Here is a 115,343-nt window from a genome sequence, read left to right as displayed (position 1 = left end):
AACCCGTCTTCTGTGAACGCTTTGGCATTATGTTCCTCAGCTTTGTAATAGCCGCGGATCGTATAAGGACCTCTTGTCAGAAGCTCCCCGGTCTGTCCGGGTCCAAGTTCGCGTCCTTCTTTATCCACAATTTTAATTTCGTCAAACGGAGACATCGGTCTGCCTTGTGTGTGAACGATCGTGTCTTCAGGATCATCAAGTCTGGTATAGTTGACCAGACCTTCTGCCATGCCATAAACCTGCTGCAGTTTGCAGCCAAACACCGATGTGACGCGTCTGGCGGCTTCGGCACTGAATTTCGCTCCGCCGACTTGAAGGACCTGGAGACTTGACAAGTCGTCCCGGCGCGCCGGAGCAGCGTCAAGCCAGATTAGCGCAAGCGGCGGTACGAGACCTGTGATCGTTACTCTTTCCTTTTCGATTAGAGGAAAGGTTTCATCCGGGCTGCCTCCTGGCGCAAGAACGACTCGGCCTCCCGCATAGAGTGTACCGAGCACTCCCGGCGAACTGAGCGGATAATTGTGAGCGATTGGAAGAGCGGCAAGATACACGCTGTTGTGATCAAGCCTGCAAATCTCTGCGCTGACCCTCAAGCTGTATATATAATCATCATGCGTCCTCGGGATCAGCTTAGAAAGACCTGTGCTTCCCCCTGACAACTGAAGAAAAGCAACATCTTCTGAATGGACGTTCTGCGGAGGTGCAGGCTGATCATAAAGGCCCGACAGCGCTTCAAACTCCTCCGATTCGCCGGCGACAATGACATGACGAAGCCCCCGCAGCTTTCCCTTTACCTGTCTCGCCATCTTGCGGTAGTCAAACCTTGCGTGATGATCGGGAATCACATAAGCAGCAGCTTCAGAAAACTCGCAAAAATACGTGATCTCGCTATGTCTGTGCGATGGAAGCGCAAAGACAGGCAGAGCTCCGATTCGGAAGAGTGCAAAGCAAACTTCAAAAAACTCGATGACATTCGGTAGCTGGACAACGACGCGGTCATTTTTTTTGATCCCAAGCTTTAAAAGACCGCCGGCCAAAGAGTCGGCTCTCTTGTCTAACTCTTGATAGCTTAAATGGGTATCTCCGTATGTAAGGGCAATGCGGCTGCCATGTTTTTCGGCCCGTTCCCTCAGCATTCCCCCAAATGTTTCGCCTCGCCAGCATCCCTCCTTCCGATATTTATCCGCAAACTCCTTCGGCCATGTTGGGCACCCTTTCAACATCCTTTATCCCTCCGTTATTCACTGTTCATTCCCATCGCAAGAAGCATCGTCCGAAACTTTGCAGACGTTTCGGCAAGTTCTTCTTCAGGCTTCGATCCGGCGACAATTCCGGCGCCTGCGTACAGCCGCAGCGCGTGTTCCTCCGCCTCAGCACAGCGAATCGTTACGACCCATTCACCGTCACCGTCCGCGTCACACCAGCCGACCATACCTGTGAAAAATCCGCGGTCAAACGGCTCAATCTGTTTAATCGCTTCTTTCGCCGCATTCGTCGGCGTGCCGCAAACAGCGGGCGTCGGATGTAGAGCGGCGGCGAGCTCTAATGATGATACAGAAAGATCTGTAAGCTCTCCCTTCAATTCAGTTGAAAGATGCCACATCGTCGGCGTGCTGATGAGCGATGGTTCCGGCACCTCCAGCTTTCGGCAAAACGGCTTGAGCGCGGAAGCAACCGCTTCGACTACGACCGCATGTTCGTGACGGTCTTTAGGAGAAGCAAGCAGTTCAGCCGCCCTTCTTCGATCTTCTTCAGGATCATCGCTTCGAGGTCTTGAACCTGCTAAAGGATTTGCCGTAACGCGGAACCCGGACCGTGATACAAGCAGCTCAGGACTTGCGCCTATCAAAGTGGTACGAGGCGCTTCCGGCGATTGCCCGGTTAAGTCAACGGCAAAGTTGTACCCGCTTGTATTGCGGTGGGCAAGATTTCGCAGCAATTGACCGATATCGACTTTGATCGGCGAGGTCAGCTGCAAAGACCGGGAAAGGACGATCTTACTGTATTCTCCTCCTGCTATACCTGCCAACCCTCGTCTGACCCCGGTCATATACGCTTCCGGGCTTGGAATCTGCTCGATATCATAGGGGTACAGGGCAGGTTCAGGCTCCTCTTTACCGTCTTCTTCACATGTCAGCGGCCCCGCCTGCCACGCTTCGACCGGCACGGTTAACTGCGCCGGCTTTGCATCGTCAAACGGCACAGCTCCGACCACCATCGGATTTTTCTGCCCGTTCTCCCTCGCTTTTTTCAGAACTTCCGCAGCCCGCTGAGCAAGGCTTTGCTCTTCCGTTTGAGAAACAGAAGCCAAAACACCTTCCGCCAGAATGGTCCGCTCAGGGGAAGAGAAAAAGAATGAAGCTCCGGCCTGATATTCCTTCAACAGCTGATCGGCAAGCGCTTCTGACACGACATGACGTTCTATCATCATTAAAACCTCCTTTAGATTGAATCAGGCTCCAAGCGTTGCTCCGCCATCGACGCGCAAATCGTGCATCGTAATATGACGAGCCCCGTCAGACAGCAAAAATACTACAGCATCTGCAATATCAGCCGGCGAAGCCAATTTTCCGAGCGGAATTCCCGTTTTGAATGTTTCAAGTGATCCTTCAATTACGCCTTGCGCAGCTTCCTCACCTTGCCATAGCGACCGCTGCATCGGCGTATCGGTTGATCCGGGCGATACGATATTGCAGCGGATATTGTACTCGGCAAGTTCAAGGCCGAGACATTTCGTAAACATTAAAGCGGCCGCCTTAGAGGCCGCATAGGCGGCCATATGCATACGCGGCACTGCCGCCGCATTTGATCCGACAATCACGATCGCTCCAGTTCTGCGCGGAATCATCCGGCGGGCGACGGCACGCGATACGTTAAAAACCCCGGTAGAGTTGACGCTGAACGTCTTCTCCCAATCTTCATCACTCAATGAATGGATCAGACCCGTTCTGAGCACGCCGGCTACATTGACAAGCATGTCTATCGGACCGATCTCGCGTTCAACATGGGCCACAAGCTGATCGACGGCGGCACTGTCGCCCACATCCGCGGCAAAACCGGAACCCTGCAGATCTTTTCGTTCAAGTTCGGCTTCAAGTTCAAGCAGCCCTTTTCGATTTCGATCAGCTGCGGCAACAAACACCCCGCGTTCAGCAAGCGACAGAGCCACTTCTTTGCCGATTCCTTGCGAAGCCCCAGTCACCAAAGCAACCTTGCCTTTCACTCTTATCATTTCCTTTCTTAAAAACGGCAGCTCCCAAGTCTCAAAGAGTCACTGCCAAAGCTAAATTCTTAATTGATAATGATAATCATTATCGTTCAAAAATATAATATACCAATAAATGCAAACGGTCAAATCGTTTTCGATTGTTTATCCGTATCAATGCTCATGGTATATTATCTGTTATCCATTCTTATCTTTTCTTAAAGCTCGGGGCGCCGGAAGCGCCCCGCTGTCAATCAGGCTTGAAGGCAAACTGGAGCGCTCTGCTGATTAACACAGGCAGAACCGATATATGACCTTCCCCTTTAAATTCATGGTACTCCGCGCGAATCCCCTGCTTTTCCAAGGCGGCCAAGCGGGCGGCCAGCCTTTTTGCATTGTCGTTCATTCCGCTTTTATGCGTCTTTTCAAGCTCTCCCGCCCCGAGCAATACCTTTACATCGCCATCCGCTTCCTGCAGCTTCGAAATAAAGTCATGCTCCTCATCAAAAAAGGACGGATGCCAATGGATGGACGGACTTCCGGCGATATATGTCTGAAACAGGGCCGGTTTTGTAAACAGGGTCTGCAGAACAAAAAGTCCGCCAAGGGAATGACCGAAAATCGCCTGCCTTTTCACATCAATCGTGAATTCCTGTTCGATCTCCGGCTTTAACTGCTGTTCGATGAAGGACAGAAAAGCTTTCGCCCCGCCCGGCTCCGGCCAGTCTGCTCCATCAGGTCTCCTGGGCAGCTCGGCGCCCGAATCCGGCAGAGTAAAATCGTAATATCGCCCCCGGTCAAAGGGAGCGTCGGTTTCATAGCCGATGCCGACGATAACGGCCGGCACGACGCCGGTTTTATCGGGACGACGCGACTGCATCCGCAATGCCTCCACCATTGTTCCAAACACGGAATTGGCGTCAAGCAGATAAATTACGGGATATCCTGCGGGCGGCGGTTCCCCAAATGGTTTAGCAATAAAAATCCGGTATGTGCGGCTCCCATCCGTTGAACGCATGCACCGCTGTTCTGTCCCCGGTATCGCCACCGGAATACATTCAGCAGCATTGACAGACTGCTGAAGTTTTTCTTGAGCCATGTGATTCTCCCTTCCCCTCTTTGATTGAGCTAAAAACAGTCTAATGAACCGTCTTTTTTTGTTTAAACAGTAAAAATAAGAAGTAAGGCACACCGAAAATGGCGAGGATGATACCCGCCGGCACTTCGGACGGTTGGAACAGCAGCTTTCCGGCAAAATCGGCGCACAATACGAGAAACATCCCGATCAATCCGCTTAACAGCAATGAGTGGCGGTGCAGAACGCCGACGAGCCTCCGCGAGATGTGCGGAGCAATCAGGCCGACAAATGCCATGCTTCCAGAGATAGCCACACAGGCGCTGATGATGCCGACACAAGCCGTCAGCAGCACCACTTTTTCAACATTGGCGGATACGCCGAGACTCTTCACCGTATCTTCATGAAAGCGAATGGTATCGAGCAGGCCGGATTTTGTCAGCAGGAATGGGATGAGAAGCAGCAGCCACGGCAGTGCCGCTTGAATATACGTCCAATTCGCCGACCAGATGCTTCCGTTTTTCCAAACCATGGCCATTTCGTGGTCATTCGGATTCATCTTCAATGACAGGTACAGCGAAATAGCGCTGAAACCCGAATTGATCGCGATCCCAACGAGAATAATTCTTCCCGAATCCAAGTTGCCGCCATGCCAGGCAAACATAAAAATGAATATCGCCGCCAAAATGCCCCCGATCAAGCCGAAGAATGGCATCCCCATTGCAGCGAGCAGGCTTGTCGTTTCAGTCTGGCCTTGAAAGATCAGCATGTAGCCGACGATTGCTGCACCCGCACCGGCATTAATCCCCAGGATTCCCGGGTCAGCCAGTCCGTTCCTTGTCATCGCCTGGATAACGGAACCGGCAATGCCGAGCCCAAGACCCACGAGTGCTGCCGTCACAATCCTTGGAAGACGCAGCTCAAAAAGAAGAATGGCGTATTGCTCATTCGGATTGATGTGAAGCAATGTTGATAACAGCTCAGCCGGATGTGCGACAAACGATCCTACTGTTATGCTGAGATAACAGATTGTGAGAATCAGCACAATAAAAACAGCATAGATGACTGCAACCTTTTTAGGCACGCTGCTCCCCTCCTTTTCTTTTGATCAAATAAAGGAAGAAAGGAACGCCGATCACCGAAGTGACGACTTCAATCGGTGTCTCAAACGGATAGTTGAGCAGCCGGCTGAGAAGATCGGCCAGCGTCAAAAAAATGCCTCCGAGAACGCAGGAGCATGGAATCATCCGGCTGTAATCCGCCCCGACGAGAAAACGCGTAATATGCGGTACAATCAGTCCGACAAAAGCAATTTTTCCCGCCATGGCGACGGAGCAGCCTGTCAGAATGACAACCGCTGCCATCGCTGTCCATTTGACGGCCTGCTTTTTCTGGCCGAGGCTTTCGGAAATGTCATCTCCCAATGATAAAGCTGTCACTTTTTTGCTGAGAGAGAGTGCCAGAATGATGCCGATCACAAAAAACGGCACAGCATACTTCAGCAGCTCGGGATTCAATTGATGCAGCCTGGCGCTGTACCAGAAGCTGACGTCCTGGGAAATTTGAAAGTAAATCGACATCGCCGCTGACAGACTGCTGAGCAGCATGCTTGTGACCGTTCCGATGATGGCAAGCTGAACCGGCATAAAACCGTTTGGAATCACCGAGGCGAGGCCGAAGACGAGGCCGGCGCCAACGGCTGATCCGATAAACGAATAGCCCATCATCTCCAGGGAAGTCGAACCCGGAATCAACACCATCAGCAGCGTGATCACGAATGCTGATCCGTCGGAAACACCCATAATCGACGGAGAAGCTAAATAATTTCGGGTAATGCCCTGCATAAGCGCACCGGACACCGCCAGCGCCGCTCCGATTAAAAGAGCGCCGGCAGCGCGCGGAAGGCGGGAATGCCAAATGATTTGATGATCTGTGTTGCCCGGATCAAAATGCAGCAGCGCTGAAAAAATCACTTCGGGCTCAAGCTGTTTTGCACCGTAACATACCGACAGAAAAACGGACAGCAGTATGGCAAACGGAGCAGAAATCATAATGATGCGGGTCATTTGCTTTGAATGCATAGCTCAAGGAACCTTTTCTATTTGTTCTGCGCCAATTTCTCAGCTGCAGCCTTTAAAAATTCAACCTTGCTCCATGCCGTGCCGCCCTGCGCAAGCGGATCTACAGCATTGACAAATACATGGTCATTTTTCACTGCAGAAATGCTTTTCCAAATTGGATTATTCTCTAGATCTTTCAGCGCATTCGGCTTGTCTGCATTCTCATCGTCAGAGAATTGAACAAACATATAGTCCGGATTCATTTCGCTCAGTTTTTCTAAAGAAACCAACTCCTGGGCTTTTGCCGCCTTGACTTCTTTTGGAGCTGTGAAACCCAGCTCGCCGTATAATGTGGAATTAAAGAATACGTCTTCCGGATAGATAAAGACATTGCCTTGTCTAATTCTGACAACGAGCGCTTTTGTATCTTTGGCCGTTTTCTCAAGCTTTGTTTTTGCTTCCTTAAGGTCTGCTTCATAATCCGAAATAATCTGCTTCGCTTTATCTTCTTTGCCTGTCAGTTCAGCCAGCAGCTTTAAATTGTCTTTCCAATTTGAAGAAACGTGGGAAACAGGAATCGTCGTCGCGATGTTATCCAGTTTTTTCACCACTTTATCGGGAAATTTCGTTGAAGCCAGGATGACATCCGGTTTAAGCTCAAGAATTTTCTCCAGGTTCGGTTCTGTTTTTTCGCCGACGGCAGCTGCTTTGTCAGTAATGCTCTTGAACAGGTCCGGGAACTTTCCGGAGAAGGAAATGGCACCGGCCGGGTGAACATCCAGAAGCTTGGCATCTTCCATCGATTCCACGCTTCCCGTAATGACGATTTGTTCGGCCGGGGTCTTCACCTTGTATGTATGATCGAGGTACTCGATGCTTTTCTCAGCTGATGCTAAGCTCTTGCCATCGCCGCCCGCCTTTTCTTTGCTGTTCCCGCATCCCGCTGCGCCAAACGCGAGAAGGAGAATAAATAATAAGATTGATAGTTTTCTCATCTGACTGAGACCCCCTGATTTAATTGATAACTATTATCAATTAAAATTATAGGTAAGCCTCTTCGATAACACCATGGATTATATCCGGCAATTAAAATGGATTTTTTCCGGACAGCAGCCGAACCGCCTGGCGAATGATTCGTTCATGGCTGCATGCGGAATATTCCCGCCAAGGATCTGAATTCACCTGATACACCCGGTGATGCCGCACCGCTTTCAAATCCTGCCATGCAGCCGACTGCTGCAGCTCCCGGTAGAATGCCAGCGTCTCGGGCTCTTTAAAAATGAAAATCATGATGATATCCGGCTGATATGCCGCAATCGTTTCGATGGAGACGGACCGGTCAATCGGTTCTTCCAGCGATACAGCAGGTTCAAAGCCAAGGTCGCCAAAAAATACATCTTGAACAGAGCGGTTATGCGCCAGATAAATCTCGTGTTTATGCAGGCGCAAAAACAAAAAACTTCGGCGTCCGCAGATTGGATAAAGCGTTTCTTTTGCGGTTTCGGTGAGACGCTGGTAAGACAGCAGCCATTTCTGAGCCTCCGCTTCTTCATCCAAATGGGATGCGGTCAGCATAAAATGCCTCCTCCATTGTTCCTGTGAAGGCAAAAAGAAGACATCGGCGATCGACTGGAGTTGTTTCCGTTCCTCGTGAGACACGCTGTCCATGCTGATAATGAGCTCAGGGGCAGCCGATGACAATGTCCGCAGGTTTTCTTCCCACGGCTCGTGAAAGCGGTAAGCGCTCAGATGAACCGGAATATCTGCCGCGTAATGTTTATAGTAATACGATGTCCACTTCGGATGCAGAGAAGCTGCGTAAGGAATGAGGTGCAGCGGTATCAGCTGACCGATCGTATTCTGGCCGTAGGCCGCCAGTTTCCTGCGCCTTTTTTTCATATAAACGGTCGGGGATAAGCCCGTATGCTTCTTAAATGTCCTGCTGAAATAAAATTCATCCTGATACCCGATTTGGCTTGAGATTTCCCTCAGCTTGTAGCTTGCTTTTGCCATCAGCTGCTTTGCTTTCGTCATCCGCGTCTCAGTGATAAACTCTGTCACGCTTCGACCGTACAGCTTTTTGAACGTTTCGCTGTAGTGCTTCGCGCTGATTCCGGCCATTTGCGCGAGTTGATCAAGCGTCAGGTGTGCATCTGAATGCTCTTCAATATACTCCTTTGTTTTTCCTATGGCTGATGCGGTGTTTTCGGGATGGGTCAGTTTAGCCGAATAGATATCGTACAAAAGCTGCTGCAGGTCTGCTTGGCATTTCATCTCCTGGAGTGCTGAAGATGCCGGCCATAAGGCGGAAAGTTCCTGAAGGCGGGAGGCCAGATTTCCGACAGAATGGACATTCATCATCTGAAGGTCGGAAAAAACGTCAGGATCGGTGTCTGCTTCAAGTGTCAGGCGGCGGTCGTCATAGCTGTAGGGCTGCAGCCTGATGAGATACCCGCTGATTTCAGCTGACGAAGCTGTGATTCCGAATGTTTCATAAGGCGGAACAATATACAGCGTTTCTTTTTGGAGCGGACTGCCTGATGCCTGTATATCAATTCTCCCTTCACCCTTCAAGTGAAAGATCAAAACAAAAGAGTCTGCCAGCTGCTGTTCATCCGGAAGATCGCCGGGCTTTCTTATATGATCGACTTGCAAGAGACGATAGAAATAAGAAGATTTCATAGAAAAACCGCCTTTCTTAACACCAGTAATATCACAAAAATAAAAATGCCCCTAAAACAATATGGTAAATTGGTTGCGGGGTTCTGGTCCGGCACAAAATACCAGTTTGCAAGGTGCATTTCACATCACTTATAGCAATATGCTTCTTACGATTTACTATAACACAGTCGCTTTTATTGGGGAATAATGTTGTCAGTGCGGTCATCTGCCCAATGTGCACTTTAAAATATAATAAAAAATCAATACTTATCATTTCAATATCTTTTTGCCTGGTGTATAACTATAGAGAAATGACTATATTTAAAGGGAAGGCGTGACTTCTTATTTTGGAAATGACATCCAGCATGAAAAAATCGCTTGATGCGATTGCAAAATGGGGGAAAATAACCGGCGTTTTTATGATTATCGGCGGAGGCATCTATGCCTTCTTCGGAATTTCTTTGCTTATCATCGGAGCCGCTCCAGGTGTGCTGATGGTTTTTTCGGGGATCTACCTTATAAAATCGGCAAACGCCGCTCAGAAAATGAGTGATGACATGCCGCAAGAACCGCATGAAGCCTTGCTTGATAACTATGTGAAGTTTATGAAATGGCAATTTTTCTTCTTACTATCCATTATTGTGATCTTTATTTTATGCATAGTCGTCTTTTTCTTCCTGATCTTTTTAGGTATTCTTACCGATTTACACAGCGGGTATGATCCTTATTATTATGAATGAAAATCAAAAGCCTGTCTCGGGAATTGATCCCGAGACAGGCTTTTATTATTCGGCTTCACCGACAACAGTGAAACGCTCATTGATATGCTCGCCTTTTTCAGCCTCGTCCACCACTGCAATGGCATAGTCTGCATAGCTGATGTAGCTTTCTCCGGCGGCGTTTACGATTAAGTTTTCCTGACCTTTTTGATATGAACCTGTTCGCTTTCCTTCCGGATTGAAAAATGCCGCCGGGCTGATGAACGAAAAAACATCGGAAAGTTAAACGATTAGTACATAAGAACAAGGATGATGATGAGATCAATCAAAAGCATATATAAAAGTCTGCATGAAGATACAGGCTGAGCTACTTGCTTTGTGCCAGATTGTTGAATAAGGATCGTCTTTAAAGAGGTCATTGTTGTCTTAATATCGAAATAAAGAGTGATGGGAGGTTCGTTTCATGCATATCACAACAGAAAGGTTATTGATACGTGAATTTGAATTTAAAGATTGGCAAGCTGTATATGAGTATACATCAGATATTAATGTGATGAAGTATATACCGGAAGGCGTTTTTACTGAAGAAGATGCAAAGGCATTTGTAAATAAAAACAAAGGGAATAACGCTGAAAAATTCCCTGTCATACTAATGGATGAAGATTTACTTATAGGCCATATTGTTTTTCATAAGTATTTTGGTGAACATACATATGAGATCGGGTGGGTGTTTAATCGTAAATATCAAAATAAAGGGTATGCTTCTGAAGCAGCAGAAGCTATCTTGAAATATGGATTTAAAGAAATGAACTTACATAGGATTATAGCTACGTGTCAACCTGAGAATATTCCATCATACCGAGTGATGGAGAAGATTGGAATGAGAAGAGAAGGCTTCTTTAAAAAATGTATTCCCAAAGACAATGAATGGTGGGATGAATATTATTACGCTATTTTAAAGGAAGAGTGGAATTGAACGATGTTGAATTGGCGATACAACAAAATATCACCGACTACTTAGAACATAGTAGCTAAGCGAAGGTGATATATTAAGCGATATGCTTCCCTACATCAACATCATATGGCTGCAGCAAGCTTTGTAGATATGCAGTTTTAGGTGAGCCCTCCCTTTTCATTCTCATCAGTAAGGATAACCGGCATACGATCATGAATGTCCACCATAGGCCTCATAAGGCTGTGTTGTGATGATTGTGGATGTGTCATCAATAATATTTCCTTATTTGTAACAAAATAAGTTACATGTTGATGATGAAACATCATCTCTTATTTAAAAGAGATGAGTTAAGACGTCTTTAAGAGACTTGCTGGCCAATTCGTTCTCCATCGCCTGCTGAACGCTGTGAAACGTTTGGTCAAGCGTTGTTTGAATTTGTCTTCCAACCGGACAGTTTGGATTCGGCTTGTCATGAATCGCAAACAATTCCTCTTGCGGCTGAACCGCGCGGTAAATATCCAGCAGAGATATATCTTCAGGATCTCTTTTCAGGGTTGCCCCGGCCACTCCCGGCCGCGACGTCAGAATACCGCCTTTTTTGAGCTGGCTGATCATGCGTCTGATCACAACCGGGTTCGTATTGACGCTCCCGGCGATCATTTCCGAAGATTCCCGCGGGTTTGCAGCGATTAAAGACAAAATATGAATGGCCACTGAAAGACGAGTGTTCACCATAAGTTTTCACCACCGATGTAATTATTATAGTTACAGGATAAGTTTTTTGTCAACTATTATCATATCCTTAATAATCGTAAGAATAAATAAAATTTTTTTCAAACCACCTTCATGTCTCACTTTGGAACTTTTTCATAGGATCTTTCGTATTGATTGATGAAAGGAGTGTTTTTCAATGAAAGAGATAGCAGAAGGAAAAGCAGCTTTGGATGTCCGGCTTGAGCCGAATGAAGAGATCAGATCTATTATTCTTTGCGCTTATAACGCGAGACTGTCTGCACGTTACACTCCTTACAGAGGCGTGCTTGCGGCCACTGACAGGCGGCTCATGTTTTATTCTTCTCTGTTTGGCGCCCCTTTTCACCTTGACATCCGCTTTGATACCATCTCCTCGTTCCGCCGCGAAAAAGGGCTGATCACAGGAGGCGATCACCTCGTCGTGATGAACAACGGGGATCGGGAAGCATTTCAATATTTTAGCGGCTGTGATCCTTTGGAAACATTCATCGAATCCGTTCGAAAGCTAAGGAAACTGCCTGAAGACATCATGCATGTCTGAAAAACGCCGGCTTCGGGTTGTGCCCGCAGCCGGCATACTCAATTATTAATCTCGTACTTCTCCCCATATCTCAGCACTTTATAAATTGCCATTCCATCAGAAAGATGATTTTCGGAATATCTCACGGGAATCAGAGCAAAAAATACATAATAGGTTGAAAAATAAACAAACTGGTAGAAAAAAATATTTTCGGGTATGATGTCTTTGATAATCAGCAGATTGACAATAAAAATAGACGCTAAATTAAACAGCGATCCGCCGGCATAAATCATCGCATTCGTAAAACGGTTATCGTATTTCAGATCTCCGTATTTGCAGAAGGAATCCATGAAGTAAACACTTCTGATTTGCACAGGGCCGATTTTCAGCAATTTTTTGCCCATCCCGATTTCAAGCGAAGATTTCCCGCCGAACAACACCGCCATGACGCTGTGGCCCAAGACATGAAGCACCGACACGGCGGGAAAAACGATCAAGAACGACCAGAAGAATTTGACAATATCCTGCAGTCCGAACATTCAATCATCCTTTCTGTTTCAGCCCATGTTTTTTAAGAATTTCCGCTTTTCCCCCCGTATCAAACCTGTCAATATGCAAATCAAGCCGGCCTCCGAAGCATAAAAAAAACCGCCCATCTTTTCAATGGACGGCTCTCTCCAAGGCGGTCAATTATCCTCCTATATAGGACATTTCAACCTTTTTCCGCGGAGCCGCTTTTGAAAGAGCGCGGTCGAGCGAATATTGGTCATCGCGATTCCGCCAGACGGTGCCGATCGCCTTTACCAGCTCCTGATCGGTCTGCCCGCTTCTGATCAGAGTTCTTAAATCAAACCCGCTCGATGCGAAAAGACATGTGAAAAGCTCGCCTTTCGCCGATAGTCTTGCTCTGTTGCACGTGCTGCAAAAAGCATCGGATACAGAAGAGATAAAACCGATTTCTCCTGAACCGTCCAGATATCCGTACCGTTTGGCGACTTCTCCTTTGTAGTTCGGGTCGATCTGTTCAACCGGCATGTCTTCATTGATGATCCGGATGATATCCGCTTTTGTCACCACTGACTGACGGTTCCATTCATTTGTGTTCCCGACATCCATAAACTCAATAAACCGCAAGATATGGCCTTTTTCTTTAAAATAGCGGGCCATCGGCAAAATATCCTTTTCATTGACCCCTTTTTGGACGACCATGTTGATCTTGACGCCGAGTCCGGCCTCTTTCGCCGCTTCAATTCCGGCCAGCACCTTGCTGACGGAGACGCCTCTGCCGTTGATCGCTTTGAAACGTTCGTCATCCAGGGAATCCAGGCTGACCGTGACCCGTTTCAGCCCCGCTTTTTTCAGCTTGTCAGCGTAAACCGGCAGCAGAACGCCGTTCGTCGTCATCGCAATATCGCGAATCCCTTTGATCTCCGCAAGCTTCCCGACTAATTCCGGCATATCTTTTCTCATCAACGGCTCGCCGCCGGTGAGGCGGATTTTTTCCACCCCGAACTGATGAACAAACAGCTTGGCCAATCGTTCAAGCTCTTCAAAGGACAACAGTTCGCCTTTTGGCAAAAACGGATAATCCTGTCCAAAGATTTCGGCAGGCATGCAATACGTACATCTTAAGTTGCAGCGGTCGGTGACAGAAATTCTTAAATCCCGAAGCGGCCGGCTTTTCTGATCCAAAACTTGTTCACTGTTGTTGTTCACGCCTGTTGCCTCCTTTATGTTAACTGAATTCGCTCGTGATGCGTATATACATTAAATGACCGGTTCCTGGCAAAACCAATCGTCATGATATTCAGCTCCTCTGCCATTTGAATGGCCAGCTCGGTCGGCGCCGACTTGGAAATGACCGCGGAAACCCCGATTTTTGCGGCTTTAAGCAGCACTTCCGAAGAAATTCTGCCGCTGAACACGATCAGCTTGTCGCGCACAGGGACCTGGTGAAGCAGACAATATCCGTACAATTTATCAAGCGCATTATGTCTTCCGATATCAGATCTGACTGCAATCAGCTTGTCAGTGCTGCACAAAGCGGCATTATGAACGCCCCCCGTATGGCGAAAAAGCTTGCTGTTTTTCTGCATGTCGCGCATCAGCGCCAAACAGTTCTCAGGCGTAATGGTCACGCCGTCAATCGCCGTTTTTGCGGTTTTGACGTCCTGCTGGAAATAAAAATGCCGCCCTTTTCCGCAGCAGGAGCCGATCACCCGCTTCGTGTAATCCTTCAGTACCAGCTTTTTTGAGCTGACAAGGTCGACATATGCGAATCCGAGACTTTCATCTATTGTAAACCTTTTAATCTCATTTTTAAATCGGATCACACCTTCAGACGCGAGAAATCCGATCACCAGTTCTTCCAGGCTGTCCGGCGAACAAACAAGCGTGACAAATTCCTCACCGTTCACCATGACAGTCAGGGGGAATTCCGTTGCCATCTGATCTTCTTGCTGTGTCATCTCTCCATTATCATAACGGAAAATTTTTCGGCTTGTTGTGATGTTTTTCCCCATGAATAAACCCCGCCCCTTTGTTTCTTATCATATCTATTACTATACTCGTCTATCATGCCGTTTCACAACCGTCAGGTCAAATTTGGAAGCTTCATCTTGTTGATAGCTTGAAAACATGATATTATTTTTTAAAAGTTCAAAAAATATACACTTTTCAAACAGACTGCCTTTCTTCGCAGCAACCCCGGAAACCGCTTTCAAACAATCGCTCCCCGGCAGCCTTCTGTCTTTATGACAAGCCTTTCTTTTCCACAGGAGGTTCTCGCATGAAAAAATTGAAAAACAGGTGGCTCATTGCTTTATGTGCTGTAGGTATTCATTTGTCTATCGGGTCTGTATACGCATGGAGCGTCTTTACAAACCCGCTCGCTGAAACCTTCGGCTGGAGCCTCAGCCAGATCAGCCTGACGTTCAGCATCGCTATTTTATTTCTCGGTCTTTCAGCCGCATTTTTGGGGCACTTCGTCGAAAAGCACGGCCCTAAAAAAGCAGGCATGCTCGCCGCTCTTTTCTTCGGAGCTGGCGTGACGTTTTCAGGCTTCGCCGTTCAGATCGGCTCCCTTCCCCTGCTTTATTTGTTTTACGGCGTCTTCGGAGGAATCGGACTCGGCGTCGGCTATATTACGCCCGTATCTTCGCTTGTTAAATGGTTTCCTGACCGCCGCGGCTTGGCTACGGGGCTAGCCATTATGGGATTCGGATTTGCGGCCTTGATCAGCAGCCCGATCATACAGATGCTGATCTCAGCGGTCGGTATAGCCAATACCTTTTTTATTCTCGGCATTTGCTACTTTCTTGTGATGATGCTGTCTTCGCTTTACCTCGCTCCGCCGGAAGACGGCTGGAAGCCTGAAGGATTTTCAACCGAAAAAAACGGAAAGGCGCAAAGCGCCGATATTTCCCAGCTGACGGCAAATGAAGCCATTAAAACGAAACGCTTTTATTATTTATGGCTGATGCTTTTTATTAATGTTACGTGCGGAATCGCCATCATATCCATCGCTTCGCCGCTGGCGCAGGAAAGTGCGGGCATGTCCGCCGCCGCTGCTGCCGCTCTCGTCGGCGTTTTGGGCGCATTTAACGGCTTAGGGCGGATCGGCTGGGCCTCAGCATCTGATTACATCGGCCGGCCGAATACGTATACCGTCTTTTTCGCTGTACAGCTGATCGCCTTTCCGCTTTTGCCGTTTATTTCTGACAAGGCCGTATTCTCTGTTTTGATGGCATTGATCTATACGTGCTATGGAGGCGGGTTTGCCGCAATTCCGGCTTATATCGGGGATTTGTTCGGAACAAAGCAGCTCGGTGCAATTCACGGATACATTTTAACGGCATGGGCGGCGGCAGGACTTGCGGGCCCGATGTTCTCTTCTTGGGTGCGTGATGCAACAGGAAGCTACAGCCAGAGCCTGACGGTTTTCGCAGCACTGTTCGCCATCGGCCTGTTCATTTCGATCTTCATTAGAACCGACATTAAACAGTTGCGAAAAAAAGCGGCGGTTCATGTCTCAAACTCGATAAAAGGATGATCTGGCAGTATCCGCTGGAAAGGAGAGAATGGAATGGGAAAAACAAAGCATGAAGGTCCGATGAAGCTGAATAAAAAACCCGCGCCAAAACTGTGGGCGTCTTGGGCGCCGCTGGGACTCGGAAAGGTAAAGCCAAAGCATATCAGAGATACGATGAAAACGGCGTGGGACAATAAAGACAACCTTTCGTACGCCTACAGAATTTTGACGCAAGGCGTGTGCGACGGCTGTGCGCTCGGTGTATCCGGGCTCCGTGATCAGACGCTCACAGGGCCTCATCTATGCACGACGCGGCTGAACGTCCTCCGCTTAAATACGATGCCTGCGATCGAGGACAAATGGCTGTCCGCCGACATTGAACAGCTGAGAAAGCTGGATAGCACCGAGCTGAGAAAGCTCGGACGTATCCCTTATCCGCTGTCGAGAAAAAAAGGAGAACGGTCGTTTTCGAGAATTTCATGGGACGAAGCACTCAGCCGAATCGCGGACAAAATCAAATCGATTGATAAACGACAGCTCGCCTTTTATTTAACGGCCAGGGGTATTACGAATGAGGTATACTATACAGCCGCAAAAGCGGCTCGGTTTATCGGCACAAACAACATTGACAACGCCTCGCGGATCTGCCACTCGCCAAGCAAAACGGCTTTAAAAAGGTCCCTTGGCATCGGCGCCTCAAGCTGCAGCTACCGAGACTGGATCGGGACGGATGTCCTCGTCTTCTGGGGATCTGTCGCCGCCAATAACCAGCCGGTGTCAACAAAATACATGTATGCCGCCAAAAAAGCGGGAACAAAAATCATTATGATCAACCCGTACCTGGAACCTTCGATGGAGAAATACTGGATTCCATCGATAGCTGAGAGCGCCCTTTTCGGGACCAAAATCACTGATGACGTATACCAAGTCAATATCGGCGGCGACATTGCCTTTATGAACGGGGTAATGAAGCACTGGTTTGAAATGGAACGGGAGGCCCCCGGTTCAAGCATTGACCGCGCTTTTATCGAAGCACACACAAACGGATTCAATGAGCTTAAACAGCATATCGAAAAACAAAATTGGAAGACGCTTGAAGAGTCATCCGGCATATCGAAAGATAGAATGAAAGAATTCGCCATCTTGCTGGCCCGGGCGAAAACCGGCGTTTTCATTTGGAGCATGGGACTCACACAGCACCGTTTTGCGACCGACAACATTTCACAGGTGGCAAATCTCGCCCTTTTACAAGGATTCATCGGCAGAAAGCATTGCGGCCTTATGCCGATCAGAGGGCACAGCGGTGTGCAGGGTTCTGGAGAAATGGGTGCCGATCCTTTCGTCCTGCCAGGCGGTGATTTTGACGAAGAAACTACCGCACGGATCGAGAAGATTTGGGGCTTTCGAATACCGACTTGGCAAGGCGATACGATCGGCCAGACAATCGAAAACATGCTGCTGCCGAACGAAAGCGAAAGAAAAGTAAAAGTGTTTTATACGAGCGGAGGCAACTTTTTGGAAACGATGCCGAACCCCGATTTTATCAAAAAAGCATTACAGGAAGTTGAGATGAGAGTCCATCAGGACATCATCTTCAATACTTCCACCCTTGTCGATGCCAAAGAAGAAGTTATCATTCTCCCCGCAATGACAAGATATGAACAGCCTGGCGGAGGAACCTCGACCAGTACGGAACGGATGGTCTATTTCAGCCCTGAAATTAAAGGACCGCGCATCGGAGAAGCCCGTTCTGAATGGGAAATTTATATGGATCTTGCCAAACGGGTTCGGCCCGCAGACAAAGAACTGATCCATTTTGACGACGCTGCAGATATCCGTGAAGAAATCGCTGCTGCCAACCGGAATTATGACGGGATTCAGCATTTAAAAAAACGCGGAGATGTCTTTCAATGGGGCGGCGCCTGGCTTTGTGAAGGCGGGATGTGTCCGACGGCAGACGGTAAGGGTAACCTGATCCCCGTCGATCTTCCTGAAAACAGACAAACTGAAGGACGCTTCCTCGTGACGACAAGGAGGGGAAAACAGTTCAACTCGATGATTTATAGTGAAAAAGATCCTTTCAACGCGGCAGATCGCCGGGATGTCATGATCAATCCAAAAGATGCCGAGGAGCTTTATATTCAAGATGGAGAAGCGATCGTTCTATTCAACCGCTACGGAACTTTCCAAGGCCGGGCAAAATATGCCACCGTACAACGCGGAAACACGGCGGTCTACTGGCCGGAAGGAAATGTCCTGATCCCTAAAGGCGTATACGAAAACCATGCCCGTATTCCGGAATACAACACGGCGGTCATGATTGAAAAGGCGGAGATTTTCCATTCAAGAAAAGATCCGCGCTATGCAGAAAAACGAATCGAAGAACTCGAAATGTCGACAGATTAGCTTAACAGAAGGTCGGGACGGCACTGCGGCCGTCCCGCTCTCGTACGGAGTTACTGAGACAGTTTTACGCCTTCTTCTTTCCATACCTTTTTAAAATCAGAAGCTGAGTCGGCTTCAATCAATTTTCCGCCGCCAGCAGCAGCTACTTTTTTAAGCTTAGCTTTTTCTTTCACGGTTTTCACATCAAGTCCAACAATGTTGACGATTGTTTTAATGTTGGATTTGCGCAGATCTTTCGCTGCCTGAACAGGGTCTCCTCCGCATGTTTCTTCACCGTCTGTCACGATGTAAACATAATTCTTACCATCTTTATCGGCAAGATCTTCTTTTACATCATAAAGAGATTTTGCAATCGGAGACCAGCCTGTAGGCTTAATTCCGCTTAAAGCGTTTTCGAACGAGTTGGAAGAAAACGGCTGCAGATCATAGACGGTTTCCGTCGTACCGCAAGATAGTTCTTTTCCGGAGTTTTTATTGTTGCCTTTATGTCCGAACACATTCAGCATAACATTCGCATCGCTTGAAAGCAGGTCAGCAAAGTCGGTTACGGATTCTTTGGCAATATCAAATTTTCTTTCTCCTTCAACCTTTTGTGCCATGCTGCCGCTTGCATCAAGCACAACTGCAACATTGACATCTTTTTTGCTGTTGTCCGCATTTCCGTCTTCAGCCGCGAAAGCAGCAGCCGGAGCCAATGACAAAAGCATGGTGAACGTTGTTAACAGAGTAAACCTTTTTTTCACCTTTCTCACTTTCCTTTCCGCACTTTTTTTCGGACCGAACTTCCGCATGAGATCTAGTCCACCAACATCGTAAAAGAAGGCTTGATAGAAATAAATAGGCCGGATCTCCTTTTCAAATTCACAAATTCTTCATAATCCTTACGATAATCGACCGACACTTCCACTTAAGTCCTACCAAAAAAGTCCGCTAAAAGACCGTTTTCGTCCCAATAAAACAACAGTTACGACAAATTACCCCTCCAAAGGATTCAGCGGGGTTCAACGTTCTGAAACAATAACTTAATATTTGTAAAGTGTTTTACTTGACTTTTGACAATCTTTTCATCAAAAAAGGAAAGCTGCGGAAACATGTCCACAGCTTTTTTCCAGTTTATTTAGAAAGCTCGATTGCTTCCTGAGTGAAAATTCTTTTGATGTCATTTTTGGTTTTTGCTTGGAAATATTCACCGCCGCCAGCTGCTGCGATGCTTGTCAATTGTCCGTGAAAATCTCCTTCATAATCAAAGCCGATTACGTTGACAACCGCATTAGATTTGCGCAGTTCTGTTGCGACTTTTACCGGGTTGCCTCCACATGTTTCCTCACCGTCTGTCAGCAGATAGACGACGTTTTTCCCGTTGTTGTTCTGCTGGTCAAGCGCGTTTTTGGCATCTTGCAGCGCGTTTGCGATCGGTGTCCATCCAGTCGGTCCGATGCCGTTTAATGAATTGCGGAAGCTTTGCTCGTCATACGTTTGGAATCCGTACACTCCTCTGATTGCATTGCAGGATTGTACTTTTCCGGAGTTTTTATTGTTTCCCTCTGAACCGAAAACCCTCATGAGCACGTTTGCATTTTCAAGCTTTGAACCAAAGCTGAACGCCTCATTTTTGGCAAGCTCGTATTTTGAGACTCCGCCGATCTTTTTAGCCATACTGCCGCTTGCATCAAGCATAATCGCGATGTTAGGCGAATCTTCAGCAACTGTTACCTCCTGTTTTTTCTCAGCTGCGAAAGCAGGTGAACCAAGGCTAAGAACCATAGCGGTCAAAATCCCTAATGTCAGCTTCTTCTTCATTTCTCCCTTTCCCCTTTCTTAAATAAAGTCGTTAACACATTAATATCGTAGAAGAACACCAGGGAGAAATAAATAGGGCATGTCTCCTTTTCCTCGTTATTCATTTCAGCATACAACAAGCAGATAAAATAGACTTTATAGCCTGTGAACCCTTATATTGACAAGAGATTCACGGCCTTTTGACGCTGTTCAGCAAGCCCTCCGGCACATGATTCTTGAAATATTTGTATAATATTTTGGCGCACATCAACTTCATGAGAATGCCAAATTTGATGACATTCAAAAAGACGCCGCCAATGAGGCAGACGTCTCTTTATTATTTTTTCGCCATGTATTTATTTAAAAATTCATCAGCATTGGATACGGCTGTTCCTTTGTAATAATACTTGACGATGGCTTCCGCTTTCTTGCCGTCTTTCGCCATATAATGTGCGCCGTATTGGCTCATTCCTACTCCATGTCCAAAACCCCTCGTCGTGACGGTAATCTGATTCCCGTCGCGTTTCCAATCAAAGTCTGCCGATTTGAGGCCGAGCTTTTCACGAATATCTCTTCCCTCAAGCTTCTTTCCATTAATGACAGCAGTCGCTACGCGTTTTCCCGGCGTTCTTTCAGTGATCTTCCCAATGCTGTTTGAGCTGGGCAGCTTCACGCCGAGCTTTTGTTCAAATTCAGTGACAGTAAACGTTTTGTGGTTCAGGAATTTCGGCGACTTTGTATCCCAGGAGCTTTTCACGCTTTGCAGGTACGGAATATCACTTGTCCAATAAGCCCCCGCATTCTCGGTGTACCCGTTGCTCGTCGAGAAAAACGAAGCGTCAATTGGCTTATGATCATAGGTTAAAATTTTGCCTTGCGTACTGGCGACAGCTTCGGTCACTTTTTTGATTTTCCAATCGTAATCTTTCTTCCACAGCCTGCGGAGCTCTTCTTTGTTTTTATACACCTGGAACATCTGCGTATCATCGACGAGCGAGCCCTTCGGCGATCGGACAGCCTGCTCTGATACCATTTGCCTCACAATATATGTGCGGGCCGCGAGCGCTTGTGCTTTCAAAGCTTCGATATCGAAATCAGCCGGCATTTCCGAAGCAACGACACCAATGACATACTCTTCAAGCGGAATGTCTTCAACTTTCCGGTCAGCCGTTCTGTAGACCGGAATTGAAACGGGAGACTCTTTTAAGGTGACTTTCTTTTTTTCCTCGTGTTGCTGAGCGTGCTTTTCTGTTTTGATTGCCCCCGGTCCCCCGTGAAAAGGGAGGACAAGCAGTGTTGGTATGAGTAAAATCAGCATGCAGATTCCTGCTAGTACAATAAATAGCTGTTTCAAATCAGTGCCCCCATTTCTGTTTTGTCTCTTTCATTTTATGGGCGGGGACAAGCTAATATGACTGTACTTTTCAACTGCGGCTGCGTATTTTAAAAGCCATTCTTGTGCATAATGATAGATATGGGAGGCATACTGATATAGAATACTTGAAACATAAAAATCAGTATGCCGGATGACATACTGATTTCACGTTGATTTATGCGTTTAAATCGGATACAACTTCTTTATTTTCAATATGAACCGCTTCTTCATCGTTAACGCGCTCAATATCAGCACCGATACCGGCAAGTTTTTGGTGGAAGTTGACATATCCCCGGTCTAAATGTTTTAATTCGGTTACGCGTGTATGACCGTCAGCGACAAGGCCAGCAAGGATAAGAGCTGCGCCGGCGCGAAGATCCGTTGCGGCCACCTCAGCACCTTGAAGCTGCACAGGACCATTAATAATGACAGAACGGCCTTCGATTTTAATATCTCCGTTCATACGGCGGAATTCTTCCGCATGCATGAAGCGGTTCTCAAAGACGGTTTCTGTGATCATGCTGGTTCCATTTGCGCGCATCAAAAGAGCCATCATCTGAGACTGCATATCAGTCGGGAAACCTGGATGTGGCATTGTTTTTAAATCAATAGGCTTCAATTCAGAAGGACCGATGATCCGAAGACCGTCTCCTTCTTCCATGATTTGAACGCCCATTTCTTCCATTTTCGCAATTAAAGATGTTAAGTGCTCAGGAACCGCTCCCTTTACCAGTACGTTCCCTTCGGTAATCGCAGCGGCAACCATGAACGTACCCGCCTCGATCCGGTCAGGAATAATGGTGTGTTTTGTACCATGAAGCGCCTTAACGCCTTCAATTTTAATGGTGCCTGTACCGGCACCCCGAATTTTACCGCCCATTGCATTGATATAGTTAGCCAGATCAACGATTTCAGGCTCTTTAGCAGCATTTTCGAGCGTTGTCGTGCCCTCAGCCAAAGCTGCAGCCATAATCAGGTTTTCAGTTGCTCCGACACTAGGAAAATCAAGATAAATTTTTGCGCCTTGAAGGCGGCCTTCTACAGTCGCTTCAATAAAGCCGTTTCCGACTTTAATTTTTGCGCCCATTGCTTCAAAGCCTTTCAGATGCTGATCGATCGGTCTTGAACCGATTGCACATCCTCCAGGCAAAGCCACTCTCGAGTGACCTGTGCGAGCAAGAAGCGGACCCATCACCAATACAGATGCGCGCATTTTACGAACATATTCAAACGGAGCTTCCGTAGACAAAGTGCGAGATGCATCAACCGTTACTGTATTATTTTCAAAATGTACACTTGCGCCTAAATGACGTAACACTTCGTTAATCGTATATACATCGGAGAGCGTAGGCACATCACATATTACGCTTTTTTCTTCACTGGCTAATAAAGATGCAGCGATAACTGGTAAAACGGCATTTTTTGCTCCTTCAACTTTGACCGTGCCGTTTAACTTTCGACCGCCGCGGACGATGATTTTTTCCAAGGTATTCCCCTCCGCGTCCCAATTTCTCTATATTAATATTCAGTCGTAACGATTGGTGTGCCAACCGTGACGGTAAGTTTTTCGCCCATTCCCGCATTTCTAAGCGAGACTTGCAGATTCATACGGTGTTTTTCTGTCTTGATGGATTCTTTCCACTCGTTAGTGTAAGCAGAAATAGAAACGAAATTTGGTTCGATTAAATCTTCAACTGACTTTGCATCAAATTCATGTACTAGTTCATTTGCTTTTTTTTGCAAAACAACATTCATCATACCATTTAAATGGCCCTTTAGACAAGTAAAAATTGCGGTCTTTTCTCGCATTATGTCGAATGCATCCCGTTCAAACTGCTTATATGTAGTATTCCAGTTTTCCCGTGGTCCCGCGCCTTTTTGCTCATACAATAAATACGAAACAAGTCTCTGGTTTTTGTGGGTGGATACCAAATGTATTTTGGAATTGATGTGATTTTTTTTGTCCTGAAAAACACCTGTTGCTTTAACTGTATCATCGTCTTCCCGCGTTATAGTCCATTGATATTGTCGATGCTGTTTCTTGAAATGTTTCAGTTTTGCAAAAAAATCTTTTTCACTTAGGGTAAGCTGCTTTTTTGTGTGCAGGGTCCATTCTTCAAGCTCGACATCATGGCGGCTCAAACCTTCCGCCAGCTGTTCCAGCGGCGTATTGCCCGCTGCTTCAAGCGATTGAAAGACATGAACAATTAAAAATAAAACCACAATAAAAATGAGGGCATTAACCGTTTGTTTTGTCTTCATTCCGCATCATCCTCTCCTACTCTCCATTGTTGACGGATCGTAGGAAAAGCATACGTGGAAAAACAAGGTCCCCCGGTGATTTTGCGGAATGCGGCGTTACCCACATTTGTCCATTCCCAAAAATTCTTTTACTCAATCATGAAAATAAATTTTGAAGCTGTCTGGAATAATAAAGATAGTCCAGGAAAAAATTGCTGACGGTGGAGCCGACGGCGATTGTAATGATGATCATTAACACCCTCGCCTGAATGACTTTTCCTTTCCTGATAAGCGGATCAATATTGACCGCCAGAAGAGCCCACCAAGTCAATGCAATAAAAAAAAGATGAACGATGATACTGACAGCAGCCTGTTGTCCGATCTCTTCCATTATTGATGACGCCTCCTTACGTTCCAGCCGGTTTGGTGGCTCCGGCCTGCCTAGTCTCTTCTGCTGTGGGATAAAGGAATAATGCCGGTCATTTCAAGTCATTTTAACAGTTTTGATGTTTCATGTTAAGACGTTCATGGATAGAACTTTTTCCCATAGATGGAGTGATCCTCTGTTGCCTGAGGCCAATGTTGAGGAGTTTGCTTGAATGTCTTACATCCTCTTTCTGGCGGAAGAGAACATAGCTTACTATTTTGTATTATAGATAGATTCAAACTAAAAAGGCGAACAATTTGTGAACTTTTTTCAACATTTTCAATTCTGTTTAATCATGAATATAAAAGAACCCTTCCCATCCTTAATATGGGAAGGATCCTCATCTTTATCTCGCAACATCCAACCGGTTAATCGCGCGTTTTAAAGCAAGCTCTGCCCGAATAATGTCAACATCTGGCGTATGCTTTTGCAAACGTTCCTCGGCACGCCGTTTTGCGGCCAAGGCGCGTTCTTTGTCAATTTGTTCAGATGTTTCCGCCGTCTGGGCCAGAATGGTGACATGGTCAGGGCGGACTTCAACTATGCCCCCGCTGACGGCAACCAGCTCAGTTTGACCGTCTTTTTTCAGACGGACTGCAGCAATTTTTAGCGGAGCAACCGTCGGAATATGGCCGGGTAAAATACCAAGCTCACCGCTCTCTGCTCGAACGCTTACCATTTCTATATCCGCATCGTATACTGGGCCGTCGGGAGTAACGATATTGACTTTTAAGGTCTTCATGCTTTTACCCTCCTAGGACCAGATTATACTTCTACACCCATTTCTTTCGCTTTTTCGACAACTTCTTCGATTCGGCCGACAAGACGGAAAGCGTCCTCTGGAAGGTGATCATACTTACCTTCAAGGATTTCTTTAAAGCCTTTTACCGTTTCTTTGACAGGAACGTAAGAACCTTTTTGTCCTGTAAACTGTTCAGCTACGTGGAAGTTTTGCGATAGGAAGAACTGTACGCGGCGCGCACGGCTGACGACAAGCTTATCATCGTCAGAAAGCTCATCCATACCGAGAATCGCAATGATATCCTGAAGCTCTTTATAGCGCTGCAGGATTTGCTGTACTTGGCGGGCCACTTGATAGTGCTCTTCTCCGACGATTTCTGGCGCAAGTGCACGAGAAGTTGAAGCCAGAGGGTCAACCGCAGGGTAAATACCCATTTCAGACAGCTTACGCTCAAGGTTTGTTGTCGCATCCAAGTGAGCGAACGTTGTTGCCGGTGCCGGGTCAGTATAGTCATCGGCAGGAACGTAGATCGCCTGAATCGATGTAACGGAACCGACATTTGTAGAAGTGATCCGTTCCTGAAGCTGACCCATTTCAGTTGCAAGCGTCGGCTGATAACCAACCGCAGACGGCATGCGTCCAAGAAGTGCAGATACTTCAGATCCGGCTTGAGTGAATCGGAAGATGTTATCGATAAAGAACAATACGTCCTGGCCTTCTTTATCACGGAAATGCTCTGCCATTGTAAGTCCTGTCAAGGCAACGCGCATCCGCGCACCAGGCGGCTCGTTCATCTGACCGAAGACCATTGCCGTTTTGCCGATAACGCCGGAATCTTTCATTTCATAGTAAAGGTCGTTTCCTTCACGCGTACGCTCGCCGACACCCGCGAATACAGAGATACCGCCGTGCTCTTGAGCGATGTTGTTGATTAGCTCCTGAATCAAGACGGTTTTTCCAACTCCCGCTCCTCCGAAAAGACCGATTTTTCCGCCTTTAATATATGGAGCGAGCAAGTCGACGACTTTAATACCCGTCTCTAAGATTTCAACCTCTGTTGATAGCTGATCAAATGTTGGAGCTTCTCTGTGAATCGGATCTTTGGCAGCATCAGCCGGAAGCGGCTCATCCAAATCGATGTTTTCCCCGAGTACATTAAATACGCGGCCGAGTGTCACGTTTCCGACCGGAACGGAGATCGGCTCTCCCAGGTCGATGGCTTCCATTCCGCGTGTAACACCGTCAGTTGAAGCCATTGCAATCGTCCGAACTGAATCATCACCCAAGTGAAGCGCTACTTCAAGGGTAAGTTCGATATCTACTTCATTCTCGTTCTGCGCTTTATGTGTAACTTTAATCGCATTATATATTTCAGGCAAGTGACCGTCTTCAAAACGAACGTCTACGACCGGTCCCAATACCTGGCTAACGCGTCCTTTTTTCATCTCTATCCCTCCTGACAAGCTTTTTCTATTCTAAGGCAGCTGCACCGCCGACAATTTCCGTAATCTCCTGCGTAATCGCCGCCTGACGAGCACGGTTGTAAGACAGTTCGAGGTCAGCGATAAGCTCTTTCGCATTGTCCGTTGCGTTTTTCATCGCTGTCATCCGCGCAGCATGTTCACTCGCTTTACTGTCCAGAATCGCGCCGAAAATCAAGCTCTCAGCGTACTGAGGCAGAAGCACTTCCAAAATTTCTTCTTCGTCCGGTTCAAATTCATAGGAAGTTCTTTTTTTGTTTGGCGCGATATCTGATAATGGCAGCAGCTTTTTCTCCGTCACCTCTTGAGAAATTGCGCTGACAAAGTGGTTGTAGAACAAGTAAAGTTCATCAAATGTCTCATCGATAAACATTTGTATCGTACTGTTCGCCAAATCCTTAATTTCTGGAAAGGAAACTTCGTCCCTGATGCCGGTCATTTCGGAAATAACCGGGATGCCGCGTTTTTTGAAGAACTCGCGTCCCATTTTTCCGATCGCGATGACCGCATATTCGTCTTTTGACTGATGGCGCTCCTGGATTTTCTGGTACGCTTTGCGGAGAACGTTAGCGTTAAAAGCGCCGGCAAGTCCGCGGTCAGATGTGATGACCAGATAGCCGGTCCGCTTCACGGGACGGCTCGACATCATCGGATGCGTTCCGGTGTATCCAAGCGCAATATCAGCAACGACTTCCTGCATTTTCTCCATGTATGGAACGAACGATTTCGCTTTACTCTCAGCGCGGTTCAGCTTTGAGGCAGAAACCATTTGCTGAGCTTTGGTGATTTGACTCGTTTTTTTATTTGAAGTAATTCTGGATTTAATATCCCGTAATGAGGCCAAAAGGTTTCACCACCTTTTTGTTTTCAAATTCACTCCGAATTTACGTGAAAAAGAGAGAAAAAGAAGATCTTTTTCTCACTTCAAATGTTTAGTTGCTAGGTGCAAACGTACGTTTAAAGCCTTCGATCGCAGCCTTCATGTCCTCGTCGGCCGGAAGGTTTCCTGTCTGAGCAATTGAATCAAGGAGATCTTTATGGTTTTGATCAAGGTACATAAAGAACTCTTCTTCAAAGCGTCTGATGTCCTCTACAGGCACATCATCAAGGAATCCGCGGGTCAGGGCATAAAGAATGGCAACCTGCTTTTCGACGCGGAGCGGCTGGTTCAGATCCTGTTTCAGAACTTCCACTGTACGGGCTCCACGGTTCAGCTTGGCCTGCGTCGCTTTATCAAGGTCAGATCCGAACTGTGCAAATGACTCAAGCTCGCGATAAGATGCCAAGTCAAGACGAAGCGTACCGGCTACTTTCTTCATCGCTTTGATTTGCGCAGATCCGCCGACACGGGATACCGATAATCCAGGGTTGACGGCAGGGCGCACGCCTGAGAAGAACAAATCAGACTGCAGGAAGATCTGTCCGTCTGTGATTGAGATGACGTTTGTCGGAATATAGGCTGAAATGTCGCCAGCCTGCGTTTCAACAAACGGCAATGCTGTTAAAGATCCTCCGCCTTTAGCGTCGCTCAGTTTCGCAGCGCGCTCAAGCAAGCGGGAGTGCAGGTAGAATACATCTCCAGGGAATGCTTCACGGCCTGGAGGACGGCGCAGAAGCAAGGAAAGTTCACGATAAGCCGTCGCTTGTTTTGAAAGATCGTCATACACAACCAGCACGTGTTTTCCGTTGTACATGAATTCTTCACCCATCGTAACACCCGCATACGGCGCTAGATACAATAGCGGTGCAGGCTGTGAAGCGGAAGCTGTGACAACGATGGTATAGTCAAGAGCGCCTTTTTTGCGCAGCGTTTCAACGACACCGCGAACAGTCGATTCTTTCTGACCGATCGCAACATAGATACAAATCATGTCCTGATCTCTTTGGTTCAAGATCGTGTCAATCGCAATCGATGTTTTACCCGTCTGACGGTCACCGATGATCAGCTCACGCTGACCGCGGCCGATAGGAATCAGCGCATCGATCGGTTTAATTCCCGTTTGAAGCGGTTCATGAACGGATTTACGATCCATAACACCAGGTGCCGGGCTTTCGATCGGACGGGTTTTGCTTGTGAGAACCGGGCCCATTCCGTCTACAGGCTGACCGAGCGGATTGACAACGCGGCCGAGCAGCTCTTCACCGACGGGAACTTCCATGATCCGTCCGGTTCTTTTGACTTCGTCACCTTCACGGATGTCTTTGTAAGGTCCCAAAATAACGATACCTACGTTTGATTCTTCAAGGTTCTGAGCTAAGCCCAGCACACCGTTTGAAAATTCGACAAGCTCACCTGCCATACAGTTATCAAGGCCGTGCACGCGTGCGATACCGTCACCGACCTGAATTACCGTACCTACGTCGTGAACTTCTATTTCAGACTGATAATTTTCAATTTGCTGTTTAATAAGAGTGCTAATTTCTTCAGCTTTGATGCTCACTTAGGTTTCACCCCTTCTTTCGATTTTCGCCTGCTAATTGACGTTCTATCCGGTCAAGCTTTCCTCTTACACTGCCGTCATAAATACGGTTCCCGATGCGGATTTTTACTCCGCCGATCAGATCCGGATTCACTTCGTTTCTGACGCGCAGTGAAGCGGCGCCTGCTTCTTTTGCAAACACTTGAGAAAAAGAGGAAATTTCCTCTTCACTGAGCGGTTTTACAGAGTATACGATCGCGTCTTCCGTCCCGCGGAACCGGTTCGCCATTTTTACATAATCGTCCGCGAGATCCGGGACGATTGACGTGCGGCTGCGGTCAACGAGAAGATAAAGCGTATGTAAGACTGCAGTCGAAACAGATCCGAACGAGTCTTTTAAAATCTGCTTTTTCTTTTCAGCGGGCACTTTAGGATGACTCAGAACGGCATTGAGGTCTTTATAATCAATAAATATCTTCTTAACGACGGTCAGCTCTTCTTCTATTTCATTGACCTTCTTGGATTCAAGGGCAATGTCAAACAAAGCGGCTGCGTAGCGTTTGGAGACAGCTGATTGGCTCATCGGCTTTCTCCCACTTCTTTAAGATAGTCTTGGATCAATTTTTCCTGGGCTTGTTCGTCAAGCTCTTTTTCGATCACTTTCGAAGCGATCATCACAGACAGTGATGCAACCTGCTCGCGCAGCGCGCTGACAGCCTGGTCTCTTTCTTTGACGATCTCGCTTCTGGCTGATTCTTTCATGCGTTCTGCTTCCTGGCGCGCAGCCTTGATGATTTCATCCTTTTGCTGTTCTCCCAGTTTTTTCGCGTTTTCAATCAGAGAATGGGATTCTTCACGCGCTTCTTTCAAAAGCGCCTGCTGCTCTTCAATGAGCTTCTTCGCTTCTTCATTCTTTTTCTCGGCAGAGGAAATCTCTCCGGTAATGTAGTCTTCACGCTCTTTCATTATATTTAATAGCGGCCCTAAAGCGTATTTCTTCAAGAGCGCTAACAAAATCAGCATGGCAACAAGCTGGAACAGCATTGTTCCGGCATTAAACCCTACTCCTGCACCCATAACCTGTGGTAAAAAAGACATCGAATACGGCAACTCCCTTCTTGCAGATTATCTCTCCGAGGCCATCGAAAAAATGTTCTCCCTCTTTTTTCAAGAGGTTGTTTCTTCCGGCCGTTATGACAGTTCAAGCAACCATAAAGCAATGGCGAAGGCCTCTTGCAGTGATCTTCGCCATTTTACTAGTTATATAAGTTTTTAGCCGAAGAATGCTAAGAACGCGATAACAACAGCGATAATCGGAAGGGCCTCAACCAATGCTACCCCGATGAACATAAGCGTTCTTAATTCTTTACCAGCCTCAGGCTGACGTGCGATTCCTTCTACTGTACGTGATACGATAAGTCCGTTACCAATACCTGCACCAAGTGCACCTAATCCAATTGCGATTGCAGCTGCTATTAAATTCATGAAAAAGTTCCTCCTTTAAATTGTTATCCTTTTCGGATATGTCTTGTTTTTAGTGTTCATGACTTACTTTGTGAGACATGTAAACCATTGTTAACATCGTGAAGATGAATGCCTGGATTGTACCTACGAACAAGCTGAACGCCTGCCATAAGATCATCGGCACAACCGCTCCAATGGTTCCAACCAGCCCCATGAAAATGCTTTGAGAATAGAAGTTGGTTGCCATTCCGGCAAGAAGGCCGAGCAGAATTTCGCCGGCGAAAATATTACCGTAAAGACGCAATCCCAATGTTAATGTATTCGCAAATTCTTCAATAATTTTGAGCGGCACTAAATACGGAATTGGTCTGAAGAAATCTTTGGTATACTCCCCCAACCCTTTTCTTTTCACTCCGTAGTAATGAGTGAGGCCTACTACCATGACGGCGAGGGTTAAAGTAACCGCCGGATCGGCTGTCGGGGATTTCCACCATAATTCATGGCCTACTGTAATGGAAAACGGAAGGCCGAGCATGTTGGCAACAAATATGTACATCAGCAGGGTTATGCCAAGGGCGAGAAAGTCTCTGCCGACTTTAAGATCCATTGTGCTGCCGATAATATTGCGAACAAAGTCGACAATCCACTCCATAAAGTTCTGGGCTTTCGTCGGCCGGATCGCGAGTGTTCTTGTGGTCAGCACCGCTATCAGAAAGACGATGATGCTTGTCACAGTAATCATTAAGATACTTGATACATCAAAGTTAAGGCCTAAAAAGTTAACAACTCTTGATTCGTGCAAAGGGTCTTCACCTCTCTTCCATTGATGAACGTTTTAGCTGGATAAAGGAATCTATCATAATGACAGGATAAATTGTCATCAACCCCACAATGACGCCTGCCAAATGAATATATTCAGGGTATTTATAAGCAATGGCCGCCGCGATAATGGCGTTGCACAATCTGGAAGCAGTCCCGAGAGAACGGATCATTTTGCCTTTTGCCACTGCTTTATCGAAGGCCTGCATCCTTTTGGTCAGCAGCCAGAGATTGAAATAGCTGAAAACAGTGCCGGTAATCAGGCCTAAAAAAATCGCCTGAAATGGCAGAAATCCATAGCCTAACACGCAGACTGCTAAAATATATAGGACATATTTTTGTTGCCTACGGAATGAAAGACTCGCATCGGTCATCAAATACGCTCCTGATGTGAAAATTTTAAATCTATCTTACGATTACGGTAAACTAGGCGGTCTGACCATTTTACAGAACGTAGTGTTCTGTTCAAGACTTCACACACTCCGAAAATTCTCGGGCCGGTGATCTGTCTGTCGCCTGCAAATATGGGGTTTTCAAAGGATTTTAACAGAGGACTGGTCATTATGATAACCGCTATGAAAACCTTATCATAATAGCCTATTTTAGCATACAATAGCCCCCCTGAGGTGTCAATCTGTTTAAAGTTAAAAAACTATTCATAATCACAGCGTCTCTCACAAAATGTTCACAAATTCGCCCCATTTAAGACGCACACATGTTTAATTATGGTATAAAACACAAAAAAAGAAAACCCTTTTTCAGGATTTTCTTACATTATTTCGTTCCGAACATGCGGTCTCCGGCGTCGCCCAATCCGGGAACGATATATCCTTTTTCATTTAGTTTCTCATCCAAAGCGGCAATGTAAATGTCAACATCAGGATGATGCTTCTGAACTTCGTCTACACCTTCCGGAGCAGCGATCAGACACATAAAACGGATATTTTTTGCGCCGCGTTTCTTCAAGCTGTTCAGTGCCTCTACCGCCGAACCTCCGGTAGCCAGCATCGGATCGACGACGATGAATTCGCGTTCTTCAACATCGGATGGAAGCTTGACATAATATTCAACAGGCTTCAATGTTTCAGGATCACGGTAAAGCCCGACATGTCCGACTTTTGCAGCGGGAATCAGCTTCAAAATTCCGTCTACCATTCCCAGTCCCGCTCTTAGAATCGGAACAACCCCGAGTTTTTTTCCGGCGATGACGTTTGACTTTGCCATTTGCACAGGAGTTTCTACATTCACTTCCTCCAGCGGCAGGTCCCGCGTAATCTCAAATGCCATCAGCGTTGCAACCTCATCAACAAGCTCTCTGAATTCTTTTGTTCCGGTCTCTACATCCCGGATGTATGTAAGCTTATGCTGTATAAGAGGGTGGTCAAACACATATACCTTTCCCATATCCGTTTTCAGCTCCTTTTTTTCACACACTTCTATTGATTCTACATAAAAAAACAGCTTGTTTCAACAAAAATCAGGAGACAATTTTATGAAAAAAGCCGCCCCTTTTGGGAGCGGCACAAATATCTTAGTAATCAAGCCCGGTATATAACGGGTATTTGCTTGTCAGCGCTTCTACGCGCTGTTTTGCTTCTTCCAGCTTCGCTTCGTCTTCATGGTTTTTAAGGGCAAACGCGATGATCGCTCCCACTTCTTCGATCGCTTCCAGATCAAAGCCGCGGCTTGTCACGGCTGCTGTACCTACGCGGATTCCGCTCGTTACGAAAGGTTTTTCAGGATCATAAGGAATCGCGTTTTTGTTGACGGTGATGCCGACTTCATCAAGAACATTTTCAGCCACTTTTCCGGTCATGCCGAGAGAGCGCAGGTCGACCAGCACAAGATGGTTATCCGTTCCGCCTGATACGAGCTCGATGCCCTCTTTTTTCAATGTTTCAGCCAAGTGCTTCGCATTATTGATGACATTTTGGGCGTATGTTTTGAATTCGTCTTTTAAAGCTTCGCCAAAGGAAACAGCCTTTGCAGCGATCACGTGCATTAACGGTCCGCCTTGAATTCCAGGGAAGATCGACTTGTCGATTTGCTTTGCAAACTCTTCACGGCAAAGAATCATGCCGCCGCGCGGTCCGCGAAGCGTTTTATGAGTTGTCGTCGTCACAAAGTCAGAGTAAGGAACAGGATTCGGGTGAAGACCTGCTGCTACAAGTCCGGCGATATGCGCCATGTCTACCATCACATAGGCTCCGACTTCATCAGCGATTTCGCGGAACTTTTTAAAATCGATGGTGCGCGGATACGCGCTTGCCCCGGCCACGATCAGCTTAGGCTTATGTTTAAGCGCTTTTTCACGTACATCTTCGTAGTCAATATACTGCGTCTCTTTATCAACACCGTATTCAACGAAATTGTACTGAACACCGCTGAAGTTGACAGGGCTGCCGTGCGTTAAATGTCCGCCGTGAGCAAGGTTCATTCCCAATACGGTGTCACCGTGCTCTAAAATCGTGAAGTATACCGCCATGTTCGCTTGTGCGCCGGAATGCGGCTGAACGTTGACGTGCTCGGCGCCGAAAATCTGCTTGGCGCGGTCGCGCGCGATATCCTCTGCGACATCTACATGCTCACATCCGCCGTAGTAGCGTTTACCAGGATATCCTTCCGCATATTTATTTGTTAAAACCGAGCCTTGAGCTTCCATAACCGCTTCGCTTACAAAGTTTTCAGAAGCGATCAGCTCAATCTTCGACTGTTGACGTTTCCGCTCATCTTGAATGGCGCTAAAAACTTGTTCATCTTGCGCAGGTAAATGTTTCATCAGCGAGATCCTCTCCTATCTGTTTCCATTTCGTTAATTATACCATCTCATTGTACACGGTTTTTCATGCAAATGTAAGAGATTATTTTTAAAAATCGTTTTTTATTATTGGAAAAACCGAATATTAAACGAATAGACAAATCATATAGTTCGACATATCATTTGTTCAAAAAATTATTTTAATAAAGAAAAAAAGCCTGTCCGGCTCTTCCCCCCGCTTCTTCCGCTACTCCGCTTCATAGACGGCGCGGACGCCTCCAATCAGCTTCGGCCTTGTCCGCGCAAGCGTCACATGCGCTTCGCCCAGCTGTTTTTGAGAGACGCGGACAGGAACGGCCACAGGCTTTAAATGCATCCCTATAAACGTGTCGCCGATGTCGATCCCCGCATCGGCCTCTATTTGTTCAACAAGGACAGGAGCCTTCATATGTTGATAGGCATATGAAGCCATGGAACCCCCCGCTTTCGGAACAGGAACAGCAAAAACAACGGGAAGACGGTATGCTTTCGCCGTTTCTTCCTCGACAACCAACGCCCTGTTTAAATGCTCGCAGCATTGAAAAGCAAGGGCGACTCCTGTTTGATCCCTGAGCTCTTCTAAGCCTTTGTAGACCGCTTCAGCGATTTGTCCGCTTCCCGAAGTGCCGATTCGCCTTCCGGCCACCTCGCTTGTGCTGCATCCGATGACGACGATGTGGCCGTTGCGTAAATTTGCCTGCTGATGAAATTCATCTAATATAGAACGCCATGTTTGTTCGAGATTCTTCATGATTGACGACACCCTTTATTCATGCTTGTCTTCATAATCGGCGATTTTTCCGATGCGGACAGCGTGCCGCCCGGCTGAAAACTCAGTCGTAAGCCAAACCTTTGCAATCTCTCTCGCTAAACCAGGGCCGATCACCCGTTCACCCATCGCAAGAACATTCGTGTCATTGTGCTCTCTTGTCATTTTCGCGCTGAAAACGTCGTGGACAAGGGCGCAGCGGATGCCTTTTACTTTATTGGCGGAAATGCTCATGCCGATTCCTGTTCCGCATATTAAAATGCCTCTGTCAGCTTCCCCGTCCGCCACTTTTTGCGCGACCGGAAACGCATAATCCGGGTAGTCCACAGATCCTGAACCGCATTCGCAGCCGTAATCTTCGTATTCGATGTTCAATTCATCCATCAATGCCATAATTTCTTTTCTGATATTGATTCCGCCGTGATCTGAAGCAATGATTACTTTCATTGGAATGACTCCTCCTCGTTTGATGTGCCGCCAAAAGTCTCGTGCAGACCGTTAAGCAGTATACAGCCGCTATATATTTCTGATTGATCATGTCTATTGTACCCGCTGCCGCTCGATTTGCAAACGCTCCTTAGCTTCTATTCCCGAGATTTTCCCGCCAGCATTTCTGCCAATTTTTTCAGCAGCTGCTCCAGCTCATCTCTCGTTTTTTGATAGTCGCTGAGAGATCCGCCGAACGGGTCAATGATGTCCCCGCTTTCTCCTTTGACATACTCTTTCAGCGTATAGATTTTATCTCGGCTCTTTGAAAATTCATGTACTGCCACCTGTTTGTGCTGCTCCGTCATCGTCAACACGAGATCCGCCCATTCAACCTTCTCCTCGGAAAGCTGTGAAGATGTATGATTCAGAGCGATGTTTTTTTCAAAAAGCGCTTCGACTGCATATAAAGAAGCTTTTCCGTTTTCAGGAGCAAACAACCCGGCAGATTTGACGGAGACATCCAGTTTTTTTTCGGCAGCCGCAGATTTAAAAAGCGCTTCCGCCATCGGGCTGCGGCACGTATTTCCAGTACAGACAAATAGTATGTTCAATCCTGTTCACTCCTTTGTTCATATTATAAAGGATTCAGCCGGAAAATAATAAAATCCGCTCCAGAAATCAAAAAAGAGAGGATCTCTCCCCTCTTTTTCTAAGTTTCATTATGTTATGCAAAGCGGGAAAAAGATTTTCTCCTCTTTCAATTAAATGGGCAGCAAAAGCTTCAGGCCGAAGCTCAGTAGGATGGCTCCTCCGAGCGCTTCGCTGTAAGCACCAAGCCACGTTTGAACCTTTTTTCCAAGCAGCAGACCCGCCCAAGTTAACACCATGCTGAACAAACCGAACAAAAAGATCGTTAATAGCGGTTTCGTCCCGTAGAGGCCGAGGCTGAGACCGACTGAAAAGCTGTCGAGGCTGACGCCGACGGCAAAAATGAATAAGCCGAAGCCGTGCGGAGAGATGATCTGCTCCCCGCTTTTATTAAAAGATGCGGCAATCATCTGAATGCCCAGCACCAATAAAAGCGCTCCTCCAAGATACCCCGCAAGCGCACCAAGCGCGCCCGAAAGAAACTGTCCCGCAATCATACCGCCAAGCGGCATGATGACATGGAACAATCCAATAATGACGCCGATTTGAAAGATTTGGTTCCTTTTCAGCTTGGCCATTCCCATTCCAAGACCGACTGAAAAGGCATCCATGCCGAGTGCAAAAGCCATGATCGAGAGCGTCAGGATTTCGCCTATTAACACATCAACATTCATGCAATTCCCCCTTGGACACGCCAGCTTTTCTAGCTTATGCACGTCCAAAGGCGGATAGAACAACCCTGCTTAGGCTACGCTTCGATTACGCGATGGCCTGCCGCTTTCAAGAGCCGGTTCATAATCGCCCGGCCCACCCCTTCCTCAGGGAAAGACTCAGCAAAAATAAAATCGAGCTGTTCTTCGTCAAAGCTGCGGAGAATGTCATACAAACCGGCGGCAACCGTTTCAAGACAGTCTCTTCTGCCGCAGATGCGGACGGCATCCGCCTGATAGGCACCGGCCCGTTCCTCTGTCGTAAGGACGCCGACTTTCATGCCGTCTTTCTGATATTGGCCGATCAGCCGTTGAATATCTTCAACGCTTCCGTTCACAATGGCAAGCGGGGCTTCCGGTGCATAATGCGTATATTTCATCCCAGGAGACATCGGCGCCTTTTTTTCGTCGGTGAGGCCCTGGTCAATCAAGACAGAGCCGGCCGCTTCTTCGAGCTGCTCTTTTGTGACGCCGCCCGGCCTCAAAATGACCGGAATTTCCCCGGTGCATGAAACAACTGTTGATTCAACCCCTACTCCTGTAGGACCGCCGTCAACGATACCTGCAATCCTTCCATTTAAATCGTGAACGACATGCTCGGCTTTCGTCGGACTCGGTTTCCCGGACAGATTGGCGCTCGGGGCGGCCACCGGAACGCCGGCCTGTCTAATCAGCTCAAGGGCAACAGGATGATCAGGCATTCTGACCGCGACCGTATCGAGCCCCGCCGTCACCTTTGTGGATAACACCCCGGGTCTGCAAGGCAGCACAAGGGTCAGCGGTCCGGGCCAAAAACGCTTCATCAGCATTTCGGCCTGAGGCGAATCAACCTCTGCAAATTCTCCGAGCTGTTCAATTTCAGCGATGTGGACAATGAGCGGATTGTCGCTCGGACGCCCTTTCGCTTCGTATATTTTAGCTACTGCTTCGCTGTGTTTGGCGTTTGCACCAAGACCGTAAACCGTCTCTGTCGGAAAAGCAACCGTTTCATTTTGCTTGAGCAGTCTTGCCGCTTGTGCAATTTGTGGACAGTTTGTGGACAAATCACGTTTTACATCCACAGTCCATACTTTTGTTTTCATTAACATCAAAACTCCCTTAACAAAACACTAAAAACGTTAATCATTCATGTAAATCCTGTTGAAAGTATAAAAGATGAAGAAAAAGAAAACAAGCGTTGTCCACATTTTGTGGATAACGCTTTTGAATCCGTGGATATCTCTGTGTATAAGTTAACGGCTAATTAGACGTTTTCTCCATCAAAACGGCTCCGTTTACGCTCAACGAGTCTGAAACATGCTCTGATCCATCAAGCTCTTCCGGAATTGCCGCAGCTTGTTTAAAACCGAGCACTTCAAGGAAATCCATCGATGTTCGTTTATTGGCAACTAAATACAGGGTTTGGATTCCCCGCTTTTCACACAATACCTGCATGCTTTGAAACAGGGAAACGATGTGGCCCTGGCTGAGCTTGTCAGACACGACAAGCGAGCGCAGCAGCCCTTTTTTGTTTTCAAATTCCTCCATTCCGAGGCAGGCGACGATTTCATCGGGAGGGTCTTCCATCATGATAAACTGGCTCTTCGCTTCCTCAATGCCTTTATGGCTTGTCCCCGCCTTTTTTAAAAACGCTTCGATCGCATTCATGTCTTTCATTTCCGCTAACCTCAATTGGTAGAACATCTTTTCACCCCGTTTTTTAACTTCTCTATCCAATCTATGAGGGCGACAGTAAAATATACCTTTTGATTTGGAAGAAAGCCGGCAATTCATTTTTCAATTTTGATTAGCAGGAACTAATGCTTTGAATGAGTATGCAAATGAACTCTGTACTGGTGATAAGACAGTTTCTCTTTCTACCGGGCAATGTAATTGACACATCAGAAAGGGGCAGAAGGTGTATATTCGAAAAGCAGTATTTTCCCTGAACCGTTTTGGAAAATTATATCATATTCAAAAGCGTGAATAACCATCATGAAAAAACAAACAGTAAAAAACCGCCCTGCACGAAAGCACGGCGGTTCCTTTAAGAAAAAAGCCCGGTAATCCATTCGACAAGAAAAAATTTCACTTCTTTGTCTTCTTTATCTTTGCCAGATACCGCTTCATCTGCAGCGACTGTTTTTTCTTCCCGGGCGTTTTCCCCGGCATCGGTTTGTTCGTCTTCAGGCGACTTTACGGCTTCCCCATTGGAAAAATCAAGAAAGCAAAGCGGCGGAAACAGGACACACCACCAGTTGGCTCCCTCTCCCTTGCCTAATGTAATTAAAACAGCCTCATATTCTCCGGCTGGATACACCATATTGCCGTATAGCTTTGTCGGAAATGAAACTCGATCAAAACGGACAGACACGGATTGCCGGACATTTTCGCGCTTCATAACATCCTTGGCAACCTCTTTGATTTCGGGCAGCTTCGACCTGATGACTTGTCTCGCTTCCTCAACCGAGGTCAGGTTTTCCACCCATTTCGTAATTTGTTTATTGACCTCATCCCTGATTTTACGTTTGACGCTTTGGTCGCTCCCGCTGTCGCTGTTTGCCAAAATCCGCAGCCGAATCGCTTCATCTGGAATCACGGCAGGCTTCCCGTCTGATGATTGGGCCGTCTCTTCCGTCGTGAGATTTGCAAGCGCTCCTATTAATAAAAGAAAAATATACATACAGGCAATGTTTGATTTTGATTTCTTCATTTTCCCCACCGTTCCTCTCCGTTCTTCAACCTTTTCTAGCAATATTATGGTCAAAGATGGAACGGTTTAAACGGATGCTGAAAAAAATTCTACTAAGCTTGTAATCTCTTCCTAAAAGGTCTACATATCCAAATGGCTCTGCTTGTTTTTTTGCAGGCCGGATAAAAAAATCACCGCGCTGATCACGAGCAGCAAGCCCCCCAATCCGCCGAACAGCAGAAACGGGAAGACAGCCGCTGCGCTTGCATCAATCGCCCAGCCGATCAAAAATGAAAGAAGCGCTCCTCCCAGACTTGCGGATGAAATGAAGAGACTGGTGATTTCCTCTGTAAAAGGCTTTCCAGCCAACGAGGCCAGAGTGACGGCGCACGGAAAAATGCCGGCTGCCGAGAGCCCGATGAAAAATACGAGGAGCAGCTGTGTTTGATGAACCGGAAACCATGCCAGAATCAAAAGCAAAACAGTCAAGGCTCCGGCACTGAAGATCAGAAAGGCAACGGAAGTCAAGCGTCCGCCAAAAATACTTGTCAACAAACGCCCGCACACCATTCCCGTCCAAAAAAACGAAACGCTGATCACGCTGATTTCTTCTGCTCCTTTTTCCAGCATCAGCGCCGGCAAAAAGTTTGCGAAATTGGTCTCGATACCCGCATATACAAAAGCGAATATGAGAAAAAGGAAAATGCTTTTTTCTTTCCTTCCGGTTTCAAATATGGCTGACACAGTCGGTTTTTCCTGATAAGTCATTTGACCGGAAGCAGTGTCAGGGGTTTTTCTGCACAAATAAACCACCCACATACACGCAAGCACAAAAACGAAGATAAATAAAGCATACAAGGGGAAATGCCAGGCATATCGTTCCGTAAGGATATAAATCAGAAAAGGAAACAGCAAAGCGCCCAATCCGAAAAAAACCTCTAAAATATTCATCCCCTTCGCATTTTTATCTTGGGCAATCACATACGCTCCCATCGTCGTTTCTAAAGTACCGGCGCCAAAGCCGAGCAAAAACCCCATGATGACAAAAAAGATGAACATATCAAAAAGGAACACGCCTAAAAGCGTTACGAGAATAAGAAGAAGGCCAAACGTCAATACAGCCGCATGAGAGGTGCGCCTGACAAATATCGGCGCAAGCAGGACACCGATTAGAAAACCGGTGAATTGGAAAAAGATCAGGAAGGATAGATCATGAACATCCCGGTGATATTCTTGAATGATATAAGGTGACAGGCTCCCCAGCAGGATATGGATAACCCCTACGAGAAAATAAAACGAACAGCCGAATAGAAATATTTTTTTCATTAGACTCACTCCTTCGTTGCAGACCATAAAACCCTTGCGGCTATTGGCACGGCCGGCAAGGGCTTTTCGCAATGCTAGTTTGCTTGTTTTGAAAGGGACAGCTGCTGACCTTTATTGAAAAATTCATTTAAGTAGAACTGCGTCTTGTATCCATCATCAAAAGTGGCAAGAGGTGCGAAATTGCGATCCCGAATTCCGTTCATCCATTGAATCAGCTGAACTCTGAAGGAATCGGCCCATCCGTAAAATTCATTTTCAGGGTCTGTCAGCCACGTGTCCGGCATTGTTATCATCTGCTCCGTCAATCCGGTCCTCAGCAAAAACTGATTTTTCTGCCGTGAATGATAGTAGAATACGCCGTTTTGGCCATTGACCTCGATGCTAAAGCCGCACTCATCCGCTTTTGTGCATTTTGACGTAATCATATTGACAAACACATGATTTTCAAGCTGGCCGTATACTTCAGAATGATCATCAACATATACCTGTTTTTGTTCTTTTTCTTTGACGACCGTCATCATTTTGACTTTTAAACTGTCCAGTTTAAACGGGCTGTCGAACAAATAAAGAATGAGATCGATTAAATGCACACCCAAATCTCCTAATGCCCCGCTCGTTTTATTGCTTTTCGAATGATCGCGCCAAGTATATTTTTTTCTTCTCAAGGCGCTGTTTTTCTTAAAATGGACATTGATGGACAAGATATCTCCAAGTTCATTGCCGGATAGCATATCTTTTAGGCGCTGAACAAATGTAAGATGGCGGTAATTGAAGCCCATGATCGGAATATAAGCAGATTGAGACGCCCTGTTTTTCATCTCCTCCGCTTCCTCCATTGAGACAGCCATCGGTTTTTCACACAATACATACTTACCTGCGGCCATCGCTTCAAGCACATGTTCTTTATGGCAAAAGTTCGGCGATGAAACGATGACTGCCGTCGACTGATTCAACAGCTCCTGCATACTGTTAAATGCGGTTCCTCCATATTCAAACGCACATTTGCGCGAGGCAAGCGAGTTGATATCAAAAAACCCGGAAAGCTCGGCACCTTTGACTGTTGAAAGAGCTTTCGCATGAGCTTTTGCAATTCCACCGGCTCCAATAATTCCGATTTTCATCTAAGGACACTCCTTATCGTTTGATATGGGCTTTTAGCACTTCTAAAATTCCAGCCGTATAGCTGCCTTCTGTCATACGGGAATGGAGCGACTTTGCTTCTGCTGTCGCATTCCCCACCAGATAACCATGTCCGGTTTTTTTAAGCATATCCACATCGTTTCCGCTGTCGCCGAAAGCAAATGAATTCTCCCTCTCTATCGCGAATTTATTCAATATAAAATCCACAATGTACGGTTTGCCTGTCCGCAAAGGGATAAAGTCCACATCATAGCTGTTTTCCGGATCGCCTGCCAAAGGGTTGCAGCGATTGATATTTACTCCTATTTCATGCTCTCTTGCAAGCCGTCTGATGGCTTCAAGCGCCCTCTTATCTGTGTTCTCATCCGACGATCTATAGTAATAGTTGATTTTATAGCGGGAAAAACCATGCTGAGTCTGAGGCACAAGCTCAATCTCATATTTTTTAGAGAGAGTCTGCTTGATTTCTTCGACCAGATCATGGGAGAAATTCGATTCTTGCAATCGGGCTTCCCAATCTTTATCAGAGACTTGGCCTTCTTCAGAGAAATACGTGATCTCAGTGCCAAGGTCACTAGCGACAAAATGCGGAAGATATCGAAAGCCTCCCCGCTTCATTTTTGCAAGAACGGATGACAGGCTGCTCCCGGTCACCCAGCCGAGCAAAATCTTGTGATCGAGATGGTTCGAATGAATAAATGTTTCAAGGTCCATGAGCGCTTTCCTCGATTCATCGGTGATGCTGTGGGCGAAATATGTCTCATCAAAATCGCAAAATACGGCGTACTTCGGCTTGTTTACTTGCTGCAAAGTGTGAAAAGAAAGTGTTTCATGATACGACATCAATTAAGGCCTCCATTACTTTGTCTTGTTCTTCTACGGTGAGTCCCGGATAGAGAGGAAGCTGAAGCATTTGTTTATGCACTGATTCAGTGACCGGCAGCGATGTATGCTGATAATCGGCTTTTACAAGTGGTGTGTTTTGATGATGGGATAAAATCGGGTAGTATATATCTGTTTGGACATTATGAAATTTAAGCATCATATCTTTGACTTGGTCTCGATTTCCGCTTATCATTTTAATTGTAAACAAATGCCATACATGATCATCGGTCATTTGAGGCAATTGGATCAGACCTCTGTCTTCATACTGCTGCAAATGCGTAATATAACGATCTGCTAAATATAAGCGCTTCAGATTATTTAATGAAAGATGTTTCATCCTTGCCAGTCCAATAGCGGCTTGCAGATTATCAATCTTAGCGTTAAAGCCGTAATCAGCAGCCTTTTTATTTTTTTGATTCAGTTCAAAGCCGTGGTACATATATTCCATGCATGCGGATGCAAATGATGGATCATCCGTCACAATTGCGCCTGCTTTTCCGCAAGTGCCGAGATTTTTATACGGATTAAAGCTTAATATGGAGCAAAGGCTGTTTTTTCCCAGATCGGAAACGCCGATCGACTGGCAGGCGTCTTCAATAATCGGGATGCCGTATTTATCAGCGATTTTTGCAATGGCTTCCATGTCTGGCAGCTTTCCATAAAGGTGTACAGGCAAAATGCATTTCGTTTTCAAAGTGATGCATGCTTCAAGTTCAGAAGGATCCATGCAAAATGTAACAGGGTCAATATCGCAGAAAACCGGAGTGCCTCCAGCTGCAAGCACGGCGTTTTCCGTTGCAGCAAAGCTGTTTGCAGGCATAATGACTTCATCACCTTGTCCAATACCCGCAGCTTTCAGTGCGACAATCATGGCATCGGTTCCGCTGGAGGAAGCCATGACATGCTTTTTTCTCAAAAGAGCGGCTATTTCAGCTTCAAATACACCGACATAAGAACCGCTTGTAAATTGCCCGGTCGGCAGCACGCCTTTCACCGCATGAATCACGTCATCTACTTCTTCTTCTGTGATCAGTCGATGAAGCGGCATAAAATCAACTCTGGAGGGCGGAGAATCCATTCTGTTTAGCAAATTGGCGGTCAAGTCGAATTGATCCTGCTGCAATGTCTCTTTTAATTTTTGATTAGCCAGTGTGTCGTCTATACGGCATTCACCAGCGTGCTTCCCTTCCTTCAAATCATTCAGAAGGACAAATAGCTGTTTGCTTGTGCAAGTCATGTTTTCGCTTGCGGTTTTCATCAATTTCACCCCATTTTTATTATTTTGGGAAATTGTCATATTTCATGACATATCTTAAATGATGGAATCGATACCATAACAACTCTTTTTTTCAGGAAGTGACTTTATGCCTACGATTGACGAAATTGCAAAATTAAGTAATGTGTCAAAAACAACTGTTTCAAGAGTACTGAACGACCATCCTTATGTATCTGAAGAAAAAAGGAAGCGTGTTTTGGAAGTCATCGAAAAATTGGACTACATTCCGAACACCTCTGCACGAAAGCTCAGATCCAACAAAACGATGTTTCTCGCAGTGTCTGTCCCTCACGCGGACCATCCATTCTTCGCGCAGCTCATGAAGCATGTGTCCGCTGAAGCGCTGAAACACCAATACAAAGTCATTGTGTTTCAGACGTTTTATCAAAAGCAGAATGAACTGAAAGTACTGGAGCTGCTCAAGAGGAAAGAAGTCGACGGGCTTATGTTATGCAGCCTTGAAAATGAGTGGGAAGACATCAAAAAATACGTCAAATACGGTCCCGTGGTCTTGGCAAATGAATTCCACGCTGAAGCGGACGTGCCGGTGATCTGCTATGACGAATTCGAAGCCGGATATAAAGGAACGGAGCTTTTTATTCAAAAAGGGCATCATTTAATGGCCTTTTGCTGTGACACGATACACAGCAAGGCCCAGATTATGAGAAAAGAAGGGTTTATGAAAGCATTGTCTGATGCGGGTTTACATTTCCAGGAGAAGTGGATGTTCAGCCACGCATTTACCATTCATGACGGCTTCCGTATTATGGACCAGATCCACAACATGTCCGAAAAGCCGACCGCCATTTTTACGGGAAACGACCAAGTGGCCGCAGGAATTATTAAAAGGGCCCGCTATTATCAATATGAAGTGCCAAAGCAGCTTGCAGTGCTTGGATATGATAATCAATCGATCTGTGAGGTGACCGATCCGGAAATCACGACAATCGATATACCTGTTGAAGAGCTGGCTCAAAAAGCCGTATGTGCAATGGTAAACCACCTAAATGGGGAAAGCGGATTACAGAGGGATGTCGTGACTCTGTCTCCTACATTAAAAATCAGACAATCTGTTTAGGGTATATATTAATCTTGAACTATTTTTTATTTTATTCAGATAAAATTTTTGTTAAAAAACGGTAAAGAAGGCCTTCTGAACGGTCATGGCTGCGGTTGCTGTTTTTTAACAAAAAAGACCGCCGGGAATTTGAACTGCCCCTCTTTTGTTAGACACACTTAACAATTGGAGGTGCAGTTTTTAAAATTTACAGTTGAGGAAATTCGCACAGTGTCTTTCATGGGTGGATTCGCAATACCGATATCATGGAGAAGACGCGTCTAAAAAGCCTATACAAGCTATTCTGCCGAAGATAAACCAAAAGGTACTTCACTCGAAAATGGGACATCTATCCGTGAAACAGCTTGAAACCGGAGGAATAGGTACCCTAAAAAGCGGAGTTTACCTATGAAGAAGGATCAGACGAAGGGACCCAAGCGGAAATTGAACGCCTGCGGATGGAGAATGCCTGCTTAAAAAAGTTGAAAGCCTTAGTTCAAAACAACGAAACATCACACAAAGCATGTCCCGTAAAGGCAACTGTCACGGCAATGCGGTGGCGGAAAGCTTCTTTTAGCATTTTAAAATCAGAATTCATTTATTTTAAAGAATTTGGAGCGTCGAACATTTCAAAAAATGACCCGCATAGTATATTGATTCTCTACAATCACAAACGGATCAAGATCAAATTAAAAGGCATGAAACCTGGTACTATACCGGAATCATGCCAGTCAAACTGCTTCATGAGATTTTAACTTTTTAGGGTCACTTCATTTCCGGCGGTTTCCTTAACGATGTTGCTCAATTACCGCGCAGACGATGCGGTCTTTTCCATTAAGATCCTTTTTCACCCGTACGTCAGCATCAGGAAAGAACCGGTGAAACATGTCTTTGACGGCATTCCCCTGAGTCCAGCCGATTTCAAACACCACCAGTGCCTGATCTGCGATGACAAATGGAATTTCTTTCATGAAACGCTTATAAAACTGCAATCCGTCAGCACCGTCCGTCAAAGCCCCGGCGGGTTCATGAAGACGTACGACATCTGACAGCGTCTTCATGTCTTCCTCAGATATATAAGGTGGATTTGAAACGATGACATCAGCTTTCTTCTGTCGCTTGATAAGCGGCTCAAGCAAATCGCCGCCGATAAAATCCACTTTCGCCCCAAGCCGGTCAGCGTTGTGTCTTGCCGTGCTTAAAGCTTGTTCCGAAATATCCGTCGCCGTGACGGAAAAACGCGGGCTCTCAAGCGCAAGAGTCACCGCAATCGCCCCGCTTCCTGTACCGATATCGACGGCTTTAAGGCGATCTGTTCCGTGAAAAACTCTTTCCGCTTCAGAAAGAACAGCTTCAACGACTTCCTCTGTTTCAGGACGCGGAATCAAAACGTGTTCATTTACGGAAAATTCCCGTCCGTAAAAGGATTCTTTTCCGGTGATATATTGAACAGGCACTCCTTGATGATGAAGCTCGACAGATTTTTTAAACCGCGAAAAATCAGACTCTGATATGACATCATGGAAGCTTGCCAACAGTTTGCTGCGGTCGATGTTCAGCTGATCTGTCAGCAAAATTTCCGCGGCATTCCGGTCTCTTCCCGCTTCGGCCAAATAAGAAGAAGCCCATTTAAGGGCTTCAAATACCGTCTTCATCTCAGCTTTCCGCCTCTTGCAGCTTGCTTGCCTGGTCTTCTACGATCAGCGCGTCGATGACTTCGTCAAGCTTGCCTTCAAGGATCTGGTCGAGCTTTTGGATCGTCAAGCCGATCCGGTGATCAGTGACGCGGTTTTGCGGAAAGTTATACGTGCGGATGCGCTCTGAACGGTCCCCTGTTCCGACTGCGGATTTTCGGTTTTGATCATATTCAGCCTGAGCTTCCTGCTGAAATTTATCGTAAATTCGCGCGCGCAGAACTTTCATCGCTTTTTCTTTGTTTTTGATCTGAGATTTCTCATCTTGGCAAGACACGACAACACCTGTCGGAAGGTGGGTCAGACGGACGGCTGACATCGTCGTATTGACGCTTTGCCCTCCCGGACCGCTCGACGCGAAGGTGTCGACACGGATGTCTTTTTCATGAATATCCACTTCTACCTCTTCAGCCTCAGGAAGACAGGCTACCGTTGCCGTGGATGTATGGATACGCCCGCCGGATTCGGTCTCTGGAACGCGCTGTACGCGGTGTGCGCCGTTCTCATACTTCAGCCTTGAGTATGCGCCGTTCCCATTGATCATAAAAATGATCTCTTTATATCCGCCTGTGCCTGTCATATTCGCTTCCATCACTTCTGTTTTCCAGCCTTGGAGCTCTGCGTAGCGGCTGTACATGCGGTACAGGTTGCCGGCAAACAAAGCAGCCTCTTCTCCGCCCGCTGCGCCGCGGATTTCCATGATAACGTTTTTGTCATCGTTCGGATCTTTCGGGATCAGCAATACCTTCAGCTGGTCTGTGAGCGACTCGATTTCTTCCTGCAGTTCGGAAATTTCCTCTTTAACCATCTCGCGCATATCGGAGTCCAGCTTTTCCTCAAGCATCGCTTTGGCATCGCTCAGCTGTTCCGACGCGCTCCGATAACGTCTGTATACTTCAACTGTTTCCTGTAAATCAGATTGTTCTTTCGAATATTCTCTAAGCTTCTTCGGATCGTTGACAACTTCCGGATCGCTTAATAGTTCATTTAATTTTTCGTACCGGTCCTCTATCGATTTTAAACGGTCTAACACGCTATTCACCTCTGTTTGCTGTGCGTAACATTCTAATTATAGTACAGGGACTCCTCCCCGTCAAAACAACTTCGCCGTTATCGGCAGCTGCCGCATCTTTTTGCTATACTTTTAAGAAAAAAGGAGCTTAACTCAATGCTGGAATCGATTCATCACATCGCCATCATATGCTCGGATTATGAAGCATCCAAAACATTCTATGTCGACAAGCTCGGACTTGAGATTCTGAGCGAAACGTACAGAAAGGACCGGGATTCATATAAACTGGATCTCTCATTAAACGGCCGCTATGTCATCGAGCTGTTTTCTTTTCCAGATCCGCCCGAGCGCCTTACCAGACCAGAAGCTGCCGGGCTCCGCCATTTGGCTTTCACAGTGGCCGATCTTGATCAGACCGTCAAGGAGCTCAAGCAAAAAGGCATCATTGCCGAACCGGTTCGCACCGATCCCGGAACAGGCAAGCGCTATACGTTCTTCTCCGATCCGGACGGCCTGCCTTTAGAGCTTTACGAGGAATAGCAACGCCTTCGCCATCTGTGGAAAAACCGCTTTCTTTGCCGAATCCCTTCTTCTTTTGTCTAACAGGAAGGAAGCTTTTCATTCAGGTCGAATACCCTTTTTAATGAACAGTTACAGGTTAAAAGGAGGTATCATATGAATACTGCTGATGCGGCAAATGAACTCGGGGTATCAACCAAAACGGTGCAGCGCTGGGTCAAGCAGCTGCAACTGCCCGCTTCCCGAAATGAGCTTGGCCACTACTTTTTCACGAAAGACGATATCGCCATTTTAAAAGAAGTAAAAGAGCAGTTAAAAAACGGTACGCCTATGCAGGATGTCACGGTCAAACGCCCGAAAAGAACCTTCCTCATCAAGAAAAACGAAATGGTTCAAACGGAAGAGCCGGCACCGCCGTTGAATGAGCGGCTCGAAGAAAGGCTGCAGCGTTTTTTAGAGCACGAACAGCTTGAACGCGAGCTGCTCCAAAAGAAAATCGCCGAGCTGGAAAGAAAGCTTGAACAAAAAGCGGACGATGTCGTCTCCTATCAGCTTCTGCAGCAAAGGCGCGAACTGGAAGAAGAACGGCAGCAGATCAAACATCTCGAACAGAAAATCAGTGAATTGGAAAGCATGAACCGCCACGAAAAAGATACAGCCGGCAGAAGAGAAGAAAAAAAACCGAAAAGCAAATTGAAATCGATCTTCTCTTTTTAAAGCGCAAAAAAGCTTGCAAGGCCATAAAACGGCTTCTTGCAAGCTTTTTCATTATGCTGTAATGGCAATCAATATCGGCAGTGAAATAATTGACAGCACCGCACTGATCACAAACGCGGATGCCGTTTCTGCTTCCTGGCTTTCAAAGTTTGTAGCAATCATAGCCGCCACGGCAGATCCAGGGAATGCCACAAGCAGAACCGCTTTTGTCATGTCGGCGGAAGAAAGGCCCACGACCATCGCGATCACAAACATTAAAGCAGGCTGAGCAGCGACTTTTAATAAAGCGATGCTCAAAGCAGGCATGCTGAATTTGATTTTACGGATTCCGACAGTCACCCCGACTGCGAAAAGAGCGATACCTGAAGTCGTATTTCCGAGCATATCAAGCATTTTCTGCGGCAATTCAGGAATTTGCAGACCGAATAATACAAGAATGATACTTGCAAGCGGTGCAAAAGCGAGCGGTTCAGACAAACCGTGTAAAATTGATTTTCCTGTTACCTTCCAAATGCTGTCTGTCGTTTCCGCTTGTTTTTTAGAAGAACGGCCGACAGTTCCGACGATGATCGCAAGAGGATCAAGCATCGCATTCACGACAATTCCCGTAATCGCGATCGGAATCGCAACTTCCTGCATGCCGAACAGGCTGCCCAATACCGGAATTCCCATAAAGGCGAATGTCGGCTGAGCTGAGTTTAATGAGAACATTGAAGCATCTGTTAAATCGTACTTAAATAAAAATCGTAAAAGAAGCAAAATAATTACGTAAAATCCAACGATACCGATGACCAGTGAAATCATCAGCGGAATCTGGCTGTAAAACTTATCTTTTGGCGTTGACAAAATGCTTGAAACAAAGTGGGCCGGAAGCGCGTATTTCGTAACGAGCGTACTTACCCCTTTTGCAGATTTAGCATCATAGCTTCCAAAGTGACCCGCGAACCATCCCAGCGCAATAACAAAAAATATTGGCGCAAGGAGGATTAAAATATTTAAAAAGTCCAAGACTGTTTCCTCCTCTATGTTGTCCCTTTCAGGGACGAATTAACGGCGGCTGATAAACGCAGTCGCCCTGTTACACAGCCGTCGATCCCATTTTTCATCTTTGATTGGTGCAGCCCGGTGACAAAATATCCGGACCCGGGCTGCTGTTTCTTTTTATCGTTTCCTCAGTATTGAATATTAGTCGCGTTTTGCAACAATTGTTTGATATTCCGGACGCCACATGGCTTCGCGAACCGCCTTTTCGACATCTTCAGGCTGAACTTGGGCCACGCCGTCTTTAATGGCAGCTTTCACAACATCAATTGCCACTTGAACGGATACGTCTTGCAGGTCGTCAATTTTCGGCAGCAGGCCTGCACCCGGTTTTTCATGGTCAACCATGTTCGCGACCGCGTTTGCAGATGCTGCAAACATGCCGTTTGTGATGACTTTCGCCTTCGAAACGATTGTTCCCAGGCCTAATCCAGGGAATACGAAAGCATTATTGGATTGTCCGATTTCGTGTTTCACGCCATTGTACTCAACAGCTTCAAACGGGCTTCCCGTCGCCACAAGCGCTTTTCCGTCCGTCCATTTGAACAAGTCTTCAGGAACAGCTTCAGCCAGATGTGTCGGATTGGACATCGGCAGAATCACCGGACGTTCAGTATGAGCCGCCATCTCTTTGATAATTTCTTCAGTGAAGGCGCCGGCAACACCTGATGTACCAATCAGAATGGTAGGCTTCACTTGACGGATGACTTCCTCAAAGGAAATCTCTCCCTTTTCATTGCGTTTCCATTCTTTCACTTCTTCGGTATCGCGCAAATACGGTTCTTGGAAATCCAAAATTTGATCCATGCCTGTCGTTAATAATCCTCTGTAGTCGACTGTCCAGAATGCGCGGCTGGCTTCTTCTTCTGAAAGCCCTTCAAGCACCATGGTGTCACGGATTTGGTCAGCAATTCCGATACCCGCAGAACCAGGTCCGAAGATGACGACGCGGTGGTCTTTCAAAGACGTGCCGGTCTTTTTAACAGCTGCTAAAATCGCTGCCAGCGTGATAGCCCCTGTTCCTTGGATATCATCGTTAAATGTTGAAATTTTATGGTTATATTTACTCATAATATTGCGAGCGTTTTTATTTCCTAAATCTTCCCAGTGAAGAAGCGCATTAGGGAAAAACTTCAATGCTGTTTCGACATAAGCGTCGATAAATTGTTCGTAACGCTCACCTTCTACACGCGGATGACGGTTTCCAATATAAAGCGGATCGTTTAGCAGTTTTTCATTATTCGTTCCGACATCCAGTACGACTGGGATGACGCGGCTCGGATCGATTCCTGCTGCCGCCGTATATACTGCAAGCTTACCAATTGCAATGTTGATGCCTCCGACGCCCCAGTCGCCGATGCCCAAGATGCTTTCGGAATCGGTCGCAACGATCAAATCGATGTCATCAGCAGACGCCTGCAGGTTTTTAAACGCCGTTTCGATTCCGTCTATATCATCGATTGACAAGTAAACACCGTGCGGTCTGCGGTATTCGTGGCTGTATTCCTGAATCGCTTCACCGACAGTTGGCGTATAGACAACTGGAAGCATTTCACGCAGATGGTTTTGCAATAATTTATAGAAAAGCACTTCGTTTCTGTTTTGCAGATCGTTCAAATATACATTTTGACGAAGTCTGTCAGGTTGACGGGAAAATTGTTCATAAGCCCGTTCCGCCTGCTGATCAAGGCTGAGAACAGTCGGCGGCAGAAGCCCTTCAAGACCAAGGTTCTTTCTTTCTTCAAGCGAAAATGCAACACCTTTATTAAGCGTCGGAATGGAAAGAACGTCTTTTCCCCGCAAAGAAGTCTCCAAATATCCTTCCTTCGTTCTTCTCATGTTGTTCACACTAATTACCTTCTTTCTTAAAATATTAATGAAGTGAAATAAATACGGTAAACAATATAGAACATTTGCCTTTTTTACACATGTAGATTGTCAAATATGTAACGCGCGTTTTTGACAAAAAACTGAACATTTCTTAAAACCTATTTACTTTTTACTGACTACAGTAAGTCATTTTATGCCTGACTTTGTCAAAATTCAAGCGATGAAAATTAGTTAATTTTTTCGTATTCTTAATTAAGTTTTTTAATTACATTAATTCCTATAAAAAGAATTCAATAAAAAAAACACTTGTTTTTACCAAGTGTTTTTTGCGTGAAAATCTTATGTGTTTGTCCGATTTCATTTTGGCTTTCCAGGCACTTCATGATGGTGGCGGCAGCGTGCTTCATATGCTTCGGAAGCCCCCACCAAAATGACCGGATCGTCATAAGAAGCAGGTTTTCCATTGATCAGCCTCTGCGTACGGCTGGCCGGAGATCCGCAGACAGAGCACACCGCTTGCAGCTTCGTCACCGTTTCCGCTAAAGCCATAAGATCTGGCACGACACCGAAAGGCTCGCCCCGGAAGTCCAAATCAAGACCTGCTGCAATCACACGGTAGCCCTGATCAGCCAGAGAAGTTAACGTGCCGACAATCGATTCGTCAAAAAACTGGACTTCATCGACGCCGATGACATCCGTTTCTTTGCTTATGTATTGAAAAATTTCTTCCGGAGATGCGATGGCATGGCAAACAATGGATGTCCCATTATGCGAAACAACCGATTCACTGCTGTAGCGATTGTCAATGGCTGGTTTAAACACTTTGACTTCCTGTCTCGCAAACGTTGCCCTTTTGATCCGGCGGATAAGCTCCTCTGACTTGCCCGAAAACATGCTTCCGCATATGAGCTCAAGCCATCCGCTTTGCTTCATGATGTACATCCGACTAACTCCTCTCCAGCGATTATTGCAAGTAAAAAAACAGGCAAGAAAAATCCTGCCTGTTTATCATATCTATTATTACTTAAGACCGTATTTTTTGTTAAAGCGATCAACACGACCATCAGCAGAAGCGAATTTTTGGCGGCCAGTGTAGAACGGATGGCATTCAGAACAAATCTCAACGCGTACCTCTTCTTTTACTGAACCTGTTTCAAATTCGTTTCCACAAGCGCATTTGACTGTTGCTTTTTTGAACTCAGGATGAATTCCTGCTTTCATATCTGTCATCTCCTTCCGCCCTGAATCCAATTCGGAAACAGAGTTATTATTCCGGGACAAAACCTCCGGAACGCACATGATGAAATTATAACAGCGATTCGGACGTTTTGCAAACTAAAGTTTTAAATCAGCGCCTTGCCGCCGACATATTCGCTTGCTTCCATTCCTGGATCAGAATATCGAAAAACTCCTGATTCGTTTTCGTCTTTTTCATTTTTCTCATAAATTTCTCGACGAAATCAGGCGTGTCAGACATCGTTTTCCGGATGGACCACAGACGGTCAAGGTGCTCTTTCGGAACGAGAAGTTCTTCTTTACGCGTACCCGAACGGCGAATATCAATGGCAGGAAAGATTCTTCTTTCCGCAAGAGAACGGTCAAGATGAAGCTCCATGTTCCCTGTCCCTTTAAATTCTTCATAAATGACGTCATCCATCCGCGAGCCCGTGTCGACAAGCGCGGTCGCCAAGATCGTTAAGCTGCCGCCCTCTTCGATGTTGCGGGCTGCTCCAAAGAAACGCTTTGGACGGTGGAAAGCGCCGGGATCGATTCCCCCTGACAACGTTCGGCCGCTCGGTGGAATGACTAGGTTATAAGCGCGGGCAAGCCTTGTAATGCTGTCCATTAAAATGATGACGTCCTTTTTATGTTCGACAAGCCTCATCGCACGTTCCAAAACAAGCTCGGCCACCTTGATGTGGTTTTCAGGCACTTCGTCAAACGTGGAGCTGACGACGTCTCCTGCAACCGAACGTTCGATATCAGTCACTTCCTCAGGCCTTTCATCGATAAGAAGCACGATCAGCTCCGCCTCCGGATGGTTGGTTGTGATGCTGTTCGCGATCTCTTTCAAAAGCATGGTTTTACCTGCTTTAGGCGGAGCGACGATCAGACCGCGCTGTCCAAATCCGACCGGCGCCATCATGTCCATGATCCGTGTTGACAGGTGATTCGGTTTCGTTTCAAGCACCATCTGGCGGTCTGGATAAAGAGGCGTTAACGCTGGAAAGTGCACGCGCTCTTTTGCCGATTCAGGATCGTCGCCGTTAACCGCTTCAACATGCAGAAGGCCGTAATACCGTTCGTTTTCTTTTGGAGGACGGACCTTTCCGGACACTTTGTCACCGTTTCTCAAATCAAAACGGCGGATTTGCGAAGCGGAAATATAGATATCCTCTGAACTAGGGGAGTAATTGATCGGTCTGAGAAAGCCGAACCCTTCAGACTGGATGATTTCCAATACGCCTTCCATGAACAGCAGATCTTCCTGTTCGGCGTTCGCTTTCAGAATGGCAAAAATCAGTTCCTTTTTTGTCAGTTTGCTGTAATAAGAGACTTTATAATGCCTTGCAAGCTCATACAGCTCTTTTAATTTCATATTTTCCAAAGATGAAATGGATACATCTTTCACTAAGAACACCACTCTTTTCTAATCGAATAATTTACTTTGTCTCATCAAATTCATGAAAGACGCTTGATTATACTGCCGATTCGTTTACCGGCAACGCTTCTACCCATATATATCGACGTATTGAAAAGGATTATAAGTATGAGTCGAGAAAGAAGCGAGGACTTAACAAGAGAAGATAATCGCATATCTGATAGATGCGGCAGGATTTTGGCTCTCTAAGAACCAACATGTGCAGAAAATTTCGCAGCACTCTTTAGTTTTACCCCATTTGTCGTACATATTCAACTTCATTTACGATTTGACATGAAATTGATAGAGATGACCCTGTTTTGAAAATGCCTTGACATAAAGAAGAAAAGCCGTTAGCTATTGTATCAGAGTATGAACCTTGATTCAATTCGTGAAGTGAAATACAAGGGAAAAGCGGGTCGTCTATATCCCCGCTTTTTCTTATGGCCGGATGACCAGGTTAGGTTTTTTCTTGAGACTGTGTCTTCCGTCCACAAACCGCACCGTACCGGATTTCGCTCTCATGACTATACTGTGGGTCGTTCCAACAGATCCTTTGAATTGCACGCCTTTCAAAAGCTCTCCGTCTGTGACACCGGTTGCAGCAAAAATCGCGTCGTCTCCTTTGACGAGGTCTTCCATGCGGAGCACTTTGCCCGTATCAAGCCCCATCTTTTCACAGCGTCTCAGTTCTTCTTCGTTTTGAGGAAGAAGCTTTCCGTGAATTTCTCCTCCGAGAGCTTTGAGTGCGACAGCAGACAAGACGCCTTCCGGAGCTCCTCCTGAGCCGAATAAAATATCGACGCCTGTATGATCAAAAGCGGTGTTAATGGCACCGGCCACGTCCCCGTCGTTGATCAGCTTGATTCGGGCGCCTGCTTCGCGAAGCTCATGGATGATTTCCTCGTGCCGCGAACGGTTCAAAATCGTGGCTACGACATCTTCTACATCTTTATTTTTTGCTTTTGCCACAGCTTTTAAGTTATCAATCACAGGCGCTTCAATATCGATGCAGCCGACAGCTTCAGGACCTACAGCGATTTTATCCATATACATGTCAGGCGCATTCAGCAAGTTTCCGTGATCAGCCACAGCAATGACTGCGAGTGCGTTCCATCCGCCGCTTGCGACGATGTTCGTCCCTTCGAGAGGATCTACTGCTACGTCTACGCGAGGGCCGTAGCCGTTGCCGAGCTTTTCTCCAATATAAAGCATCGGCGCTTCGTCCATTTCCCCTTCTCCGATTACGACCGTTCCCTTCATAGGAATGGTGTCAAATACATCCCTCATGGCGCTTGTCGCAGCGTCGTCGGCCTCGTCCTTTTTACCTCTACCCATCCAGCGCGCTGACTTAAGCGCAGCCGCTTCTGTCACACGCACCAGTTCCATCGATAAGCTTCTTTCCATTCCTATCTAATCTCCCCTCACCCGTATGAAATCGTTTTATGTTTGATCTATCACAGCATTTGTCCATCAGGAATTTTGCAGCTGTTCAATTTCCTGGTCTGTCAATTTTTCGCGCCAGACAGTGGCCCCAAGCTTTGCCAGCTTTTCTTCAAGCTGGCTGTAGCCTCTGTCAAGGTGCTCCAAACCGGTGATTTCCGTGACTCCTTCCGCCATTAGACCCGCAACAACGAGACACGCTCCCGCCCGCAGATCGCTCGCTTTCACCTTGGCGCCCTGCAGAGGAACGGGACCGGTAATAATCGCCGATCTGCCTTCGACCTTCATCGACGCACCCATGCGCCTCAGCTCGTCAATATGTTTGAAGCGGGCGGAATAAATGGTGTCAGTGACGACGCTCGTCCCGTTTGCCTTCGTTAAGAGCGATGTCATCGGCTGCTGCAGATCTGTCGGAAAACCGGGGTATACGAGCGTTTTTAAATCGACGGGTTTCAGCTCTTTCTGTCCGCCGACCATTAAAATCTGCTCGCTGCTTTCTTCGATTCGAACTCCCATTTCGCGGAGCTTGGCGATTAACGATTCTAAATGCGTCGGAATCACATTATCAATCAGCACTTCTTGTCCCATGGAAGCAGCTGCGATCATGAAAGTGCCGGCTTCGATCCGGTCCGGAATAATCGAGTGTCTGCACCCGTGAAGCGACTCAACGCCTTCGATGCGAATGACATCCGTACCGGCACCTTTTATTTTTGCTCCCATGCTCGTTAAAAGGGTCGCAACATCGATAATCTCAGGTTCTTTCGCAGCATTTTCAATTACGGTTCTGCCTTTGGCAAGCACGGCGGCAAGCATGATGTTGATCGTTGCTCCAACACTGACGACATCAAGATAAATGCGCGCGCCTTTTAATTCCTCCGCACGCAGATAGATCGCACCCTGTTCGTTCGTCACTTCGGCTCCGAGCGCCTCGAAACCTTTGATATGCTGATCAATCGGTCTCGGACCGAGGTGGCAGCCGCCTGGAAGGCCGATGACCGCTTTCTTAAAGCGTCCGAGCATCGCGCCCATTAAGTAATAAGAAGCCCGAAGCTGTTTCACTTTTCCATTCGGCAAAGGCATGCTGATCATCGGCGCAGGATCAACGACCATTTCTCCCTTTTCAAAGTGAACGTTTCCGCCGATCTCTCTCAGCAGATCGCGCAGCGTCAAAATGTCTGAAATATGGGGAAGGCCTTCAAGCGTAACCGTCGAATCAGCCAAAATCGTCGCGGGTATGAGAGCGACAGCGCTGTTTTTCGCTCCGCTTATATGTACTGTGCCATTGAGAGGATCGCCGCCGGCTATATTTAACTTTTCCATGATCGTCTCCTTCCTTAAAGAAGATAGCTAATGGAGCGCTTCATAATGAGATTTCCTTCAGACTCAAAATAAATGGTTCATTTCAAAATCTATCCAATTAAAAGAGAAAGAATACAACACATTTTAAATTTATCGGGAAGAAAAGTAGCGAAGCAGACTGCGGCAAGGTTCTCTTCTGCAAAACATTCATTTCTCTTTGTAAGACAAAATGGTGACAAACGGAGGGAGCCCCTCCACTTGCCACCCACATGAAGCAATTATTTATTCCAGTCAGCTAAAAACTGTTCAATCCCTTTATCAGTCAGCGGGTGCTTTGTAAGCTGATGAATGACTTTGAGAGGCATCGTACCGATATGCGCTCCCCTTAGCGCGGCTTCAGTCACATGCTGCGCATGGCGGATGGACGCGGCGATGATTTGCGTGTCCAAACCGTGCACATCGAAAATTTGTTTAATTTCACTGATCAAATCGAGGCCGTTGTGGCCGATATCGTCAAGGCGTCCCAGGAACGGGGAAACATACGTAGCTCCTGCTCTTGCGGCAAGAAGCGCCTGGTTTGCGCTGAAGATCAGCGTGACGTTCGTTTTAATCCCTAGATCGGTTAATGCTTTAACAGCTTTCAGGCCGTCAGACGTCATCGGAATTTTCACCGTAATATTCGGCGCGATTTTCGCAAGCTCTTTTCCTTCTTCAATCATCTCTTCAGCCTTCAGAGAAATAACCTCGGCGCTGACTGACCCAGAAACCACTTCGGTAATTTCACGCAGACGGTCATGAAACGAAATGTTTTCTTTTGCTACTAAACTAGGATTTGTCGTAACTCCTGCAAGCACGCCGAGAGCGTGTGCCTCTTTGATTTCGTCTAAATTTGCAGTATCAATAAAAAACAGCATATTGATAAAACCTCCTGTCATGAAAATGTCTGAACTGTGGAACATGTTTGCGCTTTCCGGATGATATGGATAAAACCGCCTGTCGCTATCAGGCGGCTTTTTTGACTGAACGGGAAGCAAAAGAGCCTCATGCCGTCAAAGGCATGTGTTAACAGCACTTCCCTAAAACATCAGAAAAACATCCTGTTCCCCCGGCTTTGCGGGAAAACAGATGCTTTTCCAATCGTCATTATGCTTTGTTTGAAGAACCAAATTCACGCATTTTGCCGATCACTGTTTCTTTGATAGCTTCGCGTGCAGGTCCGAGGTATTTGCGCGGATCATACTCTTCAGGCTTCGCAGCAAGCGTTTCGCGAACAGCTTTCGCAGAAGCGATTTGGTTTTCAGTGTTGACGTTGATTTTTGCCGTACCTAAAGAAATAGCTTTCTTGATGTCGGCAGTCGGAATGCCTGTACCGCCGTGAAGTACGAGCGGAAGACCAGTTGTGTTTCCGATTTCTTCCATTTCTTTGAATCCAAGGTTTGGTTCGCCTTTGTAAGGGCCGTGAACAGAACCTAATGCAGGTGCAAGGCAGTCGATTCCTGTGCGCTCAACAAGTTCTTGACACTCTTTAGGGTCCGCGTAGATGACGCCTTCAGCAATTACGTCGTCTTCCTGTCCGCCTACAGTTCCAAGCTCAGCTTCAACTGATACACCGTGGAAATGAGCAAGCTCAACAACTTTTGAAGTCGTCGCAACGTTCTCCTCGAAAGGATGGTGGGAAGCGTCGATCATAACGGAAGTGAATCCCGCATGAATCGCTTTTGCACAAGATTCAAAGCTTGAGCCGTGGTCTAAATGAATCGCAACAGGTACTGTTACGTTGTATTCTTCCATCAGCGCTTTAACCATTGCCACAACGGTTTTAAATCCGCCCATATAGCGTCCTGCACCTTCTGATACACCGAGGATAACAGGAGATTTCTCTTCTTCAGCGGCTTGTAAAATCGCTTGAGTGAACTCAAGGTTATTTAAGTTAAATTGTCCGACAGCATATCCGTTTTCTTTTGCTTTATTCAACATTTCCGTCATTGATACTAAAGGCATGTCGAAAGTCCTCCTTATGTAGCCTGATTTGCTTTTGCGAAAAAAGCCTCCACACCTACCTAGCATGACCAGAAAAATCCGCCATATGTAAAATGTTTTGGTTTTTTAAAAACGTTAGATAGCTTTTCTCTACTTATATAGAATAACAATTAATCAACAAATCGGCAACATTGTGACTGTGACAACATCAAAAACTTTTCAGCTATCCGTTTGACTTTATAGGCAGATAGGTTTTAACGGCATCGCGAATTTCGTCGATGTCAAAAGGCTTCGCAAAGTGCGTCAGGGCTCCGAGCTCCTTCGATTCCTGGATCATGTCGAGCTCTCCGTAGGCCGTCATAATGATGACCCGGATCCCCTCGTCAATGACCTTCATCCTTTTCAAAATTTCAATTCCGTCCATGCCGGGGATTTTCATATCGAGCAAAACGAGGTCGGGGCGCTGGTTTTTCACAATGTCAAGCGCTTGAATCCCGTTCGCAGCCTGGAAGGTTTTGTATCCTTCTTTATTGAAAACTTCATTCAGCAGAACCCGAATCCCGTACTGGTCGTCTACGATTAAAATCTTCTCATTCATGATTTACACCTCTATATTTATAATTTTCGCCAAAATTAAGCAGTAGTTTATCTATTCTGTTTTGTTTTTCTCTTTTCCTTTAATTAAAATATTTAAGTTTGCGACATATTTAGAGGATTTTTCCCATTATTCTCTTTTGTTATATAATGATAGTCAGTAAAAAAGGAGGAGTCAGCTTGCTTAAAATTTTCACCACTCAATTGACGGGAATCTTCAACCGGATTCAAGAGGGCGAGGCCCAATCGATAGAGGACGGCGCCCGCTTGTTGGCTCAGGCGGTCATCAGTGATCATTCGGTTTATGTATACGGAAAAAATGAATTGGAAGGCATTTTGAAAGAAGCGATGTACAGTTCTGAACCGTTCCCCTCAGTCAAAGTGCTGCCGAAGAACGAAGAAAACTGGCCCGATTTTGAAATGACGGACAAAGTGCTGATGTTCTGCGCCGGTTCAGCGGATTGCGAAGAGCTGAAAATGGCGGAAAAACTGTATGAAAGAGGAATCGGACTTGTTGTCGTCTCCCCTTCGGGAAAAGACGGCGCCCCGATCGAATCATTCGCCGATGTCCATATCGATTCAAAGCTGAGAATGCCGCTTCTTCCCGATGAAGACGGAACAAGGTTCGGATTTCCGTCCCTGATGGTCAGCCTCTACATTTATCATGCCCTATCCTTTACATTAAAGGAAATTCTTCAGGAATACCAATAAAACAGGGTTGCCTAAAGGAAATTAATGACGGTGGGGCCGGCCTTAATGAATATAGTACCAGTTCGGGCCGCCATTATCACCAGAAAAATCCAAAAAAGGCCTGCCGGCGTGATGTGCCGGCAGGCCTTTTTCTTTTTTACAGCTTTTCCGAAGTCTTCAGCGAAGCATGTACGAAGTCTCTGAACAGAGCCTGAGGTCTTGTCGGTCTTGACGTGAATTCAGGGTGGAACTGAGACGCGACAAACCATGGATGATCTTTAAGCTCGATAATCTCCACGAGACGGCCGTCAGGGCTTGTCCCGGAAAATACAAATCCGGCTTCTTCCATCTGCTGTCTGAATTCGTTATTGAATTCATAGCGGTGGCGGTGGCGTTCATAGACCACTTCATTTTCATATGCCTGATACGCTTTCGACCCTTCTTGAAGCTTGCACGGATAAAGTCCGAGACGCAGTGTTCCGCCAAGGTCTTCAATGTCCTTTTGTTCAGGGAGAAGGTCGATAATCGGATACGGTGTGGAAGGATCGATTTCGGCTGAGTGCGCTCCTTCAAGACCGAGCACATTTCTTGCGTATTCAATCGATGCCACCTGCATTCCGAGGCAAATGCCGAAGAACGGAATCTTTTGTTCGCGGGCATATTTGACTGTCGTGATTTTCCCTTCAACACCGCGGTCTCCGAATCCGCCCGGCACAAGAATACCATCCGCATTCTGAACAAGATCGGCAACGTTGTCTTCCGTCACTTCTTCCGCATTGATCCATTTAACCTGAATGTCTGCGTCAAACGCATAACCCGCATGGCGAAGCGATTCCACAACTGAAATGTAGGCATCCGGGAGCTCGACGTATTTACCAACCAAAGCGATTGTCACCGTTTTGGACAGACTTTTCACCTTTTTGACAAGTTCTTTCCATTCTTCCATATCGGCTTCTCTACAATTCAGCTTCAAGTGGCTGCAGACTAAGCTGTCCAGCCCTTGTTTTTGCAGGTCGAGAGGAATGGAGTAGAGCGTATCCGCATCGCCGGCCTCGATGACGGCTTTAGGATCGATGTCGCAGAACAGCGCGATTTTATCTTTCATGTCCTGAGAAATCGGCATTTCTGTTCTCACGACGATGACATTTGGCTGAATGCCGAGGCTGCGCAGTTCTTTTACGCTGTGCTGAGTCGGCTTTGTTTTCATTTCTCCCGCCGCTTTAAGATATGGAACTAGCGTACAGTGAATGTACATCACATTGTCGCGGCCGACATCGCTCTTGATCTGGCGGATCGCTTCAAGAAACGGCAGCGATTCGATATCACCGACGGTTCCGCCGATTTCGGTGATCACGACATCAGCGCCCGTTTCTTTTCCGGCGCGGAATACGCGGTCTTTAATTTCATTTGTGATATGAGGTATAACCTGTACGGTACCGCCTAAATAATCGCCTCTGCGCTCTTTTTTCAGCACCGTGGAATAGATTTTTCCTGTTGTCACGTTGCTGTATTTATTTAAATTGATGTCGATGAAGCGCTCATAGTGGCCGAGGTCAAGATCCGTTTCCGCACCGTCGTCGGTTACGAACACTTCACCGTGCTGATACGGGCTCATTGTCCCCGGGTCTACGTTGATATACGGGTCAAATTTTTGAATGGTGACATTCAAACCTCTGTTCTTCAGCAGGCGGCCGAGCGAAGACGCCGTAATTCCTTTTCCAAGCGAGGATACAACTCCTCCGGTTACAAAGATATATTTTGTCATTTCTGTACCCCTCTCTTCGATTAACGCTTATTCCTTAAAATGCTCTTTTTATGAAAAATCATTTAGATCTTTTCTAAATGATTTAAATGATAAGGAGGCGGAAAAACAAGAAAGCTCCCTTTCAATTTCTTGAAAGGGAGCTGATAGTCCGTATCACTCGAATCTCTTCGTTTTGAAGAGCCCAAAATACATACTACATAGTTCGCCTGTGAAAGTCAAGATCGATTTAAACATGAATTCCGTTCAGGCGGCAAAATTACTCCTCGTCTTCCTCTTCTTCAAAATCTTCATCATCATCGTCCAGGATCTCGTCTTCAAGATCATCCAGTTCATCATCGTCGGCTTCATCGATTTCTTCGAATTCATCGGCGGCAATGTCCAAGTCGTCTTCGACATCGTCAAGAAGAATATCATCCTCGTCGATTTCTTCGAATTCGTCAAGATCAAGATCTTCTTCAACCACTTTTTTCGCTTTTTTCTTTTTCGCTTTTACAGTCGGTTGTGTTTCTTCATCAAGCTGATCATACGGATACCAGCTGCGCAGGCCCCACGTTTGGTCTGACAGCGCCAAAAAGCGTCCGTCGATATTTAAATCTGTGTAGAACTGGGCGATGCGGTCTTCCAGCTCTTCTTTCCCCATTCCAAGCAAGGAAGCCACTTGATCTGTTAGCTCCTGGAATGTAATCGGTTTTTTGTGTTCCGAAAAAATTTCGTATGCGATTTCAACTAAAGCCATTTCCTTTAGCTGTTCCTCTGAGTATTGTTTCAAACTCATCGCCAGACACTCCCTTTCTATCTTCATGTATGTATCTACTATCTCTGTCATAGAAAATAAGCATGTAATCCCTGTCTTTACGACAAACCATACCTCTCATTATAAACAAAAGAAATCACTTTATGCCACCTTTATTCCCGTTAATTCAATAATTTTTACCTGTTGCATTGGAAATCGGCGGCAAGCGGGATTGAAACATAGAACAGCCGGGAGCGTCCGGCCCCTTGAAAACGAAAAAAACTGCGTCGGCGGCCTGTCCGCCGGCAGCAGCCCAAACCGTGCCAGACGGCTGTTTTCCGCCATTATTTCATCAGCATTCTCGAAATGACGAGCTTCTGTATTTCCTGCGTTCCTTCATAGATTTGAGTGATTTTTGCATCGCGCATAAAGCGCTCGACCGGATAATCCTTTGTGTAGCCGTATCCGCCGAATATTTGCACGGCCTCCGTCGTCACTTTCATAGCCGTATCCCCTGCATATAGCTTCGACATCGCGGAAGCTTTTCCATAAGGCAGCCCCTCTGATTCCAGCCATGCCGCCTGGTAGGTTAAAAGCCTTGAAGCTTCAATCTCCGTCGCCATATCAGCCAGTTTAAAAGCGATGCCCTGCTGCTCGGCGATCGGCCTGCCGAATTGCTTCCGCTCTTTCGCATACGCCTTCGCCGCCTCAAATGCACCCTGGGCAATCCCGACGGCTTGAGCGGCAATTCCGTTTCTTCCTCCATCAAGCGTCTGCATTGCGATTTTAAAGCCTTCACCTTCCCCGCCAAGGCGGTTTTTTAAAGGCACGCGGCAGTCCTGAAAGATAATTTCGGTTGTCGGCGATGAACGGATGCCCAGCTTCCTTTCTTTTTTTCCGACAGAAAAACCGGGAAAATCCTTTTCAACGATAAAAGCGGTTGTGCCTTTGTGCTTCTGTTCCGGCGCAAGGTTGGCAAACACGATGTAGATGTCTGCAATTCCGCCGTTTGTGATAAAGATCTTCGTTCCATTTAAAATATAATCATCACCATTTCTGACCGCGGTCGTTTTCATGCCGCCGGCATCAGAGCCTGAACCGGGCTCCGTCAATCCGTAGGCGCCTATCTTTTCACCGCGGGCCATCGGCTTTAAGTATTCCTGCTTCTGTTCTTCCGTTCCAAATGCATAAATCGGCCAGCCTGCAAGCGAAGTATGGGCTGACAAGGTGACGCCCGTTGAGGCGCAGACTTTCGAAAGCTCTTCTACTGCGATGACATAGGCGAGGTAGTCACTGCCGATCCCCCCGTATTCCTCAGGCCACGGTATTCCCGTCAACCCCAATTCCGCCATTTTGGAAAACAGTTCCATGTCAAACCGCTCTTCCTCATCCCGCTCCTTTGCAGTCGGCTCCACCTCTTGACGGGCAAAGTCGCGCACCATCTTCTGTATCATTTGGTGCTCTTCACTCAGCTTAAAGATCATTCTTTTCCCCCCTTATAAATGCTTACCGATGACGATCCGCTGGATCTCGCTTGTGCCCTCATAAATTTCACACACTTTCGCATCCCTGAAATATCGTTCAGCGCTGAAATCCTTTGTATATCCAAAATCTCCGAGCAGCTGCACGGCCTCTCCGGCGACATACATTGCCGTTTCCGAAGCGAACAGTTTGGCCATTGAAGCAGCCTTTCCCGTCTGGACGCCTTGTTGTTTCAGCGAAGCGGCCTGATAAACGAGAAGCCTGGCAGCCTCTGTCCTCGCCGCCATGTCGGCCAGCTTAAAAGCAAGCCCTTGTCCGTTCTTATACAGCTCTCCGTCCGGATACCGTATTTTTAGAAATTCGATGGCTTCAGAAAGCGCTCCTTCGGCGATGCCCAGAGCCTGCGCCGCAATTCCGATCCGCCCGGTATCCAGATTGGAAAGGGCCATTTTGAATCCTTTACCTTCCTTCCCCAGCAGCTGCCGGGCGGGGATGACAGCGTTATCAAAATTTAAAGTGACCGTCAGTGAACCGTGAAGCCCCATTTTCTCTTCATTTTTCCCAATAAAAAAGCCCGGCGTGCCCTTCTCCACGATAAAAGCCGAAATGCCCCCCGTTCCCGCTTTCGGATCGGTTGAAGCAAAAACAAGATAAATGTCGGCGGCTCCGCCGTTTGTGATAAAAACTTTCGTACCGTTGAGCACATAGGTATCGCCGCGCTTTTCGGCCCTGGTTTTTAGACTGCCCGCATCGGAACCGGCACTCGGTTCGGTTAAACAAAAGGCTCCCAAGTACTGCCCTGCTGCCAGCTTTTTAACATAATGTTCTTTTTGCCGCTCATTTCCGTATAAAAGAATGGGAATGGTGACAATTGACGTGTGTACAGATAGAACCGCGCCAAGAACGGCGCTTTTCTTTGACAGCTCATGGATGATCATTATATAGGTGATAAAGTCATGACCGGCCCCGCTGTACTTAGCCGGAATCGGAAGCCCCATCCAGCCGCGCTCCGCCATTTTCTTCAAAAGAGAGGTTGGAAAACGCCCTTTCTCCATTTCAGGTACAAAAGGAGCGACCTCCTGTTTAACAAATTGCCTGACAATCTTCTGCATGCGGGTCTGCTCTTCTGTAAACTGAAAATTCAAGGTCACCCCTCCTTATGTCGGCTGCTTTTCGTACGTATAAAACCCTCTGCCCGTTTTCTTTCCGAGACGTCCTGCGCTGACATATTGTTTAAGGAGCGGACAAGGCCGGTATTTATCATCGCCAAAACCTTCATGCAACGTCTCCATAATATACAGACACGTATCCAGACCAATCAGGTCAGCGAGAGCCAGCGGGCCCATCGGATGGTTCATGCCAAGCTTCATGATTCCGTCTATGCTTTCTTTCTCGGCGACGCCTTCATAAAGCGCAAAAACCGCCTCGTTAATCATCGGCATTAAAATGCGGTTGGAGATAAATCCCGGAAAATCCCGCACCTCGATCGGAACCTTGTTCATCCGCTCCGCCGCAGCCACGACGGTTTCATATGTTTCGCCGCTCGTCTCAAGCCCCCTGATGACCTCGACAAGCTGCATGACCGGAACCGGGTTCATAAAATGCATGCCGATGACATTTTGAGGTTTTTTCGTGACGGAAGCGAGTTCCGTAATCGACAATGACGATGTATTTGATGCCAATAGGGCTGAGTCTTCGGTCACTTCATCAAGCCGTTTGAAAATCTCTTTTTTTACATCCATTTGCTCAACAGCCGCTTCAATGATGAGAAAAGCTTCCCGCGCATCGTCGAGCGAAGCCGAAGGAGAAAGACGCTGGTAGATTTGCTGTACGTCTCCATGCGGAAGCTTGCCTTTTTCCGCCTGTCTGACTAGCTGGCCGGAAATGCGCTTCATTCCCTTTTCAATTTGGTCAGGTGATACGTCGTACATGTAAACATTGTATCCGGCCTGGGCAGAGACCTGGGCGATCCCGGCCCCCATCTGGCCGGCTCCGATGACCATGATCGTGTCTTTTTTCATTTAAAATCCCCCTTTTTTATACCTCGATCATCACGGCGTCTCCCTGACCGCCGCCGCTGCAAATGGCAGCAATACCTGTACCGCCGCCGCGCCGTTTTAATTCGTACATAAGCGTCAAAATGATTCTTGCCCCGCTCGCGCCGATCGGATGACCTAGCGCGATGGCGCCGCCGTTGACATTGACCTTCTCCATGTCAAGGCCCACGATCTTTCCGCTTGCCAAAGCTACCGCGGCGAACGCTTCATTGATTTCAAACAGTTTGATATCAGAAAGCTCAGCTCCGGTTTTGTTAAGCAGTTCTCTGATGACAAGCCCTGGGGTTTTCGGGAAGTCTTTGGCTTCGACTGCAATGGATGTGTGCGCTTTAATGACGGCGGACACATTCACATTGAGTTCCTTTGCCCTGTCTTCATTCATCACGATAAGCGAGCATGCTCCGTCATTTACCCCCGGCGCGTTTCCCGCAGTAATTGTCCCGTCGTGGTCAAAAACCGGAGCAAGCTGTGACAGCCTTTCCAATGACGTATCGCGCCGCGGAGCTTCATCTTGATCAACCGTTAATTCGCCGCCCCGCTTCTGCGGTATACAAACAGGGACGATCTCTTCTCCGAGCGCACCTGAAGCTGCAGCCTGTACGGCCCGCATGTGGCTCCTGAGCGCCCATCGATCCTGTTCTTCTCTTGCAATCTCCAACTCTTTCGCAGCGGCATTTCCGTAGGAGCCCATATGAACACCCGTAAATGAGCATGTCAGCCCGTCTGTGATCATCAAATCTTTAACCGCTCCGTCTCCCATTCTCAGCCCCCATCTCGCTTTTTGAAGCAAATAAGGGGCATTTGACATCGATTCCATACCTCCTGCTGCAATGACCTCCGCATCACCGGCCCGGATGATCTGATCCGCCATTGTGACGCTTCTTAAACCTGAAGCGCACACTTTATTAATCGTTTCCGTTTTGACATCCCACGGCAGTCCCGCAAAACGCGCAGCCTGTCTCGACGGCAGCTGCCCCTGTCCGCCTTGAAGAACGGAACCCATAATGACTTCATCGACATCCTCAGGATGTACACCGGAACGTTTTAATGCTTCTTTTACGGCGATTCCGCCGAGCTCCGCTGCCGTCTTTGACTGAAGCGCGCCCCCGAGTTTTCCAAAAGGCGTGCGCGCGCCGCCTGCAATAACCGATCTCGCCACCTGACATCCTCTCCCCTTATCATGATTTGTGCATACCGAAGATAAAAGAAGGCGGAGATCCGGCTCACACCTTCTTTATTCAAAACCTGAAATCCGTCTATGAAGCATGTTCTTTTTGTTCTGAGCCGAATACGGCGCGTTCAAGCAGCTCCGCCACATCGTAGGTGCCGACCTGATCCTCCATTTCCTTGGCTTTTGTTCCGTCGCCTAGCATCGTCAAACAATACGGACAGCCCGAACTGATGACAGAAGGTGAAGCGCTGAGCGCCTGCTCCGTTCTGGCAACGTTGATCCTTGTGCCCGTCTCTTCCTCCATCCACATGAGACCGCCCCCCGCTCCGCAGCACATTCCGTTTTCACGGCTGCGTTCCATTTCCACTAAATGGATACCCGGAATGGAGCGCAGAATATCGCGCGGCGGTTCGTAAACCTCATTGTAGCGGCCCAAATAGCATGAATCATGAAAGGTGACGGTTTCGCGAACCGGAAACTCAGGTTTCAGCCTTCCTTCTTCAATAAGGGCAGCGAGAATTTCTGTATGATGATACACCTCCGCTTTCAGACCAAAATCAGGATATTCATTTTTAAAAATATTGTATGCATGCGGATCGATGGTTACAATTTTTCGAACATCATTTTTTTCAAATTCTTCAATGTTTTTTGCGGCAAGCTCCTGGAATAAAAACTCGTTGCCAAGCCGCCTCGGCGTATCGCCTGAATTTTTTTCTTTATTGCCTAAAATCGCGAACGTGACCCCGGCTTGATTGAGAAGGCGCGCGAAAGCCATGGCGATCTTCTGGCTTCTCCGGTCATACGATCCCATCGACCCGACCCAGAACAGGTATTCAAAGGACTCGCCTTTTTTCTTCATTTCTTTCACTGTCGGCACCTTAACGTCGTCTCTCATGTCACGCCAGTTTTCGCGTTCTTTTCTGTTTAATCCCCAAGGGTTACCCTGTCTTTCAATGCTCGTCATGGCGCGCTGGGCATCTGCATCCATTTTTCCTTCTGTGAGCACGAGATAGCGGCGGAGATCGATGACCTTGTCGACGTGCTCATTCATGACCGGGCACTGATCTTCACAATTCCGGCACGTTGTGCATGCCCAAATTTCCTCTTCGGTGATGATGTCGCCGATTAAGCTCGGATTGTATAGCTCTGAAGCAGCCGCTTCTCTTGATCCTTCTCCTCCCGCCGCCATGGCCAGCTGGTTGCCTTTCGTATGCTGAAAGAGAGGCGCGGGAACCCAAGGCGTTTTCGATGTTACTGCTGCTCCCTTTTCTGTCAAATGGTCTCTGAGCCGCAAAATCAGATCCATTGGCGAAAGCATCTTGCCTGTTCCGGTAGCCGGGCACATATTGGTACAGCGCCCGCATTCAACGCACGCGTAAAGATCGATCAGCTGGGATTGCCTGAATTCCTCGATCCGTCCGACGCCGAACGTTTCTTTTGTTTCATCTTCAAAATCGATTTTTTGAAGCTTTCCCGGGTTTGTCAGCCGGCTGAAAAATACGTTTGCCGGTCCGGCAATTAAGTGGGCGTGCTTTGACTGCGGCACATAGACTAAAAATGTCAGTAAGATAAGAAGATGCGCCCACCATGCCGCATAGAACACTGCCGCTGAGGCGGTTTCTCCCATGAAGCCGAGGGCAAAAGCGATGCCTGATGCCATCGGTTCGTGCCATGATAATGAATGTTCATGCCAGATCATGTTCATACCGTTTCCGAGTAAAACGGTAAACATCAAGCCGCCGATCAGCATGAGCACGATCCCCGACTTCAAATTGCGCTTCAGTCTGACGAGTTTTTCAATATAGCGCCTGTGAAAGGCCCAGACCACCGCAATTAAAATCATCAACGTGACGATTTCCTGAAAAAACGTAAACGCCGGGTAGACGCTGCCAAGCGGAAGTCCTTGATCGGGAACGAGCCCTTTCAAAATAAAATCGATCGCTCCGAACTGAACGAGAATAAAGCCGTAAAAAAACATGACGTGGATAATGCCGCTTTTTTTATCTTTAAGCAGTTTCTTTTGGCCGAACACGTTCTCCCATATCTTTTGAAGGCGCTCCTTCGTCCGCTTATCAAAATCCTCTTTTTGTCCGAGCCTGATGTAACTGATTCTCGTTCGGATCAAGTAGACAAACAGATAAACGGCGTAAGCGGTTACACCTAAAAACGCAATGAAATTCAACCACAATAAGACATTCATCAGCTGCTCCCCCTTTCATTTCCCCAACCTTAAATCCCCTTGAACTACCTTTATCTTAAATAATGAATGAGTGTTCAGTCAATATGTTTTCATAAATGCAGGAAATTAGGGGGACACTATTCTTTACACGAAAAAAGGGAGTGTCTTCATTGGTGCCGCTTATGATTATGGTATGTTTTCTCATCCTGCTTCTTGCGCTCGATTTCCGTTTCGGCCGCAAAGCCTTTGAAAGGAAAGCCTACGAACCCGTTTTTTCAGAGAAGAAAAGCGATATTGAACTGATTCATAACGGAGAAGACTTGTGTGAGCGGCTGCTGGATGACATCCGCCAGGCCGAATCGTCGGTGCATGTCATGTTTTATATTGTGAAGAACGATGATATCAGCCTTGAATTTTTAAAAATGCTGAAGGATAAAGCGAAAGCCGGCGTATGCGTACGCTTGCTGATTGACCGGATCGGCGCGATGAAGGTAAAGAAAAAAACGCTGTCAGACTTGAAACAAAGCGGAGCGCACGTTTTTTTTGTCAACAATCCGGGCTTCCCTTATTTCTTTTATCGACTGAATGCAAGAAATCACCGGAAAATCGCCGTCATAGACGGAAAGATCGGCTATGTGGGCGGATTTAACATTGCGAAAGAATACCTTGGTAAAAAAGCGGAATTCGGCCCGTGGAAGGATTACCATTTGCGAATGACGGGGGAAGGTGTTGCCGACTTGCAGCACATTTTTTTATCAGACTTCAATAGAGAAGCGCCGCTATCACAGCCGGACAGCGGCATGTTCCCGCCGCTCCATCAAGGAGCTGTCACCCATTCGATACATGCGACAAAGGGGTTTTCTCTGGAAGAAAAATATATTTCATTTATTGATCAGGCAAAAGAAAGAATCATGATTTGCACGCCGTACTATATTCCGAGTCCGGCTTTGCAGCAAGCAGTTCTTTCAGCCAGGGAAAGAGGCGTGATCGTCTCGGTTCTCGTGCCGATGAAAGCCGACCATCCGCTTGTCAAAGAGGCCGCCTACACGAACTTTCCCGCACTTTTGGAGGCGGGTTGCTATATTTACCGGTACTACAGAGGCTTTTATCATGCAAAAGCATTGATCGTCGACGACCGGCATGTGATGATCGGAACGTCAAATTTTGACAATCGAAGCCTGTTTCTCAATGATGAAGTGAATGTCGTCATCCATGATAAAGACTGGACAAAACAATTCTTTGACGTCGTCAAAGAAAGTATTGAACACGCCGAGCTTCTGACAAAGGAGCGGTATGCGAAGCGGCCGGTGATGCAGCGGCCCATCGAATGGCTGGCGAAATCGATTTCATATTTTTTATGAATCGTACGTTTATCCTGCATAACATGCGGGTAACATTTCACCAAAGTGATGATTACATACGGAGGGATATATGATGAACCAAGCAGAGTCGATTAAGCTCCGCGCACAATCGATGACATTAAAAAACTTGATTGAGCTGTACAGACTTTGCCGCTCAGCCAGACATCAGCTTTATATATGCTCAAGAAAAACAATGTGCAAAATTAAAGATTTAATTGAACTGGAAATGTTCAGAATGGCCAATCGCGAAAATGAGTGCCTGATTGTCATCGAAGGGAAGATGGCGCAGGAGTTAGTAAGAAAAGCACAATCGATTCTTTCTGACGCTCAAGTTCAATAAGGGAAGGCGACGGACCTTCCTTGTGTGAGACGCCTCCTCACCAAATCAAGAAAAAATCCCCCGTTCAAAGGACGGGGGATTCGTTTTACATTTTTTCAGGAGCTGATACGCCGATCAGCTTGAGTGCATTATTTAATGTGATTTGTGTTGCCTTCATCAATGATAAACGCGCTCGGCTTTTTTCTTCATCTGCCGGATCGAGAACTTTCTCAGCATTGTAAAAACTGTGGAGCACAGATGCCAATTCAAAAATATAGTTTGTAATGCGGTGCGGAATCCGCTTCTCTGCGGCATCGGCGACAGCCTCAGGGAACGAGCCGATCACTTTAAGCAGATCATACTCTTTTTCAGAAGCGATTTTCGTCAGGTCAAGGTTCCCTTCAAATGAAATACCTTTTTCTTCGCCTTGTCGCAGCATGCTGCAAATTCTCGCATGAGCGTACTGCGCGTAGTAAACCGGGTTTTCATTCGATGTGGAGACAGCCAGGTCAAGATCAAAGTCCATGTGCGTATCGGCGCTGCGCATCGCAAAGAAGTAACGCACCGCGTCAAGGCCGACCTCATCAATGAGATCGCGCATTGTCACAGCTTTTCCGGTTCTTTTGCTCATCTTCATTTTTTCGCCGTTCTTGTAGAGATGGACGAGCTGGATGATCTCGACCTCAAGCGTTTCTTTGTCATAACCGAGCGCTTCAATGGCCGCTTTCATGCGCGGGATATAGCCGTGATGGTCCGCTCCCCATACGTTGATCAGCTTTTGGAAGCCGCGGTCAAGCTTGTCTTTGTGATAAGCGATGTCAGGCAGAAGATACGTGTAGGACCCGTCTTTTTTGATCAGGACGCGGTCTTTGTCATCGCCGAACGCCGTCGAGCGGAACCATGTCGCCCCGTCTTCTTCATAGATGTGCCCTTTTTCGCGAAGGGCTTCGAGCGCCTGATCGATCTTTCCGTTTTGGTAAAGCGATGTCTCTGAGTACCAGACATCAAATGGGACACGGAAATTCTCGAGGTCTTCACGAAGTTTGCCTAATTCGTACTTTAAGCCGTATTCACGGAAAAACGCGAGGCGTTCGCTCTCTTCTTCATGAACAAAACGGTCGCCGAATTCATCGGCGAGCTTTCGGCCGATTTCCTTAATGTCTTCGCCGTGATATCCGTCTTCAGGCATCGGCTTGTCTTTTCCAAGCGCCTGAAAGTAACGGGCCTCGACGGATAATGCGAGGTTGTTGATTTGATTGCCGGCATCGTTGATGTAATATTCGCGGCTCACTTCATACCCCGCTTTTTCAAGTACATTGCAGAGAGAATCTCCGACAGCGGCTCCGCGGGCATGTCCAAGATGCAGGTTGCCCGTCGGGTTTGCTGAGACGAATTCCACCTGAACGCGTTCTCCGCCTCCGATATTTGTTTCACCGTAGGCCTCTCCTGCTTCAAGCACAGCCGGAATGAGCTTCGTTAAATATTGATTGTTCATGTAGAAATTGATAAAACCCGGTCCTGCGATATCAAGTTTGTCGATCGACGCTTTTCCTTTATCAAAGGATGCGACGATTTCCTCGGCAATATTCCGCGGCGCTTTTTTGGCGATTCTCGCCAGCTGCATCGCCATGTTAGTGGAATAGTCTCCATGCGACTTGTCTTTCGGGACTTCCAATACGACTTCGGGAATCTCGCTTTCTGCGGCGAGGCCGGCTTTCATGACAGCTTCTTTAATTTCCTGCTTCAGCACATCTTTCATTTGTTCGACTATGTTCATGACTCGTGTCCTCCTCTATACGAAATCGACATCATATGTAAATGCTTTTGTTCATCGCTTACAATCATATCGTACTCAACGCTGATCTTTCCGTCTGGCGGCTGCCGGGTGACTGATACGGATTTTGTATCCACGCCAAGCTCGAGCCTGCCGAAAGGCATTTTATAATGAGTGACGGTGCGGCTGCCCGGCCTGAAACGCTGTTTCATTTCAATGGCGCCGGAACGCATCACCAGAACTTCGTTTTCGCTTGCTTTTACGATCGTCTTCACCTTTCCCGCATCATGCTCTTCATGATAAGAAAGATATATTTTATCTTTTTTCATATAATAAAACCCAGTTGTCCGGAACTCGATCGTTTCCGTGTCCGATCCTTCCCGGATAACAGATTTCACATGGATATTAACGGGTGTCTCCTGGTTCATTCCGACACTTCCTTTTTTGATCCGATTTGACTTGATTAGTATAATCATTCGGGAAAAAAAGTTCAACCGCTGCTCCTTTATACCATCTTAACAGAACGGACGGGAAGATAAACCATTTTCTAAGAAAAAAGCCGTCCCGAAAAAGGACAGCCTGTTTATTTCACCCAGCCGAGCAGCATTTCGCGAATCAGCTTGCTTGCCGTATTTGCGGTTTGTTCCGAATGGTCGTAGACCGGAGCGACCTCAACCAGGTCTCCTCCAACGACGTTGACGTCTGAGCGGGCGATTTCGTGAATCGAAGCGAGCAGCTCTTTTGATGTGATGCCTCCGGCGTCAACCGTACCGGTTCCCGGCGCATGAGCGGGATCTAAGACATCGATGTCAATCGTTACATAAACCGGACGCCCTGCGAGTTTCGGCAGGACGGATTTAAGCGGCTCAAGCACTTCAAATTTGGAAATGTGCATACCGTTTTCGTTTGCCCATTCAAACTCCTCTTTCATACCGGAGCGGATGCCGAATGAATAGACATTGCCGGGACCGATCAGTTCCGCTGCTTTGCGGATCGGCGTCGAATGCGAGAGTGGCTCTCCTTCATAGTCGACGCGGAGATCTGTGTGCGCATCCATATGGATGATGGCAAGATCGGGATATTTTTTATACATCGCTTTAATGACCGGCCATGAAACGAGGTGCTCTCCTCCCATTCCGAGCGGGAATTTTCCTTTTTCTAAAATGCTGTCAACATATTCTTCAATCATGTCGAGGCTCTTCTGCGGGTTCCCGAAAGGCAGCGGGATGTCGCCGGCGTCAAAGAAATGAGCCTCGTCAAGCTCCCTGTCCAAATAAGGGCTGTATTCTTCAAGCCCGATGGACACCTCGCGGATTCTCGCCGGACCGAAGCGCGATCCGGGACGGTAGCTGACCGTCCAATCCATCGGCATGCCGTAAAGGATGGCGTCCGCCTCTTCCCAATCGGGGCGGCTTGCGATAAACACCTTGCCGGAATATGCTTCATCAAATCTCATCTTCAAAAACCTCCCTGAAAAAAAGCGCAGAATACCATCCTGCGCCAAACTGTTTTATTTGATTAAATCGCTGACGAATTTCGGAAGGACGAATGCCGCTTTATGAATTTCTTTTGTATAGTATTTCGTCTCAATATCGAAGAAGCGACTGTCCTCCACTTCAAGAGGATCGTATTTTTTCGAACCGATCGTAAACGTCCACAATCCGCTTGGATATGTCGGAATGTTGGCCAAATACAGCTTTGTAATCGGAAAGATCTCTTTTACATCGCGCTGAACGTTAGTGATCAGTTCAGGTGTAAACCAAGGGTTGTCCGTCTGAGCAACAAAAATGCCGTCTTCCTTTAGCGCATTTGCTATGCCGGCGTAAAAGCCTTTTGTAAACAAGTTGACAGCCGGCCCTACAGGCTCGGTTGAATCGACCATGATGACATCGTACTCATTTTCAGATTCTGCAATGTGCATAAAGCCGTCATCGACCTTTACTTCGACGCGCGGATCGTCAAGTTTGCCTGCAATGGAAGGCAAAAATTTCTTAGAGTATTCGATCACCTTGCCGTCGATATCGACAAGCGTCGCTTTTTTGACGCTCGGATGCTTCAAAATTTCACGGATGACGCCGCCGTCTCCGCCGCCGACCACAAGTACATGCTCAGGGTTCGGATGCGTAAACAGGGGCACATGCGCCACCATTTCGTGGTAGACAAATTCATCTTTTTCAGATGTCATGACCATGCCGTCAAGAAACAGCATGTTGCCGAATTCTTCCGTCTCGGCCATTTCGAGCTTTTGAAAGTCCGTCTGCTCTGTATGTAAAGTCTTGTTGATTTTCATCGTAATGCCGAAGTTTTTCGTTTGCTTCTCTGTGTACCAAAGTCCGCTCAAAGCGTCATCTTCCTTTCGTGATAAGCTGTATTTCCATCTATTTTTCTCGCCTGCGGCGACGATTATTCTGCACTGAAGCATCGGCTTTTGCCTAAGGAAAAAGTATAGAGGAATTGCAGGTGATTGTAAAGACGGATCGATTCATTTTCAGGAGTCATTCCATTCCCGACGGCCGTTTTGGGCTGAGCTTGCCACAGATGTACATAAGCTTATTCTGCAGCGGCGACTGCCAAAACTGAGGATTCCTCCGGTTGCTCTGTTAATCGCCTCCTAGAGGGTCTGCGGTTTTTTCCTTCCCGCTTGTTTAAACCCTCCTCTTTTTCCTCATAATGATAAGAACATTTATTTATCCGGGAGGAGATTTGAACATGGACATGATGACGGACAAGCGGGTCCGTTTAACTATCAAGACGATACGCGCATTTTTGTTCATGGGAGCATTGATGCTGATCTTCCTTTCAATCGTTGTCATGACGGTGGTCCTGGCAGCCAAATGGCAAGGCGCTCCTTCGATTCAGGTGCCGAGGTCTACCGTGCTGTATGACGGAAGCGGAAAGCAGATGGGAGAGACGCATTACGGGCAAAAGCGGTACTGGGTTTCGCTGAAAAGCATCAATCCCGCCGTCATCGATGCCACACTTGCCGTTGAAGACCGGAACTTCTTCCGGCACCACGGCTTCGACTATATGAGGATGGGTGGCGCCCTCATCGCCGATCTAAAGGCGATGTCCAAAGTTCAGGGAGCCAGCACCATTACACAGCAATATGCGAGAAACCTCTACCTCGGCCACGATAAAACATGGAAAAGAAAGTGGAATGAAGCTTTTTATACGATACGGCTCGAACAAAACTACACAAAGAAAGATATTTTGGAAGGCTATTTAAATACGATTTATTACGGGCATGGAGCCTACGGAATCGAAGCTGCTTCCCGGATGTATTTTGGCAAACGGGCCAAGGATATCAATGCGGCGGAAGCTGCGATGCTTGCCGGCATTCCAAAGGGTCCTTCCGTTTATTCGCCTTTTGTTAATGAAAAAAAGGCGAAAGAACGCCAGGAAATGATCCTGACAATGATGGAGAAAGAAAACAAGCTGACGAAAAAGCAGGCGGCAGAACTGAAAAAACTGCCGCTCCGCTTTGAAAAACAGGATAAGCAAACAACCGCTAAAACCGCTCCGTACTTTTATGACGAAGCGGTTAAAGAAATCGCGCGCTTGCTGCATTTGACACCGGAGCAAGCAGAAACCGGCGGCTACAACGTATTCACCACGCTCAACCCGCGTCTCCAAAAAATTGCCGAGGACACGATCGAACGCACGATTGATTCGTCATCTGACATTCAGGCAGGGTTTACAGCGATCAATCCGTCCGACGGCAGCGTTCTTGCGCTTGTCGGAGGACGCGACTACGAAAAAAGCCCGTTTAACCGCGTAACCCAGGCTATGCGGCAGCCCGGCTCCACCATGAAGCCTTTCCTTTATTATTCGGCTGTTCAAAACGGTTTTACGCCGGCCACCCGGATGAGGAGCGCGGAAACGACATTTGAGCTCGGGCAAGGCAGCGCTTATTCGCCGAGCAACTATCACGGCTATTACGCAGACGGCCCGATCACTCTTCTTCAGGCCCTGGCTTTGTCCGATAACATTTACGCCGTGAAAACGCACCTTTTCCTCGGCATGGACAAACTGATTGATGCTGCAAAACAATTCGGCATCACGAGCCCGCTGCAAAAAGTGCCGTCGCTTGCGCTCGGAACATCCCCCGTGAAGCCGCTTGAAATGGTGAATGGATACGCCATGTTTGCCAATGGCGGAAAAAAAATCGAACCTTCCTTTATTACGAAAATTACCGATTCGAACGGGGAGATTCTTTACGAAAAGCCGAAGCGAAGCAAACAAATCCTTGACCCAAGAGCGGCTTTTATCACGGCCAACATGATGAGCGGAATGTTCGACAAATCACTCAACGGCTATACATCTGTTACCGGGCGGACGATCGCAGATCAGCTGACGCGCCCATACGCCGGAAAATCGGGAACGACCAGCACCGACAGCTGGATGATCGGCTTTTATCCCGGCCTTGCTTCAGGCGTGTGGACGGGATATGACAAAGAGCGGACAATCGATGCCGTCGCAGAGAAAAACTATGCCAAACAAATTTGGGCCAAATTTATGGAAAAAGCGCTTGAAAACGCGCCCGCCGCAACTTTAAAGCCGCCGGAAGGCGTGAAAGGGATGTATATTGACCCTGCTACAGGCTATGCGGCGGCGCCCAGCTGTCCGTCCAAATATTTCGCTTATTTTATCGAAGGTACTGAACCCGAGCAGGTTTGCTACGGAAAAGAAATCTATAAGGATCAAAAAGCCGGGCGCGAAAAACCCGCCGCTCCCCACAAGCGGAAAAAGTGGTGGGAAAAATGGTTTAAAAAAGAAGAATAAACTTTTTTGGGCGGGATAGACGAACCCCCCGGACTTCACGGCGGTCCGGGGGGTTTTTTCCTATTGCTGAAGCAATCCCTTTTTCAGCTCGTCTGATGAACGGTCCCAAAGCCCTTGATCATGATTTTTCAGAAAATCGGCAAGAACGCGCTTGGAACTTTCATCCATGTGCTCGACGATAATCTTCCTCTTCATCGACTTATCCATTAAATTCACGTGCTCCGGAAGCGATTTGTAGCCGCGGCGGATGCTTCTGTCCACCGTCATTTCGCAAGCCGTCACCCCCGCATAATAAGGGCCTTCTTCCCTGCGGTCGATCGTAACCCACACCAGCCAGTAAGGTTTTCCGTTCGGCACCTCTTCCTTGTTCGGCAAAAATTTGATTCCTTTTTCAACCGTGCTGCGGGCGTGCATGGCGCCGATATCAACAAACGCTTCTTTCTCTTCGACATCGACAAAGACAGGCGAGATGTTGTCAAGGCTTAAAGCCCCTGCACCAAATCCCCCGTGTCCGTCCGTCGGATCGCTTTTAATAATATTGAATCCGATTGTTTTTTTCTTTTTTCCTTGTTCCATCAAAAATACCTCCTACATCAGCGGCCGGAAAACGCTGTTAAATATCGAGATGATATATTCCCGCCCTTCATTCAAAAACGGCCAGAATACATATTGGCCAAGCGGCGTAATGACGATGATCAGAAACACGATCGAGCCGTACGCTTCATATTTCGACAGCTTCGCCCGCACATCGGGGGCGACCACATCCTGTATAACCCGAAAACCGTCAAGGGGCGGGAACGGCATTAAATTAAACAGAAATAAAAGCAGGTTGAGATTCACCCAAATCGTAAAAAATTGAAGCAAGCCGCTGTAAAAACCGGAAGGCAGCGTCCCGGACAGCTTCACGGACAAAAGCAGCAATATAAAACCGATGAAAGCAAGGATCAGGTTGCTGATCGGTCCTGCGATTGACACGAGAAATCCGGCCAGCCTCGGATTTTTAAAATAAAAGCGGTTAACGGGCACCGGCTTTGCCCATCCGAATCCCAAAATAAAGATCAAAATCGTTCCAAACGGATCAAGATGCTTGAGCGGGTTGAGCGTCAGCCTGCCCTGCCGTTTGGCCGTCTCATCACCGAATTTGTATGCCACATATGCATGGGCGACCTCATGCACGGTGAATGCGGCAGCAAGTGTCAAAACAACATACGGAATCATTTCCAGCGGATAAATAAGAAAACGGTCTAAAATGTGGCTTTCCCTCTTTCTCATATACAAAGATTTACTATCTCCAGTATACTATAAGAGCAGCTGATGCTAAAGTAAGCAGCCATTTTTTAAAAGGAGGAGGAGAACATATGCCGTACGTAACGGTTCAAATGCTGGAAGGCCGCACAGATGACCAAAAAAGAAATCTGGTGAAAAAAGTGACCGAAGCCGTCTCCGAAACAACAGGCGCACCTGCAGAAAAAATCGCGGTCATCATTGAGGAAATGAAAAAGGAAAACTACGGTGTCGCCGGCAAACGAATGAGCGATATGTAATAAAAACGGCGTCTGCCGCTTACATGCGGGACGCCGTTTTTATTATTTATACCAAGCTTTATTTCTTGTGATCTGGCTATTGTGAGCCGAATCCCAGACATCGACCGTGTAGGCGTAGTCGTAGTTCATAATGCAGCGGATTCCGCTTCCTTGCGCATCGTGGTTCAAGCCGAAGTTATGGGAAAATTCGTGGGTCGCCGCTTTTGCCGTGTTGGCCGTTCCCTGGTCGAGGTTTACGCTGAAGGCGCTGCCGTTCGGCTTGCTGTTGTATACGTATGCGATGCCGCCGGCGTCAAAATTGCTGTTCGCCGTAAATCCGACGACAAATTTATAGCTGCGTCCGCTGAAATTGCTCTGAAGGTTTGATAGAATTTGAGAGCTGTTGCTGCCTGAAGAAGTCCAAGGCGCCACGGCTTCGACGACAAAATCAATATCGTGGTCCCTGTTGAACATGACATCCGCCTGCTCAATAATCTGGACGATTCTCGTCTGCCAATCGCTGTATTTCGCGCGATACTGAGCGTCAGCCACGGCCAGGACGCTCACTTTCTGACTGCCCGTGCCTGCCTGGGTTGAAAATGTCCCTTTGCTCGTATTCTTTTTAAACGTTTTTGTTCCCGTCACATTTCCTTTCTCATCCAATATTTTCGTATTGACCTTTCTTTCTATTTGAACTTTTCCTTTCAAGTCTTTAAAGTCTTTCGCTTTAGGCAAAGAATCGATATGAGTGCCTTTTACTTCATGGCCGTGTTCATGATCGTGCCCGTCAACCTTGGCGGCGCCTGCCGTCAAACCGGGGATGAGGCTGACGGAAAGTAATAGAGATAAGAATATAGAACGCTTTTTCACTGCTAATTCCCTCCTTTTTTTGAACGAATGAAAGATTCTGCTAGTTATCTAAAAATTCCTTCAATTCATCCAAAAAGAGGAAATATTACACGCGTTCTGTTTACTGCTCCTTTCTATTTCCCCACAAAAATTCCAAAATGTTTACAATAAAACAAAACAAAAAACCTACCGTTTTCCGGCAGGCTTATGAACAAAGGTCTCTGAGCTTTTTTATGTAAGCGACGGCTTCATCGAATTCTTCGTCCGTATACCGCTGCTTGCTTTTTACGGTAAACACTTTTTCTCTGATCTCTTCCTGCTCCAGTCCTTCAAAATACAGAATCGTCGACACCAGTTCCAAAAAGCGCGATGACTGGCCGTTCACGTCGTCTATATAGGCTTTAATATCCCGCATATCCAGCTCACACTGGCTCAAAAACTGCGTTCCCGCTTCAGTGGGCGAATAGCGGTATTGATAATAGCCGCCTTTTTTTTCTTTGACTTCATGAAGAAATCCGAGATTGCAAAGTTCTTCGACTTGAAGCGTCAGCTCCTCTGAATAGGGCCCGTAAAAATGAAAATCATACTTTTCATAAAAGGGAAGCTCCAATTTCTTTGCGATATAAATGATTTTCTGCAGCTTTTTCCGCCCGACAATCTCCCCCGAATCCGAGAAGACCTTCATCAGCTTTGCATGTTCTTTTAACAAATCTCCGCCATCTCCTTCATCCTTTTCTTTCTATATCAGTCCGAGCAATTCTTTCATTCTTTTCGCATGACGGCCGTCAGGCAATCCTTCGATTAAATCGAGCGGGAAATACAGCTTATGGTCCGTTCTCCGCTTGCCTGATATCGCATCGACAATATCGGATTGCCGCGACAGCTCCTTAATCTGGCCGTTGTGCGTCAGCAATTGAATCGGGAGGCGCTCCTCTTCTTCCCCCGGTCTGTAGAAATCATAAGGAAGGTCTGAGGACGAATCCACCACAAGGTAATAATCGGGATCAATCCCTGATTCTTTAAACAAGGCGGTCAGTTCAAAGTAAGTCGCCATTTCCTCATTCGGATTGAATTCCGCATACTGGAACAGCCTGCGGTTGATAAACCGGCGGCATAAATCAGACAAAACCTCATCCTCTTCTTTTTCCCAGGCCTGAAAATAATAAAGAATGATTGCTTCATCAAGACTCAAATAATCTTCCAATGTGACATTGCCTTCAAAAATAGAATAAAAATGCACGGGCGCATACGTGAAAACATAGCCTTCCTCATGAAGCTGCTTTGCACGGTGAAGAATCTTCGTCAAAATCACTTCCGCGCTTCTTGTCACAGGATGGAAATAGACCTGCCAGTACATCTGGTACCGGCTCATAATATAATCCTCAACGGCATGCATTCCGCTTTGCTTAATCACGATTTGGTCTTCGCGCGGCCGCATCACGCGGAGGATCCGCTCCATATCGAAATGGCCGTAGCTGACGCCGGTATAATAGGCGTCTCTCTGAAGATAGTCCATGCGGTCAGCGTCAATCTGGCTTGAGATCAGGCTGACGACCTGCTTGTTCTGATAGGTTTTCGCGATGACCTCAGCGACATCCTTTGCAAACGTCGGGCTCACCTTGTTTAACACCTGGTTAACTTCTGTATCGCCTAAAATGATCGCTCTCGTAAAATCTTCATGATCAAGCCGGAAGACCTTTTCAAACGAATGGGAAAACGGGCCGTGCCCCAAATCGTGCAGCAATGCGGCGCAAAGGCACAGATCACGCTCGCTGTCATTCCATTCCTCCCTGCCTTTAAAAACGTCATCAACCATTCTTCTGACAATTTCATAGACGCCGAGAGAATGGTTGAAACGGCTGTGTTCGGCTCCGTGAAACGTCAAATAGGTCGTTCCAAGCTGTTTGATTCTGCGCAGTCTCTGAAATTCACGGGTTCCGATCAAGTCCCATATCAGCTTGTCCCGTACATGGACATAGCGGTGAACAGGATCTTTAAACACTTTTTCTTCTGATAATTTTCCGTTTGGATACGCCATTTTTGTCCCTCTTTTTTTCAAACGTGAGGCAAACTGATCGCTGCCCATCCGTCTCTTTTTCTTCGGAGAACTAAATGTATATTGTAAGTATTGCCCGATCTGCTTGTTTTCTTTTAGGTCTGTTTCTATTATATCGAGTCTGCTTTTTTGAAAACATCCTTGAATTTACCCGGCTATTTGTTCCAGACTGCAAAAAAGCCGGCAAACAAGCAAAAACGCCTGACCCGTTAGGGAGGCGGTTATTTTTTGAGTTTCTTTTTCACTTTTTCGATCAGCTCGTCTTCATCAGGAGCTGACAGCGGACGATTATTGACAAACGCGAACGATTTTTTTCGTCCCGGCCCGCAGTAAGACTGGCAGCCGATTTCCACTTTTGCATCCGGATCGATTTCTTTCAGACGGGGCAAAAGCGTCTTTAAATTAGTGGCCTGACAATCGTCGCATACTCGAAATTCATTAGCCATTTCATACGCTTCCTTTCGTTTTGTTCATCTGTCTTTATGAAAGGCATTCAACCGTGCCGAACTTTGATAAAAAATGACACCATCCTTCATTTTACAAGGATTCTTTCATTCCTGCAAGGATCGCGCTAAAAAAATCAGTTCCTATTCTTTTAGCAAACTTGTATAAATATTTTCCAAAATGGACAATCTAATACCAATACTGACAATGGGAGTTGAGAAGTGATGAAACAAAGACAAGACGCTTGGTCTGAAGAGAATGATTTACTGCTTGCTGAAACGGTATTGCGGCATGTCAGAGAAGGCAGCACACAGCTGAACGCCTTCGAGGAAGTCGGAGACAGACTGAACAGGACATCAGCCGCCTGCGGTTTTAGATGGAACGCGGTTGTCCGCCACCAATACGAAAAAGCATTGCAGCTGGCTAAAAAACAAAGGAAGCAAAGAATGCGCGCCCTTGGAAACGGCCAGCCGGCGAAAAAACGCTTATTATACAAGCCGCCTGTCGAAACAGAGGCTGAACCGCCTGCAGAAAGCGTCATTGAGCAGCAGAAAGCAACCGCCGATTCAAGCGAACAGCAGCCGATCGCCAGCGAGCATCTGCCTTATGTTGATGAGAGCTTTAAAGAAGAGTTAGCTAGTTTATCGCACCTTCTATCGCCAAACCAGCCGCAGGCAGGCCATTCAGCCGATTCATCGAAAGACATGACGATCGATGATGTGATCCGCTTCCTGCAAAACTACACAGGAAACGAAGCACAGACTGCCGCTTTAAAAATGGAAAATGACCGCTTAAAACAGGAAAATGAAGAGCTGACGAAAAAAGTTGAAAAGCTTGAAACTGAAGTCAAAAAGCTGGAAAAAGACCAGTCGACCATCCAGGAAGACTACGAAACGCTCGTAAAAATTATGAACCGTGCAAGAAAACTAGTTTTATTCGAAGAAGACGAACACGCTGCGCCCGCCTTCAAAATGGACCGGAACGGCAATTTAGAAAAAATGGCTGAATAGCGCTTTCAGAGGGTGCGGCAAAGAGACAGAACTGAAAACGCATAAAAATTTGCCGATACGCTGATACCCCTTTCTTGAAAAAAGGGGGTATTTTTTACCTCTGCGGCTTGCTTTCATATGACAAAAATTTCATAATAGGGATAGCAATTTATAAAGCGGGGTATTCGATGAAGTTTGTTTTATATGCGGTTCAGTTAGGCACGGCAGCCCTTTTGTTTTTGTTTTCTGCATTGGCAAGCTGGTATCAAGGCAGCGAGCTTTTAAAGGTGCCGTGGGAGTGGAAATATACAGCCAAGTTTACAAAACTGCTCTATGGAGAGGACTCCATAAAATACGCACACGATATTTCCCAGCTTGATTTTTTCGTCTACGCGGCCAAACATACGCCGGCAACCGTAATTTTAATGGCTGTCAGTTTGGCGTATATCATCGCTTTGGCGGCTTATCTTCTCATCAAAACATATGTAAAACGAAAAAGCGCTTTGAGCGCAGCATAAAAAAACCGCTTCGGAAGCGGTGAAGTGTGACAAAATCCTGAAACGTTCAACCGTTTTAGGATTTTGCCGTCTATGAAGCATTTTCTCAATCCGCTAGAGGCAGCCGCGGTTTTTCGCCGCTTTAAGCATGCCTGGCAACGAATATAACGGGAGCGCAGAGGCTCTTCTTCTATCCAAAAACTTTTTCATTCCGCTCAATCATACGGACGAGGTTTTTTTCATAGGCTTCTTCTTCTGCGGGCGTGAGGGGGCCTTGATAAATCTCCCCGCCCAGCTCTTTCAGCTGTGTCAGAAGCAAGAGCATCAAGTCCTGCACCGAGATGTCTTCATTGAGAAGCTCAGAGAGCGAAGCCATCGTTTCCGGGCGAATATCGGGATAAACGGCTTTTGTCTTCCCGCGCATGTCTTTCAATGCGGTGTCGTAGAAACGTTTGATCAGCTCAGCGCGACCGCTTCCGCTTTGATCAGCGCATAAATAAATTTGAACAGCCACTCCGCCTCTCAGCCGCCTCTGGGAAATTCCCGCAAACTTCCTTCCCCCGATGCTCAAATCAAAGCTCCCCGGACAGTAAGAGCCTTTGATTTCATAGGCTTCGATTGCTGCGTCATAGGATGACAGCATTCGCTTAACGAGCTCAAACATCGCTTCATAGCCCCGGTCGATATCAATTCCGTTTTTCTTATCCTGAAAAATCAGCGAAACGTTTAAAACCCCGCTGTCCAAAACGACGGCCAGTCCGCCGGAATTGCGAACGATGACTTGATAGCCCGCTTCTTCAAGCAATGAAATCCCGTCTTGTAAATAAGGAAGCCTTGTATCCTGAATTCCGAGCACGATCGTGTCATGGTGCACCCAGGAACGCGCCGTCGCCGGAGACAAACCCTTTCCGACAGAAGCGCACAGCGTATCATCTATCGCAAATGATTGTTTTGCATCAAAATATGGGCCGAGGCTGGATTGGTCAATAATTCTCCATTTCGGCTGGATGAGTAGATCAATCGGTTGCTTTGCCATATATATTGTAAACCCTTTCGTTATGCATTTCAGCCAACATCCATTATACCATTTACGAAAACATGATGTGGGATTTTTCTTATCTCCGGCGCTTCTCCTTCATTCATGTGACGCTTAAAGACGGTTCTCCGAATTCGAGCGGCAGCCCGACGTAATTTTCGGCAAGACTTTGAGCGGCCGCTGTTGAGGTTGTGACATGGTCAAGCTCAGCCAATTGAATTTGGTAGTCAAATGGCGTGTAGCCGTGATGACGGTGCAGCAGGGATGTCATATACCAGGAAAAGCGCTCCGCTTTCCAGACGCGGCGGAGGCAAGCCTCAGAATAGCGGTTCAGCCGTTCGGTATTGCCGGCTTCGTAATAGTCTTCGAGCGCCCACGCAAGCCGTTGGACATCCGCCATCGCAAGATTCAGGCCTTTCGCACCGGTCGGCGGTACAATATGCGCGGCATCCCCCGCTAAATACAGTCTGCCGTATTGCATCGGATCGCATATAAAGCTTCTCATCGAGACAATGTTCTTTTGAATCACAGGGCCTTCAGTCAGCTTCCATCCGTCATCGGCCGACAGCCTTAAATGAAGCTTCTCCCATATCCTTTCGTCCGGCCAGTTCCCGATTGAATCTGAAGGGCTGACTTGCAGGTAAAGCCGCTGGATTTCCGGAGTCCTCGTGCTGACGAGGGCAAACCCGTCCTCATGATGGGCATACACAAGTTCAGACGAGGACGGAGGGGCTTCAGCCAATATGCCGAGCCATCCGTATGGGTACACCTTTTCGTACTCTCTGCGGATCTCCCTCGGAATGCTTTGTCTGCTCGGCCCATGAAATCCGTCGCACCCCGCAATGAAATCGCAGGTCAGTTCTTCTGTATCGCCGTTTTCAGTCTGATAAGTGATGACGGGCGCTTCTGTATCAATATTTGACAGGCGGACGCCAGACACATTGAAAACGATGCGCCCTCCCGATTGCAGACGGACGTCGATTAAATCTTTGATCACTTCATGCTGGGGATAGATGGCAATGTACTTTCCTCCCGTCAGCTTGTGCATATCAATTCTGTGCCGCTTGCCGCCAAAGCGGATCTCAATCCCTTGATGAAACATGGCTGTTTTCATCATCCGTTCACCGGCGCCTGTTTCATTTAGCAAATCTACCGTCATCTGTTCAAGAACGCCTGCACGGATGGTTTCTTCAATCTCCTTTCGCGAGCGGGATTCGATCACGACCGCTTCGATTCCCCGGCGTTGGAGCAGGTTTGCGAGCATAAGCCCGGCAGGCCCCGCTCCGATAATTCCCACTTGTGTCCGCAAAATGGTTTCCTCCCTTTATCCATGTTTTGATGTGGCTTCTAACGTAAACTCGGCGCTTTCCGATTTAGAGACAAAATCAAATGAAGCATGCTTCTCTTGGACGAGCATGATGCCAAGCGCAGCAAAAACACTCGGGATCGCGAACACCATGAAAGCCTGCTTCGGCTCCATCCCGGCAGCAAGAATCAATGCAAACAGCGAAGGGGCAATGATCGCTCCGAGTCTGCCGACCCCGAGCGCCCAGCCGATTCCGGTCGCTCTGATTTCTTTCGGATAATATTCTGAAATATAAGGATTAGCGATATTTTGCGCTCCGACAGTGCATGCTCCGCCTAAAGCAATCAGCAAGTACAGAAGAACGGCGTTCATCGTCATTCCAAACGCTGCAAAACAAAAGGCCCCGATGACATACATCGCCGCAAGCACTTTTTTATGGCCGGCCTTATCTGCAAAATATCCGCCGAGTACCGCTCCTGCGGCTTGTCCGCTGCACAGCGCCAGATTAAATGACAAGCTTGACGACAGCCCGTAACCTGACTCCTGCATCATTTTCGGAAGCCATGTATTTAAGCCGTAGACCATGAGAAGGCAGCTGAAAACGGAAAGCCAGAATGCGAATGTGCTCGCTGCACGTTTTTGTTCGAACAGTTTTTTAACTGGAAAGCCCTTCTTTTCTTTCGCAATCACCGAAATTTGATAATTGTCGTCTTCCCTGTACCGTCCCGCCGGATGCACCTGATTGAGAATCTCAGCCAACGCTTTCGTCTTCTTCTTCAAAACGTAAAATGACAGAGATTCGGGGAACCGGCTGAAAAAAAACGGGAGCACAAAGAGCGGCACGGCTCCGATCAGATACAGCACTCTCCAGCTTGTCCCGGGCACGGCGAACATGCCGACGAGAGACGCCAGCACACCGCCTGCGGAATAGCCGCAATACATGGCGGCTACGATCACCGCCCTGTTTTTTTTCGGCGAATATTCGGTCATCAGCGAAATCGCATTTGGCATCAACCCGCCCATTCCAAGAGCAGCAAGAAACCGCATGATCGTAAACAAAAGCGGAGAATCGATCAGCCCGGCCAATGCCGTAAACAGGCTGAACAGAAAAATACAGAAGCCTAACACCTTTTTGCGGCCGTATTGATCTGCGAGCGGTGAAAAAATAAGTGCGCCGAGCATCATACCGATCAATGTATAGCTGCCGATCGCTCCGGCTTGAATGGCGGTCAGGCTCCATTCCTCCATCAGCCACGGCAAGCTGACGCCGTACATCGCAATATCATAACCGTCAAAGGCGATGGCGAAAAAACACCATAGGAAAACAGTCAGATGCACTTTGTTGAATTTGCTGGCCGCCATGATTTCTGCTGGATGAACTGAACGATTTTTCATGTTTCCCTCCACGATTCTAATCGTATTATGAAAACAGCTTAACGTACGGTGTCTTTTTCATTGAAAGCGTGCGTGCGAGCTTTTTGCCCCGCAGGTTCGAATGCCATGACGACATTGGAGCTCCCGGAAGACTGGCCGTATCCGTAAAACGTGCTTTTACATCCGTCTTCAAGCACGCCCAAAAGCATTGCAATGTGACGGCCGCCAGCTTCAAGTCCGGCATTTTTAGCATATTGAGGCAGCATCTGCTGAGCAGATATAAGATCGTTGTCTGTTAAATAGGTTAAAAATTGAGCATCGAGGGCCTGTTCGGCCAAAGTCGGCATGCATTCGGGCCCTCTCACCAAATGGTGGCTGAGTGCCCCGCTGCTGATGAACACGATTTTCTTTCTGCTTTCCTTCAGTACTCTTCCGGCAATCCGGCCCCACAAATACGTTTCTTCCAGGTTCGCCGCCAATGTAACCGATAAATCGATGACCGGAATATCCCCTTTTGGAACGAGATAGCGCAGCGGAACAACTGTCCCGTAGTCCCAGCAGTAGGCGGGATCGTTGATAGGAATGACGGAAAGCCCCTCTTTTGCGCCGGCTTCGGCCAACTGCAGCGCCAATTCCGTGTCCCCGGGGTAAGAATACGGAACATCGGAAATTAAATTCGGGCACTCCAAAGCTGTTAAAACGCCTTGATGATCGGGAGCCGCATCGATCAGATGATCGAAGCTTGACGTCCAGTGACAGGAAATCAAGACAACGGCATCAGGCTGAATTCTTTCGATGATCCCGGAGAGCCGCTTCATCCCTTTGACCAGCTCTTTTTGAAAGTCAGGGGTTTTATCTTCAAAGCACATCCTCGGTGTATGCGGAACAAGCGCCGCCAATTCGATTGACATGTAGATTCCTCCCGTCGCCTTCTTTAAGGTCTTAATTTTGAAACCGGTGTTCCGCCTATGCCCCAGTGGCTTTTAGGAATTTCGGTGACAAGAACACGGACGTTTTCCCTCGGAGCATCAAGGGTGGCGCTCAACGTTTCCGTCACTTTTTGAATGACTTCCTCGACCTTTTCAGGCGGCCGGCCTTCTAATAATTGAATATGAACGATCGGCATATGATCACCTCAGGTTATGATTGGACTGAAAATGATACATCTCCCAGTCCTTCTACTTGTGCTGAAACGCGGTCGCCCGGCTGCAGCATGACAGCTCCCGTTACACCGCCCGTTAAAATGATGCTTCCGGCCGCAAGCTTTTGTTTCTTCCTGGAGAGCATATTGGCGAGCATGGCCGCCGAATTTGCGGGATGTCCGACAACTGCTGCACCAGTGCCCTGCTCTTTGACCTCGCCGTTTATCACTAAAGAGACTTTTGCTTCATCAAGCTTGAAATGGTCCGGCATCTTCACTTTTTCACCTAACACCACCCTTGAAGATGACGCATTGTCCGCAATGACATCAGGCAGGGTAAATGAGAAGTTTTCATAACGGCTGTCAATCACTTCAAGAACGGGAATCAATTCAGCAACGGCTTCAAGGACCTTCTCCTTTGTAACACCCGGCCCTTCAATATCCTTTCCAAGCACAAAAGCAATCTCGGCTTCAACCTTCGGGTGAATCAGCTCGTTCATCCGGATGCTTCCGCCGTTTGGTACGATCATATCTTCAAAAATATAACCGTAGATCGGCTCCTCGACGTTCATCTGCTCCATTTTCGCCCGGCTTGTCAGGCCCATTTTCGGACCGATAATGCCGTTGCCATCCCATAATTTCAGTTGAATCAGTTCTTCTTGAATCGCATACGCCTCTTCGACGGTCAGCTCCGGGTAGTCCTTTGTGATTCTTTCAACCTCGCGCTTCTCTGTTTCAGCAAGATACAAGAGGCGCGCCGTATCCTTCAATGCTGTGGCATTCATCCGTTTTCCTCCTTTTACAGCTTGATGCAAATATTGGTTAATTCGCTGAAGAATTCGAGGCTGTGAATGCCTCCTTCTCGTCCGAGCCCGCTCTGTTTCATGCCGCCAAACGGTGTCCGAAGATCGCGGAGAAACCAGCTGTTGACCCATACCATGCCCGATTCGATTTGCCCGGCTACGCGGTGCGCCCGGCGGAGGTCGTTCGTCCATACGGTCGCGCTTAATCCGTAATGTGTATCATTAGCCTGTGCAATAACTTCCTCCTCTTCGTCGAACGGAATCACCGTCACGACCGGCCCGAAGATTTCTTCTTTGATGAGCCTGGAATTGCGGGAAAGTCCGGTGATAATCGTCGGTTCAAGAAAGCAGCCGGATTCCTGTCCTTCAGGGCGTTTTCCTCCGGTTAAAATAACGCCGCCTTCCCGTTTGGCCAATTCGATGTAGTTCATCACACGCTCGGTGTGTTCAGAAGAAATTAAGGCGCCGATATTCGTATCCGGATCAAAAGGATCGCCGACTTTGAGCTCTTTCGTTTTCTCAACGAACTTGTTCAGAAATTCGTCATACGCTTCCCGCTCGACATAGATGCGGGAGCCGCTCATACATACTTCGCCCTGGTTGACGAAACTCGATTTCAATGAGATGCTGACGGCTTCCTCCATGTCGGCATCGGCAAAAATAATATTCGGGTTCTTTCCTCCCAATTCAAAGGAAAGTTTCTTTAATGTTTTCGAAGCAGCTTCCATAATGATTTTGCCGGTTGTCGTTTCTCCCGTGAAAGATATCGCATCAACATCGGGATGCTCAGAAAGCGCAGCGCCGGCGGAATCAGGCCCAAACCCGTGGACGATGTTGACGACTCCGTCAGGCATTCCTGCATCATGGCAGATTTCCCCGAGGAGCGTGGCTGTCAGCGGCGTCAGTTCAGCCGGTTTGATGACGGCTGTATTTCCCGCCGCCAGACAAGGCGCCAATTTCCACGTCAGCAAAAGCAGCGGCAAGTTCCACGGATTGATCAGCCCGACGACGCCGACCGGACGGCGGATCGCATAATTGATTGCAAGATCGTCAGTTTGATAAGCTTCTGTTCCGGCTCCTCTCATAAAATCCGCAAAAAAATGAAAGTTGAAAGCAGCCCGCGGAATATCTAAATTACTTGAGAGCGAAAGCGGCTTCCCCGTATCCAATGTCTCGAGCCTTGCCAGTTCGTCTTTACGCTCAAGTATGATGTCGCCGACCTTTCTGATGATCCGAATCCTTTCGTCAGCGGTCATGTTTTTCCAGCGTCCGTTTAAAGCACGCCTTGCGGCCGCGACTGCAAGATCGACCTCTTTTTTGCCTCCTTCCGCAACGCTCCCGATGATTTCCTGTGTAGCCGGATTGATATTGTCAAACGTACTGCCGTTCTCTGAAGGAAAGTACCTGCCGTTTATGTAGTGCTGACAGTCAAAAGGTTTTACGAGTTTTGCCGATGGGGTCTGAACATTCATATTCTACAAACATCCTCCTTTTCAAATCCTTTCCATTAAGTTAAATGATTTTAAACGACAAGAAAACAGCAATGTTCCTCTATGCGGAACAACTCAGACATTTTTTCCGAAAATTTGATATTTTCCGCTTTTTTATTTTTAAAATCATGTTATATTATGGAATAAAAGGCAACGAAAACAAGGGAGAGAGTTGAGGAACCTATGACTGTTGAGACAAAGGACCACCAGCTGCTCGGTTCAGTAAAAAATGCACTTCGTCTGCTTCAATCGTTTACATTAGAGACACCGGAAAAGAAACTAACCGAACTCGCCTCATCGCTCGGCCTCGGAAAAAGCACAGTATCGCGCCTTTTGACTACATTGGAAAGCGAAGGGTTTGTCATGAAGGACCCGGAATCCAGAAGATACAAGCTCGGCTTATCGGTTCTGAAGTTAAACACCATTGTCAACTCCACTCTTGAAATCAACCGCGAATCCCAGCCGGTCCTCAAACGGCTGACAGAAGAGACCGGCGAAACGTCGCATATTGCGATGCGACGCGATCTAAGCGTCGTTTATCTCAATCGGACGGAATGCCCCCGCCCTGTCGAACTTCTCTCATATATCGGGCGGCAAAACCCGATGCATTGCACAAGCTCGGGCAAGGTGCTTCTCGCCTTTGACGAAGACGGCATATTGGATGAGTATGTGAAGGAAGGCTTGAAAAGCTGTACAAAACAAACGATTACAGACGAGGACAAATTGAGGGAGGCGCTGAAAACCGTTAAAGAAAACGGGTTTGACGTCAGTTGCGGGGAATTCATTGATGGTGTCACATCCATCTCAGCTCCCGTCAGAAACCACGCGGGACGAGTGTTGTACGCCGTCAGTGTCGTAGGTCCGGCAGAACGCATAAAGGCCCGGCAGGCGAAAATCGTATACCAAGTGAAAAAAGCGGCCCGGGATATTTCCGAAAGAATCGGGTACTGGAAACGAATATAAAAATTGGGGGAATCGGCTTTGTATGATCTTCACACGCACTTTATACCGCACGATGTGCTGCTTTGGCTGGACGACAATGAAAAGAAGGTCCACGCCGTCCGCGAAAAAAAGGATGGCCGCCAAGCGGATTTTTTGACGGTCAATCACAAATGGGGCTTTGAATTAAAAGAGCTGTTCTACCAGGAAGCTTTATATTTGGAAGCCCAGCAGGAAGCCGGCGTCTCACACTCATTGGTATCGCCGGTTCCCCAGCTTTTCCTTTACGATCTCGCCGAAGAAATCACAGACGAATTGTCCTTTGTATACAACAAAGCGCTTGCCGGATGGGTTAAAAAACACGACGGCCGCCTTTCAGGCCTCGGCACCGTCCCGCTGAACAGCCCTTTAAAGGCGAGCGAGCGCCTGAATGAAGCGATGAACAACGGCCTTAAAGGAGCGATTATCGGCCCCGGCGCTTCGCAAATGCTTCTCTCAGACGAAGCATTTACACCGTTTTGGGAAACGGCTGACAGAAGAAAAGCGATTATCTTTATCCATCCGCTCCTTTCTGAAGATCCGCGGCTTCGCCGCAGGATGCTGCCAAATTTGATCGGCGTTCCGTGGGAAACGACAATTTGCGCCGCTGATCTTTTGTTAAGCGGGTTTACAGACCGTTTTCGCAATGTGAAAATTCTGCTGGCGCACGGCGGCGGCTTTTTGCCCTATCAGATCGGAAGACTGGACAAAGGATATGACAAATGGGCCGGCGTTTCTTCATCGCTTTCGGCGCCGCCGCGCGAATATTTGCGGAAGTTTTGGTTTGACAGCGTGCTGTGGGAGAAAGAAAGCGCGGCATATTTAAAGAAGCTCATCGGAGAAGACCGCCTTGTTCCGGGTTCCGATTTTCCTTTTGACCTTTGTCAGTGGCCGCCTCTCGATCCCGGTCGGAAAGGGGCGGAATCTCTGCTGAATGTAGCGATTGAAGCATAAAAAAAGGCGAACCTCTTCAGGTTCACCTTTTTCAAAAACAAATTACAGCGCTTGAACTGCCGTAATCAGCGCAAGATTATAAACGTCTTCAGCGTTGCATCCTCTGGAGAGGTCGTTTACAGGCATGTTCAGCCCTTGCAGAATCGGACCGACCGCTTCGAAGTTGCCAAGGCGCTGAGCGATTTTATAGCCGATGTTCCCCGCTTCAAGGCTTGGGAAAACAAATACGTTTGCATCACCTTTAATGACGGAGTCCGGCGCTTTTTTCTCGGCGACAGACGGAACGAATGCCGCATCAAATTGGAATTCGCCGTCCAGTGTAAGCTCAGGCGCTTTTTCTTTGGCGATCGCAACCGCATTGGCTACCTTTTCAGTTTCGTCTGATTTTGCAGAGCCTTTTGTTGAAAAGCTGAGCATGGCGACACGAGGGTCAATGTTGAACATTTTCGCTGTGTTCGCACTTTCGATTGCAATTTCCGCAAGGTCCTGACTGTCAGGCGCAATATTGATCGCACAGTCTGCGAATACATACTGCTCATCGCCGCGCGCCATGATAAACACGCCGGAAGTTTTCTTCACGCCTTCTTTTGTTTTAATAATTTGCAGCGCAGGGCGAACCGTATCCGCTGTTGAATGAGCCGCACCGCTGACAAGACCGTCGGCAAGCCCTTTATAAACAAGCATCGTTCCAAAATAGTTCTCATCTAAAAGGATTTGGCGGGCCTGTTCTTCCGTCGCTTTTCCTTTGCGGCGTTCAACGAAAGCCTGAACAAGGTCTTCCATTCCTTCGTATGTATGAGGATCGTATATGTCAACGCCATCCAGCGTCAAATTCAACCCGTTCGCTTTATCTTTGATTTCCTGCTCGTTTCCCACAAGGATCGGCTTTAATACGTTGTTTCCGGCCAAATCGTTGACAGCTTTGAGAATGCGCTCGTCCATACCTTCCGGAAATACGATTTTAACTCCTTTTCCTGCTACTTTTTCCTGCACTGTTGTAAATAGATCTGCCACTATATACCCTCCTTGAAAGTGTCACAAATACTTCATTTCTCTATTAAGCATACTCTTTTGTGATATAAATTCAATCCTTCTGTATTTTATTATAATGCTTTCACTTTTTAAACGCTTTTTTTAAATTAATTTAAGTGCGGCAGGGTTTAAACACTTCTATTAGTATATAACAGCCTTTCCCAGTTATACGACAGATCGTCACCTTTGTTCAAATCTTCTAAACGGATAAAACGCGGCAAACTATGATATGATGAAGGCAAGTACATACAAATTGGGAGTGATTGCAAAATGAGCGAACAGCAAAAAACGAACGAAGCCGCCCAAACGCTTGACGGCTGGTATGCCCTTCACGATTTCCGGACAATGGACTGGTCCGCATGGAAAATGCTTTCAAGCGATGAGCGCCAGATCATTATCAGCGAATTTACAGGTCTTCTCGAAAAATGGGGAGCTGCTCAAAAAGAAGGAAACGGAAGCCACACGCTATACAGCATCGTCGGCCAAAAAGCGGACTTCATGCTGATGATTTTGCGTCCTACGATGGAGGAATTAAATCAAATTGAACTTGAGTTCAATAAATCCAAACTCGCTGAATACACGATACCTGCTTATTCATACGTATCCGTTGTCGAGCTGAGCAACTATATGGGAAGCGGCGAGGGAGACCCTTACGAAAATCCGCAAGTGCGTGCGCGCCTGTACCCTGAGCTCCCGAACGCCAAATATGTCTGCTTCTATCCGATGGATAAAAGAAGATCGGGCGATGACAACTGGTACATGCTGTCTATGGAAGAGAGAAGAAGCTTGATGCGCAGCCACGGGATGATCGGCCGCGGCTATGCGGGCAAAGTGAAACAGATTATTACCGGCTCAATCGGATTTGACGATTATGAGTGGGGTGTCACGCTCTTTTCAGATGATGTGCTCCAGTTCAAAAAGCTCGTCTATGAAATGCGCTTCGATGAAGTAAGCGCCCGGTACGGTGAATTCGGTTCATTCTTTGTCGGCAACCGCCTCGCAAATGAACAGCTGCCTGCATTTTTGCATGTGTAATGATAAAAAGCTCCAAAGACCTCGGTCTTTGGAGCTTTTTTTCCTATTACTTGCAGTTACACGGCTGTGTAGGCGGAGTCGCCCTTTTTTGCACCTCGATTGAAGATTCGGCATAGAAAGTCGATCCGAGCCCCAGCACTCTGTTCTCCGCCCGGAATGTATACTTTCCTGCGGCAGGCAGCGTTTTGTTTGCCAGCACAAGCTTAAACTCCGCAATACCCAACAGATCAATTGTAAGCGGCAGCCTTACCGTTTTTCCGTTATTCAAAATTTGCCCTGTAGTCAACGCTCTTCCGTTCACGGTATCTTTCGTTGTTGCGGAAAATCCCGACGGCAATGTAAATTCAACCGTTCCCAGCGCCAGGATTGAATTCGGACGATACGTCAGATCAATATCCGAGAACGACCACTCCTGTTTGCTGGCACCTGTTATAGTCGCATACAAGGAAGCGTTCGCAGCCGGGCGGTAGACAGATTCAGTTTTGGTTGTTTGAGCGCTAGCCTGGAACGAAGGCAGAAAAATCGAAACCATCATCACGAGACTAACCGCCAAGATTGACAATTTAGAACGATACATTCTTTTCAACACAGCAATTCCCCCTAGTCATCATTTTTTTCATCATTCGTCATGACGAAAGCGTACAAGAAAGGCAACATCAAGCAACGCCTTCTTCCCAAAGCGCCGGCACTTTGGTGATTTCTATTAAAAACTACCATTTTTTCAACAGGTAGTAAATGTTTTCCATGTCATATTTTTAAAAGAAATGCAAAATAATAGAATTTAACCAGGCGTTGCTCCTCTTGATTTTCTTCGCTGTTCTTTAGTAAAGGACAAAAGACCCGTCCGCATTCCTTCTCTTCATTCTCCTGATTTTTGTTGACAAACGGTGTATCTGGCTGTACATTATTGACATTATTGAAACATGACCATCTGCGTTTAAATTTGAAATCACCTTGCTTTTTCTCCATTCATGTTTTGACTGAATGGATGAAGAAAGGAACGAAAAAATGCCTAAATTGGTTTCTTCAAATCTTGTAAAAGGTAAGATCATCAATATTAGTCCGCCGCAGACGCTGGCGCTCAGTTTCTTGATTATCATTGCCATCGGCGCCTGTTTATTGAAGCTGCCCGGCGCCTCCACTACTTACATCTCATGGGTGGATGCTTTATTCACGGCCACCTCTGCAACTACGGTAACTGGGCTTGTTGTTGTCGATACAGGGGCAGATTTTACGGTTTTCGGACAAACAGTTATTATGTGCCTGATTCAAATCGGCGGACTCGGCTTAATGACGTTTGCCGTTCTCGTCATCATGATGATCGGCAAAAAAATCGGCCTGCAGCAGCGGATTCTCGTTCAAGAAGCATTTAACCAGACTTCTTTAGGCGGACTTGTCCGCCTGGTCAAGCATTTGTTTATTTTCACCATTGTCATAGAATTTGTGGCATTTTTGATCCTTTCGATCAGATGGGTTCCTGAATACGGTTTGCAAAAAGGCTTGTTTCATAGTTTGTTTAACACGATTTCAGCCTTTAACAATGCGGGGTTCTCCCTGTGGCCGGACAACTTGTCTCAATATGTGGGCGACCCGATTGTCAACATTGTCATCACAGGCCTTTTCATTACAGGGGGTATCGGCTTTACCGTTCTGCTGGATTTATGGACAAAGCGAAACTTCCGGACATTATCGCTGCATTCCAAGCTCATGATCGTTGGAACATTGATCATCAATACGACAGCCGCCTTGCTGATTTTTATTTTGGAATACTCGAATCCAGGTACGCTCGGCGGACTGCCTTTAGCCGACAAAATGTGGGGCGCTTACTTCCAGGGTGTGACACCGAGAACTGCCGGATTCAATACGCTTGATATCGCCCAGATGACAACGCCGTCCCTCCTGTTAACCATCGTTTTGATGTTTATCGGAGCCGGAAGCGCGTCAACAGGAAGCGGAATTAAACTGACAACGTTTATCGTGATGATCTTGGCGACGATCACCTTTTTAAGGGGAAAAAGCGAGACGGTTGTGTTCAAAAGGGCGATTAAAATGAAAACCATTTTAAGAGCTTTGGCCATCATTGTGATCAGTTTTTTATTCGTGCTTTTCGCATTATTTATATTGACGATCACAGAGAATGCTCCATTTTTGGAAATCGTCTTTGAAGTATTTTCCGCTTTTGGAACGGTCGGCCTGTCGATGGGACTGACACCTGATTTAACGACTGCAGGCAAAGCGGTTATCATGATGATGATGTTTATCGGCCGCGTCGGGCCTCTCACTATGGCGTTTACGCTGGCCAAGCCGAAGAAGGCGCCGATCCGCCATCCTGAAGATGAAGTGATCACAGGTTAATATGCAGAAAGACCGCTCTTTTCACGAGCGGTCTTTTTGTTTTTCTCTTTCCAACATGATGTGTCGTCATATTCCATCCCGCCCGTTCATACTGTAAAAGGGATGGGAAATATTGATCTATCATCTTGAGTCTTTTACAGCCGGATCGTCTTCATAGCAGCACTTTATCATTCCTCATGTATGGACGGTAGGCATGACTTTGACACAATGAAATGAGGAGGAACGAGATGAAATTTAAAAAAAATCAGATTCAGCCGCTTCAGGAGCTTGAAATGCCGGATTTCCGGCAGCAAATGGGGCCCAACCCTTATCCGCAGATGGGGCAGATGGGGCAAATGTACCAGCAGCATGGACAGCAGCCTTTCACCCAAACGGGGGGGCAGCAATCGTATCAGCAGCCCGGCCCACAGCTGTTCCAGCCGCAGCCGGCAGGAGTCCAGGTCCCTCCGATGCCTTCAGCACAGCAGACTTCACCGAGTATCCCCGGCATGCTGCCGCTTGAGCAATCCTACATTGAAAATATTTTGCGGCTCAATCGCGGAAAAGTGGCAACCGTATATATGACATTTGAAAACAATCCGGAATGGAATGCGAAAGTCTTTCGGGGAGAAATTGAAGCAGCCGGCCGCGACCACATTATTTTAAGCGACAGAAAAACAGGCACACGCTATTTGCTGCTGATGGTGTATCTTGACTATATTACGTTTGATGAGCCGATCACTTATGATTATCCGTATTCAATGGCCTCATATACCCCAAGATAAAGGTTCGGTTTCATTAAAACCGAACCCTTTTTTTATAGATATTAAGCAAAGTTTCTCACATCATTATTACGTTTGAATTTGTAAATAACGATGAGGAAAAAGACAGCAGCGAAAGCAAACAGGATCATGATATTCAAATACAGATCTTGAAGCTGCTGTCCCTCCTGCAATTTTGCCAGCGTATCCAGCACCCACCGCTGCGGAAGAAAGTCCGCGATACGCTGTGCGAAAGACGGCATGATTTCAATCGGCCAAAAACATCCGGACAGCATGATCGTCGGCATAAATATTAAATTTCGCAATACCCCGGATGACTTGGAGCTATTTGCAAAGACGACGGTGATCAGCGCCAGGCCGACCGCGCTTAGCGCAAAAATCAACAGCACCGCTGCCATCTCCCAAAATGAGATGCCAGTCTCCATCCGGAACACATATTTCACCATTATCAATGTTAAAAAGATTTGGCATGCGATGACAGACATACTGACGGCCACATTGGACATAACGTACTGTCTTGCCGTTATCGGTGTGGTCAAAAGCCTGAAATACGTTCTGTTCTCTTTTTCCTTCACTAACAGTTCGGTCAAGCTTCCCGCTGAAAAAAGCATCGCCATCAGAAGAAAACCGACCGTCCGCTCCGTCATGTTTCTATTTTTCGCCGTGTCTTCAACCGTATATGTTTTGACACCCGTTTCAGAACTCCGGTAATTTTTATACATTTCCTCAAAACGCTTTTCATTCCCCTGCGCCGATTTGCCGATTGCGGCGATATTATCAATGTAATGATAAACATACGATTTCACAAACCCGGTGATTTCAGCGCCTTTGACAGATGCAATGGCGATATGAGCCGGTTCTCCGCTCTGCACGCTTTGAGAAAAGCCTTGTTCAAACGTAATGACGCAATCAAGCTCCCCTGACGCAATTTGACTTTTCCCTTCTGCTTCACTGACCGCGCTGATGTTGACATTCTCGATCCCCTTCAAAAAATCCTTAGTATCTTCGGCGATTCGTCCGCCGTCATGATTGATAATTCCGATGCGCAAATCTGTCTTGTCCATGCTTCCCTCTGTTAAAAGCGATACGAATATGCCTAGCAAGGGCAGACATACGAACAGAAAGATATTGATTTTCTTTTTGAAGGTGACATTCAGTGTGTTTTTGACAAGCCATAGCATTTCTTTCATCTTACAGCCCCTCCCTTCTCTGCAATGAGACAACGGCAATCAGCAGAAATAACAGGGATAAACCGATGTTCAGCAAGATTACGGGCAGCCCCGCCGCTAGATCGTCCGCAAATATAATGTTCATAATAGCTTCGTTCGTCCATGTGAGCGGAGACAGGTCTTTGATCAAAGCTAAAACACCTTCCGCACCCTCGACAGGAAAATAAGCGCCTCCGAAAAATGCAACCAGCGGAATCAACACGTTAATGATCGCCACTGCCGCTTCCCCCGTTCTCGTCAAATAACTGACGCCAAGGCCGAGGCATACGGCAAACAATACGATGCTGAACAGCACGGCCGCCACAAGGGCGAGATGATCTCCCCAGTACGCTTTAAATACGTATTTGCTGAATATGACGACGGCAAAAATACATAATCCGTTTGTCACAAGATTGCCAATCAGCTTGCCGGCAAAAATCTCGCCTTTATGAACCGGCGCCGCGATCAGCCGGTCGGCTGTTTTTCCAAGCCGCTCTCCCCTTATTAAATAACTGGCGCTTAGTGCACTGTAAAGCGCGATCAGAGTGGTCATGGTAACCGCGTAATAATCCATGGAGTTGGGCTTTCTGTCTGAGCTGAGAGACGTCTCCTTGATATAATGGTCGCCAGGTATGTCCCCGAGCACGGCACCCGCTTGCTCAGGAGCGGCTTTGATGATCTCTTGTGCGGCATTGTACCGGTTTGCAAACGCGGTCAGCATTCCTTGAATAATGCTGTTTTTCATACTGTTTTTATCCATTTGGTAAAGCTTGATGCCGCTGTTTTCGATCTCAAGGTAAGCATCGTAGTTCCCTTGTTTGATTTCTTGTTTTCCATCCGTATCAGACAATATTTTTTTAAAATGAACGCCGGATGTTTTCGCTTCTTTTGCGAATGTTTTAAAACCTTCCGAAAACGCTCCGTCAGCCTTGTCTTTATACAGAACATGAACCTCGCCGACCGCTGCTGTTTGCTGATCGAAAGCGTTCGTCAGCGCGGTGCCTAAAATCATAATCAGTACAATCGGAAATGCCAGCATAAAAAGGAATGTCCGCTTGTCCCGAAAAGCCGATACAATTTCTTTTTTCGCAATGATGAGTGTATTCAAACCATGGCCCCCTTTCTAATCGCGCAACTGTCTTCCGGTCAAGGTCAGGAACACGGTTTCCAAATTAGGCGCTTTTTCTTCCAATGAACGAATCTCGGCCCCGTTTTTCATCAGCTTCTCAATAATCTGGTTTAAATTATTGACACCTGCATCCGAGTTGATTTTGATCGTATTGTCTTCAAGAGCAGCCGCCTCCACGCCGCTGATCGTTTTCAGTTCGCCGATATCGACATTTTCCGCCGATTTAAGAACGACCTGAATATCTTTCGTGTTGGTAATGATCGATTTCAGCTGCTCCTTCGTTCCTTCGGCGATAATTTTTCCATGATCCACGATGGCGATCCGCGTACAGATCTCTTCAACTTCTTCCATATAATGGCTGGTGTAAATAATCGTGCAGCCCATCGCATTTAACTTTTTGACGGATTCCAAAATATAATTTCTCGAATGCGGATCAATCCCCACCGTTGGTTCATCCATGATGATCAACTTTGGCCTGTGGGCGATCGCGCAGGCGATATTAAGCCTTCTTTTCATTCCGCCTGAAAAATTTTTCGGGAAGCTTTTATGCTTATCGCTTAAACCGACGAACTGCAATGCTTCTTCCACCCGATTGCGCAATTGGGCCCCGCGGAGACCATAGAGTCCGGCGAAAAACTTCACATTTTCATATGCCGTTAAATCCTCGTAAATGGCCAGATCCTGCGGGACAATGCCGATATTCATCTTGGCGAATTTGCGGTGTTTCGCAATGTTTTTTCCGAGAATCAAAATCTCGCCTTCATTGCATCTCAGCAAACTCGAGATCATGTGAATGGTCGTGCTCTTTCCGGCCCCGTTTGCGCCGAGCAATCCAAATATTTCGCCCTCTTCGATCGAGAGTGATATATTGTCGACGGCAACGAAGTCGCCAAATTTTTTTGTTAGATGATGGATTTCCAATACATTCATGTTCTCACCTCATTTTGATTTCATTATAAAAAAAAGATGAATGGTGCGGCAGTGCAGCATTTCATCTTTTTCACATGAGAAAATTCATATTCAATTCATGAAATCATTCATGCTTGGGCAGCAAGGTGGTGACAGAGAAGCCGTTCGAACCGTCAACAATCACCTTTCCGTTAACAGAAGCGGCCCGTTCCTCCATCCCGATGATCCCCATCCCTTTCTTGATTTTCTGCCGCCCTTTTCCATTGTCTTTCACTTCGGCTTTAATGAGTGTATTCAGCACATGAATATAGATGGATACATGTGTCGCTTCTGCATATTTCACCGAGTTTGTCAGTGCTTCGGTGATATTTTCAAACATAATCTTCCACTGAATTTGAGAAATAACATCCAAATCGCCTTTATGCAAAAATGAAATATTCATATGATACCGCGCCGAACATTCATCGATAAACAGCTTCAATCTATGGATACCCATCTGTTCTGAGGGCGGCTTGACGCTTTTTAACGTCAATCTGATATTTTCGATCCCGTCCTTGGAGATGTTAATCGCGTTTTGCAGGAGCTCGGAAGCTTTTTCCTTGTCTATGTCAAGGACGCGCTTCGCCGCTTCGAGCTGAATCAGCGCTCCTGTCATGGAATGGCCGATTTTATCGTGTATTTCCTGGGAAAGCCGGTTCCGCTCCTCAAGCTTATACGTATATTCGGATTGTCTGATAAACTCTTTGTTTTCCCGCAGCATGTTTGTTACCTTCTCCAGGTCTCTTCTCGTTTGATCGATATGATGTTCAAGCTTTTCAATCCGCGCTGCATCTTGGCTTGCCGCCCAGTACAGCAAAAATTGAAAAGCGGCTGTCAACGCGTAGACCGCTGAGATGCTTTCATTGATAAACAAAACCGGAACGATTGAAGCGGCAAGTACCATCCACTTCGGCAGCCCGAAATTAGCTGCTCCTTCATACAGGCTAAAAGGAAGAAATAAAATAAATAGGGGGTGCACCTCGGCATAAGAAAAAATTGAAATGATGACAGACATAATAATAAAAAGCTTTTTTATTTTTCCTTCAGATAAAATTGAAATCCCGAGGTTGATACAGGCGTAAACAAGAATGCTGAACACAAGCCACGGCAGATTGTCAATTTCCGAAGAAACGCATTGATAGATGATAAATCCCAGCAAAATCAGTTTGCCGGTCAAAATCCGCAATTCCATGGTGATCCCCCAGATTAAAAGTTAACTTTTCCAGTTAAATAATAAATTGCGATTTGCGTCCGGTGTTCAAGCCCTGTTTTCCCCAAAATCGAGGAAATATAATTGGCAATCGTACCTTCAGAAATAAACAGTTCTTTCGATATTTCTTTATTGGACAGCCCTCTGGCAATCAGGGCCATAATTCCGAGCTCGCGTTCGGTAAACAGGCTTTCGTCTATTTTGGATTCCGCTTCTTTATGCTCCGCCAAATTGGATTTAATCTTGTCGAGGATGATATCTTGCATGACAGTATGGCCGTTGTACACGCTTTTAATTGCGTCTCTAATTCGCTCAGGATCGGCATTTTTCAGCAAATATCCTTTTGCTCCGTTCCGTATGGCAGCGACGATGTATTCGTCATCATCAAACGTTGTTAAAATAAAAGGCTTGGCGCCCGTTTCTGAAATGAGCCGCGCAGCTTCCACTCCATCCATGTTGGGCATGCGGACATCAAGCAGTGCAATATCCACAGCTTGGCCGCGGCAAAATTCGACCGCTTGCAAGCCATCCTCCACCGTCGCCAGCACTTCAAATTCATCATAAGTGCTCAGTATGATTTTCATACCCTCTCTTATGAATGAATTGTCATCCGCAATGATCACTTTAATTTTCATCTTTGAACGGAGACCGGTCCTCCGCCATGCACATCCCTTCTGTCAAAATGCAAAAGCCGGGTCTTTCGCCCTGTTCATAACATTAAATTACCATGAATCAGCCCCTGTTAAAATAAAAAAAAGCCAATCCTTTCAGGAGATTGGCTTTTTAGTAAGCTACAAGTATTTAACAGCTGATACAACAACCATGATCCATGCGGCAATAAACGCCACGCCGCCCAGCGGAGTAATCGCACCGAGGACGCTGATTTGCGTAAGGCTGAGGACATATAAACTTCCTGAAAATAAAACGATTCCGGCAAACATCAGCCAACCTGCCGCAGTTACGCTTCCCGCATCTGTAAGCTTTGACGCGATGAGCGCGACGGCAATTAAACCGAGCGCATGATACATATGATACTGGACGCCGGTCTGCCAGATTTGCAAATATTTCTCGGGAATTTTCCCCTCAAGACCATGAGCTCCGAACGCCCCTAAAGCAACCGCAAGCATCGCATTGACAGCACCTAAAATTAAAAATAATTTCACGATCAAATCGCCCGCCTTTCTTTTATCATCATAGCGCACACGCCTTTAATTTCAACGTTTACACATCTCATGACACGATATTGTCAAATTTCTTTTTCCGTAGCTGCATCTGTTCCGCAGCAATCGCTACAATTGTTCCAAGGACAAGCCCATTGCTTAAAATGGAAACAAAAACAGGATGCATTCCTTCCAAAGCACTTTCAGGTACAAACATGACCCCCACGCCGGCAAGGAGCGCAATCCCGGTAACAAAACGGATGCGGCCTGCCTCGTCCTTTTCATAAGAATCGAATTCGGCAAATGCCAGGCCGACCATCGTTGAAAACACGACGAAGTTCACCGCAAAGCCGACCGGAGACGGCAGGCTGGCAAAAGTATTCATGACCAGCGGGAAAAAGCTGATGACGATCACGATCAAACTCCCGAGCAAAAACGGTTTTTTCGAAGACATTCTCGTCGTTTGAATAAACCCGGCCGCCCCGGATATCGGCACCGTGCCTACAGCTCCGAGCAATCCGCTCAGCAAATGGCTGACGGAGGCGATAAATCCGGCAGGACGTGCCCGCCTCCTCTCCTCCAGCTTCTCAAACTGTCTGACCGCTCCTTCAACCACCCGTATGCTGGCGAGCATATTGACGATTAACAATACTGTAATAAATAGCGAAGTAACGACTAATCCGCTGTCAAACAGCGGCATTCCGAACGGAAAAATATCCGGAAGGCGGAACAGCTGGTTCGCATGCTCAGGCGCCTTCGCCACGCCGAATACGGCAAATAAGACCCAGCCGCCGAAAAGCGCAATTAAAATTGAATATTGCTTGAGAACCGGAATGTTTGACCGGCTCATCAGAAACGTAGCCAGCATGACCACAACCGCCAGCAAAAACACGGGTATATCGACCTCGTTTTTCCGGTAGCCGATCCCCATGACACCTTTAACGATCGGATCGCTAAGCTGGATGACCAGCAGCAGTAAATAAATGCCCGTCACAACAGGAGTAAACATCACAGCCAGCTTATCAATAACTTTAAATAAACTAAAAATAAAGAAGAAAACCGCGCTTAGCAGCATCGCTCCCTGCAGCCCCTGAAGCGTTTCAATATGAGTCGCAAATACGGTCCCTGTAAGACCGGAATAAATCGTGTACACGCCCCACCAGAGGCCGGCCGGACTCTCATTAATCGGCAGGCGGTGTCCCAATAAACATTGGATAAAAGCCGTTGTGCCGAGCACGAAAAAAGTGCTTTGAACCAGCCCAGCGGTCTCTGCCTGGTTCAGCCCGAATGACTGCCCGATTGCAATGGGCACCACGATTGCGGCCGCAATAATAAATGCCGTCCATTGTAAAGCCCCAAAAAGCAGTTTCAAGTTGATCAACCTCTCTTTTTTAAAACAGCCGACGGCGCCTAGAAATCAAAAATAGAATCTCCGTTGCCGTCATCTTCGTGCTTTTGTTTCTCTTGTTTTTTGTACTGTTCAGCACCGGCGCTCCCCATCATTTTTTCTAGCATCAGCTGGTCGCTCGATGGTTTATTGGCCGTTTGAACATAGGGTGAAGACTGGACGGACGGCCGCTGCTGCGGTTCAACAATGACGTCGCAAAGGGAGCGGATAACCGCGATGTGCATTTTCAATTCATTTTCCTGGCTGCATTCCTTTGCTTTTTTCAATTCGTCCTCCATCTTCTGCAGCAAACTTGATATATGTATGTTCATCAAATCGATCCTCCAAACCGTTTTCAGTTTCCATTTCATTTTACCAAATTAACTTCTCCCGTGCCGAATGCACTTTGCAAATATCCATTGCGAAAAATTGCCTCTCCTGCTGTGAAATATCACCTTTTGCACTTTTAAAAAAGATATCTGCAGGCAAACGCAGGTAGAAAACGCCGATTTTCTTACGGCTAAAAGTTGACAGCTGAAAAGGCTGTCACACATAATGAAAAAAAACTTCACTCGAATTTCTAAAAGCGAAAGGAATCAGGGAATGGCAGAACGTACACCCTCCATCGAAACGACCGTTACCGAGCAAAAGCGATATTTTTTAAGCGGGGCAACACTCGCTGTTGAAAATCGTCTGGAACAGCTTAACATTCTTAAGAATGCTGTAAAAAAATATGAACGGGACATACTTGAAGCCCTTCAGAAAGACCTTAATAAATCAGAGCACGAAGCCTATATGACGGAAATCGGCATTGTACTGGAAGAAATCCGCTTCATCAGCAGACGATTAAAAAAATGGGCCAAGCCGAAAAAGGCGAAAGCGGCCGTCTCGCACATCGGTTCAAAAAGCATCGTCATTGCGGAGCCTTATGGCACGGTCCTGATCATCGCGCCATGGAACTATCCGTTTCAGCTTGCCGTTTCGCCTCTGATCGGCGCACTTGCTGCGGGGAATACGGCCGTCATCAAACCGTCAGAGCTTGCTCCCGCTGTATCCAGCGTCATATCCAAGATGCTTAAAGAAATCTTTCCCCCCGAATATGTATCCGTTATTGAGGGCGGGGTGGAGACGAATCAAGTGCTTTTGCGGCAAAAATTTGACTATATCTTTTTTACAGGCAGTGTTCCCGTGGGCAAAGTCGTCATGGAAGCCGCAGCAAAACAGCTCATTCCAGTCACACTTGAGCTTGGCGGAAAAAGCCCCTGCATCGTGCACAAGGATGCTGATCTTAAGCTTGCAGCTCAAAGGATTGTTTTCGGAAAGCTGACAAACGCAGGACAGACGTGCATTGCGCCTGATTATCTGCTCGTACACAAAGATGTGAAAAGCGGGCTGTTGCACGCTCTGAAGCAATCGATCCAAACATTTTACGGAAAAGCGCCGGAAAGCCATCCGGCGTACGGAAAAATCATAAGCGAACGTCATTTCGAACGGTTACTCCGCTTTTTACACAACGAGAATATCGTAACAGGCGGAACGTATCAAAAAGACGCACTTAAAATTGCTCCGGCCATTATCGATGAACCCGACTGGGAATCGCCGATCATGCAGGAAGAGATTTTCGGGCCGCTCCTTCCTGTCATCGGCTATGAAACAATCGAAGACGTTATCCAAATGGTTCAAAGCCGCCCTAAACCGCTCGCGCTCTATTTGTTTACGAATGAAAAACCGGTACAGAAGCACATCCTCAGCCGGATTTCATTTGGCGGGGGATGCATCAATGACACGCTGATGCACACAGCCACACCTTACCTCCCCTTCGGCGGCGTAGGCGAAAGCGGAATCGGAAGTTACCATGGGTATCACAGCTTTAAGACGTTTTCCCACGAGAAAAGCGTTTTAAAACAGACAAACCTGTTTGACATTTCATTCCGTTACCCTTCATCAAAAAACGGGCTGCGAATCATCAAAAAACTTCTCAGGTAGATAGGAGCCAGACAAACGAAGAACCGCTTATTTTAGCGGTTCTCGCGATTTTAAAGATTCGGAAGGGACCAATCAATCGGCTCATCACCGATTTGTTCCAAATACTGATTGGCTCTTGAAAACGGTCTGCTCCCGAAAAACCCGTTTCTAGCCGAGAATGGGCTCGGATGCGGCGACTGGATAATGAAATGCTTGGATGTATCGATTCGCTCTTTTTTCATTTGGGCATGCCGGCCCCAGAGAATAAAAACGACTGGCTTATCTCTTTTGTTTAAAACATCTATGATACTGTCTGTCAGCTGTTCCCACCCTTTTCCTTTATGCGAATTTGCCTGGCCCCGTCTCACAGTCAAAACGGTGTTCAGCAGCAGAACGCCTTGCTTGGCCCAACTGACGAGAGAACCGTGATTAGGGATGTCGGCGCCAATGTCATTCTGCAATTCTATAAAGATATTTTTCAAAGAAGGCGGCGGATTGACACCGGGTTGTACGGAAAAGCTTAAGCCATGGGCCTGCCCCGGGCCATGATACGGATCCTGGCCGAGAATCACGACTTTAACATTTTCATAGGAAGTATAATGCAAAGCATTGTATATATCGTTCGGTTCAGGATATACGGTGTGCTCTGCATACTCCCTTTTCAGCATTTCCCTCAGTTCTTGATAGTAAGGCTTATTAAACTCGTCCTTCAGCTGCTGCCACCAGCTGTCATTCAAAATCTGTTTCAATGTTCAGGCCTCCTTAACTCAATTGTCTTGCAGCGGAAAGCCTGGATGCGACCGGTTTTCCGTCCCAGACGATTTCGCTTTCCGCTTCCCTTTTTTTCATAGCAGGTTCTTCGAGAAGTACGAAAAAGTTCTTTGTCGGCAGCTTGCCAAGCTGATGCTTTTCACTCAAGACATCCAAATAATACTGTCTCATTCCGCCAAGATCTCCGGATTGGTTGTCACCCTGATCTGAAAACGCATAGATGACGCTTGCAAAAGGAACCCTTTTCACGCGAAAGCGCTCAGCTGCTCTCAGGAAAAAGTCCCAATCCCAATAATTGTGGACAGCAGGATCAAAATAGCCGATCTCGTCATGAAGAGACCGTTTGTACATACTCCCTGAAGGAACATATGTAGAAAACTTCCTCATTTCATCCAAGTTAAAGGAATACGCAAAAAGATAACGGCTTGTCGGAATTCTTTTATCCTCTTTTTCTTCGAAAGACACAATCTCAGCATCCGAATAAACAAAATCGGCGGTCTCCAGCGCATTCAACATTCTTTCCATATGGCACGGAGTGAAAAAATCATCATCATCACACAGCATAATAACATCTCCGGAAGCTTCTTTCACCCCTATATTTCTCGCTTTTACATGCTTCACGTTTTCTTTCAGATGGATAACTCTGATCGGAAGGTCTGAATAAAGGCGCTCAACAAAGTCGACGCTCTCCCCGGCATCATTAACAATAATGACTTCAAACGGTGCAACAGACTGTTTTGTAATGGATTCAAGCAATTCGCACAAAGCGGTGACCCGGTTGTGCGTGACAACTACGATAGATATGTTCATGTTTGTGATATACGCTCCTTCTTATTTCATTCTAAACATATTAAATCATAATGCGAATAATTTCACATGGATCAAAAGATGGTTTGGTTTTTTATGCCAATCCATTCACGAAATTTGGCAGAGGACCGCTGCACTATAAAGCGGCAGCCATTTCATTGTGATCTTGCGAAAAGCTGTCTATAATAAGTAATAAACCAACTTTGGATGGAATCTCTTATCGTGGAGGATTGACTGAACATGACAATGCACAAAGCACTGACAATCGCCGGCTCTGACTCAAGCGGAGGCGCCGGCATTCAGGCGGACTTAAAAACGTTCCAAGAAAAGAACGTCTATGGAATGACGGCCCTTACGGTTGTTGTCGCCATGGATCCTGAGAACAACTGGAATCACCAGGTATTCCCAGTTGATACGGAAGTCATCCGCGCCCAGCTGTCGACGATTGTGGACGGCATCGGGGTAGATGCGATGAAAACGGGCATGCTTCCGACTGTTGATATCATTGAATTGGCGGCAGACACAATCAAGAAGCACAGCATGAAAAATGTCGTCATTGATCCCGTTATGGTATGTAAAGGAGCAAATGAAGTGCTGTATCCCGAACACGCAAAGGCTTTAAGAGAGCTTTTGGCTCCGCTTGCCACGGTCATTACGCCAAACCTTTTTGAAGCCGGCCAGCTCAGCGGACTTGGAGAAATTAAAACGGTTGAGCAAATGAAGGAAGCGGCAAAAGTCATTCACGGCCTCGGCGCTGAACACGTCCTCATTACAGGAGGAGGCAAACTGAATCACGAAAAAGCGGTAGATGTATTATTTGACGGCCGGGATGCAGAAGTCATCGAAGGAGAAAGAATTGAAACTCCATACACGCACGGGGCGGGCTGCACCTATTCCGCAGCGATTACGGCTGAACTCGCCAAAGGTTCAAATGTAAAAGAAGCCATTTATTCTGCAAAAACATTTATTACGGAAGCCATCCGCGAATCATTCCGTTTGAATCAATACGTCGGGCCGACGAAGCACTCCGCTTTACGGCTCAGCGGCAAATAAAAGCCAGCCCCATTAAAAGGGGCTGGCTTTTATTTAGCTTTCGCGTTTGATCGTTCTTGCAGATGATCTTAAGAAAGTCTCAATCGATTCCACAAAAAGAGCATATTCTTTCATTTGTTCATAAGTGTCTTGAAGTTTCTTTTGTATTTCTTCATCATCCGGAATTGTTTTATCTTCAATACCGCCGATCAGCTTCTTCATCTGAAGGAGCAAACCATTGTATTCCTCTCTCGTATCCTCAATATGATCCGCTATTTTTTTCAAACGCACAGCTGTCAACTTCTGCTGGTTTTGATCCAAAAAAACAACCCCTTTTTCACTGCACTCTCTCTAAAAAAAGCATATCATAAAGGGATTGTACAGAAAATAGCAAACCGCACCCGCTCCCTTTATGCGACCGTCCAGGATGTTACATTCACTATGATTTCTTTTCTGGCACCGATCCAAACATCATTATTTCCCGGGTAAGGAAAATATCTTGCCGTAAAGACTTCCTCTCCCCCATTGACGAAGATTTCAATCGCAGACGCGTCTAAAAAGATGTTTAAATCGCGGAGCTCATGCAAACGACAATGTCTGGCTTCCGTTCTTTCATCAACATAGCTGTTTCTTTCCAAAGTTATGATGCCGTCAGCTTTATTGTAAATGAGTCGCGCGGCACCCCTGAAGGAAATCTCAAAGCTGTCTTCAATAAGTTGCGGGCTGATGAAAAGCTCGGTTTTGTCCGGTTGAACAATGTCCAGTTTTTCGGTGCCTTGATTAAGTGATATTGCTGCGCGTTTTTCGTTTTGGCGGAGCGTTCTAAGCTCCGCGACCGGTTTTTGAACGATTTTATCGTTTTGCAAATGCAATTCCCTCGGCAATGTCATACAGTGCACCCATTGATGCTGAATCGTCGGCTGGCTCTGTTCATCCTGGTCCGGAACACCCATCCAGGCAACCAGTATCCTCCGGCCTGATTCGTCTTTTGTCGTCTGCGGCGCATAAAAATCAAAGCCGCGGTCAAGCTCTTCAAAGTCTCCGTGTGTAAAACCCGGTTTCTGCTCGTTCAATTCACCGACAAAATAACCTGACTGATAGACGTTTTGGTAGCGCATCTCTTTTGCTTCAAGGCCTTGCGGACAGACAATTAAGACGTCTTTGCCGTTTAGTTCGAACATGTCAGGGCATTCCCACATATAGCCGAATTCCCCGAGCTGATCTGTATTTGAACCTGTGATGTCGCCAAGGAACTGCCAGTCTTTCAAATTATCCGATTGAAACAGAACGGCTCTGCCCTCAAGTTTTTCAGTCTGGGCGCCGAGCACCATGTACCAGCTGCCACTCTTTTTCCATACTTTCGGATCGCGGAAATGAGCCGTGTATCCTTTCGGAATCCTTGCAACAACCCCCTGTTTTTCAAACGAGATGCCGTCTTTTGAGACGGCGAGACATTGATAGGTCTCCCTATTTCCCTCGTCGTCTCTGACATTCCCCGTATAAAACAGGTGGAGCACATCATTTTCAGCGATCGCGCTTCCTGAATAACAGCCGTTTTTATCAAACCAGTCGCTCGGCGTGAGGGCGATCTCTTCATGCCGCCAGTTCACGAGATCTGTTGAAGAGTAGTGCCCCCACAGCTTTGCACCGTGCCCCGTTTTAAAAGGCATCCACTGATAAAAAAGATGGTAAACTCCCTTCCACTGAATGAACCCGTTCGGATCATTCAGCAGTCCGACAGGAGGCAAGATGTGATAATGCAGCCGATAGGGATCAAGGTTTACAATATCCCGGTATTCTTCAACCCGGTTTATTGCCTTTTGACGAAGCTCCTGATCTTGATTCATCGTTTTCCCCTCCTTCCGTCACTTTTTCTCGTCTTCATTAATTCCTAAAATAAAGGCTGTGATAAACGCGACAGACACAGAGATCGCCATTCCGATTAAATAATGGATCAGGTTGCCCATTCCAAGCGGGGCAACAATCGCAATCATCGGTATTCCCGTCAAACCGTAGGCGTTTGCCGCAACATTCATAAAGACAACGTATGCAGCACCGAGCGCTCCACCGGCCATTGCCGCGATAAACGGCTTGCGGTAACGGAGGTTAACACCGAAAATAACAGGTTCGGTAATGCCGAGAAAAGAAGAGAAAGCAGCAGGTAAAGCGATTTCTTTTGTTTTTGCGCGCTTTGCCAAAAAGAATACGGCAAGTCCGGCCCCGCCTTGGGCGACATTGGACATAGACCAGATCGGAAGCAGGTAGTTCCTGCCGATATCAGCGATAAGGCCGGCCTCAATCGCGTGGAAACTGTGGTGAACACCAGTTAAAACGATCAGCGAGTATGTTCCTCCGAAAATCAGTCCGGCAACAGGTCCGGCAAGATCATACACATAAGTTAAAACGTTCGTGATCCCTGTACCAAGCATTCTTCCTAAAGGACCGATTGCGATAAAGGCAATAAATCCCGTTGAAATAATCGTGACAAACGGTGTCACTAAAAGATCGATCGCGTTTGGAACAATTTTTCTTACGCCTTTTTCGATTTTACTCATCACATACACGGCAAGCAAAATTGGAACAACGGTTCCTTGATAGCCCAGCATCTCAATTTTGAGCCCGTAAAAGTTCATCACATCCGGAGATGCAGTTGCCAGTCCCCAAGGATTGAACAAGCTCGGGTGAATTAAAATACCTCCAAGTACAGCCCCCAGGTAAGGATTGCTGCCAAATTCTTTCGCAGCACTGACACCGATCAAGATCGGAAGGATAATAAATGCCGCGCTTGAGAACATATCAAGCATTTTATACAGCGCTGCATCAGGATCGACCCACTGAAATGCCTTCATCATCCCCAACAGCCCCATTAATAAACCGCTTGCAACAATGGCCGGGATGATGGGCACGAAAATATTTGACAGCGTTTTCGCGAATCGCGCTAAAGGATTCATTTTTCCCTTTGCGGCATCGCTGTGCTGAACCGTTTCCTTTTGGTCAAGATTCAGCTCTTTAGCAAACTGTTCATACACTTTATTAACAAGTCCTGTTCCGAAAATAATCTGGTATTGGCCAGAGCTCGAAAAGGCTCCTTTTACACCTTCCAGCTCTTCGACCTTTTCCTGGTCGATTTTCGCTTCGTCCTTGATCACCAAACGAAGCCTTGTCGCACAATGAGCTGCACTGATGACATTATCTTCTCCGCCAAGAAGCTGTATAAGACGTACGGCGATTTCTTTGTGATTCATGATGACTCCTCCTTTTTTTTAAAAAAAAAGCAGAAAAGACCTAAAATTCACCAACGAATGGCGGATAGATTCTCCCCATTCATCTAGCAAATTTTAGGTCTTGCCTGCTTTACCAGTCACAATCCCCGGTATTTATTTTTTAATACGCTTTCATTTTATTATGTGATAACGCTTTCGTCAACTACTTTTTTATTTTCTGTGAAAATCGACCTAAAAAAGCCTGATCGCGCGTTATCAGGCGGTATTACCTATAGGAATCATTTAAACGCTGGACATGCAGCGTAATATATCCGACTTCCGATTCCGGAAGATGAAGATCATATTCAGTTTTCACGTAATCCGCCAGCCCTGCCGCACACTGGTAGCTTTCAGGATACTTTTTCCGGATGAAATAAAGCATGTCATCGTCCATGACATGAAACGCTTCATTTGATTCCAGCCTGTTGATGGCATACCTGAGATGCGTGACAAGACGCTGATATGAGATGCTGTTTTCGTCAATCTTCTGATTGAAACAGCATTCGATTTTTTCTATCAATTCTTTGATGATGTTCGTGTATTTAAGCGTCTTCTGCATGTTTTCCGCATCCATTTTTGCGGTATGAATATGCAGCGCAATATAACCCGCTTCATCATCAGGCAATTCGACTTTCAATTTTTCTTTGACCAAATCGATTGCCCAGAGTCCGATCTCATATTCTTTTTTATAAAGCGCTTTGATTTCATTTAATAATTTATTTTGAATGACGAATCCTTTGCGGACTCGCTCGATCGCAAATGACAAATGATCCACAAGGGCGATGTGGATATGATCACTCAACGGTGCGGACAGCCGCCCTTCCGCATAGCTGATGATCTCTTCGGCAGCTTCAATATGTTCTTCCGGAAGTGTTTCGAGGATTTGTTTAAACTTTTCATTTTCTTCATGAATGGTAAAAATTTTTTCTACCTTGTTTCTTGGAATGGTATCGTTTTTGCCTTTTTGAAAAGCGATACCAGGCCCCATGACAATTTTTTCTTGACCATCCTCCTTTATGATTGCTGCATTGTTGTTCAATACTTTATAGATTTTCAAAGCCGTCACCCACTTCCCGTTATGAGTGGGATTTTACCTTGTTTAAGTTCCCGTGTAAAGAGTTGGTCCGGCTCTTACCCTCTTCACCGCTTTTTGGCAAACAGCCCGGTTGGGTTCTGTCGTAAAACTGCCTGGCATCGCTCTCTTACAGCCCGACATCCGCTCTGTTGATTCTTCTCTTTTTTCCGAAAAGCCGCCTGCCTGATAAGCATCGGCAGCCTGATATGTACCGCCGGCGAACGCCATCACCTTCATCTGAGTCTCTCTGACAGGCACCACCGCATTCAGCAGCACGGCCGTCCATAATTTTAAAAATGATATCAAACCTTTCATACCGATCCCCTCCAGTTTCGTTGTGATAAAACTAGCAACTCTATTAAACTTTCTTGCTCTATCTTATCCCAGCAAAATGAAAATGTTTGTCACAATGTGTGTGCAAAATGATTCTAGTTTTTAGAAGTTTTGTTGAAAACTGATGGAAACGCATGATTCAACGGAAACAAACCATGAATGTAACTTACTCACAGCTTATCCTAAGGATAAACACATATTACCCACAGGGTATATCCACATATCCACATATTTATTCAACATTTAGTATAAGAACGTATATTCCCTACAATATCTATACACAAGTTTATTCACTTATACACAGTAAATTGTGCATAAATCTAAAGACATCCACTCCAATACATTGAATCTTTGAAAATTATTTCTATATATAGAAGGATTTTTTTGAAACTGAGAGAATATTTTAAAAGTTCGAAACTCTAAGGATTACAAAGAAACCATTTATCCGTAAGGGGGAAAACAGATTGAGAAAAAGTATCATGCGCTATTTCGTCATGGCTTTTATTCTA

At 46.8% G+C, this 115,343-nt stretch carries 117 protein-coding genes and 2 pseudogenes (2 of these 119 running past the window's edge); 24 read left to right on the top strand and 95 right to left on the bottom strand.

Annotation, left to right across the window (positions count from 1 at the left end):
• The 8 genes from M1D90_RS02240 to btr form a co-directional block, all read right to left on the bottom strand.
• Positions 1-1,223: the 5' portion of a (2,3-dihydroxybenzoyl)adenylate synthase gene (locus M1D90_RS02240; RefSeq protein WP_456283110.1), read on the bottom strand. It extends 400 nt beyond the left edge of the window; only the first 1,223 of its 1,623 coding nucleotides appear in the window; the start codon lies at positions 1,221-1,223; its stop codon lies beyond the left edge, outside the window.
• A 14-nt stretch (positions 1,224-1,237) separates the two neighbouring features.
• Positions 1,238-2,428: an isochorismate synthase DhbC gene (gene dhbC, locus M1D90_RS02235; RefSeq protein WP_456283109.1), complete on the bottom strand. Its 1,191-nt coding sequence runs from the start codon at positions 2,426-2,428 to the stop codon at positions 1,238-1,240.
• A 24-nt stretch (positions 2,429-2,452) separates the two neighbouring features.
• Positions 2,453-3,232, bottom strand: coding sequence for a 2,3-dihydro-2,3-dihydroxybenzoate dehydrogenase (locus M1D90_RS02230; protein ID WP_456283108.1), 780 nt, complete (start codon positions 3,230-3,232; stop codon positions 2,453-2,455).
• A 223-nt stretch (positions 3,233-3,455) separates the two neighbouring features.
• A complete protein-coding gene (locus tag M1D90_RS02225; RefSeq protein WP_075212899.1) occupies positions 3,456-4,304 on the bottom strand; it encodes an alpha/beta hydrolase in 849 nt (282 codons plus the stop codon).
• A 40-nt stretch (positions 4,305-4,344) separates the two neighbouring features.
• A complete protein-coding gene (locus M1D90_RS02220) occupies positions 4,345-5,364 on the bottom strand; it encodes a FecCD family ABC transporter permease (RefSeq protein WP_075212898.1) in 1,020 nt (339 codons plus the stop codon).
• Entirely contained in the window at positions 5,357-6,361 is a 1,005-nt protein-coding gene (locus tag M1D90_RS02215) for a FecCD family ABC transporter permease (RefSeq protein ID WP_101561370.1), read from the bottom strand. Before M1D90_RS02215 ends, M1D90_RS02220 begins: the two co-directional genes overlap by 8 nt.
• A 17-nt stretch (positions 6,362-6,378) precedes the next feature.
• A complete protein-coding gene (locus M1D90_RS02210; RefSeq protein ID WP_456283107.1) occupies positions 6,379-7,335 on the bottom strand; it encodes an iron-hydroxamate ABC transporter substrate-binding protein in 957 nt (318 codons plus the stop codon).
• 91 nt (positions 7,336-7,426) lie between these two features.
• Entirely contained in the window at positions 7,427-9,022 is a 1,596-nt protein-coding gene (gene btr, locus M1D90_RS02205) for a bacillibactin transport transcriptional regulator Btr (protein WP_144497860.1), read from the bottom strand.
• Positions 9,023-9,354: 332 nt separating this feature from the next.
• Here btr and M1D90_RS02200 point away from each other — a divergent pair, with 332 nt between their 5' ends.
• Positions 9,355-9,741 (top strand): DUF5362 family protein, encoded by a 387-nt coding sequence (locus tag M1D90_RS02200; RefSeq protein WP_456283472.1) that lies wholly within the window; start codon positions 9,355-9,357, stop codon positions 9,739-9,741.
• A gap of 45 nt (positions 9,742-9,786) precedes the next feature.
• Here the strand turns inward: M1D90_RS02200 and M1D90_RS02195 are convergent.
• A pseudogene (locus M1D90_RS02195) lies at positions 9,787-9,990 on the bottom strand (NAD(P)-dependent oxidoreductase); the annotation flags it as partial.
• A gap of 193 nt (positions 9,991-10,183) precedes the next feature.
• On the opposite strand from M1D90_RS02195, the gene M1D90_RS02190 reads away from it, so the two are divergent.
• Positions 10,184-10,696, top strand: coding sequence for a GNAT family N-acetyltransferase (locus M1D90_RS02190; RefSeq protein ID WP_025810650.1), 513 nt, complete (start codon positions 10,184-10,186; stop codon positions 10,694-10,696).
• Between the two features lie 73 nt (positions 10,697-10,769).
• On the opposite strand, the pseudogene M1D90_RS02185 reads toward M1D90_RS02190, so the two are convergent.
• Positions 10,770-10,939: pseudogene (locus tag M1D90_RS02185) on the bottom strand (SOS response-associated peptidase family protein); the annotation flags it as partial.
• A 69-nt stretch (positions 10,940-11,008) separates the two neighbouring features.
• Positions 11,009-11,410, bottom strand: coding sequence for an Rrf2 family transcriptional regulator (locus M1D90_RS02180; RefSeq protein WP_020453242.1), 402 nt, complete (start codon positions 11,408-11,410; stop codon positions 11,009-11,011).
• 175 nt (positions 11,411-11,585) lie between these two features.
• Here M1D90_RS02180 and M1D90_RS02175 point away from each other — a divergent pair, with 175 nt between their 5' ends.
• A complete protein-coding gene (locus M1D90_RS02175; protein WP_229129223.1) occupies positions 11,586-11,969 on the top strand; it encodes a GRAM domain-containing protein in 384 nt (127 codons plus the stop codon).
• Positions 11,970-12,007: 38 nt separating this feature from the next.
• Here the strand turns inward: M1D90_RS02175 and M1D90_RS02170 are convergent, their stop codons facing one another.
• The 3 genes from M1D90_RS02170 to fdhD form a co-directional block, all read right to left on the bottom strand.
• Positions 12,008-12,487, bottom strand: coding sequence for a hypothetical protein (locus M1D90_RS02170; RefSeq protein WP_023857096.1), 480 nt, complete (start codon positions 12,485-12,487; stop codon positions 12,008-12,010).
• A 151-nt stretch (positions 12,488-12,638) separates the two neighbouring features.
• Positions 12,639-13,664, bottom strand: a complete 1,026-nt coding sequence (moaA, locus tag M1D90_RS02165; protein ID WP_048350588.1) for a GTP 3',8-cyclase MoaA — start codon at positions 13,662-13,664, stop codon at positions 12,639-12,641.
• A 14-nt stretch (positions 13,665-13,678) separates the two neighbouring features.
• On the bottom strand, positions 13,679-14,470 hold the full coding sequence (gene fdhD, locus M1D90_RS02160; protein ID WP_023857093.1) for a formate dehydrogenase accessory sulfurtransferase FdhD: 792 nt from the start codon (positions 14,468-14,470) through the stop codon (positions 13,679-13,681).
• A gap of 266 nt (positions 14,471-14,736) precedes the next feature.
• Here fdhD and M1D90_RS02155 point away from each other — a divergent pair, with 266 nt between their 5' ends.
• Both M1D90_RS02155 and M1D90_RS02150 read left to right on the top strand, forming a co-directional pair.
• On the top strand, positions 14,737-15,999 hold the full coding sequence (locus M1D90_RS02155; protein ID WP_095291457.1) for an L-lactate MFS transporter: 1,263 nt from the start codon (positions 14,737-14,739) through the stop codon (positions 15,997-15,999).
• 33 nt (positions 16,000-16,032) lie between these two features.
• On the top strand, positions 16,033-18,384 hold the full coding sequence (locus M1D90_RS02150; RefSeq protein ID WP_145654594.1) for an FdhF/YdeP family oxidoreductase: 2,352 nt from the start codon (positions 16,033-16,035) through the stop codon (positions 18,382-18,384).
• A 50-nt stretch (positions 18,385-18,434) separates the two neighbouring features.
• On the opposite strand, the gene M1D90_RS02145 is transcribed toward M1D90_RS02150, so the two are convergent.
• The 28 genes from M1D90_RS02145 to M1D90_RS02010 form a co-directional block, all read right to left on the bottom strand.
• Positions 18,435-19,127, bottom strand: a complete 693-nt coding sequence (locus tag M1D90_RS02145; RefSeq protein ID WP_023857089.1) for a VWA domain-containing protein — start codon at positions 19,125-19,127, stop codon at positions 18,435-18,437.
• Between the two features lie 370 nt (positions 19,128-19,497).
• On the bottom strand, positions 19,498-20,184 hold the full coding sequence (locus M1D90_RS02140; protein WP_023857087.1) for a VWA domain-containing protein: 687 nt from the start codon (positions 20,182-20,184) through the stop codon (positions 19,498-19,500).
• 316 nt (positions 20,185-20,500) lie between these two features.
• The gene (gene spoIID / locus M1D90_RS02135; protein ID WP_023857085.1) at positions 20,501-21,517 is read right to left on the bottom strand and encodes a stage II sporulation protein D; all 1,017 of its coding nucleotides are present in this window, start codon (positions 21,515-21,517) and stop codon (positions 20,501-20,503) included.
• 196 nt (positions 21,518-21,713) lie between these two features.
• Positions 21,714-23,024, bottom strand: a complete 1,311-nt coding sequence (murA, locus tag M1D90_RS02130) for a UDP-N-acetylglucosamine 1-carboxyvinyltransferase (protein WP_023857084.1) — start codon at positions 23,022-23,024, stop codon at positions 21,714-21,716.
• Between the two features lie 32 nt (positions 23,025-23,056).
• Positions 23,057-23,800, bottom strand: coding sequence for a YwmB family TATA-box binding protein (locus tag M1D90_RS02125; protein WP_020453253.1), 744 nt, complete (start codon positions 23,798-23,800; stop codon positions 23,057-23,059).
• Between the two features lie 136 nt (positions 23,801-23,936).
• Positions 23,937-24,170 (bottom strand): DUF1146 family protein, encoded by a 234-nt coding sequence (locus M1D90_RS02120; RefSeq protein ID WP_003186001.1) that lies wholly within the window; start codon positions 24,168-24,170, stop codon positions 23,937-23,939.
• A gap of 382 nt (positions 24,171-24,552) precedes the next feature.
• Positions 24,553-24,948, bottom strand: coding sequence for a F0F1 ATP synthase subunit epsilon (locus M1D90_RS02115; RefSeq protein ID WP_020453254.1), 396 nt, complete (start codon positions 24,946-24,948; stop codon positions 24,553-24,555).
• A 23-nt stretch (positions 24,949-24,971) separates the two neighbouring features.
• Entirely contained in the window at positions 24,972-26,393 is a 1,422-nt protein-coding gene (gene atpD / locus M1D90_RS02110; protein WP_020453255.1) for a F0F1 ATP synthase subunit beta, read from the bottom strand.
• 25 nt (positions 26,394-26,418) lie between these two features.
• A complete protein-coding gene (gene atpG, locus M1D90_RS02105) occupies positions 26,419-27,273 on the bottom strand; it encodes an ATP synthase F1 subunit gamma (RefSeq protein WP_020453256.1) in 855 nt (284 codons plus the stop codon).
• Positions 27,274-27,361: 88 nt separating this feature from the next.
• Complete coding sequence (atpA, locus tag M1D90_RS02100) at positions 27,362-28,870, bottom strand: F0F1 ATP synthase subunit alpha (RefSeq protein ID WP_020453257.1); 1,509 nt, start codon at positions 28,868-28,870, stop codon at positions 27,362-27,364.
• Positions 28,871-28,877: 7 nt separating this feature from the next.
• Positions 28,878-29,432, bottom strand: a complete 555-nt coding sequence (locus M1D90_RS02095; RefSeq protein ID WP_456283106.1) for a F0F1 ATP synthase subunit delta — start codon at positions 29,430-29,432, stop codon at positions 28,878-28,880.
• Entirely contained in the window at positions 29,429-29,947 is a 519-nt protein-coding gene (gene atpF / locus M1D90_RS02090) for a F0F1 ATP synthase subunit B (protein ID WP_020453259.1), read from the bottom strand. The genes M1D90_RS02095 and atpF overlap by 4 nt, the downstream gene beginning before the upstream one ends.
• Positions 29,948-30,121: 174 nt before the next feature.
• Complete coding sequence (gene atpE, locus M1D90_RS02085; RefSeq protein WP_020453260.1) at positions 30,122-30,334, bottom strand: F0F1 ATP synthase subunit C; 213 nt, start codon at positions 30,332-30,334, stop codon at positions 30,122-30,124.
• A gap of 49 nt (positions 30,335-30,383) precedes the next feature.
• Positions 30,384-31,055 (bottom strand): F0F1 ATP synthase subunit A, encoded by a 672-nt coding sequence (gene atpB / locus M1D90_RS02080; protein ID WP_025810648.1) that lies wholly within the window; start codon positions 31,053-31,055, stop codon positions 30,384-30,386.
• 67 nt (positions 31,056-31,122) lie between these two features.
• Positions 31,123-31,506, bottom strand: coding sequence for an ATP synthase subunit I (locus tag M1D90_RS02075; RefSeq protein WP_020453262.1), 384 nt, complete (start codon positions 31,504-31,506; stop codon positions 31,123-31,125).
• A gap of 400 nt (positions 31,507-31,906) precedes the next feature.
• Positions 31,907-32,536 (bottom strand): uracil phosphoribosyltransferase, encoded by a 630-nt coding sequence (gene upp, locus M1D90_RS02070; protein WP_020453263.1) that lies wholly within the window; start codon positions 32,534-32,536, stop codon positions 31,907-31,909.
• A 127-nt stretch (positions 32,537-32,663) separates the two neighbouring features.
• Entirely contained in the window at positions 32,664-33,911 is a 1,248-nt protein-coding gene (gene glyA / locus M1D90_RS02065; protein ID WP_105979550.1) for a serine hydroxymethyltransferase, read from the bottom strand.
• Positions 33,912-34,137: 226 nt separating this feature from the next.
• Positions 34,138-34,680: a TIGR01440 family protein gene (locus M1D90_RS02060; RefSeq protein WP_105979548.1), complete on the bottom strand. Its 543-nt coding sequence runs from the start codon at positions 34,678-34,680 to the stop codon at positions 34,138-34,140.
• A gap of 15 nt (positions 34,681-34,695) precedes the next feature.
• Positions 34,696-35,145, bottom strand: coding sequence for a ribose 5-phosphate isomerase B (gene rpiB / locus M1D90_RS02055; RefSeq protein WP_020453266.1), 450 nt, complete (start codon positions 35,143-35,145; stop codon positions 34,696-34,698).
• A gap of 137 nt (positions 35,146-35,282) precedes the next feature.
• Entirely contained in the window at positions 35,283-35,738 is a 456-nt protein-coding gene (locus M1D90_RS02050; RefSeq protein ID WP_023857079.1) for a low molecular weight protein arginine phosphatase, read from the bottom strand.
• Positions 35,739-35,888: 150 nt separating this feature from the next.
• The gene (locus tag M1D90_RS02045; RefSeq protein WP_023857078.1) at positions 35,889-36,449 is read right to left on the bottom strand and encodes a manganese efflux pump MntP; all 561 of its coding nucleotides are present in this window, start codon (positions 36,447-36,449) and stop codon (positions 35,889-35,891) included.
• A gap of 74 nt (positions 36,450-36,523) precedes the next feature.
• Positions 36,524-37,567, bottom strand: coding sequence for an L-threonylcarbamoyladenylate synthase (locus M1D90_RS02040; protein ID WP_186439811.1), 1,044 nt, complete (start codon positions 37,565-37,567; stop codon positions 36,524-36,526).
• Positions 37,568-37,724: 157 nt separating this feature from the next.
• Positions 37,725-38,168 carry a GNAT family N-acetyltransferase gene (locus tag M1D90_RS02035; RefSeq protein ID WP_023857076.1) on the bottom strand — a complete coding sequence of 148 codons (444 nt, stop codon included), beginning with the start codon at positions 38,166-38,168 and terminating at the stop codon, positions 37,725-37,727.
• Positions 38,169-38,511: 343 nt separating this feature from the next.
• Positions 38,512-39,177, bottom strand: a complete 666-nt coding sequence (spoIIR, locus tag M1D90_RS02030; protein ID WP_186439812.1) for a stage II sporulation protein R — start codon at positions 39,175-39,177, stop codon at positions 38,512-38,514.
• Positions 39,178-39,297: 120 nt separating this feature from the next.
• Positions 39,298-40,482, bottom strand: a complete 1,185-nt coding sequence (locus M1D90_RS02025) for an MFS transporter (protein ID WP_095291445.1) — start codon at positions 40,480-40,482, stop codon at positions 39,298-39,300.
• A 74-nt stretch (positions 40,483-40,556) separates the two neighbouring features.
• Positions 40,557-41,603, bottom strand: coding sequence for a Gfo/Idh/MocA family protein (locus M1D90_RS02020; protein ID WP_105979544.1), 1,047 nt, complete (start codon positions 41,601-41,603; stop codon positions 40,557-40,559).
• 13 nt (positions 41,604-41,616) lie between these two features.
• Positions 41,617-42,465, bottom strand: a complete 849-nt coding sequence (locus M1D90_RS02015; RefSeq protein WP_025810643.1) for an HAD-IIB family hydrolase — start codon at positions 42,463-42,465, stop codon at positions 41,617-41,619.
• Entirely contained in the window at positions 42,452-43,765 is a 1,314-nt protein-coding gene (locus M1D90_RS02010; protein WP_144497868.1) for a DegT/DnrJ/EryC1/StrS family aminotransferase, read from the bottom strand. Before M1D90_RS02010 ends, M1D90_RS02015 begins: the two co-directional genes overlap by 14 nt.
• A gap of 106 nt (positions 43,766-43,871) precedes the next feature.
• Here M1D90_RS02010 and M1D90_RS02005 point away from each other — a divergent pair, with 106 nt between their 5' ends.
• The gene (locus tag M1D90_RS02005) at positions 43,872-44,861 is read left to right on the top strand and encodes a LacI family DNA-binding transcriptional regulator (RefSeq protein ID WP_020453276.1); all 990 of its coding nucleotides are present in this window, start codon (positions 43,872-43,874) and stop codon (positions 44,859-44,861) included.
• Between the two features lie 557 nt (positions 44,862-45,418).
• Positions 45,419-45,595 carry a hypothetical protein gene (locus M1D90_RS02000; RefSeq protein ID WP_456283470.1) on the top strand — a complete coding sequence of 59 codons (177 nt, stop codon included), beginning with the start codon at positions 45,419-45,421 and terminating at the stop codon, positions 45,593-45,595.
• Positions 45,596-45,628: 33 nt separating this feature from the next.
• Here M1D90_RS02000 and prmC read toward each other — a convergent pair whose 3' ends face one another.
• Together prmC and prfA are read right to left on the bottom strand one after the other, a co-directional pair.
• Positions 45,629-46,495 carry a peptide chain release factor N(5)-glutamine methyltransferase gene (prmC, locus tag M1D90_RS01995; RefSeq protein WP_023857069.1) on the bottom strand — a complete coding sequence of 289 codons (867 nt, stop codon included), beginning with the start codon at positions 46,493-46,495 and terminating at the stop codon, positions 45,629-45,631.
• A 1-nt stretch (position 46,496) separates the two neighbouring features.
• A complete protein-coding gene (prfA, locus tag M1D90_RS01990) occupies positions 46,497-47,567 on the bottom strand; it encodes a peptide chain release factor 1 (RefSeq protein ID WP_020453279.1) in 1,071 nt (356 codons plus the stop codon).
• A gap of 135 nt (positions 47,568-47,702) precedes the next feature.
• On the opposite strand from prfA, the gene gloA2 reads away from it, so the two are divergent.
• Together gloA2 and racA are read left to right on the top strand one after the other, a co-directional pair.
• Entirely contained in the window at positions 47,703-48,086 is a 384-nt protein-coding gene (gene gloA2, locus M1D90_RS01985) for an SMU1112c/YaeR family gloxylase I-like metalloprotein (protein ID WP_105979542.1), read from the top strand.
• Positions 48,087-48,221: 135 nt separating this feature from the next.
• Positions 48,222-48,782, top strand: a complete 561-nt coding sequence (gene racA, locus M1D90_RS01980) for a chromosome-anchoring protein RacA (RefSeq protein ID WP_456283105.1) — start codon at positions 48,222-48,224, stop codon at positions 48,780-48,782.
• A 51-nt stretch (positions 48,783-48,833) separates the two neighbouring features.
• Here racA and M1D90_RS01975 read toward each other — a convergent pair whose 3' ends face one another.
• The 10 genes from M1D90_RS01975 to M1D90_RS01930 form a co-directional block, all read right to left on the bottom strand.
• Positions 48,834-49,790 (bottom strand): AEC family transporter, encoded by a 957-nt coding sequence (locus M1D90_RS01975; RefSeq protein ID WP_020453282.1) that lies wholly within the window; start codon positions 49,788-49,790, stop codon positions 48,834-48,836.
• A 177-nt stretch (positions 49,791-49,967) separates the two neighbouring features.
• On the bottom strand, positions 49,968-51,671 hold the full coding sequence (gene malS / locus M1D90_RS01970) for an oxaloacetate-decarboxylating malate dehydrogenase (RefSeq protein ID WP_456283104.1): 1,704 nt from the start codon (positions 51,669-51,671) through the stop codon (positions 49,968-49,970).
• 339 nt (positions 51,672-52,010) lie between these two features.
• The gene (locus M1D90_RS01965; protein WP_020453284.1) at positions 52,011-52,595 is read right to left on the bottom strand and encodes a thymidine kinase; all 585 of its coding nucleotides are present in this window, start codon (positions 52,593-52,595) and stop codon (positions 52,011-52,013) included.
• A 78-nt stretch (positions 52,596-52,673) separates the two neighbouring features.
• Positions 52,674-52,874 carry a 50S ribosomal protein L31 gene (rpmE, locus tag M1D90_RS01960; protein ID WP_003186051.1) on the bottom strand — a complete coding sequence of 67 codons (201 nt, stop codon included), beginning with the start codon at positions 52,872-52,874 and terminating at the stop codon, positions 52,674-52,676.
• Positions 52,875-53,001: 127 nt separating this feature from the next.
• The gene (gene rho, locus M1D90_RS01955) at positions 53,002-54,285 is read right to left on the bottom strand and encodes a transcription termination factor Rho (protein ID WP_003186053.1); all 1,284 of its coding nucleotides are present in this window, start codon (positions 54,283-54,285) and stop codon (positions 53,002-53,004) included.
• Positions 54,286-54,735: 450 nt separating this feature from the next.
• Complete coding sequence (gene glpX / locus M1D90_RS01950) at positions 54,736-55,701, bottom strand: class II fructose-bisphosphatase (RefSeq protein ID WP_023857065.1); 966 nt, start codon at positions 55,699-55,701, stop codon at positions 54,736-54,738.
• Positions 55,702-55,767: 66 nt separating this feature from the next.
• Entirely contained in the window at positions 55,768-57,057 is a 1,290-nt protein-coding gene (locus M1D90_RS01945) for a UDP-N-acetylglucosamine 1-carboxyvinyltransferase (protein ID WP_023857064.1), read from the bottom strand.
• A 257-nt stretch (positions 57,058-57,314) separates the two neighbouring features.
• On the bottom strand, positions 57,315-57,950 hold the full coding sequence (gene fsa, locus M1D90_RS01940; protein ID WP_020453287.1) for a fructose-6-phosphate aldolase: 636 nt from the start codon (positions 57,948-57,950) through the stop codon (positions 57,315-57,317).
• Between the two features lie 229 nt (positions 57,951-58,179).
• Positions 58,180-59,037: a class II fructose-bisphosphate aldolase gene (locus tag M1D90_RS01935; RefSeq protein ID WP_020453288.1), complete on the bottom strand. Its 858-nt coding sequence runs from the start codon at positions 59,035-59,037 to the stop codon at positions 58,180-58,182.
• A 202-nt stretch (positions 59,038-59,239) separates the two neighbouring features.
• On the bottom strand, positions 59,240-59,617 hold the full coding sequence (locus M1D90_RS01930; protein WP_094777382.1) for a response regulator: 378 nt from the start codon (positions 59,615-59,617) through the stop codon (positions 59,240-59,242).
• 173 nt (positions 59,618-59,790) lie between these two features.
• Between M1D90_RS01930 and M1D90_RS01925 the strand changes: the two genes are divergently transcribed.
• Positions 59,791-60,321 carry a DUF2529 domain-containing protein gene (locus M1D90_RS01925; protein ID WP_026580249.1) on the top strand — a complete coding sequence of 177 codons (531 nt, stop codon included), beginning with the start codon at positions 59,791-59,793 and terminating at the stop codon, positions 60,319-60,321.
• 136 nt (positions 60,322-60,457) lie between these two features.
• Here M1D90_RS01925 and M1D90_RS01920 read toward each other — a convergent pair whose 3' ends face one another.
• From M1D90_RS01920 to M1D90_RS01890, 7 genes are all read right to left on the bottom strand, one after another.
• On the bottom strand, positions 60,458-62,065 hold the full coding sequence (locus M1D90_RS01920; RefSeq protein WP_103749415.1) for a CTP synthase: 1,608 nt from the start codon (positions 62,063-62,065) through the stop codon (positions 60,458-60,460).
• 256 nt (positions 62,066-62,321) lie between these two features.
• Positions 62,322-62,840, bottom strand: a complete 519-nt coding sequence (rpoE, locus tag M1D90_RS01915) for a DNA-directed RNA polymerase subunit delta (protein ID WP_023857062.1) — start codon at positions 62,838-62,840, stop codon at positions 62,322-62,324.
• 302 nt (positions 62,841-63,142) lie between these two features.
• Positions 63,143-64,282 carry an acyl-CoA dehydrogenase gene (locus tag M1D90_RS01910; RefSeq protein ID WP_035337908.1) on the bottom strand — a complete coding sequence of 380 codons (1,140 nt, stop codon included), beginning with the start codon at positions 64,280-64,282 and terminating at the stop codon, positions 63,143-63,145.
• A 12-nt stretch (positions 64,283-64,294) separates the two neighbouring features.
• A complete protein-coding gene (locus M1D90_RS01905) occupies positions 64,295-65,425 on the bottom strand; it encodes an acyl-CoA dehydrogenase family protein (RefSeq protein WP_026580251.1) in 1,131 nt (376 codons plus the stop codon).
• A 12-nt stretch (positions 65,426-65,437) separates the two neighbouring features.
• Positions 65,438-66,301, bottom strand: coding sequence for a 3-hydroxybutyryl-CoA dehydrogenase (locus tag M1D90_RS01900; protein ID WP_023857058.1), 864 nt, complete (start codon positions 66,299-66,301; stop codon positions 65,438-65,440).
• Between the two features lie 16 nt (positions 66,302-66,317).
• Positions 66,318-67,496, bottom strand: coding sequence for an acetyl-CoA C-acetyltransferase (locus tag M1D90_RS01895; protein WP_023857057.1), 1,179 nt, complete (start codon positions 67,494-67,496; stop codon positions 66,318-66,320).
• A gap of 97 nt (positions 67,497-67,593) precedes the next feature.
• Positions 67,594-69,708, bottom strand: coding sequence for a (Fe-S)-binding protein (locus M1D90_RS01890; protein WP_456283103.1), 2,115 nt, complete (start codon positions 69,706-69,708; stop codon positions 67,594-67,596).
• A 149-nt stretch (positions 69,709-69,857) separates the two neighbouring features.
• Here M1D90_RS01890 and cls point away from each other — a divergent pair, with 149 nt between their 5' ends.
• Entirely contained in the window at positions 69,858-71,048 is a 1,191-nt protein-coding gene (gene cls / locus M1D90_RS01885; RefSeq protein WP_145929969.1) for a cardiolipin synthase, read from the top strand.
• Between the two features lie 73 nt (positions 71,049-71,121).
• Entirely contained in the window at positions 71,122-71,388 is a 267-nt protein-coding gene (locus M1D90_RS01880) for a hypothetical protein (protein ID WP_023857054.1), read from the top strand.
• 85 nt (positions 71,389-71,473) lie between these two features.
• On the opposite strand, the gene argS is transcribed toward M1D90_RS01880, so the two are convergent.
• The 4 genes from argS to speE form a co-directional block, all read right to left on the bottom strand.
• Positions 71,474-73,144 (bottom strand): arginine--tRNA ligase, encoded by a 1,671-nt coding sequence (gene argS, locus M1D90_RS01875; protein ID WP_023857053.1) that lies wholly within the window; start codon positions 73,142-73,144, stop codon positions 71,474-71,476.
• Positions 73,141-73,569 carry a DUF1934 domain-containing protein gene (locus tag M1D90_RS01870; RefSeq protein ID WP_023857052.1) on the bottom strand — a complete coding sequence of 143 codons (429 nt, stop codon included), beginning with the start codon at positions 73,567-73,569 and terminating at the stop codon, positions 73,141-73,143. The genes argS and M1D90_RS01870 overlap by 4 nt, the downstream gene beginning before the upstream one ends.
• 155 nt (positions 73,570-73,724) lie before the next feature.
• Entirely contained in the window at positions 73,725-74,597 is an 873-nt protein-coding gene (gene speB, locus M1D90_RS01865) for an agmatinase (RefSeq protein ID WP_456283102.1), read from the bottom strand.
• Positions 74,598-74,651: 54 nt separating this feature from the next.
• Positions 74,652-75,482 (bottom strand): spermidine synthase, encoded by an 831-nt coding sequence (gene speE, locus M1D90_RS01860; RefSeq protein ID WP_023857050.1) that lies wholly within the window; start codon positions 75,480-75,482, stop codon positions 74,652-74,654.
• Between the two features lie 368 nt (positions 75,483-75,850).
• Between speE and M1D90_RS01855 the strand changes: the two genes are divergently transcribed.
• Positions 75,851-77,923, top strand: coding sequence for a transglycosylase domain-containing protein (locus M1D90_RS01855; protein WP_023857049.1), 2,073 nt, complete (start codon positions 75,851-75,853; stop codon positions 77,921-77,923).
• Between the two features lie 60 nt (positions 77,924-77,983).
• Here the strand turns inward: M1D90_RS01855 and M1D90_RS01850 are convergent, their stop codons facing one another.
• Together M1D90_RS01850 and M1D90_RS01845 are read right to left on the bottom strand one after the other, a co-directional pair.
• On the bottom strand, positions 77,984-78,499 hold the full coding sequence (locus tag M1D90_RS01850) for a YwhD family protein (RefSeq protein WP_020453305.1): 516 nt from the start codon (positions 78,497-78,499) through the stop codon (positions 77,984-77,986).
• A 12-nt stretch (positions 78,500-78,511) separates the two neighbouring features.
• On the bottom strand, positions 78,512-79,195 hold the full coding sequence (locus M1D90_RS01845; protein WP_035400430.1) for a site-2 protease family protein: 684 nt from the start codon (positions 79,193-79,195) through the stop codon (positions 78,512-78,514).
• Between the two features lie 86 nt (positions 79,196-79,281).
• Between M1D90_RS01845 and M1D90_RS01840 the strand changes: the two genes are divergently transcribed.
• Positions 79,282-79,467, top strand: a complete 186-nt coding sequence (locus M1D90_RS01840; RefSeq protein WP_020453307.1) for a 2-hydroxymuconate tautomerase — start codon at positions 79,282-79,284, stop codon at positions 79,465-79,467.
• 42 nt (positions 79,468-79,509) lie between these two features.
• On the opposite strand, the gene M1D90_RS01835 is transcribed toward M1D90_RS01840, so the two are convergent.
• The 4 genes from M1D90_RS01835 to M1D90_RS01820 all read right to left on the bottom strand — a co-directional run bounded on the left by M1D90_RS01835 (position 79,510) and on the right by M1D90_RS01820 (position 82,797).
• Positions 79,510-80,316: a zinc-dependent metalloprotease gene (locus tag M1D90_RS01835; RefSeq protein WP_095291424.1), complete on the bottom strand. Its 807-nt coding sequence runs from the start codon at positions 80,314-80,316 to the stop codon at positions 79,510-79,512.
• Between the two features lie 184 nt (positions 80,317-80,500).
• Entirely contained in the window at positions 80,501-81,004 is a 504-nt protein-coding gene (locus M1D90_RS01830) for a YwgA family protein (protein WP_023857045.1), read from the bottom strand.
• Positions 81,005-81,034: 30 nt separating this feature from the next.
• Positions 81,035-82,333 carry an HD domain-containing protein gene (locus M1D90_RS01825; RefSeq protein ID WP_095291515.1) on the bottom strand — a complete coding sequence of 433 codons (1,299 nt, stop codon included), beginning with the start codon at positions 82,331-82,333 and terminating at the stop codon, positions 81,035-81,037.
• Positions 82,334-82,572: 239 nt separating this feature from the next.
• Positions 82,573-82,797, bottom strand: coding sequence for a DUF1450 domain-containing protein (locus tag M1D90_RS01820; RefSeq protein ID WP_003186096.1), 225 nt, complete (start codon positions 82,795-82,797; stop codon positions 82,573-82,575).
• Positions 82,798-83,016: 219 nt separating this feature from the next.
• Between M1D90_RS01820 and M1D90_RS01815 the strand changes: the two genes are divergently transcribed.
• Both M1D90_RS01815 and M1D90_RS01810 read left to right on the top strand, forming a co-directional pair.
• Positions 83,017-83,805, top strand: a complete 789-nt coding sequence (locus tag M1D90_RS01815; RefSeq protein WP_145625083.1) for an RsfA family transcriptional regulator — start codon at positions 83,017-83,019, stop codon at positions 83,803-83,805.
• A gap of 167 nt (positions 83,806-83,972) precedes the next feature.
• Positions 83,973-84,302 carry a YjdJ family protein gene (locus M1D90_RS01810; protein WP_023857042.1) on the top strand — a complete coding sequence of 110 codons (330 nt, stop codon included), beginning with the start codon at positions 83,973-83,975 and terminating at the stop codon, positions 84,300-84,302.
• A 169-nt stretch (positions 84,303-84,471) separates the two neighbouring features.
• On the opposite strand, the gene M1D90_RS01805 is transcribed toward M1D90_RS01810, so the two are convergent.
• The 7 genes from M1D90_RS01805 to M1D90_RS01775 form a co-directional block, all read right to left on the bottom strand.
• Positions 84,472-85,317, bottom strand: coding sequence for a lipoate--protein ligase family protein (locus M1D90_RS01805; protein ID WP_026580256.1), 846 nt, complete (start codon positions 85,315-85,317; stop codon positions 84,472-84,474).
• 103 nt (positions 85,318-85,420) lie between these two features.
• Positions 85,421-86,626, bottom strand: a complete 1,206-nt coding sequence (pobA, locus tag M1D90_RS01800) for a 4-hydroxybenzoate 3-monooxygenase (RefSeq protein ID WP_456283101.1) — start codon at positions 86,624-86,626, stop codon at positions 85,421-85,423.
• 15 nt (positions 86,627-86,641) lie between these two features.
• Complete coding sequence (locus M1D90_RS01795; RefSeq protein ID WP_456283100.1) at positions 86,642-88,018, bottom strand: MFS transporter; 1,377 nt, start codon at positions 88,016-88,018, stop codon at positions 86,642-86,644.
• Positions 88,019-88,056: 38 nt separating this feature from the next.
• Complete coding sequence (locus M1D90_RS01790) at positions 88,057-88,908, bottom strand: DODA-type extradiol aromatic ring-opening family dioxygenase (RefSeq protein WP_023857038.1); 852 nt, start codon at positions 88,906-88,908, stop codon at positions 88,057-88,059.
• 23 nt (positions 88,909-88,931) lie between these two features.
• Positions 88,932-89,123, bottom strand: coding sequence for a 4-oxalocrotonate tautomerase (locus M1D90_RS01785; RefSeq protein ID WP_020453317.1), 192 nt, complete (start codon positions 89,121-89,123; stop codon positions 88,932-88,934).
• 14 nt (positions 89,124-89,137) lie between these two features.
• Positions 89,138-89,923: a 2-keto-4-pentenoate hydratase gene (locus M1D90_RS01780; RefSeq protein ID WP_023857037.1), complete on the bottom strand. Its 786-nt coding sequence runs from the start codon at positions 89,921-89,923 to the stop codon at positions 89,138-89,140.
• A 14-nt stretch (positions 89,924-89,937) separates the two neighbouring features.
• Complete coding sequence (locus tag M1D90_RS01775; RefSeq protein ID WP_025810619.1) at positions 89,938-91,413, bottom strand: aldehyde dehydrogenase; 1,476 nt, start codon at positions 91,411-91,413, stop codon at positions 89,938-89,940.
• Between the two features lie 201 nt (positions 91,414-91,614).
• Between M1D90_RS01775 and M1D90_RS01770 the strand changes: the two genes are divergently transcribed.
• Positions 91,615-92,394: an IclR family transcriptional regulator gene (locus M1D90_RS01770; protein WP_025810618.1), complete on the top strand. Its 780-nt coding sequence runs from the start codon at positions 91,615-91,617 to the stop codon at positions 92,392-92,394.
• An 18-nt stretch (positions 92,395-92,412) separates the two neighbouring features.
• Complete coding sequence (locus M1D90_RS01765) at positions 92,413-93,363, top strand: amidohydrolase family protein (RefSeq protein ID WP_025810617.1); 951 nt, start codon at positions 92,413-92,415, stop codon at positions 93,361-93,363.
• Between the two features lie 42 nt (positions 93,364-93,405).
• Here the strand turns inward: M1D90_RS01765 and pta are convergent, their stop codons facing one another.
• Positions 93,406-94,377 carry a phosphate acetyltransferase gene (pta, locus tag M1D90_RS01760; protein ID WP_020453322.1) on the bottom strand — a complete coding sequence of 324 codons (972 nt, stop codon included), beginning with the start codon at positions 94,375-94,377 and terminating at the stop codon, positions 93,406-93,408.
• Between the two features lie 288 nt (positions 94,378-94,665).
• Between pta and hemQ the strand changes: the two genes are divergently transcribed.
• Positions 94,666-95,430, top strand: a complete 765-nt coding sequence (gene hemQ / locus M1D90_RS01755) for a hydrogen peroxide-dependent heme synthase (RefSeq protein ID WP_020453323.1) — start codon at positions 94,666-94,668, stop codon at positions 95,428-95,430.
• 46 nt (positions 95,431-95,476) lie between these two features.
• Here hemQ and bslA read toward each other — a convergent pair whose 3' ends face one another.
• The gene (gene bslA, locus M1D90_RS01750; protein ID WP_456283468.1) at positions 95,477-96,016 is read right to left on the bottom strand and encodes a biofilm surface layer hydrophobin BslA; all 540 of its coding nucleotides are present in this window, start codon (positions 96,014-96,016) and stop codon (positions 95,477-95,479) included.
• Between the two features lie 422 nt (positions 96,017-96,438).
• Between bslA and M1D90_RS01745 the strand changes: the two genes are divergently transcribed.
• Positions 96,439-97,785 carry a TrkH family potassium uptake protein gene (locus M1D90_RS01745; RefSeq protein WP_020453326.1) on the top strand — a complete coding sequence of 449 codons (1,347 nt, stop codon included), beginning with the start codon at positions 96,439-96,441 and terminating at the stop codon, positions 97,783-97,785.
• 227 nt (positions 97,786-98,012) lie between these two features.
• Entirely contained in the window at positions 98,013-98,549 is a 537-nt protein-coding gene (gene gerQ, locus M1D90_RS01740; RefSeq protein WP_020453327.1) for a spore coat protein GerQ, read from the top strand.
• Positions 98,550-98,590: 41 nt separating this feature from the next.
• On the opposite strand, the gene M1D90_RS01735 is transcribed toward gerQ, so the two are convergent.
• The 8 genes from M1D90_RS01735 to M1D90_RS01700 all read right to left on the bottom strand — a co-directional run bounded on the left by M1D90_RS01735 (position 98,591) and on the right by M1D90_RS01700 (position 105,920).
• Positions 98,591-99,736, bottom strand: coding sequence for an ABC transporter permease (locus M1D90_RS01735; protein ID WP_456283099.1), 1,146 nt, complete (start codon positions 99,734-99,736; stop codon positions 98,591-98,593).
• Between the two features lies 1 nt (position 99,737).
• Positions 99,738-100,862 (bottom strand): ABC transporter permease, encoded by a 1,125-nt coding sequence (locus M1D90_RS01730; RefSeq protein WP_020453329.1) that lies wholly within the window; start codon positions 100,860-100,862, stop codon positions 99,738-99,740.
• Positions 100,863-100,877: 15 nt separating this feature from the next.
• Positions 100,878-101,813, bottom strand: a complete 936-nt coding sequence (locus M1D90_RS01725) for an ABC transporter ATP-binding protein (protein ID WP_023857031.1) — start codon at positions 101,811-101,813, stop codon at positions 100,878-100,880.
• Positions 101,814-101,916: 103 nt separating this feature from the next.
• Positions 101,917-103,023, bottom strand: coding sequence for a sensor histidine kinase (locus tag M1D90_RS01720; RefSeq protein WP_095291414.1), 1,107 nt, complete (start codon positions 103,021-103,023; stop codon positions 101,917-101,919).
• A 14-nt stretch (positions 103,024-103,037) separates the two neighbouring features.
• Entirely contained in the window at positions 103,038-103,676 is a 639-nt protein-coding gene (locus tag M1D90_RS01715; RefSeq protein ID WP_023857029.1) for a response regulator, read from the bottom strand.
• Between the two features lie 156 nt (positions 103,677-103,832).
• Positions 103,833-104,204 (bottom strand): DUF423 domain-containing protein, encoded by a 372-nt coding sequence (locus tag M1D90_RS01710; protein WP_025810614.1) that lies wholly within the window; start codon positions 104,202-104,204, stop codon positions 103,833-103,835.
• Positions 104,205-104,271: 67 nt separating this feature from the next.
• The gene (locus M1D90_RS01705; RefSeq protein WP_023857027.1) at positions 104,272-105,573 is read right to left on the bottom strand and encodes a purine/pyrimidine permease; all 1,302 of its coding nucleotides are present in this window, start codon (positions 105,571-105,573) and stop codon (positions 104,272-104,274) included.
• A 38-nt stretch (positions 105,574-105,611) separates the two neighbouring features.
• Positions 105,612-105,920: a YwdI family protein gene (locus M1D90_RS01700; RefSeq protein ID WP_023857026.1), complete on the bottom strand. Its 309-nt coding sequence runs from the start codon at positions 105,918-105,920 to the stop codon at positions 105,612-105,614.
• Between the two features lie 271 nt (positions 105,921-106,191).
• Here M1D90_RS01700 and M1D90_RS01695 point away from each other — a divergent pair, with 271 nt between their 5' ends.
• Entirely contained in the window at positions 106,192-107,574 is a 1,383-nt protein-coding gene (locus M1D90_RS01695; RefSeq protein ID WP_026580265.1) for an aldehyde dehydrogenase, read from the top strand.
• A gap of 50 nt (positions 107,575-107,624) precedes the next feature.
• Here the strand turns inward: M1D90_RS01695 and M1D90_RS01690 are convergent, their stop codons facing one another.
• Together M1D90_RS01690 and M1D90_RS01685 are read right to left on the bottom strand one after the other, a co-directional pair.
• Complete coding sequence (locus tag M1D90_RS01690) at positions 107,625-108,302, bottom strand: uracil-DNA glycosylase (protein ID WP_020453337.1); 678 nt, start codon at positions 108,300-108,302, stop codon at positions 107,625-107,627.
• Positions 108,303-108,315: 13 nt separating this feature from the next.
• The gene (locus M1D90_RS01685; RefSeq protein WP_020453338.1) at positions 108,316-109,134 is read right to left on the bottom strand and encodes a glycosyltransferase family 2 protein; all 819 of its coding nucleotides are present in this window, start codon (positions 109,132-109,134) and stop codon (positions 108,316-108,318) included.
• A gap of 237 nt (positions 109,135-109,371) precedes the next feature.
• Between M1D90_RS01685 and M1D90_RS01680 the strand changes: the two genes are divergently transcribed.
• Positions 109,372-110,184 (top strand): bifunctional hydroxymethylpyrimidine kinase/phosphomethylpyrimidine kinase, encoded by an 813-nt coding sequence (locus M1D90_RS01680; RefSeq protein WP_020453339.1) that lies wholly within the window; start codon positions 109,372-109,374, stop codon positions 110,182-110,184.
• A 33-nt stretch (positions 110,185-110,217) separates the two neighbouring features.
• Here the strand turns inward: M1D90_RS01680 and M1D90_RS01675 are convergent, their stop codons facing one another.
• The 5 genes from M1D90_RS01675 to M1D90_RS01655 all read right to left on the bottom strand — a co-directional run bounded on the left by M1D90_RS01675 (position 110,218) and on the right by M1D90_RS01655 (position 114,816).
• The gene (locus tag M1D90_RS01675; protein WP_023857023.1) at positions 110,218-110,484 is read right to left on the bottom strand and encodes a hypothetical protein; all 267 of its coding nucleotides are present in this window, start codon (positions 110,482-110,484) and stop codon (positions 110,218-110,220) included.
• 89 nt (positions 110,485-110,573) lie between these two features.
• Entirely contained in the window at positions 110,574-112,010 is a 1,437-nt protein-coding gene (locus tag M1D90_RS01670) for a sucrose-6-phosphate hydrolase (protein ID WP_456283098.1), read from the bottom strand.
• 18 nt (positions 112,011-112,028) lie between these two features.
• On the bottom strand, positions 112,029-113,408 hold the full coding sequence (locus M1D90_RS01665) for a sucrose-specific PTS transporter subunit IIBC (protein WP_023857021.1): 1,380 nt from the start codon (positions 113,406-113,408) through the stop codon (positions 112,029-112,031).
• A 244-nt stretch (positions 113,409-113,652) separates the two neighbouring features.
• Positions 113,653-114,483, bottom strand: a complete 831-nt coding sequence (locus M1D90_RS01660) for a PRD domain-containing protein (protein ID WP_023857020.1) — start codon at positions 114,481-114,483, stop codon at positions 113,653-113,655.
• A gap of 42 nt (positions 114,484-114,525) precedes the next feature.
• On the bottom strand, positions 114,526-114,816 hold the full coding sequence (locus tag M1D90_RS01655; RefSeq protein ID WP_023857019.1) for a hypothetical protein: 291 nt from the start codon (positions 114,814-114,816) through the stop codon (positions 114,526-114,528).
• Between the two features lie 482 nt (positions 114,817-115,298).
• Between M1D90_RS01655 and M1D90_RS01650 the strand changes: the two genes are divergently transcribed.
• On the top strand, positions 115,299-115,343 hold the start of the coding sequence (locus tag M1D90_RS01650) for a S8 family peptidase (RefSeq protein ID WP_075212885.1). 2,376 nt of this gene lie beyond the right edge of the window; the window shows 45 of its 2,421 coding nt (coding positions 1-45); the start codon lies at positions 115,299-115,301; its stop codon lies off the right edge, out of view.

This window comes from Bacillus sp. JZ34 (assembly GCF_053903205.1).
This window is presented reverse-complemented; position numbering and strand designations above follow the sequence as displayed.

What these genes read in the sequence shown, in the direction of transcription:
- dhbC (WP_456283109.1), bottom strand. Translation starts at nt 2,428, where the DNA reads ATGATAGAACGTCATGTCGTGTCAGAAGCGCTTGCCGATCAGCTGTTG.
- M1D90_RS02230 (WP_456283108.1), bottom strand. Translation starts at nt 3,232, where the DNA reads ATGATAAGAGTGAAAGGCAAGGTTGCTTTGGTGACTGGGGCTTCGCAA.
- M1D90_RS02225 (WP_075212899.1), bottom strand. Translation starts at nt 4,304, where the DNA reads ATGGCTCAAGAAAAACTTCAGCAGTCTGTCAATGCTGCTGAATGTATT.
- M1D90_RS02215 (WP_101561370.1), bottom strand. Translation starts at nt 6,361, where the DNA reads ATGCATTCAAAGCAAATGACCCGCATCATTATGATTTCTGCTCCGTTT.
- M1D90_RS02210 (WP_456283107.1), bottom strand. Translation starts at nt 7,335, where the DNA reads ATGAGAAAACTATCAATCTTATTATTTATTCTCCTTCTCGCGTTTGGC.
- btr (WP_144497860.1), bottom strand. Translation starts at nt 9,022, where the DNA reads ATGAAATCTTCTTATTTCTATCGTCTCTTGCAAGTCGATCATATAAGA.
- M1D90_RS02200 (WP_456283472.1), top strand. Translation starts at nt 9,355, where the DNA reads ATGACATCCAGCATGAAAAAATCGCTTGATGCGATTGCAAAATGGGGG.
- M1D90_RS02190 (WP_025810650.1), top strand. Translation starts at nt 10,184, where the DNA reads ATGCATATCACAACAGAAAGGTTATTGATACGTGAATTTGAATTTAAA.
- M1D90_RS02180 (WP_020453242.1), bottom strand. Translation starts at nt 11,410, where the DNA reads ATGGTGAACACTCGTCTTTCAGTGGCCATTCATATTTTGTCTTTAATC.
- M1D90_RS02175 (WP_229129223.1), top strand. Translation starts at nt 11,586, where the DNA reads ATGAAAGAGATAGCAGAAGGAAAAGCAGCTTTGGATGTCCGGCTTGAG.
- M1D90_RS02170 (WP_023857096.1), bottom strand. Translation starts at nt 12,487, where the DNA reads ATGTTCGGACTGCAGGATATTGTCAAATTCTTCTGGTCGTTCTTGATC.
- fdhD (WP_023857093.1), bottom strand. Translation starts at nt 14,470, where the DNA reads ATGGGGAAAAACATCACAACAAGCCGAAAAATTTTCCGTTATGATAAT.
- M1D90_RS02155 (WP_095291457.1), top strand. Translation starts at nt 14,737, where the DNA reads ATGAAAAAATTGAAAAACAGGTGGCTCATTGCTTTATGTGCTGTAGGT.
- M1D90_RS02150 (WP_145654594.1), top strand. Translation starts at nt 16,033, where the DNA reads ATGGGAAAAACAAAGCATGAAGGTCCGATGAAGCTGAATAAAAAACCC.
- M1D90_RS02140 (WP_023857087.1), bottom strand. Translation starts at nt 20,184, where the DNA reads ATGAAGAAGAAGCTGACATTAGGGATTTTGACCGCTATGGTTCTTAGC.
- M1D90_RS02125 (WP_020453253.1), bottom strand. Translation starts at nt 23,800, where the DNA reads ATGAAGACAAAACAAACGGTTAATGCCCTCATTTTTATTGTGGTTTTA.
- M1D90_RS02120 (WP_003186001.1), bottom strand. Translation starts at nt 24,170, where the DNA reads ATGGAAGAGATCGGACAACAGGCTGCTGTCAGTATCATCGTTCATCTT.
- M1D90_RS02115 (WP_020453254.1), bottom strand. Translation starts at nt 24,948, where the DNA reads ATGAAGACCTTAAAAGTCAATATCGTTACTCCCGACGGCCCAGTATAC.
- atpD (WP_020453255.1), bottom strand. Translation starts at nt 26,393, where the DNA reads ATGAAAAAAGGACGCGTTAGCCAGGTATTGGGACCGGTCGTAGACGTT.
- M1D90_RS02095 (WP_456283106.1), bottom strand. Translation starts at nt 29,432, where the DNA reads ATGAGCCAATCAGCTGTCTCCAAACGCTACGCAGCCGCTTTGTTTGAC.
- atpF (WP_020453259.1), bottom strand. Translation starts at nt 29,947, where the DNA reads ATGTCTTTTTTACCACAGGTTATGGGTGCAGGAGTAGGGTTTAATGCC.
- atpE (WP_020453260.1), bottom strand. Translation starts at nt 30,334, where the DNA reads ATGAATTTAATAGCAGCTGCAATCGCAATTGGATTAGGTGCACTTGGT.
- atpB (WP_025810648.1), bottom strand. Translation starts at nt 31,055, where the DNA reads ATGATTACTGTGACAAGCATCATCGTCTTTCTGATAGCGGTGCTGACC.
- M1D90_RS02075 (WP_020453262.1), bottom strand. Translation starts at nt 31,506, where the DNA reads ATGACCGATGCGAGTCTTTCATTCCGTAGGCAACAAAAATATGTCCTA.
- upp (WP_020453263.1), bottom strand. Translation starts at nt 32,536, where the DNA reads ATGGGAAAGGTATATGTGTTTGACCACCCTCTTATACAGCATAAGCTT.
- glyA (WP_105979550.1), bottom strand. Translation starts at nt 33,911, where the DNA reads ATGAAACATTTACCTGCGCAAGATGAACAAGTTTTTAGCGCCATTCAA.
- M1D90_RS02060 (WP_105979548.1), bottom strand. Translation starts at nt 34,680, where the DNA reads ATGAAGAATCTCGAACAAACATGGCGTTCTATATTAGATGAATTTCAT.
- rpiB (WP_020453266.1), bottom strand. Translation starts at nt 35,145, where the DNA reads ATGAAAGTAATCATTGCTTCAGATCACGGCGGAATCAATATCAGAAAA.
- M1D90_RS02045 (WP_023857078.1), bottom strand. Translation starts at nt 36,449, where the DNA reads ATGAATGTTGATGTGTTAATAGGCGAAATCCTGACGCTCTCGATCATG.
- M1D90_RS02040 (WP_186439811.1), bottom strand. Translation starts at nt 37,567, where the DNA reads ATGAAAACAAAAGTATGGACTGTGGATGTAAAACGTGATTTGTCCACA.
- M1D90_RS02035 (WP_023857076.1), bottom strand. Translation starts at nt 38,168, where the DNA reads ATGTTCTACCAATTGAGGTTAGCGGAAATGAAAGACATGAATGCGATC.
- spoIIR (WP_186439812.1), bottom strand. Translation starts at nt 39,177, where the DNA reads ATGAAGAAATCAAAATCAAACATTGCCTGTATGTATATTTTTCTTTTA.
- M1D90_RS02025 (WP_095291445.1), bottom strand. Translation starts at nt 40,482, where the DNA reads ATGAAAAAAATATTTCTATTCGGCTGTTCGTTTTATTTTCTCGTAGGG.
- M1D90_RS02020 (WP_105979544.1), bottom strand. Translation starts at nt 41,603, where the DNA reads ATGAAAATCGGAATTATTGGAGCCGGTGGAATTGCAAAAGCTCATGCG.
- M1D90_RS02015 (WP_025810643.1), bottom strand. Translation starts at nt 42,465, where the DNA reads ATGTCGTATCATGAAACACTTTCTTTTCACACTTTGCAGCAAGTAAAC.
- M1D90_RS02010 (WP_144497868.1), bottom strand. Translation starts at nt 43,765, where the DNA reads ATGAAAACCGCAAGCGAAAACATGACTTGCACAAGCAAACAGCTATTT.
- M1D90_RS02005 (WP_020453276.1), top strand. Translation starts at nt 43,872, where the DNA reads ATGCCTACGATTGACGAAATTGCAAAATTAAGTAATGTGTCAAAAACA.
- prmC (WP_023857069.1), bottom strand. Translation starts at nt 46,495, where the DNA reads ATGAAGACGGTATTTGAAGCCCTTAAATGGGCTTCTTCTTATTTGGCC.
- gloA2 (WP_105979542.1), top strand. Translation starts at nt 47,703, where the DNA reads ATGCTGGAATCGATTCATCACATCGCCATCATATGCTCGGATTATGAA.
- racA (WP_456283105.1), top strand. Translation starts at nt 48,222, where the DNA reads ATGAATACTGCTGATGCGGCAAATGAACTCGGGGTATCAACCAAAACG.
- M1D90_RS01965 (WP_020453284.1), bottom strand. Translation starts at nt 52,595, where the DNA reads ATGTACATCATGAAGCAAAGCGGATGGCTTGAGCTCATATGCGGAAGC.
- rpmE (WP_003186051.1), bottom strand. Translation starts at nt 52,874, where the DNA reads ATGAAAGCAGGAATTCATCCTGAGTTCAAAAAAGCAACAGTCAAATGC.
- glpX (WP_023857065.1), bottom strand. Translation starts at nt 55,701, where the DNA reads ATGGAAAGAAGCTTATCGATGGAACTGGTGCGTGTGACAGAAGCGGCT.
- M1D90_RS01945 (WP_023857064.1), bottom strand. Translation starts at nt 57,057, where the DNA reads ATGGAAAAGTTAAATATAGCCGGCGGCGATCCTCTCAATGGCACAGTA.
- fsa (WP_020453287.1), bottom strand. Translation starts at nt 57,950, where the DNA reads ATGCTGTTTTTTATTGATACTGCAAATTTAGACGAAATCAAAGAGGCA.
- M1D90_RS01935 (WP_020453288.1), bottom strand. Translation starts at nt 59,037, where the DNA reads ATGCCTTTAGTATCAATGACGGAAATGTTGAATAAAGCAAAAGAAAAC.
- M1D90_RS01920 (WP_103749415.1), bottom strand. Translation starts at nt 62,065, where the DNA reads ATGACAAAATATATCTTTGTAACCGGAGGAGTTGTATCCTCGCTTGGA.
- rpoE (WP_023857062.1), bottom strand. Translation starts at nt 62,840, where the DNA reads ATGAGTTTGAAACAATACTCAGAGGAACAGCTAAAGGAAATGGCTTTA.
- M1D90_RS01910 (WP_035337908.1), bottom strand. Translation starts at nt 64,282, where the DNA reads ATGATCTTTAAGCTGAGTGAAGAGCACCAAATGATACAGAAGATGGTG.
- M1D90_RS01900 (WP_023857058.1), bottom strand. Translation starts at nt 66,301, where the DNA reads ATGAAAAAAGACACGATCATGGTCATCGGAGCCGGCCAGATGGGGGCC.
- M1D90_RS01890 (WP_456283103.1), bottom strand. Translation starts at nt 69,708, where the DNA reads ATGAATGTCTTATTGTGGTTGAATTTCATTGCGTTTTTAGGTGTAACC.
- M1D90_RS01880 (WP_023857054.1), top strand. Translation starts at nt 71,122, where the DNA reads ATGAACCAAGCAGAGTCGATTAAGCTCCGCGCACAATCGATGACATTA.
- argS (WP_023857053.1), bottom strand. Translation starts at nt 73,144, where the DNA reads ATGAACATAGTCGAACAAATGAAAGATGTGCTGAAGCAGGAAATTAAA.
- M1D90_RS01870 (WP_023857052.1), bottom strand. Translation starts at nt 73,569, where the DNA reads ATGAACCAGGAGACACCCGTTAATATCCATGTGAAATCTGTTATCCGG.
- speB (WP_456283102.1), bottom strand. Translation starts at nt 74,597, where the DNA reads ATGAGATTTGATGAAGCATATTCCGGCAAGGTGTTTATCGCAAGCCGC.
- M1D90_RS01855 (WP_023857049.1), top strand. Translation starts at nt 75,851, where the DNA reads ATGGACATGATGACGGACAAGCGGGTCCGTTTAACTATCAAGACGATA.
- M1D90_RS01850 (WP_020453305.1), bottom strand. Translation starts at nt 78,499, where the DNA reads ATGGAACAAGGAAAAAAGAAAAAAACAATCGGATTCAATATTATTAAA.
- M1D90_RS01845 (WP_035400430.1), bottom strand. Translation starts at nt 79,195, where the DNA reads ATGAGAAAGAGGGAAAGCCACATTTTAGACCGTTTTCTTATTTATCCG.
- M1D90_RS01840 (WP_020453307.1), top strand. Translation starts at nt 79,282, where the DNA reads ATGCCGTACGTAACGGTTCAAATGCTGGAAGGCCGCACAGATGACCAA.
- M1D90_RS01825 (WP_095291515.1), bottom strand. Translation starts at nt 82,333, where the DNA reads ATGGCGTATCCAAACGGAAAATTATCAGAAGAAAAAGTGTTTAAAGAT.
- M1D90_RS01820 (WP_003186096.1), bottom strand. Translation starts at nt 82,797, where the DNA reads ATGGCTAATGAATTTCGAGTATGCGACGATTGTCAGGCCACTAATTTA.
- M1D90_RS01810 (WP_023857042.1), top strand. Translation starts at nt 83,973, where the DNA reads ATGAAGTTTGTTTTATATGCGGTTCAGTTAGGCACGGCAGCCCTTTTG.
- M1D90_RS01805 (WP_026580256.1), bottom strand. Translation starts at nt 85,317, where the DNA reads ATGGCAAAGCAACCGATTGATCTACTCATCCAGCCGAAATGGAGAATT.
- M1D90_RS01795 (WP_456283100.1), bottom strand. Translation starts at nt 88,018, where the DNA reads ATGAAAAATCGTTCAGTTCATCCAGCAGAAATCATGGCGGCCAGCAAA.
- M1D90_RS01790 (WP_023857038.1), bottom strand. Translation starts at nt 88,908, where the DNA reads ATGTCAATCGAATTGGCGGCGCTTGTTCCGCATACACCGAGGATGTGC.
- M1D90_RS01785 (WP_020453317.1), bottom strand. Translation starts at nt 89,123, where the DNA reads ATGCCGATCGTTCATATTCAATTATTAGAAGGCCGGCCGCCTGAAAAG.
- M1D90_RS01780 (WP_023857037.1), bottom strand. Translation starts at nt 89,923, where the DNA reads ATGAATGCCACAGCATTGAAGGATACGGCGCGCCTCTTGTATCTTGCT.
- M1D90_RS01775 (WP_025810619.1), bottom strand. Translation starts at nt 91,413, where the DNA reads ATGAATGTTCAGACCCCATCGGCAAAACTCGTAAAACCTTTTGACTGT.
- M1D90_RS01770 (WP_025810618.1), top strand. Translation starts at nt 91,615, where the DNA reads ATGACTGTTGAGACAAAGGACCACCAGCTGCTCGGTTCAGTAAAAAAT.
- hemQ (WP_020453323.1), top strand. Translation starts at nt 94,666, where the DNA reads ATGAGCGAACAGCAAAAAACGAACGAAGCCGCCCAAACGCTTGACGGC.
- M1D90_RS01745 (WP_020453326.1), top strand. Translation starts at nt 96,439, where the DNA reads ATGCCTAAATTGGTTTCTTCAAATCTTGTAAAAGGTAAGATCATCAAT.
- gerQ (WP_020453327.1), top strand. Translation starts at nt 98,013, where the DNA reads ATGAAATTTAAAAAAAATCAGATTCAGCCGCTTCAGGAGCTTGAAATG.
- M1D90_RS01735 (WP_456283099.1), bottom strand. Translation starts at nt 99,736, where the DNA reads ATGAAAGAAATGCTATGGCTTGTCAAAAACACACTGAATGTCACCTTC.
- M1D90_RS01725 (WP_023857031.1), bottom strand. Translation starts at nt 101,813, where the DNA reads ATGAATGTATTGGAAATCCATCATCTAACAAAAAAATTTGGCGACTTC.
- M1D90_RS01720 (WP_095291414.1), bottom strand. Translation starts at nt 103,023, where the DNA reads ATGGAATTGCGGATTTTGACCGGCAAACTGATTTTGCTGGGATTTATC.
- M1D90_RS01715 (WP_023857029.1), bottom strand. Translation starts at nt 103,676, where the DNA reads ATGAAAATTAAAGTGATCATTGCGGATGACAATTCATTCATAAGAGAG.
- M1D90_RS01700 (WP_023857026.1), bottom strand. Translation starts at nt 105,920, where the DNA reads ATGAACATACATATATCAAGTTTGCTGCAGAAGATGGAGGACGAATTG.
- M1D90_RS01695 (WP_026580265.1), top strand. Translation starts at nt 106,192, where the DNA reads ATGGCAGAACGTACACCCTCCATCGAAACGACCGTTACCGAGCAAAAG.
- M1D90_RS01685 (WP_020453338.1), bottom strand. Translation starts at nt 109,134, where the DNA reads ATGAACATATCTATCGTAGTTGTCACGCACAACCGGGTCACCGCTTTG.
- M1D90_RS01680 (WP_020453339.1), top strand. Translation starts at nt 109,372, where the DNA reads ATGACAATGCACAAAGCACTGACAATCGCCGGCTCTGACTCAAGCGGA.
- M1D90_RS01670 (WP_456283098.1), bottom strand. Translation starts at nt 112,010, where the DNA reads ATGAATCAAGATCAGGAGCTTCGTCAAAAGGCAATAAACCGGGTTGAA.
- M1D90_RS01665 (WP_023857021.1), bottom strand. Translation starts at nt 113,408, where the DNA reads ATGAATCACAAAGAAATCGCCGTACGTCTTATACAGCTTCTTGGCGGA.
- M1D90_RS01655 (WP_023857019.1), bottom strand. Translation starts at nt 114,816, where the DNA reads ATGAAAGGTTTGATATCATTTTTAAAATTATGGACGGCCGTGCTGCTG.